The following is a 112451-nucleotide window of genomic DNA, read 5'->3' on the forward strand; positions in this document are numbered from 1 at the left end:
GCCACCGGTGAGCAGGTAGACGCTGTTGAAATCCCCCAGCGTCCAGATCATCGAGAGCAGCGTCGAGGTGACGTAGAGCGTCGCCAGCGACGGCCAGGTGATGAAGCGAAACTGCTGCCATTTATTGGCGCCGTCGACACTGGCGGCCTCGTAGAGATCCTGCGCGATGGCGAGCCGGCCAGTGACCAGGATCAGCGTCCAGAACGGCAGCGACTTCCAGATATGGACGAGGATCGACGAGGCGAAGGCGAGCGTCGGATCGGTCAGCCAGCCCGGCCCCTCCATGATGCCGAACCACTGGAAAAGCTGCTGGTTGATCATGCCGTTCTCGGGATTCAGCATCACCCGGAAAGACAGGATGGTCGGAATCGAGGGCACCGCCCATGGCAGGATGAAGAGCACCAGCATAAAGCGGACCCAGGCGCGCTGCTGGACGAAGAAGCCCGACAGGAACAGCGCGATCAGGAACTTCAGGTTCACCGCCACGAACAGGAAGATGATGGTGTTGACCACCGTCCGCAGGAAGATCGGATCGGCGAACAGCGCCTTGTAGGATTCGAAATTCAGGCCGATCCACAGGCCGTAGGCGACCGGGTAGGCCACCATCACGGCGAAGACGAGGATATAGGGGGCGAGCATGAGCACGCCCCAGAAGACGCGGTCGCGCGCCTGTCCCGAGGTCGCGTCGGCCGAAGCCGGGCTGGAGGTTGCCATCGTTGCGGCGGTCATCTTCTTGTCTCCCTCTGCGCTCCGGCCGTTTGAGACACGTCGGCATCCCGCGGCCCTGATCGCCGCGGGATGCCTTGTCTGTCAGACAGCGAGGCCAGTCTTCAGCCGGCGATCTGCTTGATGCGCGCGATCATCTCGTCGGTGGCCTGTTCGGGCGAGACCTTGTCGACCAGCACGCGGTTGACGGCCTTGGCCCAGACGTTCTCGGCATTCACCGCCGTGAACTTGTAGTTGTAGACGAACTGGAACGGCACGGTGCCGTCCTTGTACTGCTTGTAGACCACCGCGCGATGCGGGTCCTTGCCATCCGACCAGAACGGCGCCTCGATGCCGGCGAGCGTGGTCGAGACCCAGCGCCCGGCCGAGCCCTCGACGAAGGGACGCAGATTCTCGTCCTTCATCAGGAAGGCCATGAACTCCTTGCCGCGCTTCTTGTTCTTGCCATCGGCGAAGACCACCGCGGTCTTGACCGCCGCGAGGTTGGTCATGTTGCTGCCGTCGGGCTTCTTGGGGAACTCGGCGGTGCGGATATTGTCGTAATAGTTCTTCTTGGCCGCGTCGCGCTGTTCCTGGGTCAGCGCCGGGTTGTTCATGTCGTCCATATGCTTGCCGGCGATCGAGATCGTCGCGTTGTGGGTCGCGACCGTCGTGCGGTTATGGAAGGCGACGTTGTTGTCCGGGTCGAGCCAGTTCACCGAGGAGGGCGGCGTGCAGCCGCGCTGCATGATGTTGGCATAGGACTTCACCGCCTCGATCATCGCGGCCCGGTTCTTCGGCTCGTCCAGAACGATCTTGCCGCTCTCGTCGACGACCTGCGCGCCATAGGCGTTGGCGAAAGTCAGGAAGGAGTAGAAGGTGTCGGAAGCGGCGACGCCGAGCGGGTGGCCGATGCCATAGATCCGCTTGCCCTTGGCACGCGCCGCGCCCTGGACCTTATCGCACCAGAAGTCCCAATAGCCGTTCCAGGTCTTCGGAATATCGCTTTCCTTGAACCCGAACTCCTCGAGCATGTCCTTCCAATAGGTGATGTGCATCATCTGCTGCTCGACCGGGAAGGCGTAATAGGCCTTCTTGTTGGTCTTGCCGTTCATCAGGAAGGTGGTGGCGAGCGCCTGCGGCTGGAATTCCTTCTTCATCGGCTCGATGACGTCGGTGACGTCCTCGAGCTTGCCTTCGAAGGCCCACTGGCCGGTGGTGCGGAAATCATAGGTCGTGCAGAAGCCGACATCTGGCGGCGTGCCGGCCTGGACCGCGCCGACCGACTTGGTCACGCAATCCTCGGTCGCGTAGAGTGAGAGGTCGACCTTGACGCCCGTCGCCTTCTGGAACTTGTCGACGACGGCGAGCAGCGCGTCGTCCTCGCCCTTGTAGAAACCCTTGGTGAACCAGACCGTCACCGTCTCCTGCGAGAGGGCGGCTCCGGACCAGCCGACGGCGAGCGCGGCCAGAGCGGCTCCACTCACCAGATTACGCATCGTTCTCATCGGAAACCTCCCATTTAAAACGTTTAGATTAGGCGATTATGGGCGCCTTCGGCCGGAGCCTAGTCGAAAAGCCCCCCGATAAACAAGCCGTCCAGATGAGTGAAATTCGCGCATTTCCGACAAGGTGGAAGCCGCCGTGACGGCTTGCCCGCGCCGCTTTCCCGCCGTTCTTCCCCGGGCGCTCGCGGCGTTGTCACAGATGTGTCGTCTAAGCGGCTTAACCGGCAGGCCAAGAAGGCTCCGACACCGCAAGGCGGAGCGCGGACGCAAGCCTTCCACCCTCAGGTCCTCCCTCCCAAGGCCCACGGAGACTTCCATGCGCTCATTCGCACTCGCCGCCGCGCTCGCGCTCGGCCTCGCCCTTCCCGCCACGCAGGCAGGCGCCGTCGAGGGCAAGCTCGTGCTCTATACCAGCCAGCCCAACACCGATGCGCAGCAGACGATCGACGCCTTCAAGGCCAAATACCCCAAGGTCGAGATCAGCTTCGTGCGCGACGGAACGCCGCGGGTCATGGCCAAGCTCCGGGCCGAGTTCGAAGCCGGAGCACCACAGGCCGACCTGCTGCTGATCGCCGATGCGGTGACGATGGAAGGCCTCAAGAAGGAGGGCCGGCTGCTCGCCCATGACAAGGCCGACACCGCCGCCTACCCGGCCGGCATGCACGACCCCGCCAAGTTCTGGTTCGCCACCAAGCTGATCACCACCGGCATCGTCTACAATACCAAGGCGACGATGAAGCCGGAGAGCTGGCTCGATCTTGCCAAGCCGGAGGCGAAGAACCTGCTGGCGATGCCGAGCCCGCTGAATTCGGGCGCGGCGATGATCCACACCATCACCCTGACCGGCAACCTGCCCGGCGGCTGGAGCTTCTACGAGAACCTGCAGAAGAACGGCGCGCTCGCGGCAGGCGCCAATGGCGACATTCTGCGGCAGGTCGCCACCGGCGAGAAGCTCTACGGCATGATCGTCGACTTCATGCCGATCCGCGAGAAGGCCAAGGGCGCCCCGGTCGCCTTCGTCTTCCCGAAGGAGGGCGTCTCGGCGGTGAGCGAGCCGGTCGCGATCCTGAAGGCCAGCAAGAACCCGGACGCCGCCAAGGCGTTCGTCGACTTCCTGATCTCGAAGGAGGGGCAGGAGCTCGCGCTGAAGCAGGGCTATGTCGCCGCCCATCCGCAGATTGCCCTCCCGGCCGGCTATCCCGCCCGCGATGCGATCAAGCTCATGCCCTTCGACGCCGCCAAGGCGCTCGCCGAGGAGCCGGCCGCCCGCAAGCGGTTCAGCGCGATCTTCGAGTGAAGCCCTGCCGCATAACGGGCCGGGGTGCGCGCGCATGACGCTCGCCGCCCCTTCATCCGCTCTGCCGCAGCCCCGGCTGCGGCAGAGCCGTTTGCGTCTCGCCCGGCCGAAGCTGCGCCTTCCAGCCGGCCTTGGTCTGCCCGCCGCAATCACGCTGGTCGCCATGCTGCTCGGCGCCCTGCCCTTCCTGCGCCTCGCCTTCGCGGCCTTCGCCCCCGGCGGCCATTTCGCGCCGGGCGCCGTGCTGGAGGCGATCGGCGGTCGCGCCGCCGTCAATGCGACCCTGCACAGTCTCGAAACCGCGGCCTTCTCGGCGTTCGGCGCGCTGTTGGTCGGCGGCGGCTTCGCCCTGCTGCTCGCCGTCACCGATCTGCGCGGCAAGCGCCCGCTCGCCTTCGGGCTGGTCTTCTCGATGATGATCGCGCCGCAGGTGGCGGCGCTGGCCTTCCTGAGCCTGCTCGCGCCGCATTCGCCGCTCCTGGCCCTCATCGGTCTGTCACCTTCGCCCGGCACGCCGAACCCGCTGCTCGGCCGCGGCGGCATCATCCTGGTCATGGCGCTCCACCATGCGCCGCTGGTCGCGATCACGCTCTGGACCGGGCTGCGCAGCGTGCCGCATTCGCTGGTCGAGGCCGCCCAGATGGAAGGCGCCTCTTCGCGGGTGATCGCGACGCGGATCCTCATTCCGGTCCTACGGCCACAGATCGTCGCCGCCGCCCTGCTCGCCTTCGTCGCCGGCATCGGGAACTTCGGGATTCCGGCCCTGCTCGGCCTGCCGGTCAACTATCTCACCCTGCCGACGCTGATCTATCGCCGACTGTCTAGCTTCGGGCCGGAGGGCCTGCCGGATGCGGCAGCGCTCTCGCTCCTGGTCGCGCTACTCGCCGGGCTCGGCATCCTCGCCGGCATGCTGGCGATGCGTCAGGGCGGCGGGAAGGTCGAGATCGAGCGGCCGCTGCAGCCCTTCTGGCAGCTCGGCCGTGCCCGCCCCCTCGTCGCCGGCGGCCTCTGGCTGCTGCTCGCACTCAAGCTCGGCCTGCCGCTGCTCGCCCTGCTCGGCGAGGCGCTGACGCCGGCGCTCGGTGTCGCGCTATCCTGGCAGAGCCTGACCTTCGACAAATTCGCCGAGGTGCTGCTGCGGCAGGATGTGACGGTACGCGCCTTCCGCAACTCCTTCCTGTTCGCCGGGACGGCCGCGCTCCTGCTGGCGCTGCTCTCGATCGCCTTCGCCTATACGCTCGAGCGGCGGCTCGGTCGGTTCAGGCGAGCCGTCGAGCTGGTGATCGAGCTGCCCTATGCGCTGCCCGGCGTGGTGCTCGCCATCGCCTGCATCCTGCTGTTCCTGAGACCTTTGCCCCTGGTCGGCTTCAGCCTCTACGCCACGCCCTTCATCATCCTGTTCGCCTATCTCGCCCGCTTCCTGCCGCTGGCGCTGAAGGCGCCGGTCGCGGCGATGGCGCAGATCGAGGCCCATCACGAGGAGGCGGCCAAGCTCGACGGCGTGAGCGCCTGGCAGATGCTGCGCTTCATCGTCGCGCCGATCCTGGCACCGGCCGCGACGGTGAGCGCGCTGATGGTCTTCCTCGTCGCCTTCAACGAGCTCACCGTCTCGGCGCTGCTCTGGTCGTCCGGCACGGAGACACTCGGCGTCGTGCTGTTCAGCCTGAAGGAGGCGGGTCTCGCCGGTGAGGCCGCCGCCATTGCGATCAGCGCCTCGGCTGTGATCCTCCTGGCGATGCTCGGGCTCGATCTCGCCGGACGGCGCCTGCCGGCTCAGATCCTGCCCTGGCGGATCTGAGCCCGCCGCCGAAACCGGCAGGCGGGTGGCTCAGCGCTGGATTTCTGCCCGCGGACCGCGTTAGTTAAGCGGAAATTAACATGCCCACCGGATGTTTACCGCGATGGCATTCGCCTTCCGCCGCCTGGATTAGGGTCGACGCCGTTACCAGCAGACGGCTTCGATCAAGGACGCCCGAGCCCAATGGCCTACCGCGCCACCGACCGCCTCCCGCAAGAGGCCACCGCAGACGACCGGAAGATCCTCGTGGTCGAGGATTCCAAGACCTACTCGATCGCCCTCTGTCGCCGCCTGACCGAAGAGATCGGCCTGGAATTGGTCGCCTGCCGCTCGCTCAACGAACTGCATGAGGCCGTCACCGAGAACATCGCGGCCTATACCCTGGCGGTCGTCGACCTGAACCTGCCGGACGCGCCGCGGGGCGAGGCGATCGACTTCACGGTCCAGCGCGGCATCCCGACCATCGTCCACACCGGCACCTTCGATTTCGAGACGCGCAACCGCATCATGGAGCGCGACGTCATCGACTATGTCCCGAAGGACAGCGAGTTCGCCCTCGAGACGGTGGTCCGCGCCGTCAGGCGGGCACTGGCCAACCGGCGAACCCGGATCCTGGTCGTCGACGACGTCAAGGCGACCCGCGGCCTGCTCGCCCGGATGCTGACCGTGCAGCAATACGACGTCGTCGAGGCCAGCTCCGGCGCCGAGGCGCTTTCGTATCTGGAAGCCAACCCCGATGTCCGCCTCGTCGTCACCGACTACAACATGCCTGGCATGGACGGGTATGCGTTGACCCGCCATATCCGGCGCCGCTTCTCCGCCAGCGGCCTGCGCGTGATCGGCGTCTCCTCGTCCAACGACCGCATGGTCTCCGTCGGCTTCCTGAAGGCCGGCGCTCATGACTTCATCTCGATGCCCTTCGTGCCCGAAGAGCTGCAGTGCCGGATCGCAAGCAACGCCGAGACGCAGGAGCAGATCGAGCAACTGCGCAATCTCGCCTCGCGCGACGCCCTGACCGGCCTGTTCAACCGCCGCCATTTCTTCGAGCATGCGCCGGCCCTGATCGCCGAAGCGCGCGCGCGCTGGCAGAAAAGCGCGGTCGCCATCCTTGACATCGACGACTTCAAGCAACTGAACGACAGCCACGGCCATGACCTCGGCGACCGCGCCCTGGCCGGCGTGGCGCGCTGTCTTTCGCAGTCGATCGAGGGGAGCAACAGCCTCCTCGCCCGGATTGGCGGCGAGGAATTCGCCATCCTGTTTCCCGGCCTCGACGCCAAGGCGGCGATGCGCCGGGCCGACCATGTCCGGCTCGACGTCTCCCATGAAACGGTGACGCTCGGCGAGCATCAGGTCGCCCTCACTGCCTCGATCGGCGTCGCCGAGATCGACGAGAATGTCAGCTTCGACCAGGCGCTGGTCGCCGCCGACCGCGCGCTCTACGCCGCCAAGCGCGAAGGCCGCAACCGGGTCTGCGTGCAGGCCGCCTGACGCCTCGCTTCTGCGGCTCGCCGTCGAGGCATGCGGCAGGAGCAGGCCGGTCTGAGGCTAGCATCCGCCCTTCCCTTCGCAAACTCATCCCACAGCCCCGGGACAGCGCCGCCTGCCTTGCGCTGACGGCATGCCGACATCGTCGCCCGTCGCTTCCGGGGCAAGCGGCGGCATGCCACCTTCCGCTCAGCTTACGATTCGGGGGATGCCGTCCATGATCGAAGACTCTGCCAGATCGGCGCGGTCACCAGCACAACGACTGCGTTCTCTCGGCACTCTCTTGCTCGCGGCCAGCATGCTCACCTCCCAGGCCGCATCGGCCTGCACGAGCTTCCTGATTCCGACCTCGGATAATGGCGCCGTCTATGGCCGGACCATGGAGTTCGGCTTCGAGCTCGAATCGCGTGCCATGATGATCCCGCGAAATTACAAGCTCGCCAGCAGCGGCGCTGACGGCAAGCCCGCTGCCAGTTGGACCGGCAAATATGCCGCCGTCGGCCTGAACGCGCTTGGCGTCACGGCGCTGGTCGACGGCATGAACGAGAAGGGGCTCGTCGGGGGAATCCTCTACTTTCCAGGCTTTGCCGGCTATGCCGATGCGGGCAAGTCCGACCCGGCGAAGTCGCTCGCACCCTGGGATGTGCTGACCTGGGCGCTGACGAACTTCGCCACCATCGCCGAGGTCAAGGCCGCGCTGGAAGGCATGGCCGTGATCGGCGTCGAGCAGCAGCAGATGAAGATGGTGCCACCGGTGCACTACACGCTGCACGATGCCTCGGGCGCCTCGCTGGTGATCGAGCCGATCGACGGGAAGCTCAAGCTCTACGACAATCCGCTGGGCGTGATGACCAACTCGCCGCCCTTCGACTGGCACCTGACCAATCTGCGCAACTATGTGAAGCTCTCGCCCCACAACGTACCGCCCCTGAAGATCGGCTCGCAGAGCTTTTCGCCGCTCGGCGAGGGCTCGGGCATGCTCGGCATCCCCGGCGACCCCACCCCGCCTTCCCGTTTCCTGCGCGCACTCGGCTACACGCTCTCCGTCGAACGCAAGCCGAGCGGCATCGAGAGCGTTCGTCTCGCCGAGCATATCGTCAACAATTTCGACATCCCCAAGGGCTGGATCAAGGCAGGCGGGGAGCCGCTGGAATACACGCAATGGTCAACGGTGGCGGATCTGACCAACCGCGTCTTCTATGTTAAGACCTACACCGATCCGGTCCTGCGCGCGATCGACTTCAAGAGCTTCGACCTCGACGCCAACGCCATCGTCAGCGCCGAGCTCAAGCCGGGCATGGCCGCTCCCGCCCTGGCGTTCCCGAAGCGCTGAACGGGGCAGGCGTTTAATCCTGCAGCGGAGCGGTGCAGACCGCCCGCCGCACCAGAAGCTATTTTGGCCGGGGGGCCTCGACATCATGGCATCAGCGCGCTTGCACAGCCGCTTCGGACGGCTCTTCGGAGCAGCCTCGCTCAGCCTCGTCTCCTGGCTTCCCTCCGCCTCGGCGGTCGGCGCTGCGGACATGACCTCACCGACGATAACGGCGCCGGCGGCGGCCGCGCCGGAGTGGACGATCACGGTCTCGCCCTATCTCTGGGCGACCAGTCTCAACGGCGACGCCGCGGTGCTCGGCCACAAGCGCGCGGTCGACATACCCTTCCGCGACACCGTCAAGGACCTCAAATTCGGCTTCATGGGAGCCGTCGAGATCCAGCGCGGCAAGCTCGGCTTCTATGCGAACGGCCAATATGCCGACATCGAGAGCCAGGACAATTTTCGGCGGCTCGATATCGGCATCGGCTCGAGGATGACCGTATTGGCGGCAGGCGCCTTCTACCGCATCCTCGAAAGCCCGCTGGGCGGCAGCACGCTTCACGGAGCACCGCGGGTGTTCGCGCTCGATCCGCTCGTCGGCGTCCGCTGGACGCGTCTGACCGGCAGCATCCGGGTCGCCGGCTTCGGCCTGTCGGAAAGCGAAAGCTGGCTCGATCCCTATGTCGGCGCGCGCGCGACACTCGACCTCGACGAGCGCTGGAACCTGACCGCCGAGGCCGATATCGGCGGCTTCGGCGTCGGCTCGCGGATCACCTACAACGCGCAGGCTTATCTCGGCTACCGCACCACCGTGTTCGGCCGGCCGACCATGCTGCGCGCCGGCTACCGGGCGCTGTATCAGGACTATCGTGAAGGCGGCTTCCTGTGGAACGTGACGCAGCACGGGCCGGTGCTCGGCGCCTCCATGCAGTTCTGACGGAAGCTCACCCCGACGAGCCGGCGACTACGCCGCCGGCTGCTGCTCCGGCTTCGCCTCCCCCATCAGCAGGCTGCGCGAGGCCTTCGCCTCCCGCACGATGAAGTCGACGATCGCCCTGACGCGGGCGACCTCCTTCAGATCGGCATGGACGAGCAGCCAGAAGGAGCGCGTGATCGAGACGGTTTCAGGAAGAACCGGCACGAGGCGCGGCTCGGACGGCACCATGAAATGGTGGATAACGCCGATGCCCGCCCCCGCTGCGACAGCGTTCATCTGGGCGAGCACGCTCGAGCTCTGGATCTGAGCCCGCAGGCCTTTGGCGACCTCGTCGAGATAGTCGAGCTCGGGCGTGAAGATCAGATCGTCGATATAGCCGATGATGCGATGGGCGAAGAGATCCTCGGGCGCCGTGATCGGCGGCATCGAGTCGAGATAGTCGCGGGAGGCGTAGAGGCCGAGCCGGTAGTCGCAGAGCTTGCGCGCCACGACCTTGCCCTCCTTGGGCGGCGCCAGCGTGATCGCGACATCGGCTTCGCGCTTCGACAGCGAGAGCAGCCGCGGCATGGCGATCAGCTGGAGTTCCAGCCCCGGATAGGCCTTGGCCAGCGACGACAGGCGCGGCGCCAGGAAGGAGGCGCCGAAGCCGTCGGGCGCGCCGATCCGGACCGTGCCGGACAGCGCCATGTCGGCACCGCCGATCTCGCTCTGGATGGCGAGCGCCTCGGTCTCCATGCTCTCGGCCTTGGCCAGCAACTGCTCGCCATGGCCGGTCAGCGCGTAGCCCTGAGGCCGGCGCTCGAACAGCTTGGCCTTGAGCGATTCCTCCAGCGAGGTGATGCGGCGCGAGACGGTGGCGTGATCGGCACCGAGCCGTCGGGCGGCGGCCGTCAGGCGGCCGGAGCGGGCGACGGCGAGGAAGAAGCGCAGATCATCCCAGTCGAACCGTTCCATGACGCTCCCTCCATATCTGCTTTTGTGCACGACAGGCGACTTAATCTCCCTATAGTCGTGCGCAAACGATAATGGTAGGGGTAAGCGCAAGCAGAATTTTCGCAGCACAATCGGGAGGACGCCATGCGTCAGGTCGGGCACTTCATCGGCGGCAAGCATGTCGCGGGAACTTCTGGCCGCACGGCCGACATCTATCAGCCGATGGATGGCTCGGTGATCGGCCAGGTCGCCCTCGCCTCGCAGAAGGAGCTGCGCGCCGCGGTCGAGAACGCGCTGGAGGCGCAGCCGAAATGGGCGGCGGTCAATCCGCAGCGCCGCGCCCGCGTGCTGATGAAGTTCATCGACCTGATCGCGCAGAACAATGACGAGCTCGCCGAGCTGCTCGCCCGCGAGCACGGCAAGACGATCCCCGACGCCAAGGGCGACATCCAGCGCGGCGTCGAGGTCGTCGAATATTCGCTCGGCGTTCCCGGTCTGATGAAGGGCGAGTTCACCGACGGCGCCGGCCCCGGTATCGACATCTATTCGCTGCGCCAGCCGCTGGGCGTCGTCGCCGGCATCACCCCGTTCAACTTCCCGGCGATGATCCCGCTCTGGAAGCTCGGCCCCGCCATCGCCTGCGGCAACGCCTTTATCCTGAAGCCGTCCGAGCGCGATCCCGGCGTGCCGATGCGCCTTGCCGAGCTCTTCATCGAGGCTGGCGGCCCTCCCGGCATCCTCAACGTCGTCAACGGCGACAAGGAAGCGGTCGACGCCATCCTCGACGACCATGACATCAAGGCCGTCGGCTTCGTCGGCTCGACGCCGATCGCCGAGTACATCTACTCGCGTGGCTGTGCCAATGGTAAGCGCGTGCAGTGCTTCGGCGGCGCCAAGAACCACATGATCATCATGCCCGACGCCGACATGGACCAGGCGGTCGATGCGCTGATCGGTGCCGGCTACGGCTCGGCCGGCGAGCGCTGCATGGCGATCTCGGTCGCCGTCCCGGTCGGCAAGGCGACCGCCGACGAGCTGGTGAAGCGGCTGATCCCCCGCGTGGAAAGCCTGAAGATCGGCCCCTCGACCGACACCTCGGCCGATTACGGCCCGGTCGTCACCAAGGCTGCGATGGAGAAGATCAAGTCCTATGTCGACATCGGCGTGAAGGAAGGCGCCAAGCTCCTCGTCGACGGGCGCAACTTCAAGATGCAGGGCTACGAGAACGGCTTCTATGTCGGCGGCTGCCTGTTCGATGGCGTCACCAAGGACATGCGGATCTACAAGGAGGAGATCTTCGGCCCCGTCCTCTCCGTGCTGCGCGCCGAGAGCTATGACGAAGCGCTGAAGCTCACCAACGATCACGAATACGGCAACGGCACCGCGATCTACACCCGCGATGGCGACGCCGCCCGCGACTTCGCCTCGAAGGTCCAGGTCGGCATGGTCGGCATCAACGTGCCGATCCCGGTTCCGCTCGCCTACTACACCTTCGGCGGCTGGAAGCGCTCCGCCTTCGGCGACCTCAACCAGCATGGCCCGGATTCGATCCGCTTCTACACCAAGACCAAGACGGTGACGGCGCGCTGGCCTTCCGGCATCAAGGACGGCGCCAGCTTCGTCATCCCGACCATGGGGTAGTACGGTCGCCCAAAAGGGAGGGGATGTCGCCATGCCGAAACTCAGCGAAATCGAGCTCGGCCCGAACGATATCCTCATCCCTGATATCGACGATGCGCTGATCGCGGATTTCCGCCGGCGCGCCGAGCTCATGGGCAGAGGCGTGAGCGACTACATCCTCGACATAATCGCGCGCGGCGCAGCTCTCCCTCGTGAGGACTTCGCCGGCGCTTATGTCATCGTTTTGGATGACGAGCCATGACCGCCTTCTCCCTCACCGAAGACCAGATCGCCATCCGCGACATGGCGGCCTCCTTCGCCGCCGAGACGCTCGCCCCCCATGCCGTGCGCTGGGACGAGGAGAAGCATTTCCCGGTCGAGGAGATGCGCCAGGCGGCCGCGCTCGGCATGGGCGGCATCTATATTCGCGACGATGTCGGCGGCTCCGGCCTGTCGCGTCTCGACGCGGCGCTGATCTTCGAGGCGCTCTCGACGGGCTGCCCGACGGTCGCGGCCTATATCTCGATCCACAACATGTGCGCCTGGATGATCGACCGCTACGGCTCGGACGAGCAGCGGCAGAAGTACCTGCCGAAGCTTTGCAGCATGGAGCATCTGGCGAGCTATTGCCTGACCGAGCCCGGCGCCGGCTCGGACGCCGCGGCGCTGAAGACCAAGGCGGTGCGCGACGGCGACCATTACGTCCTCGACGGCCAGAAACAGTTCATCTCCGGCGCCGGCGTCTCCGACATCTATGTCGTGATGGTGCGCACCGGTGAGGCCGGCCCCTCCGGCATCTCGACCATCGTCGTCGAGAAGGACACGCCCGGCCTCTCCTTCGGCGCCAATGAGAAGAAGATGGGCTGGAACGCCCAGCCGACGCGCGCCGTGATCTTCGAGAACTGCCGCGTGCCGGTGGCCAACCGGATCGGTCCGGAAGGCATCGGCTTCAAGATCGCCATGGCCGGTCTCGATGGCGGGCGGCTCAATATCGGCGCCTGCTCGATCGGCGGCGCGCAGGGCGCACTCGACAGGGCGCTCGCCTATGCCCAGGAGCGCAAGGCCTTCGGCGCCCGCATCGCCGATTTCCAGGCGCTGCAGTTCAAGCTCGCCGACATGGCGACCGAGCTCGAGGCGGCCCGGACCTTCCTCTGGCGCGCCGCCGCGGCGCTCGACGAGAAGACGCCGGATGCGACCAGGCTCTGCGCCATGGCCAAGCGCGTCGCGACCGATACCGGCTTCGAGGTCGCCAACCAGGCGCTGCAGGTTCATGGCGGCTACGGCTATCTCGCCGATTACGGCATCGAGAAGATCGTGCGCGACCTCAGGGTCCACCAGATCCTCGAAGGTACCAACGAGGTGATGCGGATGATCGTGGCGCGTTCGCTGGTCGGACGGGCCAAGGGGAACTAGCAAACCCGGGGCATCCCGGGCGGACATAGTCCGACCCGGGATCCATTCCGGAACGGTTCAGGCATGGATCCCGGCTCTCCGCTTCGCTGCGGCCGGGATGACGACCCGAAATACAGGCAGGGAGAGAACGACCATGACCACGATCGCCTTCATTGGGCTCGGCAATATGGGCGGGCCGATGGCCGGCAACCTCGTCAAGGCGGGGCATACGGTCAAAGCCTTCGACCTGTCGCAGGCCTCCAAGGACGCAGCCGCCGAGCTCGGAGTCGGCATCGCCGCCTCTGCCAAGGATGCGGTGGCAGGGGCGGAGGTCGTCGTCACCATGCTGCCCGCCGGCAAGCATGTGCTCGGCGTCTGGGCCGACATCCTGACCGCCGTGGCGCCGGGGACGCTGGTGATCGATTCCTCGACCATCGACGTCGAGAGCGCTCGCAAGGCGCATGCGCGCGCCGCCGAGCGCGGCTGCCTCTCGCTCGACGCGCCGGTCTCGGGCGGCGTCGGCGGCGCCAAGGGCGCGACCCTGACCTTCATGGTCGGCGGCAGCGACGAGGCTTTCGCCAAGGGCGAGCCGATCCTCTCGGCCATGGGTCGGCGCGTCGTGCATTGCGGCGATGCCGGCAACGGCCAGGCGGCGAAGATCTGCAACAACATGATCCTCGGCATCTCGATGATCGGCGTCTCGGAGGCCTTCGTGCTGGCCGAGAAGCTCGGCCTCTCGCATCAGGCGCTGTTCGACGTCGCCTCGACCTCGTCCGGCCAGTGCTGGTCGCTGACCACCTATTGCCCAGTGCCCGGCCCGGTGCCGACCTCGCCGGCCAACAACGAATACAAGCCAGGCTTCGCCTCCGCGCTGATGCTGAAGGATCTGAAGCTGTCGCAGGAGGCGGCCCAGGCGGCGGGCGCCTCGACGCCGCTGGGCGCTGCTGCGGCGCAGCTCTACGCCCTCCACAATGCCTGGGGCGAAGGCGGCACCGACTTCTCCGGCATCATCCATCTGCTGCGCGGCCGCGAGGGGAAGTAAGGGCGCGCCGGGGGATCATTTGCGCGCATACGAATTCTTCGCTTTCGGCCGTTCCGGAAGATTCGAAAGCGCGCTAGGACAGGTGTCATGAACGACGCCTTCCGCCCCCGCGAACGCTCCGCCCTCACCGGCTTCGCCACCAATCCGCTCGACCGACGCGGCGACCAGCGCGACCAGCCCGATGCGGTCGCGCGCTATCGCGCCAGCCCGGGCACGCGCCATGCCATCGTCGCGGGCGAAACGCCGATCCTGCGGCGAATCGGGCCCGAAGACCTGACGATCTGGTTCGACGAAGCGCAGGCGGACGGCGTCGGCAAAGCGCTCGACGAGGTCTTTCTCGGCATCCATCCGGAAGGCCAAGCCTGCTTCGGGCGGCTGATCGAGCGCCAGCTCACCGAGGCGCTGCGCGAGCGCGACGACCTGCACGTCACGGATCTGCGCAGCGTCGCGCTGAAGCGCCTCGTTCCGGCCGAGGAGGTCGGGCCGCTCGGCGAAGCCAAGGCGATCCTCGACTGGCATGCGCGGCACCGCTTCTGCGCCAATTGCGGCGGCCCGGCGCTGATGGTCAGCGGCGGCTGGCGGCGCGAATGCGCGCAATGCGGCGCGCTGCATTTTCCGCGCACCGACCCGGTCGTGATCATGCTGGCCGTGCGCGGCGACAAATGCCTGCTCGCCCGCCAGGCGCGTTTCGCGCCGAAGATGTATTCCTGCATCGCCGGCTTCCTCGAGCCCGGCGAGACGCTCGAGGACGCGGTACGCCGCGAGACCTGGGAAGAGGCGGGCCTGCGCACCGGGGCGGTGCGCTACATCGCCTCGCAGCCCTGGCCCTTCCCGAGCTCGCTGATGATCGGCTGCATCGCCGAGGCGCTGAACGACGACATCGTGCTCGACGGCACCGAGCTCGAGGACGGGCGCTGGTTCAGCCGTGAGGAGGCGCTGCTGATGATCGACGGGCGGCATCCGGACGGGCTGAGCTGCCCGCAGCACATCGCGATCGCCAGCACGATCCTCAAGGCCTGGGCCATCGACGGCGAGATGCCGACATCCAGCGCCTGACGGCGATATGCGCCGCCGTCAGCGCGACGGCGTCAGCCAGAGCGCATGGACCTTGCCGTCATCGGCCAGGCCGATGCCCCATTCCAGCTTGCCGTTGGCGAACTGCGCCTCGTAGATGTCGGCTGGCCCCGACGGCTCGACGCCCTTGAAGATCAGCTGGCGCAGATCCCCCTTTGCGGCGAGTTCCGCCTGCACGAACGGGAACTGTTCGCCGACGACGATGGCGAGTTCCCGGCTCATCCGCTCCTCGCCGGTGCGCCCTTCCCGCTGCTCGACGATGATGGCGCGCAGCGCTGCCTCGCTGCCCGGATGGGGCGTCCTGTTACGGACCCTGGCGGCGATTGCGGCCTCTTGGGCGGCGGCCTCATCGGTGTCGATCCGCAATGCGACGACGTCGAAGCCCTCCTGACTCAAAGTGAGGGATGGCGCGGCCCCGCCGCGGGATGCCGCGAAGCCGATCTGAGCGGGTACGGCCTTCAGAAAGAACACGTCCTCGGCCTCGGCGAACAATTCGAGCGCCGGCTGGCCGGTAAGCTGGCCGAACAGGCTGTCGCCGCGTCTCTCGACCGCAATGATCGCGCCCGACGGGTGCCGGTAATGGCCGACATAGCGCTCGAACAGCGCGGGATCGAGCCTGACCGCCGTGCGCGGCCTCGCCTGCTCATAGCGTCGCCGCGCGACGCTGACTGGTGTCAGCTCCGTCATATTGGTCTCCTTTGCGAGCGTGATGAGATCCTCGATCGAGAGCGTGTGGCCGGCAGCGAGCGTCGCCCGCGCAGTCTCGACGAGCGCGAGCCCGCGCTCGGCCCGGACGCGTTGCCGCGACAGCGCCTGCGATTGCAGTGTCAGGATTCGTTCGAGGTCGATCGCCTTGCCCTGCAGCAGCGCCACGATGCTGCTGAGACTCAAGCCGAGCCGCTTGAGGGCGAGGATTTCGTGGAGACGGGCGATCTCCCCGGCTCCGTAGAGCCGCCAGCCCTTGTCCGTGCGCCGCGGTCGGATCAGCCCGCGCTGCTCGTAGAGCCGCAGCGCCCGTACCGTCAGGCCGATGCGGCTGGCACATTCATGCGCCGCGAGCCATTCCTGCTCGATGGCGCCCTGCGTCTTCTTCGCCATGACTTGCCTCCTGCAGCAAGTCCTAGGCTATGACCCAGGGGCCGGCGCAAGCGCGACCCGCTGGGATACCGTATTCGCCGTCCCGACTGCCCGGGGCGGGCGCCGGCGTTACTCTCCGGCCTCCGGGAAGGTGTCGCGGAAGGGATGCGCCGGATAGACGCCAAGGACCTTCATCTCCTTGGAAAAATAGGAGAGTTCGTCGAGCGCGCGCTTCAGCTCGGGATCGTCGGGATGGCCCTCGACATCGCTGTAGAACATCGTCGCCGAGAACTGGCCGTCGACCATGTAGCTTTCCAGCTTGGTCATGTTGATGCCGTTGGTGGCGAAGCCGCCGAGCGCCTTGTAGAGGGCTGCGGGGATGTTGCGGACCTGGAAGATCAGCGTCGTGACCGTCTTGCCGGAGCCGTGACGGGCGAACTCGGGATATTTCGAGAGGATCACGAAGCGGGTGGTGTTGTGCTTCTCGTCCTCGATATCCTCCATCAGGATGTTGAGGCCGTAGACATCGGCGGCGATGTGCGGGGCGATCGCGGCGCGGGTGAGATCACCGGCTTCCGCGACCTGCCTGGCCGAGCCTGCCGTATCTGCCGCGACCTCGGCCTTGAGGCCGAGCTTGCGGATGATCTTGCGGCACTGGCCGAGCGCATGGATGTGGCTCTGCACCGTCTTCAGGGTCGCGAGCGTCGCGCCCTCGACCGCCATCAGGTGGAAGCGGATCGGCAGGAAATGCTCGCCGATGATGTGCAGCCCCGAGCGCGGCAGGAGATGGTGGATGTCGGCGACACGACCGGCGATCGAATTGTCGATCGGGATCATGCCATAGCGCGCCTTGCCCTCGGAGACGGCGGCGAGCGCATCCTCGAAGGTCGGACACGGCAGGAGCTCGCAATCCGGGAAGGCCTGCAGGGCAGCTTGCGACGAGAAAGCGCCGGGCTCGCCCTGGTAGGATACGACGACAGACATGGTCTTCAGGCTCCGGCGCTTGGTGTCAGGAACGCGCGGGCGCGGTCCAAGTCGGGGGGGGTGTCGACGCCGCGCGGGACGTGATCGATGATCATCGCGTCGATGCGCATGCCGTCCTCGAGGGCCCGCAGCTGCTCGAGCTTCTCGCGCAGCTCGAGCGGCGATTGCGGCAGGCTGACGAAGCGGTCGAGGGCCGCGCGGCGATAGGCGTAGAGGCCGACATGGTGATAGAGCGGCCCGTCGCCATAGGGCGCCGTCGCGCGGGTGAAGTAGAGCGCGCGCATGCGGCCGGGGGAAACCTCGCTGCCGATCAGCTTGACGACGCTCGGCGCCGTCTTCTCTTCCTCATCGGTGATCTCGCCGGCCAGCGTCGCGATATCGACGGCGGGATCGGCGAGCGGCTCGACCGCCGCGGCGATGGCGGTCGGCGCCAGGGTCGGAAAATCGCCCTGGACATTGACGATGATGTCGTGCCGGCGCTCGGGATCGACGATGTCGGCGGCTTCCTTGATGCGGTCCGAGCCGGTCTGGTGCGCGGGGCTGGTCATCACCGCCCGGCCGCCGGCCTGCTCGATCGCCGCGACGATACGGGCCTCGTCAGTCGCGACCACGACCTCGCCGACCCCCGATTCCACCGCCCGGCGCCAGACGCGGACGATCATCGGCTCGCCCAATATGTCGGCCAGCGGCTTGCCGGGAAGGCGCGTCGCCTGCATGCGGGCGGGGATCAGGATCAGCGGATTTGGCATCGTGGCGGGCTTGCTCGGCGGAAGCGTCAAATGGTCTCAAAGCGGTGCGTGCTTATACGAGTTGCAATGCAGCGCGCAAAGCGGTTAAGCAGCCTGCGAGTGCCGGAGTGCGCGAGCCTCCGGCCAGAGCGCTATCTTGCTTCGCGCGCGGCGAGGCCGGGAGTCCCGAGACGATGAATATCGAACTGAACAAGATCGCCGGCGCGGGCCTCTCGACGCTGCTCGTCGTAATGGCTCTGAACATGGGCGCCGGCATCGTCTTCGCCCCGAAGAAGCCGGCCATCCCCGGCTTCGACCTGCCGAGCCTGGAGCCGGCGGCCGCCGGCGGCGCTGCGGCCCCGGCCGCAGCGGCCGAGGAGCCGATCGCGGTGCGCCTCGCCAAGGCCGATCCGGCCAAGGGCGAAAAGGCCGTCGGCGCCTGCAAGGCCTGCCACACCTTCGAGAAGGGCGGCGCCAATAAGGTCGGCCCGCATCTGTTCGACGTCTATGGCCGCAACAAGGCCTCCATCGAAGGCTTCGGCTATTCCTCGGCGATGAAGGGCAAGGCTTCGGAGAAGTGGGAGGCCGAGCAGCTCGACGGCTTCCTGAAGAATCCGAAGGCCTATATGCCGGGCACGACAATGGCCTTCGCCGGCCTGAGCAAGCCGGATCAGCGCGCCGACGTCGTCGCCTATCTCAACTCGCTGGCCGACGCGCCCAAGCCGCTGCCGAAGGAGTGAGGGCGGCAGCAGCCTTCCTACCGATGTGACTTTGCAAGCCGGGCCGAAAGCCCGGCTTTTGCTTGTGGTCGCCATGCAAATGCCGTCACCATGCCGGCCTATGCGCATGGTGCTGGCCTTGGCCCGCTCCGACGGGATATTCAGGGCACGAATCGCAAGGGGAACGGAATGGCTGTGCGGATCACTCGTCGCAGGCTGCTGGAGGCCGGTGGCGCCCTGGTCGGGGCCGCGGGCCTGCCGGGCGGGCTGGCCCTGGCGCAGGATGCCGAAATCCATGGCCTGTCCACCTTCGGCGAACTGGCGCTACCGCCCGACTTCCCGCATTTCGCCTATGTCAATCCGCAGGCGCCCAAGGGCGGCTCGATCACCGTCCAGATCAAGCGCGCTGGCGGCAACCAGAGCTTCGACACCTTCAACACCCTCAACACCTATGTGCTGCAGGGCGATGGCGCAGCCGGCATGGATGCCTGCTTCGACAGCCTGATGGCCGGCTCGGGCGACGAGCCCGGCTCGCTCTACGGCCTGCTGGCGAAGAGCGTCGCCGTCTCCCAGGACAAGCTGACCTACCGCTTCCGTCTGCGACCCGAGGCGAAATTCCACGATGGCTCGCAGGTCACCGCCGGCGACGTCGCCTTCAGCCTGAACATCCTCAAGACCAAGGGCCATCCGAGCTACCGGCTGATCCTGAACGAGATGGAATCGGCCACCGCCGAGGGCAACGGCTTCGTCATCGTCAAGCTCTCGCCAAAACGCAGCCGCGACCTGCACCTGATCGTCGCCGGCCTGCCGGTGTTCTCGGAGAAGTACTGGTCGACCCGCAATTTCGAGGCCTCGACGCTGGAGCCGCCGCTCGGCTCCGGCGCCTACAAGGTCGGACGCTTCGAGCAGGGCCGCTTCATCGAATTCGACCGGGTCCCCGATTACTGGGCGAAGGATCTGCCGGTGAACATCGGTACGAACAATTTCGACCGGGTGCGCTGGGAGTATTTCCGCGACCGGCAGGTCGCTTTCGAGGCGTTCAAGAGCGGCGTGATCACCTTCCAGGAGGAGTTCACCTCGCGGATCTGGGCGACGGGCTACGATTTCCCGGCGATCAAGGAAGGCAAGGTCAAGAAGGAAGCCCTGCCGAAGACCGAACCGATCGGCTCGCAGGGCTGGATCTACAATCTCCGGCGCGAAAAATTCGCCGATCCGCGCATTCGCGAGGCGCTCGGCCTCGCCTTCGATTTCGAGTGGACCAACAAGAACATCATGTTCTCGTCCTTCTCGCGGGCGACCTCCTATTTCGAGAATTCGGATTCGAAGGCGGTGGGCATGCCCTCGCCGGAGGAACTCGCCTTGCTCGAGCCCTTCCGCGGCAAGGTTCCGGACGAGGTCTTCGGCGAGCCTTTCCTGCCGCCGGTTTCGGACGGCTCCGGTAGCGACCGCGCCTTGCTGCGCCGCGCCGACGAGATGCTGCGCGCCGCCGGCTGCAAGCGCAACGGCAATGTGCTGAAGCTGCCGAACGGCCAGCCTTTCGAGATCGAGTTCCTCGATTCGACGCCGTCGCTGCAGCCGCATACCCAGCCTTTCCAGGCCAATCTCAAGCGGCTCGGCATCAATGCGACCTCGCGCATCGTCGATGGCGCACAATATCAGCGCCGGCTCGACGAGTTCGACTTCGACATCATCAGCCGCGCGATGAGCGGCAGCGCGATACCCAGCGACTCGCTGCGCGTCGTGTACGGCTCGGAGGCGGCCAAGACGCGCGGCTCGCGCAATGTCGGCGGCATTTCGAGCCCGGCGATCGACGCGATGCTCGACAAGATCGGCCAAGCCGACAGCTACGCCAAGGTCGTCGTCGCGGCCAAATGCCTCGACCGGCTGCTGCGGGCCGGGCGCTACTGGATTCCGATGTGGTGGAACGCCAGCGAATGGCTGGCCTTCTGGGACATGTACGATCGGCCCCAGACCAAGCCGAAATTCTCCTCCGGTGCCCCGGCGATCTGGTGGTACGATCCTGAAAAGGCGAAGCGGATCGGGAAGGGCTAGCTGATTGCAGGGTGTGCCGCCGGACGACGAAGCAGGTAAGAAGCTGCCATGAAGCCATCGACCGCTCTTGCTCTGAACCGCGACGCGGTGCGCGAGGCAATGGGCCGTTTCCGCGCCAGCAATCCTCGCATCTTCGGCTCTGTCCTGCGTGGCACGGATCGACAGGACAGCGATCTGGACATCCTGATCGACCCTCTCCCAGGGGCAACCCTGTTCGATCTCGGCGGCTTGCAGGTCGCGCTGGAGGAACTGCTTGGCGTCAGCGTGGATGTTCTGACCGCCGAAGATTTGCCGCCCAGCTTCCGCCATCACGTGCTGGCCGAGGCGCAGCCGGTATGAGCGATCGCCAGAGACTGGCCGATTATCTACGGCATATGGCCGACGCGGCGCGCAAGACGGGAAGCTATATCGAGGGCATGGAGAAAGCCGACTTTCTGGCCGACGAGCGCACGCAACAGGCCGTTATCCTGAACCTCGTGATCATCGGTGAAGCCGCGACCAGATTGCTGCAAAGCCATGCCGATTTCCTCGACTGCTACCCGGATGTGCCCTGGAAAAGCATGAAGGGGATGCGCAATCGTATCGCGCACGGCTATTTCGACATCAATCTCGTCATTGTCTGGGAGACGGCACGAACGGCATTGCCCGCATTGCTCGCTCACCTCCCGGCAATCATTATGGCAGCGGAGAGCGAGTCATGAACACTATTCACCGCGAACTGCGCGCCACCTCGTCCATGCCGCGTTTCGTCTTCTCTCGACCTGAGCTTTGCCGCTGATGCTGGCTTACATCGCCCGGCGCCTGGCGCTGATGGTGCCGACCCTGTTCGGTATCCTGCTGATCTCTTTCGTCATCGTGCAGTTCGCGCCGGGCGGGCCGGTCGAGCGCGTGATCTCGCAGCTACAAAACCCGAACAGCGGTGGCGCGGCCGACCGCGTCGGTGGCGGCGCAGGCGGCGATGCTGGGGCGCAGGCCATGGATTCGGGCTCGGCCTATCGCGGCGCACAAGGGCTCGACCCGGCCTTCATCAAGGAGCTGGAGAAGCAGTTCGGCTTCGACAAGCCGGCACATGAGCGCTTCCTGAAGATGCTGAAGGACTATGCGACATTCGATTTCGGCCGCAGCTATTTCCGCGACGCGCCAGTGCTGCAACTGATCAAGGAGAAATTGCCGGTCTCGATCACGCTCGGGCTGTGGATGACCCTGCTCTCCTATGCGATCTCGATCCCGCTCGGTATCCGCAAGGCGGTCAAGGACGGCTCGCGCTTCGACACCTGGACGAGCGCGGTCGTCATCGTCGGCTACGCCATCCCCGGCTTCCTGTTCGCGATCCTCTTGATCGTGCTCTTCGCCGGCGGCTCGTTCTGGCAGATCTTCCCCTTGCGCGGCCTGACCTCGGAGAACTGGGCGCAGCTCGGCCCGCTCGACAAGGTGCTCGACTATCTCTGGCATATAGCGCTGCCGGTGACGGCGATGGCGCTCGGCGCCTTCGCGACCTCGACGCTCCTGACCAAGAACTCCTTTCTCGACGAGATCAGGAAGCAATATGTGCTGACCGCCCGGATGAAGGGGCTGTCCGAGCGCAGCGTGCTCTACGGCCATGTCTTCCGCAATGCGATGCTGATCGTCATCGCCGGCTTTCCCGGCGCCTTCGTGCACGCGCTCTTCGCCGGCTCCCTGCTGATCGAAACGATCTTCTCGCTCGATGGGCTCGGGTTGCTCTCCTTCGAAGCGATCGTCAATCGCGACTACCCGGTGGTCTTCGCCAATCTCTACATCTTCTCGCTGATCGGCCTCGTCGTGCACCTGATCACCGACCTGACCTATGCCTGGGTCGACCCGCGCATCGACTTCGAATCGCGGGAGGCCTGAGATGGGCGACACGCTGCTCGACGTTCCGCCGCCAGCCCTGCGCGCCGCCACCCCTGCAAGCGCGCCGATTGCGGCGCGCCAGGGCTGGCTCAGGCTTTCACCGATCAACCGGCGCCGCCTCAACAGCTTCAAGGCCAACAAGCGCGGCTGGTGGTCGCTGTGGATCTTCCTGACGCTGTTCGTGCTTTCGCTCTTCGCCGAATTCATCGCCAACGACCGGCCGCTGCTCGTCCGCTACAAGGGCGAGACGCTGTTCCCGGTCGCGGTGAACTATCCCGAGGAGAAGTTCGGCGGCTTCCTCGCCACCACCGATTACCGCGACCCGGTGATCGCCAAGGAGATCGCGGCGCATGGCTGGGCGCTCTGGCCGCCGATCCGCTATTCCTACCGCACGCATAATCTCGACCTGCCGGTGCCGGCCCCTGCCCCGCCGACCTGGATGCTGAAGGACGAGCAATGCCGGCCGATCGCCGAGCGCATGGGCGGTGCGACCTGCCGCGACCTCGAATGGAACTGGCTCGGCACCGACGACCAGGGCCGCGACGTCGTCGCGAGGCTGATCTATGGCTTCCGCATCTCGATCCTGTTCGGGCTGATCCTGGCCTCGATCTCCTCGGTGATCGGCATCGCCGCCGGGGCGGTGCAGGGTTATTTCGGCGGCTGGACCGACCTGATCTTCCAGCGCTTCATCGAAATCTGGACCTCGATCCCGGCGCTCTACCTCCTGATCATCGTCGCCGCGATCATCACGCCGAGCTTCTTCGTCCTGCTCGGCATCCTGCTGCTGTTCTCCTGGGTGGCACTGGTCGGCGTGGTCAGGGCCGAGTTCCTGCGCGCACGCAATTTCGAATATGTCCGCGCCGCCCGGGCGCTCGGGCTCACCGACCGCGCCATCATGGTGAAGCACCTCCTGCCGAACGCCATGGTCGCGACCCTTACCTTCCTGCCCTTCATCCTCAACGGCTCGATCACTACCCTGACCTCGCTCGATTTCCTCGGCTTCGGTCTGCCGCCCGGCTCGCCCTCGCTCGGCGAGTTGCTCGCGCAGGGCAAGGCCAACCTGCAGGCGCCCTGGCTCGGCCTCGCCGGCTTTGTGGTGATCGCCATGATGCTGTCGCTGCTGATCTTCATCGGCGAAGCCGTCCGTGACGCCTTCGACCCCAGGAAGACCTTCGCGTGAGGCCCGTGCTATGATCGCCACGAGGAGCAAGGCGATGAACAAGATCGTGCGCGAGCACTATCCGGTCGAGAGGCTGCCGCCCGACCTTCGGGTCGAGCTTGTCGGCCAGAGCACGGTGACGGTGACGATCGAAGCGGACGATCAGCGAGCAACTCCCGCCGAGAAGCCACAGTTCTCGATCACGGATGTCCTGGCTCAAGCAAAGCGGCTTCGCGACGCTGGCGTCATCAAGCGCACGACGCCGCAGGAAGCCGTTGCACGCATCCGGGCGCTGCGGGACGAATGGGAGGACAGGTGACGCCTGCACCGCCCTTTCTCGCCTATCTGGATGCCAATGCCATTATCCAGTTCATCGAGGTCGATGGAACGCCTTTCGCTTCGCTCATGCGCCATGTCGAAGCTGGAGCCCTGTACTTGTTTACGAGCGAGCTGACCTTGGCCGAAGTGCTGGTGAAACCGCTCAGGGACGAGTTGGTCGCGCTCATCGAACTCTATGAGCGACTACTGACCGGCAGTGAAAAGCTGGCCGTCCTACCCGTAACCCGGGCCGTTCTGCGATCGAGCGCCGAGGTCCGTGCCAACGCTGGCAACAAGGGCCCCGACGCCATTCATATCGCGACCGCGCTCTCGGCCTCGTGCAACCTCTTCATATCGTCCGACGCAAGGCTGCGGCTTCCGAGCAGCATGACACGTCTCGATATCGACGCGGCTGCGGTGTGGAGCCCGCATACATGACCACCCCACTCCTCTCCGTCCAGGACCTCTCCGTCGCCTTCCGCCAGGGCGGGCAGGAGACGCTCGCCGTCGACAAGGTCTCCTTCCAGATCGCCAGGGGCGAGACGCTGGCACTGGTCGGCGAATCCGGCTCGGGGAAATCGGTCTCGGCGCTGTCGATCCTGAAGCTGCTGAACTATCCGGCAGCGCATCACCCCTCCGGCAAGGTGCTGTTCAACGGCCAGGATTTGATCGCGGCCGATGAGGACGCGATGCGCAAGGTCCGCGGCAACGACATCACCATGGTATTCCAGGAGCCGATGACCTCGCTCAACCCGCTGCACACCATTGCGCGGCAGATGGGCGAGATCCTCGAACTGCACAAGGGGCTGCGCGGCGAGAAGGCCCGTGCCCGCACGCTCGAACTGCTCAGCCTCGTCGGCATCCGCGATGCGGAAAGCCGGCTCGACGCCTATCCGCACCAGCTTTCCGGCGGCCAGCGCCAGCGCGTGATGATCGCGATGGCGCTCGCCAACGAGCCCGACCTTTTGATCGCCGACGAGCCGACCACGGCGCTCGACGTCACTGTGCAGGCGCAGATCCTGACCCTGCTCAAGGAATTGCAGACCCGGCTCGGCATGGCGGTGCTGTTCATCACCCATGATCTCGGCATCGTCCGGCGCATCGCCGACCGGGTCTGCGTGATGCTGAAGGGCAAGATCGTCGAGCAGGGCCCAGTCTCGGAGATCTTCGAGCGACCGCAGCACGAGTATACGCGGCGGCTGCTCGCGGCCGAGCCCAAGGGCCGGCCGGAGCCGGTGGCGGAGGGCGCCGTGACGCTGCTCGAAGCCGGACCGATCAAGGTCTGGTTCCCGATCAAGACCGGCCTGCTGCGGCGCACGACCAGCCATGTGAAGGCCGTCGACGGCATCTCTGTGCAAGTCCGCGAGGGCGAGACGCTCGGCGTCGTCGGCGAGTCCGGCTCGGGCAAGACGACGCTAGGGCTCGCCATCCTCAGGCTGATTTCCTCGGAAGGGCCGATCCTGTTTCTCGGCGACCGGATCGACGGGCTCAAGGCCGCCGCCGTCCGGCCGAAGCGCAAGGACCTGCAGGTCGTCTTCCAGGACCCCTATGGCTCGCTCTCGCCGCGCATGTCGGTCGCCGATATCGTAGCGGAGGGGCTGACCGTTCAGCAGAAGGGGCTGAGCTATCAGCGCCAGCGCGAGATCGTGGCGCAGGCGCTCGCCGATGTCGGACTCGATCCGGCGACCATGGACCGCTATCCGCACGAATTCTCCGGCGGCCAGCGCCAGCGCATCGCGATCGCCCGCGCCATGGCCCTCGATCCGAAATTCGTCGTGCTCGACGAGCCGACCTCGGCGCTCGACATGTCGGTGCAGGCTCAGATCGTCGAGCTGCTGCGCGCGCTCCAGACACGGCGCAAGCTCGGCTATCTCTTCATCAGCCACGACCTCAAGGTCGTACGGGCGCTGTCGCACCGGGTCCTGGTCATGCAGAACGGCAAGGTCGTCGAGGAAGGCCCGGCCGAGGAGGTCTTCGCCCGGCCGCGCGAGCCCTATACCAGGGCCCTGCTCGCCGCCGCCCTCAACCTCGAACCGGCCGAAACGGCTGCGGTGCGGGACTGACGATGACGCGCGCCATCCTGATCGTGCTCGACTCCGTCGGCTGTGGCGGGGCGGAGGATGCGGCCCGCTATGGCGATACCGGTGCGGACACGCTCGGCCATATCGCCCAGGCTTGCGCCGAGGGCCGCGGCGACCGCGAAGGACTACGCAGCGGGCCGCTCGCTATTCCCAATCTCGCCCGGCTGGGGCTGAGCCATGCCTGCCAAGCCTCGACCGGCAAGCCGCTGGCCGGTGTCGCGCGGCCGGAAGCGCCGCAGGGCCAGTACGGCTATGGCGTCGAGGTCAGCCAGGGCAAGGACACGCCATCCGGCCACTGGGAAATCGCCGGCTGCCCCGTACCGTTCGAATGGGGCTATTTCACCGCGCTGGAGAACTCCTTCCCGCCCGACCTCGTCGCCGCCATCATCCGCGAAGGAGTCTTGCCCGGCATCCTCGGCAACAAGCACGCCTCCGGCACGGCGATCATCGACGAGCTGGCCGAGGAGCATATCTCGACCGGCAAGCCGATCTGCTACACCTCGGTCGACTCCGTCCTGCAGATCGCGGCGCATGAGGAGCATTTCGGGCTGGAGCGGCTCTACGAGCTTTGCCGCAAGGTCCGGGTTCTGGTCGACCCGCTCAGGATCGGCCGCGTCATCGCCCGCCCCTTCGTCGGCACGGCCGAGACCGGTTTTACCCGCACCGGCAACCGCAAGGACTTCTCCATACCGCCACCGGACGAAACGATTCTGGATCGGCTGGCGCAGCAGAGCCGTGCCATCGTCACCGTCGGCAAGATCGGCGACATCTTCGCTCATCGCAACACAGCGCTGGAGATCAAGCCCTTCGGCAATGCGGCGATGTTCTCAGCCGCGCTCGAAGCGATCGAGACGCTGCCGGATGGCGGCTTCTGTTTCGTCAATCTCGTCGATTTCGACACCGAATATGGCCACCGCCGCGACATCCCCGGCTATGCGGCGGCGCTCGAAGCCTTCGATCGCGACCTGCCGAGGCTCGAGGCGAGGCTGAGACCCGGCGACCTGGCCGTGATCACCGCCGATCACGGCAATGATCCGAGCTGGCCGGGCACCGACCATACCCGCGAGCACGTGCCCGTGCTCGCCTTCGGAGCTGGCGTCGCGGCCGGGCCGATCGGGCGGCGTGAGAGCTTTGCCGACATCGCCGCGACGCTCGGCACCTGGCTCGGCATCGGCGCCGTCGGGCCTGGACGGAGCTGGTAGGCAGACGGCCTCAGGCGGCCGCGACCTTCTCGCAGAACGCGGCGACCTCGCGGCGGATCTTCGAAGCCTGCTGCGCCAGATCGTCCGAGGATTGCTGCAACTCCGCGGCTGCGTCATGGGTGCGCGCCGTCACCGTCCGGAAGCCGCCGAGCGCCTCGGCGCTGCGATTGGCCCCGTCGGAGGAGATCTGCACCTCATGGGCGATCTCGTTCGTGGCGCGGTTCTGCTCCTCGACCGCGTGCGCAATAGAGACCGAGACGGTCTCTACCTCGCCGATCGCCGAGACGATCGCGCGGATCGACTTCAGCGAGCGCTGGGATGCGGTCTGGATGGCGCCGATCGAGCGCGCCACCTCCTCCGTGGCGTTGGCGGTCTGAGTCGAGAGGGTCTTGACCTCGCTGGCGACGACGGCGAAGCCCTTGCCCATCGCACCGGCGCGAGCCGCTTCGATAGTCGCATTCAGCGCGAGCATGCTGGTCTGCGCCGCGACGCCGCGGATGATCTCGACGACGGCCCCGACGCTCTCGCTGGTCTGGGCCAGGGCCTCGATCTCGGCGCTCGCGGTGCGGGCAAGCGCCGCCGCCGCCTTCGAACTATCGGCTGAATGCGTGACGCTGCGGCCGATCTCGGCGATCGAGCTCGCCAGTTCCTGGGCTGCTGCTGCGGTCTGGTCGATGCTGCGCGTCGTCTCGCCGGAGGAATGGGCGACGACGCTGCTCTGCTGGCGCGCCTGCTCGGAAGCGCCCGTCAGCTCGCGGGCATTCACCTGCATGGCCTCCGCTGCCCGGTCGAGCACGGCCATGGCATGCTCCATCTCGCGGTGGAAGCCACCGACGATCTCGCGGATCGCCTGGGAGCGTGCGTCGATCTCTTCGGCATTCCTCTTCTCGAGCTCGCTGGCGCGGCGCTCGCGCATGACGAGTTCTTCCGCCCGGCGCAGATTGGCGTCGTTCTCGGCGAGGATGCGGGCGGTGATCACCGCAATGGCGGTGAGGAAGGTGGTCTCGACCACGACGATGATGGCGTGCAGCAGCACGCGGCCCAGGCTGCCGCCCTGATAGAACACGGCGGCGGGCAGGAGATATTGCAGAACCAGGTGATGCGCTGCGGTAAGCCCTGCGCCCATGAGGATGGGCCGCCAGTCGCAGAAGCCGGCCAGCAGCGCGAGCACGGCGAAATAATACATGTGGCTGTCGGGCTGCCAGGGATGGCCGGCGAAGCTCGCGACGAAGATCGAGACCTGCCCGATCAGCGCCGTCGCAATGACGAGCTGGGTCGCCGTCGTGGCTCCACGGGTGCGATAGGCCAACAGGGCGGCAGCCGCCAGCACGAAGCCGCCGGCACCAGGGGCGAAGGCGGGATTGCCCAGGATCATCGCCGTGGCCGCCAGGAGTGGCACGTGGACGAAGGCAAGGCCGATCAGGCAGCGCGCCGTCAGATCACGCAGGCCGGGCAAGGTCAGGATCATCAACCGGCTCCGCCGGAAAGACAGCCTGCCAGCCCTTCGAGCCGCAGCAGCAGCAAGGCGCCGTCCGGTCTGACGGCCTCTTGCTCGCTCGCTGCGACGATCATCACGAAAGGCAGGGCGCCGCTGCGCAGAACCCGCATGCCCGCCGCGAGGCTGCGCGCCGCGGCCTCGCGGCTGCTGGTCCAGGGCGGGAACACCGCCGCCAGTTCCTGGCTAGGCGTGTCGCTCCGTCCGGGCAGACCGGTCATGGCGATGAGGCCGGAGGAAATGATGAGGGCTGCGATCGCCAGACCGTCGCGCAGTCGTCCACGCCCCTCGGATCGAGTGCATGAGGGGATAGGATTCTGCCGCATATCGTTGCAGTCTTTCGGCGCGCCTAGGCATAAGATACAAATGCATGACTTGAAGGCGCTGCATTAATTTTTTATTAAGCAGATGATATTCATGCATTAACTAATCATTAAACGTTTTTAGCACTCCACAATATTACAACTTATTGTAGAATATCATGGATTGTAACGCCATTTCCTCCTGCATCATTTAGCCATTCGGCGACGTGCGAAGGCGCTTATGCCAGCTGCAATCTCGTGTACCCGGTTCCGGACACCTATTCGTGACGCCGTCCTCGGCTGCGGCCATGGCGCTCGGTGGATCACCGCCAGGCCGCATGGCCAGCGCTTCTGCGTCGGCATTCGGCTTCAGCTTTTCAACCGCGCCTTGATCCTGCGCATCAACCCGTCGCGGACCTCACGATAGGCATCGAGCACCTGCTCGCGCGAACCCTGCACGGCGGAGGGATCGGCCGTCGGCCAGTACTCGACTTCGGCAGCGGTGGTCCGGGTCAGGTCGAGCGCCTTGTGGTGAGCCTCCGGCGACAATGTGACGATCAGGTCGAAGTTGAGCCCCTCCCACTCTTCCAGCTCCTCGATCGATTTCGGCCGGTGCTTGCGGGCATCGATGCCGATCTCGTCGAGAACGGCGAGCGCGAACGGATCGGTCTCGCCCTTCTTCGCGCCGGCCGACTGGACATAGATCGACCTGCCGAAGAAATGCTTGGCCATCGCCTCCGCCATCGGCGAGCGGACCGCGTTCAGCGCGCACATGAAGAGCACACTCTGGAGCTTGCGCGGGGCCGGCTCCAAGCGTTCAGCCCTTCCAGTGCAGCGCGTAGATCAGGGTGAAGAAGCGCCGCGCCGTCTCACGGTCGAGCACGACCTTGCCGGCGAGACGCTCGACCAGGATGACCGCGGCCTCGTCATGCAGGCCGCGCCGGCCCATGTCGATCGCCTCGATCTGCGCCGGTGTCGCAGTCCGTATCGCCGCATAATAGCTCTCGCAGACCATCTCGTAGTCCTTGATCAGCCGCTTCAGCGGCGTCAGCGAGAGATGGTGGGTGACGAGCGCCGCCCCGTCGGCACTGCGCACCTCGAAAGCGAGGCGGCGCTCGACCAGCGCCAAATGCACCGCATAGGGCCCGCCATCGAATTCCGGCAGGGCGAAGCTATTGCGCTCGATCAGGTCGTAGATCGCGATGGCGCGTTCATGCTCCTGATCCGGCGCGCCACGCCCGAGCGAAGCTTCATCGAGCGTGACGCCGACCAGGCGGTTGGTTTCGGACATGTGCCCTCCCCTGCCGGCGCCGAATCTGCGCAATCGCGATCGGCGCCTCAGTTCAGCCTGATCGTCACGGAACGGCCATGGGCCTGCAAGCCCTCGGCCTCGGCGAGTTCGACCGCCGCGCCGGCGAGCGCCCGCAAGGCACCGGCATCGCATTTCAGCAGCGAGGTCCGCTTCATGAAATCCGGCACGCCGAGCCCGGAGGAGAAGCGCGCCGAGCGCGCCGTCGGCAGGACGTGGTTGGAGCCGCCGACATAGTCGCCGATCGCCTCCGGCGTGTGACCGCCGAGGAAGATGGCCCCGGCATTGCGGATGCGTTCGGCGAGGCGCTCCGGATCGCCGGTGACGATCTCGAGATGCTCCGGGGCCAGCCGGTCGACCAGCGGGATCGCCGCCTCCAATGTCTCGACCAGGATGACGGCACCGAAATCGGCCCAGCTCGCGGCCGCGATCTCGGCGCGCGGCAGCGTCTTGAGCTGGCTTGCGACCGCACGCTCGACCTCGGTGGCGAGTTCCGCGTCATCGGTGATCAGGATCGATTGCGAGGCGGTGTCGTGCTCCGCCTGGGCCAGCAGGTCGGCCGCGATCCAGTCGGGATTGGCGCTGGCATCGGCGAGGACCAGAACCTCGGAAGGGCCGGCGATCATGTCGATGCCGACCGTGCCGAAGACGCGGCGCTTGGCTGCCGCGACATAGGCGTTGCCGGGGCCGACGATCTTGGCGACGGGGGCGATGGTCTGCGTGCCATAGGCGAGCGCGGCCACCGCCTGCGCCCCGCCGATGCGGTAGATCTCGTCGATGCCGGCGAGCCGCGCCGCAGCCAGCACCAGCGGGTTGCTCTCGCCGCGCGGGGTCGGGGCGACCATGACCAGGCGCTCGACGCCGGCGACCTTGGCCGGCACGGCATTCATCAGCACCGAGGACGGGTAGCTCGCCGTGCCGCCGGGCACATAGAGGCCGACGGCCTTGATCGCGCTCCAGCGCCAGCCGCTTTCGACGCCGAGCGGGTCGCGCGACCAGGAATCGGCCGGTTTCTGGCGCAGATGATAGGTCTCGATGCGCGAGCGCGCCGTCTCGAGCGCCGCAAGCTGCTCAGGCGTGCAGGCGGCGACAGCGGCCTCGATCTCGGCCTCGGTGACGCGCAGGGTCGCCGGCGTCAGCTCCAGCTTGTCGAAGCGTGCGGTATAATCGAGCAGCGCCGCGTCGCCGCGCGTCCGCACCTCGGCGATAATCGCCGCAGCGACCTGGTCGACATCCTCGGAAACCTCGCGCTTGGTCGCCAGCAGGGCGGCAAAGCCCTGCTCGAAACCGGCATCACGTGCATCAAGCCTGATCGGCATGGAAAGTCCTGGACGGAGGAGGAGTTCAGCCCGGATCGGGATGGGCCGGGGTGGCCGCGGCCTCCCAGATCGGCCCGAGGTCCTTCATCTGGGCCTCGATGCATTCGACGCCGAGCCGGATCGCGGCCCCGTCGGAGAAATGCAGGGTGACCTCGCCCGCCGGGCTCTGCGCCTCGGCGAAGGTCACCGCCAGCAGGCTGAAGACGGCATCCTTGGCGCCGGGCTCGATCTTGACGCTGCGCGCGCTGGTGACGCGCTCGAAATGCAGCGCTGCGAGGCGGCGGCGCTTCTGGCCGCGCTCAGCACCTTCCCAGTCGAAGCGGCGCAAGGCGAGCGCGAAACGCTGCTCGGCCGGGAGCCAGGCGATGTCGCCCTTGCGCACCACAGCATCCTGCAGATGCGCCGAGACGACCGCGAGGTCCTCGGCGTCGAGGGCGATCAGCTTCAGGGGCTCGGCGACGGGATCCGACATCCGTCCTATCTGGCGGGGACGCCTGCCGGCGTCAACCGCTGATGCGCTCGATCTGGGCCCCGCAGCGGCCGAGCTTGGCCTCCAGCGCTTCGAAACCACGATCAAGATGGTAGACGCGGTTGATCATGGTATCGCCCTCGGCGACGAGCCCGCCGATCACCAGCGAGACCGAGGCGCGCAGATCCGTCGCCATCACCGGCGCGCCGGTCAGCTTCTCGACACCGTCGACATAGGCGGCGTCGCCGTCGAGCCTGATCTTCGCGCCGAGCCGGGCGAGCTCCTGCACGTGCATGAAGCGGTTCTCGAAGATCGTCTCGCGGATACGCGAGGTGCCGTTGGCGCGCGTCATCAGCGCCATGAGCTGCGCCTGCAGGTCGGTCGGAAAGCCGGGGAACGGGTCGGTGGTGACGTCGACCGGCTCCAGCGCCGCGCCGTTGCGGCGAATGCGGATGCCCTCATTGCTGGTGGAGACCTCGACGCCGGCCTCGACCATCACATCCAGCGCGGCCTGGAGCAGGTCGGCGCGGGCGCCTTCGAGCAGCACGTCGCCGCCGGTCATCGCCACCGCCATCGCGTAGGTCCCGGTCTCGATCCGGTCCGGCAGCACGGCATGATGCGTGCCGCCGAGGCGGCCGACGCCGCGAATGGTGATGGTGGCGGTGCCGGCGCCTTCGATCTTGGCGCCCATCTTGTTGAGGCAGTCGGCGAGGTCGACGACTTCGGGCTCGCGCGCGGCGTTTTCGATGGTGGTGACGCCGTCAGCGAGCACGGCCGCCATCAGGGCGGTATGGGTGCCGCCGACCGTGACCTTCGGGAAGACGATATCGCCGCCCTTAAGGCCCTTCGGCGCCCGCGCCAGCGCATAGCCGTTCTCGATATCGATCTTGGCGCCGAGGCGCTCAAGCGCCATCAGCAGGAGATCGACCGGACGCGTGCCGATGGCGCAGCCGCCGGGCAGCGAGACCTTCGCCTCACCCATACGGGCGAGGATCGGCGCGATCACCCAGAAGCTGGCGCGCATGGTCGAGACCAGCTCGTAGGGGGCGCAGGTGTCGACGATCTGGCGTGCGGTCAGCGCGAAGGTCTGGCCGGTTTCCGAGGTCTGGCCGACACGCTTGCCGGCGATCGAGCGATCGACACCGTGATTGGAGAGGATGCGCGAGAGCGCGCTGACGTCGGAGAGGCGCGGCACATTGGCGAGCGTCAACGTCTCGTCGGTCAAAAGGCTGGCGATCATCAGCGGCAGGGCCGCGTTCTTGGCGCCCGAGATCGGGATGACGCCGTCGAGGCGTTGACCGCCGGTGATGCGGATACGGTCCATCTGGCTCGTCCTGCTGGCGCGGCCGGCAGGGGAGCGCCGGCGGGAGGGATTTGGTCAGGACCGTGAGGTTTCGGCCTGGGCGGGCGGCGTTTCGTCTGTCGCTTCCGTCTCGGCCGTCCGCCGCGCGCGCGCCTGCGCCTTGCGGCGTTTCAGGTTCTCGCGCAGGGCGGCGGCGAGGCGCGCCCTTTTCTGCTCGTCGGCTTCGGTCTGGCGGCTCAAGGCGTCAGCTCGTCGGAAGTGCCCCGTCACGGCGAGGCGGCGGGTGGGTGAATGGTTAGCCGCTCGGGCGGCGGCGGACAAGCCGGCCGGCACAGCAAACGCGCTCCGTCATGGCCGACCGATTGCGGCACAACTGCGGCCGAACCCGCAGAGGGCCGAATAGAGGGCTGAGCCAATAGTCGCCTTTTGCGAGGCAGCAGCTCCGCTCCTTCGCCGAGAGGTTTCCTCTCCGAACAGGCCTCGCGACAGGAAAACTCGTCTCCGAGCAGGCCGCGCCGAAGGCATTCCCCGCTGTTCCGAGCGCCAGCGACCGTAGCAAACACGGCGGCAGCACAACCATGGCGTGACGAACGAAAAGCCTCGAGCCATTCGAAATCGACCTCCTCGGCGCCTTGGCGCCGGGCGGCCCGAACTGCTTAGGGGGCTCACAAATCTTAATGAAATTAACCATTTCTGCCAGTTTGCGTTTACACATTATTAACTTCGCGTACCTTTTCGGCGGGTTGAGTGACGAGGAGAGTTGGGATGTTCCAGAGCTATGCAGCGGCGATCGGCGGCGCGCCGGCTCGGGGACTGACAGGCAAGGAGGTCATCGAGGCGATCCGGCACCGCGCCGGCTTCCTGCCGGAGGTGCAGCTGGCCTACGAGGCGGAGATTCGGACGCTCTGGGTCACGATCAAACCGGAGCTGAAGCCGGTCTTCACGCTGCAACTGCTCGACAGCCTGGGTAAGGTGCAGCAGGCGATCATGGATCTCTGGGGCGCGCCGGAGGATTATCACGCCGCGCCCGTGCGTTTCCTCGCCTTCCGCGGCACCGGACCGTTCTTCACGCTCGGCGGCGATCTCGATTTCTATCTGGACTGCCTGGCCAAGAACGACCGGGCCGCGCTGGCCGAATATGCCCGGCTGTCGATCGAAGGGGCCGTGCGCAACGCCAGCGGCCTCAACGGGCTGGTGGTGACGCTGTCGACGATCCACGCCAAGGCGATCGGCGGCGGCATCGACGCGCCGCGCTCATGCAATATCATGATCGCCGAGCAGCAGGCCTCGTTCGTCTACCCCGAGATCAAGTTCAACCATTTCCCGATCACCGCCGTGGCGATCCTGTCGCGCCGCATGGGCGCACGTGCCGCCGAGCGGATGCTGTTGTCGGCCGAGGAGCTGAGCGCGGAGGAATTCATGGCCGCCGGCGGGCTGGAAGCGGTGGTGCCGACGGGCACCGGCGAGGACTGGATCCGCAAATACGCTGCCGACTCCCTGCCGATGCACGCAGCCAAGACGGCGCTGTTCTCGGCCTTCAACCGTCGCGCCGGCGATTTGCGCGAGGAACTCGAGCATCTCGGTGAGATCTGGACGGACTGCATGCTGCGTCTGCACCCTGCCGCCATTTCCAAGCTGCAGCGCATCGCCCAGACGCAGGATCGCATGCTCGCGCGGGTCTATCAGCGCCAGGATGAGCCCGAGGCTCGCAGCCCCGGACATCACTGAGACCGCCCGGCCGGGCGCTTCCCTGGCGGCGGCCCCGATCGATCCCGCGACTCGGTCGCGTAAATCTCACGGAACTTTTACCTTTCCGGTCTAAACGGGTTTAAATACGGGGCGAACGACTGAGCTGTTGCCGCCTTCCCGAGGCTGTCGAAGGGCAGGAGTATATGGCGGGAGCGCCGAACCGGCAGCGCACGATCGCAGTGCGCAGCGAGACGACGGAGCTACCTGCCATTGCACATGGCGGCGTCGGCGAGGTCGACCTCGCCGACTACAGACTGCTGGTCTCCTCACTGTTCTCTTCGCCGGGCTCGATCATTCCCGGCGGCATCGCCGGCATCCTGACGCCCTATCTCTGCTGGCTCTCGACCGGCGCGCAGATCTTCATGACGCTGACGCTGTCGGTCGCGCTGGTGGTCGTACTGCGCATCCTGACGGTGATCCGCTACCGCAGGCTCGATCATTCCGAGGACAGCTTTGAGGAGACGCGGCGCTGGGATCGCGAGTACTTCGCCGGCGCGACCGTCTTCAGCGCCGTGCTCGGCTACAGCTGCTATGTGGCGCTGGCCAACACCGATGATCCGGCCGCTCACATAACCTCCGTCGCCTCGACGATCGCGCTGGCCTCCGGCTATGTCGCGCGCAATGCCGGACGTCCCAAATTCGTCACGGTCCAGCTGCTGACCTTTTGCGTGCCGATGGCACTGGGCCTGATCCAGGCGCACAATCCCTATTATCACTATATCGGCTATTTCGCCTTCCTGTACGTGGCGGCGAACATCGCGATCACCAACTCGCTGCATCGCAACCTGCTGGCGCTGAGCGACGCGACCAAGCAGTCCAAGGCACTGGCCACGGCCCTGCACTCGCAGAACCTGACCCTCGACGCTGCGCTCAACACCATGATCCATGGGCTGGCGATGTTCGATCGCAAGCTCGAGCTCGCCGTCTCCAACGCCCCGCATGCCGCCCTCTACGGCATGCCGGAGACCTTGACCCTGCCGGGCACCCCGATCACCGCCGTCGCGCGTTTTCTCGTCGAGCGGCAGATCGCCAGCGCCGAGCAGGTCCGCGCCATCAAGGCCGCGCTGGACCGGGTCCAGGCGATGCAGCAGGCGGCGGTCTACGAATTCCAGTCGCGCAACGGCCGGATGCTGGTCGTCACCATCGCGCCAGCCGCCGAAGGCGGCGTGCTGATGCTGACCGAGGATGCGACCGAGCGGAAAGCGACGGAGGCGCTGATCGAGCAGATGGCGCGCTTCGACGAGCTGACCGGCCTCGCCAACCGTTTCGAATTCAATGGCCAGCTCGCCGAGGCCTTCAAGAAGCAAGAGCGGACCGGCCAGGCCTTCGCACTGCTCTATATCGACCTCGACGGCTTCAAGCAGGTCAACGACAATCTCGGCCACGACATCGGCGACAAGGTGCTGGTGCAGACCGCCTCCAGGCTGAAGGCCGCGATCCGGCAGAGCGACATGCTGGCGCGCTTCGGCGGCGACGAATTCGTGCTGATCTTGCCTGCCGCCGATGTCGACACGGTCCGCATCATCGCGCAGCGCATGATCGAGGCGATGGGGCGCGCCTTCGAACTCGATACCAAGACCGTCTATGTCACCGCGAGCATCGGCATCGCTCTGGCGCCGACCGACGGCGCCAACCCGGCCGACCTGCTGCGCCATGCCGACACCGCGCTCTACAAAGCCAAGTCGGCGGGCCGCAACACCGCGACCTTCTTCGACCCCGCCATGGCCGAAGAGATGCTCGACCGCCACGAGATCGAGGTCGATCTGCGCCAGGCCACCGCGGAAGGCGCGCTCCAGCTCTACTACCAGCCGATCATCGACCTTCGCACCCAGCAGGTCGTCACGCGCGAGGCGCTGATGCGCTGGCCGCATCCGACGCGCGGCATGGTGCCACCCAGCGTCTTCATCCCGATCGCCGAGCAATCCGGCCTGATCGCCGGGATGGGCGATTGGGCGATCGCGCAGGCCTGCCTCGATGCGGCGAAATGGCCCGATGGCGTGGGCGTCTCGGTCAATGTCTCGCCGCTGCAGTTTCGCGAGCCGGTGCGTCTGGTTCAAACCGTCAAGGACGCCCTGCTCGCTGCCGGCCTCGCGCCGGGCCGGTTGACGCTGGAGGTGACCGAATCGCTGCTGATCGAGGACAACAAGGCGACGCTCGAGCTGATCAACGAACTGCGCACCATCGGCATCAAGTTCGCGCTCGACGATTTCGGCACCGGCTATTCCTCGCTCGCCTATCTCTCCACCTATCCGTTCTCGCAGGTGAAGATCGACCAGAGTTTCAGCCGCAACGTCAACGCCGACGAAGCCTCCAAGGCGATCATCGAAGCGGTCTGCCAGCTGGCCCGCCGCCTTTCGATGAACGTCGTGGTCGAGGGCATCGAGACCGAGGCGCAACGCATGGCGGTGCAACTGCTCGGCGCCCAGCGGGCGCAAGGCTATCTCTTCGGCCGTCCCGAGCCGGTCTCGGAATTCGTCAAGAGTGAATCCCGCAAGCGGGCCTGACCTGGCCGGCCCCGTGCTCGAGGGCAAGTTCCCCTCGGCACCCCTTGCTGTTGTCCGCGGCGATGACCAGATAGCCCCCACCGCCGCCGCAACCGGGCCTTTCCTGCCCGAGATCGACGTGGCGCCTTGATTCCGCTGGGCCGGCAACGCATCAGCAGAAGCAGGAAAGCGAGCCCGGAGAGGTGGCGTTGACCGAAACCGCCCACGCATTGGCCAGGCCCGGGCCGATGACCCCAGACATCTGCGTCGTCGGCACCGGCCCCGGGGCGCTCACGGTCGCGACCACCTCGGCGCTGTTCGGCGTCTCCGTCGTGCTGGTGACGCCACCCGCCACCGACGGCGCCGAACAACCCGTCACCGGCTCCAGCGCATGCGTCACGCTCGCGGCTGCCGCGCAGAGACTTTCGGCGCTCCGCGACGCCGGCCGCCTCGGCCTGTCCCTTGGCGAGCCGCAGCTCGACGCGGCGCAACTACGCGGACATGCCGAGCGGCTCGCCGACACGCTGGCGCTCAACGCCTCGGCCGAGCGCTTGGCTGCGCTCGGCATCGTCCAGCTGCGGGGCGAGCCCCATTTCCTCAATCGCCACACCCTCGCGGCCGGCGAGCACCGGATCAGGGCACGGCGCTTCGTCATAGCGCTCGGCGCGCAGCCGGCCGCGCCCTCCGTGCCCGGCCTTGCCGAACTGCCCTTCCTGACCGTCGAGACGCTCATGGCGGCGCCGCGCTGGCCGGAGAGGCTGCTCGTCCTCGGCGGCGAGCCGGCGGGCGTCGAGATCGCCCAGGCGATGCGTCGGCTCGGCAGCGAAGTCGTGCTGATCCTGCCGGAGGGCCTGCTGCCGCAGGAAGACCCGGAAGCCTGCGACCTCATCCGGCGCGCCTTGCTGCGCGACGGCGTCGTCCTGCACGAGGGCCGTGAACTGCTACGGGCAGAGAGCGCCCGCCACCGCCCTCGCCTCGTTCTCGCGCCGCGGGAGGAGAACGCCGCCGAAACTGCGGTGGAGGGGACGCATCTGCTGCTCGCGAACGGCCGCAAGCCACGGCTCGCCGGGCTCGATCTCGACCTCGCCGGCATCCGCGCCGACGATAGCGGCATCGCAGTCGACCGGGGCCTGCGCACCGCCAACCGTCGCATCTTCGCCATCGGCGACTGCGCCCGCATCGCCGGGGCCCCCCCTTGCGGGCATGCTGGCGAGCACCATGCCGGCCTCGTGGTGCGCAACGCGCTGTTTCGCCTGCCGGTCAACGCCACGCGCGCCGCTCTCCCGCGGCTGACTCTCAGCCAGCCCGAACTGGCGAGCCTTGGCCTTTCCGAAGCCGAGGCGCGCCGGCAGGGCACGATCGGGGTGTTGCGCTGGCCCTATTCCGAGAACGAGAGGGCCAGGGCCGAAGGCCGCAGCGAGGGGCTGGTCAAGGTCGTGACCGACCGAAGGGGGCGCATTCTCGGCGTGACCATCGTCGGCGCACAGGCCGGCGAACTGATCGGGCTCTGGAGCCTGGCGGTGCGCCAGCGCCTCAACGTCAGGGATGTCGCCGATCTCGCCCTGCCCGCGCCGACATTGTCGGAGATCTCGAAGCGCGCCGCGCTCTCGGTTCACACCCCTCTCGCCTCGCGGCCCGGCCTGCGCCGCCTGATCGGCTTCCTGCGGCGCTTCGGATAGACTGCGCCATATGCCGGAGAGAGAGTTCGATCACCGTAACCTGTCGATCAGCCTTCCACGAGGACTGACGCGCCTCGGCCTGTCGGCCAAGCTGCTGGTCCTGACGACGCTCTTCGTGATGCTGGCCGAGGTGCTGATCTATCTGCCCTCCGTCGCGACCTTCCGTCGTTCCTGGCTGAATGACCGGCTCGCCGCGGCGCAGATCGCCGTGCTCGTGCTCGAGGGCGCGCCGAATGACGGCCTGCCGGAGGGCAGCGAGGAGCGGCTCCTCGCCGGCGTCGGCGCACGGGCGATCGCCGCGCGCGTCGGCGGAGCACGCCGCCTGCTCAGCCTCGACGCGATGCCGCCCGAAGTGGCGCAGACGGTCGACCTGCGCAATCTGAGCCGAATGGGCTCGATCATGGAAGCGGTCTCCATGCTGCTGCGGCCTGCCCACAAGCTGCCGATCCGCGTGGTCGGGCAGGCCGTCGGCGCCGCCGATTTCGTCGAGCTGGTGATCGACGAGGCGCCGTTGCGCCGGGCGATGCTGAAATTCTCGTGGAACCTGCTGCTGATCTCGCTGCTGATTTCGGCCCTGAGCGCCGGGGTGATCTATTTCGCGCTGAACTGGCTGATCGTGACGCCGATCCGGCATCTCGCCGCCAATGTCATGGAGTTCGAGAACGATCCGGAGAACCCCTACCGGATCATCACCCCGTCGAACCGGGTCGACGAGGTCGGCGAGGCCGAACGGGCCCTGGCCCGCATGCAGGCGACGCTGGCCAGTGATCTGCGCGCCAAGAAGCACCTCGCCGAGCTCGGGCTGGCGGTCAGCAAGATCAACCATGATCTGCGCAATATGCTGGCGGCGGCGCAGCTCATGTCCGACCGCCTGACCGAAACCCGCGACACCAAGATCCGCAGCTTCGCGCCTCGGCTGATCGCGACGCTCGACCGGGCGATCGAGTTCTGCCAGGCGACGCTGGCCTATGGCCGCGCGGCGGAGGCGACCCCGCAGTTGCGCGAGGTGGTCTTGCGCCAGCTCGTCGCCGAACAGGCCGAACTGCTCGGGCTGAGCGAGAACGGCAAGATCGGCTTCGTCAACCAGGTGCCGGCAGAGCTCGTCGCCAATGTCGACCCCGACCAGATGGCGCGCGTGCTCTCCAACCTGATGCGCAACGCGATCCGCGCATTGGAGGACGGCACGTTGGAGGATGGTCGGGCACCGTCGCTGGCGATCAGCGGCGGCTACGAGGGCAGCGAACTCGTGCTGCGCGTCGCCGATAACGGCCCCGGCGTCCCGGCACGGGCGCGCCAGAACCTGTTCCAGGCCTTTCGCGGCTCGGTCACCCCGGGCGGCACCGGGCTCGGCCTCGCCATCGCTGCCGAACTCGTGCGGCTGCATGGCGGCATGATCCATCTCGAGCCGTCCGAGCTCGGCGCCGTGTTCAAGGTGTCCTTGCCCGGGCACAAGGCCCGCCCCTGAACATCTCCCCCGGGGCCGACGCCCGGCCGAGCCCCGGCCTATTGGCTCGCCCAGATAACCCGCGCCATGAAGGCGATCTCGGAGAGCGCCAGCACCCGGTCGGGATGGTCGGGGTTCAGCGAGGCCAGCTCGACCGTCTTTGCCGTCTGCCGCCTGAGCTGCTTGGCCAGGACCTCGCCATCGACGGTCTTGACCACCACCCGGTCGCCGCGCCGGACCGCCGCGGCCGGGGAGACGATGATGGTATCGCCGTCGCGATAGAGCGGCAGCATCGAATCCCCGGCGATCTCCAGCGCATAGGCCTTCTCGTCGGCGATACCGGGAAAGGCGACCTCGTCCCATCCGGTTCCCGCCGGGAAGCCGCCATCGTCGAAGAAACCGCCGGATCCGGCCTGGGCGAAGCCGATCAACGGGATGGTGTGGGTGGGTGCCGCGCCGCGCCGGACCGCGTTCATGAACTGATCGAAGCTCGCTCCGGTCGCAGCGAGAATCTTGGCGATCGATTCGGTCGAAGGCCAGCGCTCGCGCCCGTCGGAACCGACGCGCTTGGAGCGGTTGAAGGTCGTCGCGTCGAGGCCGGCCTTGCGGGCGAGCCCCGATGGCGTCAGGCCATAGCGCTGGGCGAGCTGATCGATCGCGCTCCAGATCTGGTCATGGGACAGCATGGCCAATGTCACTTTCCTGGCGGCATCGACGGGCCGGCGCCGCATCCGACGAGGTCGCGACGGCCGGGTCGGTGAAACTGCCTCGTCATGGTCGGCATGGGAATACCATAGGAAATATCCCCTATCGTATAAGACTGCAATCTGATTTTTGCCGTTTTCATCGCCACCTTGCACCGCCGTCCGTCGCCAAACGGCCAAAGCCCGATATGGACGGAGCATCGGGATTTCCAGCCGGCCGCAGTCACCTGCGATGTTTTTGCGGACGCTCCCGGTTTGGGCTTTTACCGGGTGAGCACAGGGGATATGCCCTCGGGCATGCTGCTCTCCCCCCCTTCGCTGATCTACAAGATCTGCCCCGAGGCACTCTGGCGCGAGGCTGAACGCGCCGGTGTCTTCGCCGGCGCCCCCATCGACCTCGCTGACGGCTATATCCATTTCTCGACCGGCGCTCAGGCCCGCGAAACCGCCGCCAGGCATTTCGCCGGGCAGGCAGGGCTATTGCTGATCGCCGTCGACCCGACCAGGCTCGGCGACAGGCTGCGCTATGAGCCCTCGCGCGGTGGGGCGCTGTTCCCGCATCTCTATGCCATGCTCGACCCGAAGCAGGCGCGCTGGATCGCGCCATTGCCGCTCGGTGCAGCGGGCCATCTCTTTCCGGAGGATATCAGGTGATCGGCACGCTGTTCGGCCTCGCACGGCCGCTGATCCACAAACTCGATGCCGAGACGGCGCACAAGCTCGCCGTGGCGGCTCTGGCCAAGGCGCCGGCGCTGCGCCCGGCCGCCGACGATCCGGCACTCGCGGTCGATGCCTTCGGCCTGCGCTTCCCGAACCCGGTCGGACTCGCGGCCGGCTTCGACAAGCATGCCGAGGCGATCGACGGCACGCTCGGCCTCGGCTTCGGCTTCGTCGAGGTCGGTGGCGTGACGCCGCTGCCCCAGCCGGGCAATGCCCGCCCACGCGTCTTCCGCCTGCCGGAGGACGAGGCCGTGATCAACCGCTACGGCCTCAACAGCGAAGGCATGGAGGCGGTGGCGGCGCGGCTGGCCGCGCGCCGGCGCCGTGGCGGCATCGTCGGGGTCAATCTCGGCGCCAACAAGGATTCGGCCGACCGCAGCGCCGATTATGCGGTGCTGACGCGCCGGCTGGCGCCGCTGGCGGATTTCCTGACCGTCAACATCTCCTCGCCGAACACGCCCGGCCTGCGCGACCTGCAGGCCGAAAGCGCGCTCGACGACCTGATCGCACGCGTGCTCGCGGCGCGCGATGAAGTCCGTGCGCAAGGGCGGGCGACGCCGATCCTGCTCAAGATCGCGCCCGATCTCAGCCTACCCGAGCTCGACAGCATGGTATCCGTCGCACTGAAGCGTCGCATCGACGGCATGATCGTCTCCAACACCACGGTGGCGCGCCCCGACAGCCTGCGCAACGCGGCGAAGACCGAGACCGGCGGGCTTTCGGGCAAGCCGCTCTATGCGCCCTCGACCAGGCTCCTCGCCGAAACCTTCCTGCGCGTCGAGGGGCGCTTCCCGCTGGTCGGCGTCGGCGGCATCGATTCCGCCCGGACCGCCTTCGCCAAGGTCCGGGCCGGGGCGAGCCTAGTGCAGTTCTATTCGGCGATGGTGTTCAAGGGGCCGGGCCTGGTCTGCGAGATCAAACAGGGCCTCGCCACGGAGGCGCGCAAGGCCGGACTGCCGCGCCTCAGCGCGCTGGTCGGGCGCGACGCTGCCGAGATCGCACGCGGCGAGACGCTCTGAAAGGCGGCCGGGCTCAGCCCGGGCCGGGCTCCCAGCCCTGAAGCGGCGCCAGCCTGTCGAGGACGGCGGCGGTGATCCTCTCGCAGCGCCGGCCGAGAAAAGGAAAGGTCTCGTGCATGGTCGAGGCCAGGGTTTCGTTCAAGGCGAGGCGCAATAGGCGGCGTGCGCGATGGAGTCGCGTCTTGACCGTCTCGGGGCGAATTCCGGTCAGCTCGGCCGTCTCCTCGACCGAGCATTCCTGCACCTCGCGCAAAATGAAGACGAGCCGGAACGGCTCGGGCAGAGCGTCGATCGCCCGTTCGATCAGCAGGCGGATCTGAGCCCGGGCCATGGCGGCTTCCGGATCGTCCATCGCTTGTCCTCCGGGAAAGGCGACGACGGCGGCCCCCGCCGCCTGCGCTGTTTCGACCTGATCGAGTTCTACCGTGGCACGCCGGCGGCGGCGCAGCCTGCCGCGCGCCTCGTTGATGACGATCCGCGTCAGCCAGGTCAGCAGGCTGGACGCGCCGCGGAAGCCATCGAGCGCCGCGAAGGCCCGGACATAGCTTTCCTGGAGGATATCCTCGGCCTCGGCCTCGTCGGCGACGATGCTGCGCGCAACCCGGAACAGGCCCTGATTGTGCCGCTGCATGATGACGCGGAAGGCGCCGCGCTCGCGCCCGCGAGCGCGAGCGACGAGTTCCGCCTCGCTCATCGCCTCGCAGGCGAGCGGCCTGCTTCTCGGAACTTCCAGCATGAGCCGTTCTCCTGCAAACGGCGATTGGATGCGCGCGGCGCACAAAGGTTCCCGGGGGGCTCCGGGCCGGGAACTTCTTTCGCCCCGGCGCATCGAACGGGGATCGACAAGCATTCGGAGGAGCCAAGCGTGACCGTTCGATCCCTTCTATCACCTGTTCCGGCTTCGGAGGAGGCGTGCTCCTGCCCGCGGCCGCCGGGATTTTCGCCTCAGCGCGCGACCCGCGCCGAAGCAGAAGCCGCGATACGCACCCTGATCTCCTGGGCCGGAGACGATCCGGCGCGCGAAGGCCTGCTCGAAACGCCCGCCCGCGTGGTGCGGGCCTATGAGGAATGGTTCGCCGGCTATGCGCAGGATCCCGGGGCGATCCTACGACGGACATTCGGCGAGACCGGCGGTTATGACGAGCTGGTCCTGCTGCGCGACATCCCGCTTGAATCGGTCTGCGAGCATCATATGGCGGCGATCAGCGGGGTAGCGCATATCGCCTATCTGCCGCGCGAGCGCGTCGTCGGCATCTCCAAACTCGCGCGGCTGGTCGATGCGCTGGCGCATCGTCTGCAGATCCAGGAGCGGCTGACGGCCGAGATCGCCGACGCGATCGAGGCCGAACTCGAGCCGCGAGGCGTCGCCGTCGTGCTGCAGGCGAGCCATGCCTGCATGTCCTCGCGCGGCGTGCGCAAGCATGGCAGCGCGCTCGTCACCCGCGCCTTCCGCGGCCTCTACACCGCCCCCGGGGCACGGCGCGAGGTGCTGGAGGCGCTCGACCACTGAGCGCCGCCTGCGGGAACCTTGGTTGCGCTGCGCCATCGAATGGCTTGCCGGGGCGATCGATGCCCCGGCAAGCCACGGAGCCACACCATGTCCAGACTGCTCGTTCTTGCCGCCGCCCTCGCGATGACGACCGGCGCGGCCTTCGCCCATGATTCGCAGCTCAGCGATCCCCAGATCGCCCATATCGCCTATACGGCCGGGCAGATCGATGTCGACGCCGCCAAACTCGCGCTGGCGAAGACGAAGAATGCCGAAGTCCGGGATTTCGCCGAGCTGATGGCCCACGACCATGCCGCGGTCAACGAGAAGGCCCTGTCCCTCGTCAAGCGCCTCAATGTGAAGCCGGAGGCGAATGGGACCAGCGCGGGCCTGACCAAGCAGGCGGCGCAGGCCGAAAAGCGTCTCAGGAAGCTTTCGGGGGCGGCTTTCGATCGCGCCTATGTCGCCAACGAAATCGCCTATCACCGTACGGTCAACCAGGCCCTCAGCACGGCGCTGATCCCGGGCGCGCATAATGGCGAGCTCAAGGCGCTGCTCGAAAGCGGATTGGCGCTGTTCACGGCGCATCAGACGCATGCCGAGCATCTCGCGCAGACGGTGAAGTGATGGCGCCCCTTCCTTCCCGGCGCAGCGCATTGCTGACGATCGGCGGTACCATCATCGCACTGGTACGGCCGGCGCGGGCCGAGCCACGCAGCCACGCGGTTCTGATCGACAAGATGAAATTCGGGCCGATGCCGAGCGAGGTCCGAGTCGGCGACAGCATCTCCTGGATCAATCGCGACCCCGTCCGGCACACGGCGACGGCGCGCGACAAGTCCTTCGATGTCGATCTTCCGGCGAGTACCGAAGGCCGCTGCACGGTCACCAGGGCCGGCGCCGTCGATATCATCTGTCGCTTCCACCCCGGCATGACGGCAAAGCTCGCCGTGCTGCCGTGACCTGCGACGATCGACCGGAGGTCGCAGAACCTCCGGTCACCCCCGCCTAGCGCCGCGAGGCGAAGAGCCGGCTGATCAACCAGAGCGGTATGACGATCAGCGCGCCGGCCACCGCCCAGCCGCCGACCTCGCGCACCGCGCCGAAGCCGAGATTGCCGAGCGAGCGCACGAAGCGCAGCGCACTCTCATAGAGCCCGGTCGGCGACAGGCCAAGAAAGGCCATCGCCGCGCCGACCAGGAGCGAGATGAAGAGCAGGCGCACCAGGACGCTGAGAACGGAGCCGCCGAGAAAGCGCTCGATGCCGCCATTGGCCATGCCGAAATCTCCTCTGGATCGACCCTGCGAGATAAATCAGCCCACGCTTGAACCGGGCCTGAACCTCGCCGTCAACTGATCCGTGTCCATTTTGCTGCCCTCATCCTGAGGAGCCGCGTAGCGGCGTCTCGAAGGATGCATCAGGAGGCTCTGGAACCGGCTGGAACATCCTTCGAGACGCGATCTGCGATCGCTCCTCAGGATGAGGTCTCGTTCGGTTCAAGCCTCAGCTCGTCGCCGAAGCCCCCGCGGCAGCCCAGCCGGCGCCGGCGATCTTCGCGGCCGCGATCACCGCCTGGGTGCGGCTGTCGACATCGAGCTTGGTCAGGATCGCCGAGACATGCGCCTTGACCGTTGCCTCGGAAACCCCGAGCTCATAGGCGATCTGCTTGTTGAGCAGCCCCTCGGACAGCATCATCAGGACGCGCACCTGCTGCGGCGTCAGAGTCGCCAGGCGCCGGACCATGTCGGCGGTCTCGTGATCGACCGGCGCGGAGAGATCGACGCCCGGCGGGGTCCAGACCCCGCCATCGAGCACGGCGCGAATCGCCTCGCCCATCTGCGCGACCTCGGCGGTCTTCGGCAGGAAGCCGAGCGCTCCGAATTCGATGCAGCGGCGGATCACCGCCGGATCGTCATTGGCCGAGACGACGATGACCGGAATCTCGGGATGGGCCGCGCGCAGGAAAAGCAGGCCGGAAAAGCCCTGCACGCCGGGCATGGTCAGATCGAGCAGGATCAGGTCGAGATCGGCGGCCTCGGCCAATGCCTGGCCCAACGCCTCGAGCGAGCCGACCTCGCTGACCTCGGCCCCCGCCAATGCATGCGAAACCGCCTGGCGCAACGCGCCGCGAAACAGCGGGTGGTCGTCCGCGATCACGATCCGTGTCGGATGCCCGCTCATCATGCCCTCCACGCGCCGAAGCCCGGCGAGATGCCGGCGCGATTCCCCCAGAACGTTCAAGGCCCGCAACTCCAAGCTGTCAATGGCCAATGGTCAGCAAGGATGGCCGGAGCCCGAAACTCGACGGATTCGTCGCCTTCCAGGCCCGATCTGGCGCCGCCCGGGAACGCCGGAGAAGCTCCGGACGACTTATAGCATCGGACCGAAAAGTGGATTCCGCTTTTCGGAAAACTCCGATGCGATAGCACTGAGATAGATCACCGTGACTGCGTCCGAACGGACGCGCGGCGATCTAGCCCGGCAGCAGCGCCTCCAGCGTCTCGATCCGGTCGGCCTCGCCCGGCGGCTTGTCCCAGCGGATGCGGCTGATCCGGGGAAAGCGCATGGCGAGACCGGATTTGTGCCGCGTCGAGCGCTGCAAGCCCTCGAAGGCGACCTCGAAGACGAGGCCGCTCGACGGGGTGTGGGTCACCTCGCGCACCGGACCGAAACGATTCTCCGTGTTCTTGCGGACATAGCGGTCGATCTCGATCAGCTCCTCGTCGGTGAAGCCGAAATAGGCCTTTCCCACAGGAACGAGCTCGTCCGCGCCTGTCTCGCCGACCCGCCAGACGCCGAAAGTATAGTCGGAATAGAAGGAGGAGCGCTTGCCGTGGCCGCGCTGGGCATACATCAGCACGCAGTCGACGAGCCGGGCATCGCGCTTCCACTTGTACCAATAGCCCTTCGGCCTGCCCGGCAGATAGGGCGAATCAAGCCGCTTGAGCATGCAGCCCTCGACGGCCTCCGCATCGCCTCCAGCTCCGGCGGAAGCAGGATCGGCGCGGGCCACCGTCAGCTCTTCCCAGCTGGCAAACGGAATGCGCGGCGAAAGATCGAAGCGCGTACTCCCCAGCCTGCCGAGGAAAGCTTCGAGCCGGACGCGCCGCTGCGTATAGGGCAGGCCGCGCAGATCCTCATCGCCCTCGGCGAGAAGGTCGTAGACGCGGATATGGGCCGGGAATTCGGCCAGCATCTTTGCGGTCACCGCCTTGCGGTTGAGCCGCTGCTGCAGCGTGTTGAAGCTCTGGACGACGCCATCGCGCATCACCAGCAACTCGCCGTCGAGCGCGCCGTCCTGCGTCAGCGCCTCGGTGAGATCAGGAAAGGCACCGCCGATCTCCTCGCCGGTGCGGGAATAGAGCCTGACGGTGCGGCTGCCATCGGGCCGCCTGCCGGCGACCGCCTGGACGCGAATACCATCCCATTTCCATTCGGCGGCGAATTCGGCCGCGTCGAGCTTGTCGAAATCGCCGTCCTCGATGGCATGCGAGAGCATGACCGGCCGGAACGGCGCAGGGTCTGTCGCCTCGGGACGCGGCGCCCTGCCCTCGAGCCAGGCGAAGAGCGCGGTATAGGGCGGCTCGAGCCCATGCCAGACCTGCTCGACCTCGTCGGCGGGAATGCCGCCAAGGCTCGCGGCGGCGGTCTTGGCAAGGCGGGCCGAGACGCCGATGCGCAGGGCGCCGGTGATCAGCTTGAGCAGGGCCCAGCGCCCGGTCTCGTCGAGCGCATCGAGCCAGGAGGCGATCAGGCGCGGCATCTCGGTCTTGCCGGACTTTTGCAGTCCGGCGACGACATCGGGCAGATGCGGCACGTCGTTGGCGCCATGCCGAGCCGGCCACATCAGCGCGACCGTCTCGGAGAGATCGCCGACATAGTCGTAGGAGAGCGCGAAAAGGACAGGATCGGTGCGCTCGGCGATCAGCGCGCGGATCAGGCCGGGCTTGGCGTTCTGGAAGACCAGCCCGCCGGTCATCGCCGCCAGCGCATAGCCGCGATCGGGATCGGGCGTGGTGCGCAGATAGTCCGCGATCAGCGCGAGCTTGCCGTTGCGGCGCGGCTCATAGGCGAGGCGGTCGAGCAGCCAGGCGAAGCGGTTCATGCGGACGCCTCCGCCGGCCTAGCCTCGGCTTCGGCTTCGCCCTCGTCGCCATAGCCGACGAGATGCAGCGGCATGCCCTTGAGCCCGACGGTGCCGCACCAATGCGCCAGCGCCTCGGCCTCGCCATGGGTGATCCAGATCTCGCCGGCCTGGACCTCCCGGATCGTCGCCTGAAGATCGTCCCAATCGGCATGGTCGGAGATGATCAGCGGCAGCTCGACGCCTTTCTGGCGGGCGCGGGCCCTGATCCGCATCCAGCCCGAGGCGAAGGCGGTGACCGGATCGGGGAAGCGGCGCGACCACAGATCCTGGATGGCGCCCGGCGGGCAGATGACGATCTCGCCGGCCAATGGCTTGCGCCCCTCGGCCTTGCGTTCGCCCGGCTCGATCTTGCGGATCTCGCCGAGCGGAATGCCCTCGGCCTGGTAGAGCTCGGTGATCTTCTCGACCGCGCCGTGGATGTAGAGCGGCCGCTCGTAGCCGGCCTCGCGGATCAGGGCCGTCAGCCGCTGCGCCTTCCCCAGCGAATAGGCCCCGACGATATGGGTGCGCTCGGGAAAGAGCCGGACGGAATCGAGCAGCTTGGCGGTCTCGGCGCTCGCCGACGGATGGCGGAAGACCGGCAGGCCGAAGGTCGCCTCGGTGATGAAGATGTCGCAGATGACCGGCTCGAAGGCCGCGCAGGTCGGGTCGCGCTCGCGCTTGTAGTCGCCGGAGACGACGATCCGCAGCCCCCTGGCCTCGACGACGATCTGGGCCGAGCCGAGGATATGGCCGGCCGGGACGAAGCGGAAATCGACCTCCCCGATGCGAGTGGTTTCGCCGGGCACCGCCACCTGCCGCGAGCCGGTGAACGCCTCGCCATAGCGCAGCGCCATGATCGCCAACGTCTCTGATGTCGCAAGGACCGCGCCATGGCCGGGGCGCGCATGATCGGAATGGCCATGGGTGATCAGTGCCCGCGCCACCGGACGAACGGGGTCGATATGGATATCGGCCAGCGGGCAGTAGAGCCCGGCCGGTGTCGGAATCAGCAGATCGGAAGGCTTCATCATCTGGCCTGTGTCATGCACCTCCGTTAAACCCGCAGCATGATCGAAAAGGGCAGCAGCGTGTACTCCGCCAGTTCCGGCGACGATCGTCTCGACCGCCGCTATGCCTGGGCCGAGGAGGCCTTGAAGGCCGGCGATCCGCAGGCGGCGCTCGACATCCTCGATCAAACGCTCGCCGAGAACTACGGTTTCACCGCTGCCTGGCATCTCTATGGCCTGGCCCAGGAGGCGCTCGGGCACAATGAGGAGGCCGCGACCGCCTGGCGGCAATATCTCGACCTCGATCCGAGCGACCGTCTCGGCGCCAGGCTCGACCTCGCTCGCATCGGCGCGCTCGCCGCCGAGCAGGCGACCTCGGAGTGTTTTTCAGGCGCGCTGTTCGACGGTTATGCCGAGCGCTTCGACAGCCATCTCGTCGGCAAGTTGCAATACCAGGGCCCGGCATTGCTGAAGCAGGCGCTGGTGCGCCATTGCGAACAGGCCAGCGGGCCCTTCCAGTTCGGAACCGCCCTCGATCTCGGCTGCGGCACCGGCCTGATGGGCGAAGCCATCCGCGCCGAGACAGGGTTCCTCGCCGGCTGCGACCTCTCACCCCGAATGATCGCCAAAGCGCAGGCCAAGAGGCGCGCCGATGGCAGCCCGCTCTACGACAAGCTCGCCACTGCGGACCTGACCGCCTTCCTGGCGAGCCGGCCCGACGCATCGGCCGATCTCATCGTCTCCACCGACGTCTTCATCTATCTCGGAGACCTTGCTCCGAGTTTCCATCAGAGCGCGCGCGTGCTCAAAACGGGCGGCCTCCTTGCCTTCACGGTGCAGAGTCATCAGGGCACCGGCATCATTGTCGGCCGGGATCGTCGTTTCGCCCATGCCGAAGGCTGGATCAGGGAAGCGCTCAGCCAGGCCCGGCTGAGACCCATGCTGGTCGAGCCACAGAGCGTCCGCATGGACCGCGGCGAACCTGTGCCGGGGCTGATCGTCGTCGCGGAGCGCTGAGGCCGACGTCCTCACGAAATTGTCGGGCCGCCGCTGCGCATCGCCCCAGAATGAGGCGAGCCTACCGTTCCCTTTTCGTTCGACAAGGCCTATCTCTGTCGGCGCATGGACGCGGTCGCCTCCCCCCTTCCCCCTGCCTTCTCGGCTTGGTTCGCCAGCCGCGGCTGGAACGTGCGGCCACATCAGCTCGCGCTGCTGGAAGAGGCCCGGGCCGGGCGCTCGACCTTGCTGGTCGCACCGACCGGCGCCGGCAAGACGCTCGCCGGCTTCCTGCCCTCGCTGGTCGAGCTGACCGAGCGCGGCGGCGCGCGCGAGGGGCTGCACACGCTCTATGTCTCGCCGCTGAAGGCGCTCGCCGTCGACATCGCCCGCAATCTCGAAACGCCGATCCGCGAGATGGGGCTCTCGGTCAAGGTCGAGACCCGCACCGGCGATACCTCGCCGGCCAAGCGCGCCCGCCAGATCGAGCGCCCGCCCGACATCCTGCTGACGACGCCCGAGCAACTCGCGCTCCTGGTCTCGCATCGCGATGCGAAACCATTCTTCGCATCCTTACGCCGGGTTGTGCTCGACGAGCTGCACGCGCTGGTGACCTCCAAGCGCGGCGACCTGCTCTCGCTCGACCTCGCCCGCCTGCGCGGCCTCGCGCCGAAGATGAGCGCGGTCGGCCTCTCGGCGACGGTGCGCGAGCCCGCCGATCTCCAGGCCTATCTCGGCGGCTCGGGCACGCCGTCCGGCCTCGTCACCGTCCAGGGCGGCGCGAAGGCGCAGATCGGCATCATGGCGACCAGCCGCCGGCTACCGCTCGCCGGCCACATCACCGCCCATGCCGTCGACGACATCTATGCCGCGATCCGCGCGCACAGGCTGACTTTGGTCTTCGTCAACACCCGCATGCAGGCCGAATTCATGTTCCAGGCGCTGTGGCGCGTGAACGAGGAGACGCTGCCGATCGCACTGCATCACGGCTCGCTCGATGTCGGCCAGCGCCGCAAGGTCGAGGCGGCGATGGCGGCCGGGAAGCTGAAAGCCGTCGTCTGCACGGCGACGCTCGATCTCGGCATCGACTGGGGCGATGTCGACCTCGTCATCAATGTCGGCGCGCCCAAGGGCGCGAGCCGGCTGATGCAGCGTATCGGCCGCTCCAACCACCGCATGGACGAGCCCTCGCAGGCGCTCCTCGTGCCGTCGAACCGCTTCGAACTGCTCGAATGCCGCGCCGCGCTCGATGCGGTGGCGGAGGCGGCGCAGGACACGCCGGAGCCGCGCATCGGCGCGCTCGACGTGCTCGCCCAGCATGTGCTCGGGGTCGCCTGCTCCGACGGCTTCGAGCCGGACGCGCTCTATCGGGAGGTCCTGACGGCCTCGCCCTATGCCGATCTCAGCCGCGCCGATTTCGACGCCGTCGTCGATTTCGTCGCGACCGGCGGCTATGCGCTGAAGAGCTATGAGCGCTTCGCCAAGCTACGCCGTGGCAAGGACGGGCTCTACCGGGCGAGCAACGCCCAGACCATCCAGCAATACCGGATGAATGTCGGCACCATCGTCGAATCGACCATGCTCAAGGTGCGGCTCGGGCGCTCGCGCCCGGCGCGCCCCGGCGGCCAGCAGATGCTCAGCCGCGGCGGACGCGTTCTCGGCGAGCTCGAGGAGTATTTCGCCGAGACGATGACGCCCGGCGACACCTTCATCTTCGCCGGCGAGGTGCTGCGCTTCGAAGGGATCGTCGAGAACGAGGTGGTCTGCTCGCGCACCGCCGCCGGCACCGATCCGAAGATCCCCTCCTATGCCGGCGGCAAGTTCCCGCTCTCGACCTTCCTCGCCGCGCGCGTGCGCACCATCCTGGCGACGCCGAAGGAATGGGCGAAGCTGCCGGACGAGGTCTCGTCCTGGCTGCATGCGCAGCGCCTGAAATCGCGCCTGCCGAAGCCGGGCGAATTGCTGGTCGAGAGCTTTCCGCGCGCCGGGCGCTTCTTCCTCGTCGCCTATCCCTTCGAGGGCCGTCTCGCCCACCAGACGCTCGGCATGCTGCTGACGCGACGGCTGGAACGGGCGCGACTGAGGCCGCTCGGCTTCGTCTGCAACGACTATGGCATCGCCGTCTGGACGCTAGGCGACATGGCGGCGGCGATCGCGCGTGGAGCGCTCTCGCTGGACGAGCTCTTTTCGCAGGACATGCTCGGCGACGATCTCGAGGAATGGCTGGCGGAATCGGCGCTGATGAAGCGCACCTTCCGCTCCTGCGCGGTGATCGGCGGCCTGATCGAGCGGCGTTTTCCCGGCCAGGAGAAGAGCGGGCGGCAGGTCACGATCTCGACCGACCTGGTCTATGATGTGCTGCGCCGGCACCAGCCCGACCATGTCCTGCTGCGCGCCGCGCGTGCCGACGCCGCGACCGGCTTGCTCGATATCGGCCGTCTCGGTCAGATGCTGACACGGATCAGCGGGCGAATCGTGCATCAGCCGCTCGATCACGTCTCGCCGCTCTCGGTCTCGGTCATGCTCGAGATCGGGCGCGAGGCGGTCAGTGGCGAGGCGGCCGACGAGATCCTCGCCGAGGCGGAAGCAAGCATGCTCGAAGAGGCGATGGCGTGAACCTGGCGACGAGAGAGATGACGGGCGCCGCGGCCGAGGCCTCCATGCTCGGCCGGCTCGCGCTTGTCCCCGATCTCTCCGGCGCGCTCTACCTGCCGGATGAGCGCACTCTCGTCGTCGCCGACCTGCATCTGGAGAAGGGCTCGGCCTATGCCGCTCGCGGCGTCCTGCTGCCGCCCTATGATTCGGCCGCGACGCTCGCTTTGCTGGGTGCGGCGATTGCGCGCTACCAGCCGGCGCGCGTGATCGCGCTCGGCGACAGCTTCCATGATCGCGGCGCCGAAGCGCGGATCGACGACAGCTGCCTTGCGAGCCTGCGCGCCCTCCAGGCCGGCCGCGACTGGCTCTGGATCAGCGGCAATCACGATCCTCAGATCTCGGCCGCGATGGGCGGCACGGTGCTGGACGAACTCGAAATCTCCGGTGTCGCGCTCCGGCACGAGCCGAGTCACGCGGCGACACGTCCGGAAATCGCCGGGCATCTGCATCCCGCCGCCAAGGTCCGGATGCGCGGCCGGGCGCTGCGCCGGCGCTGCTTCGTGCTCTCCGCAACGCGCTGCGTAATGCCGGCGATGGGCGCCTATGCCGGCGGCCTCAACGTCCGCGACGCGGCCTTCCGGCCGCTGTTCGGGCTCGGGCTTTGCGCCCATATCCTCGGCGATGGCCGCCTCTTCCGCATCGACCAGCGCCTGCTGCTGCCCGATTGAAGCCGCGCGGCGGCGCGGCACGCTGCGATCTGCGGACAGAGAACCCCTCCTCACCGGCAAGATTCCACAGCCCTTCAAATTCAGACACAGGGATATGCGCGGAACAGGTTGCGTCGGGGCGGGGCTTGTGGCATCAGGACGCCGCTTCGGAACGACGCGGCGCCGGCAAGCCCTTCAAGGGCCGGGCGCAGACGGCACGATCCTGCTGCGGTAGCTCAGTGGTAGAGCACTCCATTGGTAATGGAGAGGTCGAGAGTTCAATCCTCTCTCGCAGCACCAGCCCATCGCGTTGAAATCGCGAAATCTTTTGAAATATAAGGACTTCTGGCCGCCCGACTGGTACACAAGGGTGGTACACATGGTCCTTGCGATGACTCGTCCGTTTCGACACCCGGAAACCGGAATTTTCTGGTTTCGAAAGCGCGTCCCGGCTGGCTTGCGGGTCGTCCTCGGAAAATCTGAGGAGAAGCTCAGCCTTCGGACCCGGGACCCAGCCGAGGCAAAGGTGGCGCACGCCCGCGTATCCTCCGAAGTCGAAGCCCGGTGGCGGCAACTCTTAGAAGGCGCACAATCACTATCCCATCGGCAGATAGAATCCATCGCAGGCGCGATCTATCGCGAGATGGTCGAGGCTCATGGCGACAATCCGGATCAGGTTCCGGGTGGTGTCTCCAGGCTGCTGATCGACCAAGCCTTTCTCCGGCCGAAGTCGGCACGAATTAGCCTCGCGGGTACCAACCTGGAGAAGAGCCGCGCGCTACTCAATCATCTGAAAACGGCGCGCAACGCGAAGTTCGTCGACGAATGGCTCAGCCGGCACGGCCTGATGCTTACGCCCGAAAGCCGCGAGAAACTTGGTGCAGCCGTGGACCGCGCTGTGCTTCAAGCCCGTGAGCAGCTCTACCGGATGGCAAACGGCGACTACCGGCCGGATCCTGACGCCTCGCGCTTCCCTCCCCTCGAAGTACCTGGCAGCAAGCCCAAGGCACGCCCCAAGGCGACCCCTCTCGCAATCTTCGACAGCTATGCGAAGGAGACGGAGCTCACACCCGGCACAATCAAGCGATGGCGTCCGATTCTTGCTGGAATGGAAGCAGAAATTGCGGATATGACGACGCTCTCTCGCGAATGGGTTATCGATTGGAAGGACAAGCTTCTCGAACGTGGCCTCGACGCCAGAACCGTCAGCCAAGTTTATCTTGCGGCCCTTAAAGCAGTCTGCACCTGGGCTGTCGCGAATAATCGCATGCCCGCCAACCCGGCCTCCGTGGTGACGATAAAGGTCCGGAAGAAGGCGCAACTTCGCGAAAAAGGGTTCACCGCCGCCGAAGCCACTAGGATTCTCGTGGCGACACTTGCACCACAACCCCGGGGGCTCAGCACTCACTACCGGGCCGCACGGCGATGGGTTCCGTGGCTCTGCGCTTACACTGGCGCTCGTGTCGGCGAGATCGCGCAGCTTCGGCGCGAGGACGTAAATGATCGCGGTGGCATTCCGGGAATTCTGATCACCCCAGAGGCTGGAACAGTAAAAACCAATGTGTCCAGATGGGTTCCCTTGCACCCGACCTTAATCCAGCAGGGATTTGTGAAATGGGCAGCAGCCAAATCCCCCGGCCCTCTTTTCGTTGACATGCGTCTTCACCGAAAGGGCTCCACGCCGCCCGCGGACCGCGTCGGGCAGCACCTATCGAGCTGGGTCCGAGAAGACATCAAGATCACGGATGATAACATCGCGCCGAACCATGGGTGGCGGCATCGATTCAAGACATGGTCTCGCCTTCATTCAATACCGAAAGAAGAGGTTGACCATATTCAGGGGCACTCGCCCGCCACCGCAGGCGATGCTTACGGCGACCACCCGCCAGAGGTGATGCTCCGAGAAATCAAGAAACTTCCCGATCTTCTACCCTCCATTATGGAGCTTGTGTCAGAAACCGCCGCAGATCGCGAGTAGGAGATAGAGGACTAGCGTGCTGCATTCTGCACACCCGTCCGAGATTGCCTCATAGCCCCAAGCCGCGAGTTCATGAATTTGTAGCTCGTGGCCGGGTAGTGAAAGTTTTTCACTACCGGGGCTGGCGGGCGATGCGACTGATCGAGCTGTTTTGTGGCGCGGGCGGCATGTCGCTTGGCTTCAAGCGCGCCGGGTTCACGCTCCTCCGCGGGTATGACTTCTGGGCACCTGCGTTGGCGATCCATGAAGCGAACCTGGGTAGTCGGCTGAGCAAGTTGACGGGTGTCAGGAAGGCGCACCATGCGAACCTCGGAAGCCACGACGAGGAGATGCCGGACCTCGGCGACATCCTGACGCTCGCGCCCAAGATTGCGGCTCTCACTCCAGATATCATCGTTGGCGGCCCGCCCTGTCAGCCCTGGTCGGCAGCGGGAGTTCGACGTGGCGAAAGCGACGCACGAGCGAAATTGACTAATTCCTTCATGGTCATCGTCGCCACCGCACGCCCGAAATATTTTGTGATGGAGAATGTTGACGGGCTTCGCCGATACGGCATTTTCGAGCGCATGAAGACGGTTTTTCGTAGAGCGGGCTACGGGCTGACGGAAGACATCCTGGATGCTTCCCATTACGGCGTCGCCCAGAAGCGGAAGCGGCTTATTCTCGCCGGCTGCCTCGGCGAGGCGGACGGTTGGCTTCTGGATCACCTTGCTGCGGCGAAGTCCGAAGCTCCGATGACGGTCGCTGACATCCTCGGCCCGGAGTTCGGCAAGCTCTATTTCCGGCGCGGCCATGATGCCGGTGAACGACGCTCGTTGTGGCGGGCCTGCGAGGCGGCCCCTTCGATCACATCGACATCGCGAAAGCGGGCAGGCCAGGACGGCTATTCCCTGCGGGCTGCGGACATCGAAGTGATCGAAAGGCTTACCGAAGCGGACCGGGCCCAGGCCGTTCGGCTTTTCTGGCTAACACCAGGAGGCATGAGCAGCGCTGGAACAAGGCGCGCGGACAAGCCCGCTCCAACGATTTCTCACGGTGTACGGGCCGCGCCGGGGCCGAGCTACAAGCCGAAGGCCGGGGACGTCGTCGATCACGAGAACTTGCCCATCCCGACATTTGAACAGCTTTCACTACTGGGGGGCTTCCCGCCCACCTGGGACTGGTCATCCGTCCGCTCCGAAGCCGCGCGCATGCAGGCTCTGGCGAATGCGGTCCCGCCGCCTCTCGCAGAGGCAATCGGCCGCTGCATCATGGCGCATTCGAAAGGCGAGCGGCCCGTCATTGAGATGGAGGTGCCGCCGGCCTTCAAGTCTTGGCTCCGAAAGTCGAAGAAGCTGACGCCGACGCGGCGGACCCAGGTCCTTTCAGAGTTCAGGGCGGTTCAACGCCTTCTCGGCAAGCGCGTCTTCGACGGGCTCGAGCCCGCGCTCGCTGCCCTGGATCAGATGCCGGATTTCCGCAACCTGAGCGCTGCCCGGAAATCCAATCTTCGCGCGGCGGTTCGCCTCTACGCCGAGTGCTCCGACCAGTATTCGGGGAAGTGACACAGGCGCCGCGTGACAAGTCGATCGCCCGAAACGTCAGTGTCTATCGGGCTTTTCGAGTTTCTGTCCCGTTTTGCCTTATTAGATTAGGGTATGTCCCTTGACGGCCGAGCCGATCGGCCAAACCCTCTAAGGACAGACCGCGCGGGTTGTGTCCGGGCGCGGTTTCGATCGGGTTGGATGAGGTTGACGATGATCGGCGGCCGCGCCTGCGTCAAGCGACGCGCATGAGCATCGCGCCGGAGGCCTTCGAATGGCTCAGGCACGAAACCTATGCCCATGCCCGAACCTGCGGCGATGATGCCCGTCGGTTCGAGCCGTTGCGTGAATGGTGCCTTGGGCGCTTGGCCGCGTGGCTGTCGCAGCACCCGGGACGCGCGGAGATGCCAACGGGCCAGCTCCATGCCACGGCTTCGAGCGTCGCGCGATATGTCGCAGATAACCATCGGCCGCAACGTCGCCGCGCCGCACCACGGCGGACCCGCGACCACCGGGCAACCGAAGAAGCCCTGATCACCACCTTCCGGGAGATCACCCGAAATCCGACCGTGCGGAACGTCGCATCCGTCGCCGACCTGTCGAAGACCAAAACCGGCAAGCTGCTTGTGCGGCAGGGCATTGCCCCGAAGAGGGAGGCGAAGGCCGCAGCGCTCAAGCCGACCGCCCGCAGGGTTCTCAGCCTGATCGAGCGTGTCCAAGGCCACGACGGCGATCGATCCTTCGCTCTGGACGACCTCGCCGGGCAGCTTTGGCCGCGAGCGACCGACGAGGCCCTTCGCCGTCAGCATCGCAAGCGTATCCGCGACGCCCTGCGTGAGATCGCTGCTAGCGGGCTGGGGCTCCATGCCGAAATCTCCACGACCCACGTCTCCATCCGTCGCGGGCGTCGCTGGAAGCCGGGCGAAGGCGTTGCCGCAGTCACGGCCGCCGCGCTGCGGCCTTCGACGCCCCTTCGCGAGATCCTGTCCACCGCGGTTGTCGGCGGGAACTTCTGGGGTTCTGTCGAGATTCGCAGGATCGTCGGAGCGCTCCGGATCGCGAGCGGGGAACGCCTGCCCTTCCACGATCTGCACCTATTCATCAAAGCGCACACCGATATCCAGATAATCGATCCGACGCCCCTCGCGCGCCTGCTCTGGCGCGCCTTCGATCCGTGCAATGGCGACGATTTGGCCGAAGAGCAGATGTGGAGGGATGCTGCTCGGCTTCGCCGGGAGGACGATCCGGTCCGCAAGCGACTTGGCAACGATCTGCATCAACTCGCCAGCAGCTTCAGACTGCTGCGTGAGGACGGCCGCTGGGAGCGATGCGCTTACGACTGCCTCGGGACCGTGCTCCGGGAAACGGGCATCCGCCGCGGCAGCGATCTCGCAGGCCAGCAACGTATCGACCACCTGCGACAGCTCTTCGACAAGCTCTGGCACGAAAATCCGGAGGCGAACGTCAAAGCCGCCCTGGCGCTGTGCCAGCGGCTGGCCGAACAGGAGGCCGCAGGGCTTTGGCAGGCACCGGACTACTCCGACGTTCCATTCTGAAGTCGAGCCGGGTGACGGCGGGCGGCTGCGCAACCCTGGCCAGCTTCGCCGCCCGCCGCTCACGTTGTCGGCAAAACGAAACGGGGCGGCCCGAAAGCCACCCCGCTATCCACCTATGCGGCGGTCGATTCTGCGCATGCAGATGAGCTTTCGCTCGTTTCAATCCACCCTGCCGAGGCAGGGACAGGAAACGGTCGATGGACCGCTTCCGGAACCGCCTGTTCGGCGGAAAACTCCCCTCAAGGGGAACCAGAACTGGTCAAGGAGAAACGACCGAAACCGCTTTCCCTGTCTTCCAACCCCTCCAAAAGGGGACCAGAACATCCGCCTGTTCGGCGGCAGACCCCTGCGAATGCAGGGAACGCCTGAGCTACTCGATGCGGGCGTCTCGGCAAGTACGCGTTCAGAGAACTCGTAAGTCACCGGTTGACCCCTGAAAAATCAGGGAACGCTCGCTTTCGCCTTCGGCGTACCGACGCCGTTTCCGTCGTCGATAGAAAAATGATGAAACGAGCCGAGACAGGAATCAATACCGAAGCGATCATCGTAGTTAATTTTTTCATTACGACAGTTCACTGGCGTAATGTTGTAAAGTGATCCCAAGTCGGCGCTTTGGGATCGCTTTGAAACATTGATTTCTTTATGCTGGATGATGACGACTGCGGGCAGGGACCGTCCTGGTTCCGGGTTGCTCATCGCGTTTGCGGCACAACGCCTCAGCAGGCCGACGCAGTCAGGCGAGCAATAGCCTGCTCCGCCTTGCGCATGGCTTCGATCAGGGTTTCACCGGCAGCGACCTCTTCGTTGTGCTGCCATCCATGCCCGAGAGGCTGGGATACGAAGCTGCTCCACCGCCCCGGTTTCGATCGTTTGACGCAAGCATGCGCACAGCTTCCCTCTGTGAGCACAGTCAGCCACCAGCCGAAGCGGCTATCCCGCCACCGAGCTTCACCGGCAGATTGATGCTTCGGGATCGACATGCCCGGATCACGCGAAAGCCCGGAGGATTGGATGTTGCCTTTCGCCATGTCATGCTTCTCCCGCGGCGACGCCGTACGCCGCCATGACCTTCCTGGCGGGCTCGCAGGCCGATGGGAGCCCCTGGCCTGGAGCGAAGGTAAACACTTCGCTGGCGTCGCGATCGGCTTTGAACCCTTCCCCAGATTCAACCGCCTTCTGCCCCGCAGGGCATCCTTTCCGGGTAGCCAAAATCACCCCCGGTTGCGCGCCACCTGCATCAGTCGAAATCACCACGGGTTGCCCGAATTCCGCCGGTGATCGACGCTGAGAAAGCCAGCCGTGGTGATTTCAGGCTCCGCAGAAATCTCCAAGCTGGTCAGGGGAGGGCGAAGCCTCCCCGTGAACCCCACCCGCGGCGGAGCTCGCGCATGGAACGAAACAGAAACATACCCGTCAGCGTGTACGTCCGGCTCAGGCCGGAACTAGCGAGAGCACTCGATGCGGCGGCAGCCGAAGTCGATCTCTCGCGCGCTGGTTGGGTCCGCCGCGTCATCATCCAAGCCCTTCCGAATGACAGTGAACTGACTTCACTGCCGCCGTCACTGCCGCGACGACCGATAAGAATCCCATCTGCCGACCTTGCCGAAGTCAGCCGCCTGTCGGCATCGCTTTCGCGCACCGGCGGCGCGGTGGTGCAGATGACCAAAGCCCTCCGACAGACCGACAACCTCTGTCACGCTGATGCCGAGGAAGTCCTCACCGAACTCCGCGCCGTCCAGCGCGAGGTCGGACGCCTCGTTGGCAGGCTCGCGTGATCGCCGGCGCGACCCGCGGTTCCGGCGGCCCCGCCTTGGCCCGCCATCTCCTGAGCCGCAAAGGGGGCCAGGAGGTCCACGTTCTCGACGCTCGCCATCTCGCAGCGGCCGATCTTGGCGGGCAGCTTCGCGAACTCGTCGCCGCCGCACGGCACGGTCGAACGGATCGTCCCGTGCATCATATCCATGTCGATCCGCCCCCGGGCGCCGACGCGGATTCCGTCACGAAGTTCTTCATGACAGCATATGAGAAAGAATTCGGCCTTCAGGATGTCGCCTATTGCGCCGTGCGACACATCAAGAACGGCCGAGAACACGAGCATCGCGTCTACTCATTGGTGCAGCCGGACGGAAAGGTCGTTTCCCTAAGCCACGAATACGCCCGCCGTGAAAAAGTCTCCCGCCTCACCGAGTTCGAATTCGGACTGCCCTGGACCAAGGGCAAGCACAACCGCGCCGTCATCGCCGCCCTCCGGAACGAAGGTCGCGACGACGTAGCCGAGGCTATGACAACGGCAGGTCTCCATGAAGGCCGCCGCCCCGTCGCCGTGCTGTCTCCGCGGGAACGCGCGCAGGCCGAGCGCACCGGCCTTCCCGTTGCCGATGTCCGCGCCATCGCGCTCGCCGCCTGGCAGGCGTCGGATTCCGCCGTCGCGTTCGAGGCTGCCCTTTCGGATCGCGGCTTGCGTCTCGCGGCAGGCGATCGCGGGGGAGTGCTGCTCGATCTTTCCGGAGCGGCCCACAGCCTGACCCGCACCTTGTCCGCCGCTGCCCGCGCCGAGGGCAACCGGATCACCGCCGCCACCGTCAGGCAGCGATTGGACGACCACCTGTTACCAACGATAGAGGAGGCGAAAGAGCATGCCCGAAGAGCAGCAACCGAACCCCGCCAAGCTGATCTACCAGGAAGCCCGCGGAGCCCACGAGACGAGCCAGCAACTTCTCCCGCTGCTCGCCCTTCTCGAGGAACCCGAGGGCTCCGGGGCGCTGGACGAACTCAAGACCTTGCTCTCGACGATCGTGCAGATTCTCGGTCAGCACTCGGCGGCCCTGGAGCAGATCAAGGCCAGCGTAGGCGGTCGACTCGGCGGGGTGAATCCGACCGCGTAGCGATCGAGCGCCTGCGTTCGCTCGACCTCGCACCGCTCCGGGCTCAGGCGAAATCGATCCGTCTCGCGCCTGTCCGGCAGGCCGTTTTCGATCGTTCCGCAGCGCAAGCCCTGGCTCGCATCGACATCCGCGACACCAGCGAGGCCGCGCATCGGGTCGCGGCCGGCAGCCATGAGCCGCATAGTCATCAGATCAGCAGGGAGGGAACCACCGTGAAGGGAATTCGAGGATTCAGGGGCCTTCGCCCGCATCACCGTCAGGACTTCAAGTCCAAGCTTTTGTCGGAGGCCGTTCCAGACTTTGACAGCGCGGCCTGGGCCGATGATCTGCATCAGATCAATCGTGGTCCCAAGACCCGCATCCAGACCCGTGACCGGGGTTGGGTCGAGATCGACCCCAGGGAGGGCATCATTCGGACCTGGGGCAAGCGCGGCCGCGCCGCGGCGCTCGCCGAGGCAATCGGTGAATCCCAAGGCTGGCATGTCGAATCCCTTCGCCCGACCGGCGACCTTCACGCTTCCGGAGAGCAAACCGCCGCTCGTCGGTCGCCCGATGACCTGGCAACATGGTGGCGTGAGCGAGGCTACGATGCCGTGCCCGATCAAGACGGTGTGTGGGTCGATGTGGGTTCGAGTGCCCGTATCCAGGACGTTGGCGATCAGATGCGCCTCCACGGCCCGCTCACACCCGAGGCTGCCCGCGCCCTGGTGCTCAAGGCGTCGGAAGCCTGGGGTGGCGACGCCGAGCTATCAGGTCCATGGAGCCAGCAGGACAAGGACGCGCTTTGGCTGGAAGCCCAGCGCGCCGGCGTTCGCCTCGGCTCCTGCGAACCTTCGGCGAAAGCGCGAGCCGTATGGGAAGCCGAGACCACGGAGGCGGCCCGACGCGCGGACACCGTTGGCCTGGTCAAGGCGACGACCGGCCCGGCCCGACTTCTTCTCGACGCCGCTGCGGGCGATGTCTCCGCGCTTGCAAAGCTCGATCCCGATCTTCGCGCATTCGTCTCGCGGTTCCTGGACGACGACCAGCGTTCCGAGCTGGCCAAAGCGGACCTTGCCGACCTCATTCCAGAGATGGCCCGCTTTCGCGCATTGGGCGCCGACGAGCGCGCCCGCGCCGAACGCGATCAGAAGCCTCCGAAGGTGATGGTCGATCCGCTCGATATGGCGCCGCCGCCCGCATCGGCTCCGGGGCTCTAACGTGGATCGCGACGCCGTTCTTCTCCGTCGTTACGTAGTCCGTCGTTCGAGCGGCGCTTTCCCATGCCCGGAATACGCGCGCCGGATCGAGATCGCGGGCGTCGGATTCGCATGGCAGCGCTGCGACGAGCACGCTGCCAACGAAGCAGATCGATGGAAACGAATGCGAATTCCCGGACGATCGTGGTGTCCGGTCCTCGGCAACCGCCTCGAAATCGCCCAGGACGAGATGCTGCAATTCTTCTTCACGACCGCGGCCGACGACGATTGGTTCCGGCTGGAGCAGGACGTTCGTCGGCATCCCTGGCGTTGTCTGTCCGAATGGCGCGCGGCCGGCAAGCGCCTGGTCGAAGCCGCCCAAGCCGCAGCAGCCGGGCATCGTGCTCCGGGGAAGCTCTCTGGCTGGCCCGTTAAGCGCGGAACCGGTCCGCGCTCCCTTGCCCCGGAACGTTGATCCGAATCCCACGATGGATCACCCCGCCCGCCCCCGACTTGAGCCTGCACGGCCTCGCTACGGGTTTGTTTCAGTGTGGAAAGGCGTCGGAATGGGCCTGAAACTACGAATCCGCTGACCAAGCCCAATTGTCGTCGCGATCGGCCCCGCTGCCCTCGCATGGTCGTACGCCCCCGAATCCCTGCCGCGATCTTCCGGGCATCGTCATCGTGGACGTGAACGGGCCGAGGCCCGCCCGGTCGCGCCGATCTCAATTGCCATCATAGGTCGGCGGCTGTTCGCCAGAAGACGTGCGGGACGCTCATCGCCTTCCAAGCTGTCGATGATTGAAAGCGCCGCATCGATGACGACTGCACAGATCGGCGTCATCGTGTTGCCAATTCTCGATGATCGTAGACCAACGCAAATTGGCCTAGTTGCCGACGCAAGGCCCGGTACGGCCCGGGCAGCCTCCGAATCTGCCTGGCGCGGGTGCTCCAGCGCCCGGTGGGCGGTATCGGTGGTTGGGTACAGTGTCGATCCAACTACCTTTGGGATTGGAACCCTGGAGAGTTTGGGTCACCGGGTCCTCGGTGCGCGAGGTAGGGCCACCGCCTCCTCCATCGAAGATCGCTTTCCTTTGTCCTTGTGCAGAGGCCTGGAAAGTCAGAGCGAACATCAAAGCTGTCGCAGTTGCGGCCACACGGATCATATCAGGACCTCTCACTAGAACGACGATAGAGCGGCTTGAAGGCTCGCAGCGGAGGGGACGAAGACGCGCGATCTGACGAGCGGTTGCATTTGGCATCCCCAAGGCGAAGGCGATCAGAATGGTCTGATCGAACTATGGAGAGCTCATCCAGCGACGCATCACCCCGCAGGGTGACGATTGACGAGTTGCTCGAAGTCGCCGAGGGCCGCCTCAACCTGGGTCTTCAGATCGCGGCCGACTTGAACCGACGTTGTCGCTTCGGAATTCTCGATGGCATCCACAACGATCTGGATGTCGCGCTTCTGGAGGCGAAAGCCGGGCTTTCCGGGATAGGTCTCGATGTTCTCGGAGCCCATCGTGACGACCAGCGCCGGCAGGTCCTCGGGCCGGAACGGCGCGTCGACGACCTTGTGGACGCGGCCGTACACGTCCGGGATCGCGGTGATCAGCCGGGCGACAATGGCTTCCTGGATCTGAGAATGAATGTCTTGCAAACGCGCCGCCCGCTGATCGTGGAGATCGAGATCCACGAGCGGGCGTTGGCAATTCAAACCGACGGTCGGCATCACCCAGTAGGGTGATGCCGACGACCTATAGGCAGGTCAGTCTGCGTGCCGGCGACGCATTCTGAGACATGGCCCAATCTGATGAGGACTGCACTGCTGGTCGCGACCGTCATCGGCGCGCTCGTATCGCTGAAAGCTTCCGCCGACGACCGCCCCTGGGCGACCCGAGGCTTTATCGACGACTGCCGCGCCTATACCGGGATGATGAGGCCGGATCCGATCGGGCCAACCACCTACGACACCGTCTTCGGCTCGGGATTCTGCTACGGGGTCGTCGAAGGCATCGTCTCGACAATCAGCAGAGATTTCGCGTGCGTCCCAAAGGGCCGGTCCACACGCGAACACATCGCCACCCTTATGAAATTCATCGATCAGTACCGGGAATCCCTGGACCTAGACAAATCCGGCGCGGCGTCGGTCGTCGTCCAGGCGCTGGTTGTCGAATACCCCTGCCCGGCGGAAAATAAGAACTAGTGGTAAGGAAGCCAAAATGGCCAGATCAACAAAGAAGTACGCGATTGCATTTGCCTCGATTCTTGCCGCGCCGGCGATCTCTGTATGCAACATGTCGGCACGTGACGCTCAGATTATTAGCGCAGCCATTCAGACGGTGGCTGCGTTTGAAAGCGACGAAACACCTTCGACCTCAATCTATATCGATGGACCGAGTTCTGCGCCGACACCATCAATTTACAATGCGCCAGCGCCTACACGAACATCGACCACATATTCAAATGCAACATGTTCATGGAACACCTGTGGATGGCGACGATAGATTGCCTGCAACGGATTTGCACGTCACCCAGTCAAGTGTCGAAGACCACGGAGCTAGAGTAATGCGCGCAGTCCTTGGGGCGCTGATGGTGCTTGTCGGCATGTTTGCAGCGCAAGTTGCTCTCGCCCAGACCGGCAGCGGAGAAGGTGGCTTTTTCGGTTTCAACCTTGGTGAAACGCGGAGCAGCATCGAAGCCAGGCACCGTCTTATGCCGCATAAGGAGTCAAGTTACAGAAATTCCTTCTTTGTTGATGAAAATATGGGCGATAAGATCCCAAACCTGAGGAATTTATACTATAAGCATTACCTTTATTTTTCGAATGATGACAAATTGATTAGAGTTCTTGTTCAGATATTCGACGAAAGAGACGGAGTTAAACTAAAATCGAGCGTAATAGATGGGCTTTACAACATTATCCGTAATACAATATCGAAAAAACATAAGGAAACTGCTCGGCGAGACACTCCATTTTCAAAAGACCATTTGATTTCAGAATTTCGGAAACTCGATCAAACCACCTTGCACGATGCGGCAGAGGAATTGTGCAAAAAGAAAAACAGACCAGGAAGCTTGGAAATTACCGGCGCCCTATACATCCTCCTCACGGATAGAGCCAGCCATGATGAATGGATGAACTTATTCAGGTATTGCTCCAAGCCAGTAGAATGGACACGGTATAATGCGGGTACCCATGAAATAGAGGTTGCCCTTCGAGCGACCGAGCCCGCTCGCGGACTCCTCTCGGTTGAAGCGTGTGCGCTAAACAGCGACGTCAATGGGTGCAAGGATTACGCTCGGCAATATGGGCGACCCAAAACGGACCCATTTTAGGAAGCGACAGGCTGATTTCCGGGCGCCCAGACCTGAACCGGGACCCCATCATTCTGAAAGCGGTGCCAGCCTGCGAACGAAATCCACCTGCGAACGGCACCCCGTTTTCGCCAACACGTTCTTGATCTGACTACGGACGGTCTCGCGACTAACGCTACGCGAGACCGCGATCTCATCAGCCGTCTGTCCCGAGAGCATTCCATTCGCGACGGCAGCCTCCGTTCGGGTGAGATCATAGAGTTCGCAGAGAAGCGAGCTCTCGATCCGGAGGTTCCGATCCGAGGTGGTGACGACGAGCATCGCCTGCGCCCGCGAGAAGATGTCCAATGCCTGCCGCCGGATCGGCAATACGTGGATGATGAACGGAGGGTTGTTGTCCTTCCGAGGCACAGCGATCGACCGTGTGTCTCCCAACCGATCCTGAGCCAGCTCTCCAAGCGCCTTCGACAGGAGATCATTCGCGCGATCGTCATCGAGTGCGATCTTGTCCCGCGCGCGGATGATAACCTGCCCGAACAGCGTCTCAAATCTCGAATTGGTCGCCGAAACGCCCCCCTTGGCATCTATCAGAGCGGCTGGAGATCCGGACCGCTCAAAGGAAGCCAGACTGGCCTGCGCACGCTGCATTTGGAGCTTCGAAGCCAGAACTGCGGCTCTGGCCAGGTGGGGGCGAATTCCGTCCAGTACCTCCACCTCACGCCGAGAAACGGGGCCCAGATCGAGCTTGCGCTCCAGCGTGAACACGATATTCTCACCGGACGATGCCCGGACGTGGGTGGCGGTCCCCCAGCCATAGCCCTCCGGTCGAAGGAAGTCCGTGTACATCGGAGCCGTTTCCAGATCTTCATCAGAAAAAATGTCGTGGTCGGTAATGAATCCATTGCCGCCATGCGCTAGCAGGCCCGCCATGCGGGCATTCCGGTTCATCCAGCCCTGCTCCATGAAGCGCTCGAAAACCGGACCAAATTCCTTGCAAGTGACCCAGTTGGTGCCGAGATCGGAATGGGCGAACAAGAGTCCGCCAGTACATCCGGCGATTTGGGCCAGCCGCGCGATCGCAGCAGGCCATACCTCGGGCACGGCGGCGGACTCGTAAAGCATCGCCACTGCATCGCCGAACTCATTCGCATCCAGCATTCAAGACCGCCCCAAGCCGCTATTCGCTGATGCTTTAACTACGTCAATTCGTCAACCGGACGCCGAACGCGGCGATCCGCCCACTCACTCCTCTTCGAAAAAGCACCCGTTCTCACCCCCTGGGGTGATGAGGGAAATGCGCCAGATCCTAGATAGTGATCCTCCGGCGTGATTTTTGGAGACTGAGATGAAACCTGTCAAAATGGTAGCTGTTGCCGCCACTATTGCCGCATCCATGATACTGTCCTCTAGCTTGCAAGCCTTGACTCCTTTTCAATGTGTCACGAAGCGCGGAAATAGGTTGGTCAATACCTGCAATGCAGACTTGATGGTCTGGTATCGACAGTGCCATGGGGTCGTCGGTCTCCAATATCTCGATGCCGGGGAATCTGAGTATAATGGGTCGACAAATTGCGGACCGATTATACTCAAAGTTTGCGTCCGAGAAGATAACCTCAGCGGCAGGTGCTCAAGCTACAGAGAATGACCGTTCGATGGGCTGATCTCAACATCCACCGCCGGCCACGCCCACTCGCCGTCGTTACCTCGCACCCAGCCGATCCAGACGCCTGGGTGCTCTGAGGCAGGCAGCCACTCCCGCTGATCGCCTTCGGGACGGGCCGCGCCGACGCCGGCTGCACTCCGCGCTCGGTTATCTCAGCCCGCAGCAGTTCGAGGATCAACACGCCCGGCTCACGGTCAAATCCGCAGCCTGATCCTGTCTACCCGCGGGGGCGCACTCCACTCAACGGGAGTTGTTGGCGCTAATCGTCCAACTAGGAACGGGCAGGCCGACTAGTCTATCCGGATTTCGTGCAAACAATGTGCGAGTGGCGATTTTATCGAAGTGAGATACTTCGAGTCGTACATATCAAGCATCAGAACGGCCTGGGGGCCTGCAATGCCGTCGTCGATAGTCTTACCAGTTCTCCGGTAGCCGAACCGTTCGAAGAGAGGCACACGATGCTCGTGCGTCGACAAGACTGACAGCTTTGCTCCCGATATCACACCGATCTGGTAGGCTCGGCGAAACAAGATGACTGTCTTGGCCAGATCGAGGGTGTCAGTCACGAACCTGCTGCAAACGATCGGATTGGTGTCGCCGATGAGGTCCCCGATCCCACTCTTGAGTACATTCAAATAGTCGGCCTCCCCAATGTCGTGCCACCAAGACATCCGCAGGGCGAAGGAAATCCCTCGGCTGGCCGTCATGAACAGATTGAGGGATTGGTCATCGATAGGATCAATCAGGCAATCGCCATTGGCGGTTTGGTACGGCTGCCCTTGATCCACGACATATCTTCGGTGGCGCAGCCGACCGATGGTCTCGAGTTCGGGCGGGCCGGCGACCTTGACCGCCGAGGGGCCGATCAATCTCTCGTCGACCCGCCATTTCGAGGACGCGCAGCATCGAGTTCGAGCAGGTTCGAATCCGTTGGTCTGCACAGCCTGCATACCTAAACGATACGCGGCCATTTCTGTTCGCTCCGCAGTAGAGCCTCTTCCCAAACAGGCAGCGGCCAGACCGAGTGGAAATAGTCGAAGCACCGCTGCATCGCCGCGACTGAACTAGGGTGTCGTGTGACGACATCGAGAATCTGATGCTTCAAGAAGGTGGCGTGCTTCGCATCTTCGGTCGCATGCTCGATGACGAAGCGCAGTCCATCCCTCGGAAGGTCCCTGTCGGAGATGATCGGTAACGCGGCCTGTGTGGCGAGTGCAGTCAGTTGTTCGTACAGGTACTCTGCTCCCAGGTACCCGAGCGCCTCCTCGTGCTGCGCAATTCGCCACCAAACCGCAGCTACGGCGAACGACGTTGGCGATTCCGCATCCTCGACGGCTGACCCGAGCTTTCCGAGGTCGTCGCGAGCCCATAGTCCGTGCTCGGCTTCCTCCGCCTTGTGCGCCGCCAACACCTGCATCAACTTGACTTCGGCCTTCGGAAGTCGACCGATCATATGAAAGGCAGCCTCAGTCGTATGGGGCTGGTACCAGCAGACCGCACGATACATCTCGGCCACGAAGGAAAGGATATGTTCCTTCGGTGTGTTGGGGTCGTTGATAAGACGCCATCCGCGCCAGTTTTGGACTTCGTCGAAAACAGCCCGAACACGACTGTCGAGGTTTTCGAAGGCGTCCACCGCCTCCTGCGAATATTGGCGGTTCGATCTCTGAAAATGATAAGCGGCAGTCATTGTTCTCTCCGTTTCCGGCGCGATCGAAACCAACGCTCCGATTACCGTCAGATCATTTCCGCACGCATCACCCCACAGGGTGACAATTGATGAATTTGTTACGGTGTCGCATCAGCGACAGGCGACTTGGAGCCTTTTTTTAATGCTGGATGCGAATGAGTTCGGCGATGCTCTACGAGGCCGCCGCGGGGCCGGAGGTATGGGCTACGGCGATCGCGCGGCTGGCGCAGATTGCCGGCTGCACCGGAGGGCTCCTCTTCGCTCACCCCAGCCGAGGCACCAACTGGGTGGCTTGCAAAGAATTCTCGCCAGTCTTCCAGCGCTTCATGGAGCAGGGCTGGATGAACCGGAATGACCGCATGGCGGGCTTGCTGGCGCATGGCGGCGTCGGGTTCGTTACCGACCATGATCTCTTTACCGACGAGGAATTGGAGCGCGTTCCGCTTTATACGGATTTCATGCGCCCCGAAGGCTATGGCTAGGGAACGGCGACGTATGACTGGTTCCGCCTGGAACAGGAGGTTCAGCGACATCCGTGTCGCTGCATGGGACGTTGGCGCGCCGCAGGGCGTCGCCGCCAAGGCCGCCAGGGAAGGACATCGTGTTCCGGGGAAGCTCACGGGATGGCCGTCGAAGCGCGGGACGGGGCCGCGCTCACTGGCTCCGGATCGCTGATCGCGATCCGGATTCGGTGAGAGATCGTTCCATCCGGTCCCGACTTGTGCCCGTACGGCTTCGCATTATGGCATCGCAGTGTCAGGCATCGCTTCCGATGACTTAATCCTGAGAGCTGTTTAGTCCCCCGGTTGCTTCGTAAAGCACTCCTTTGGTCGATCTGCGGGAGCATTTCGATCGCACTCAATACCTCTCGACGCTTGGCCGCCGCCATTGATATTGCCGAGACCGTAATAGCGGGCGGCATAGTTGGGGGCGGGGGCATGCACGGTTGGCCTTACCGCGGCTTGATGGTTGTAAATCGTTGGTGCCGGCTGGCTTGAAGGGCCATCGATATAGATCGACGTCGATGGAGCATCGTCGCTGTCAATTTCAGCTACGGCTTGCAGAAACGATCCGATTGCATGAGCTTCCTGAGCTGTCATGTTACAGCCTGACGCAAAAATAGAAAGACCTGCTGCTGCACAGAAAGGCAATATCCGATAATGTGTTCTTATCATGCGAATCCCCAATCTCTCATTTGCCTCTATACGATAGAATTTATCATTCGCAGGCTTCGTTCTGGTCTCTGTGGTATCGAATAGCCTTGCTTCTGCATTGGCTATCCATGCTTCTCCGGCAATGTTCCAGCGCTCTGGATAGCTTGTATTCCACCTTGCGCCTGCAATTGTCCGTATAGGTCGGCCCTTGGTATCCGTCAGTCCCTCGATGCCTGTAGGCTGGTTGCGACCGTGTTTCGGACGCCATGGAAACCAATAAAACTGCTACAGCCGCAGGGATTACGAACGTCGACGGAGAAATTTTCATTTAGCCTCACCTTTCAGTTTTTATTCGCGACGCCGCAGGGATACTCGACCGCCACAGCCTGAACGACGACCGATGCCGCACTGGATTGATCCAAATTCATGGCTTCGCGATAACGGTCGACGAACTTCATGAGCGTGACTATGTGATCACGTGTCGACTTGCCGGAGGGGATGCATGCGAAGTCGCTACTGATCGTTGCAACGATGCCTTCCACGACGCCGTAGCAGAAGCCCGAGCCGAATACGGTGTCGTAGGTGATCGGGCCAACCGGCTCCGGCTGCATCATGCCGATGTAGGCCCGGCAGTCGTCAACGAAACCCCGGGTCGCCCAGGGACGGTCTTCGGAGGATGCCTTCACGGGCAGAAGCGCGCCGATAAAAGTCGCAATCAGTGCTGCCGTCCTCATTCGCCTGATCGTGTCTCAGAATTCGCCGCCGTCCTTCAATCTGCCTCGTGCTTGAATGGCTGCCATCACCCTGCGGGGTGATGGCCTTCTAGATGTAACGCAGACTTTCTGAAGCGGCCCCCGAATTCCCCGGACATGTCTCACCCTTGAAATAAGGGTTGGGAGTAATGTTGTGGCCATGACTGGTTCTTATCCGAAGGTTGAGGTTCTGACCGGCCCCGAGCGGCGTCGCCGGTGGTCTGTTTCGGAGAAGCTGGAGATGGTGGCGCAGACGCACGAGGCGGGCGTCACGGTCAGCCTTGTCGCCCGTCGGTGCGGGGTGTCGGAGAACGATCTCGTGGCTAGCACCTTCTTGGGGCACTTCTGGCGCTTTCCAGCCGTCTGACTTTGCAGCAAACAGTGACTTGGTGATCACTATGGGGCGGGCGCGATGGACTTGATGCAGCATGCTACGACCAATCGCTGGTCGCGGCGGATCGCTTACGTCGCCGCCATTGCTATAGCCTTGGTGCTGGCCGTCATGATGGCACCTGCCTCGGCGCAGCAACCGGGAGGTAAGCGCCTCGCCCTGGTGATTGGTAACGCCGCCTACAAGCACGTGTCAGCACTCCGCAATCCGGCGAGCGATGCAGCGGCTATTGCGGCGAAGCTGCGGTCGCTTGGGTATGAAGTTCAGTATGCTGCTGACCTCGATCGCCGCGGGATGAATGACGCGATAGCGACGTTCCTCGCTCGGATCGAGCCGGGCATGGAGACACTGGTCTACTATTCCGGGCATGGCGTGGAGCTGAATGGCTCGAACTATTTGCTCCCGGTCGACATTCCGGCCCTCTCCCCGGACCAGGACCGCATGCTCAGGACGGAGGGGATCCATCTCACCGAGCTGCTGCTCGACATCGAGGGACGCTCGGCGCGCGTCACATTGGTGATCCTAGATGCATGTCGCGACAATCCGTTCCGTGTCGCGAGCGCGCAGGGCACCAAATCGCTGGGATCGACGCGAGGCCTCGGCCGGGTCGATCCCCCGAGAGGTACGTTTGTCATCTTCGCCGCGGGTGTGGGCGAGCAGGCTCTCGACAACCTCGGCGCCGCGGACACGAACCCGAACGGCCTGTTCACGCGCAGGCTTCTTCAGCTTCTTGACGAAGACGGGCTTGAAATACGCCCGATGGTCCAGAGGCTGCGGGTTGACGTCAGGCAAGCTGCCCTGTCTGGCAAGGGCACAACCAGACCCCGAGCTACTACGATCAGCTTTTGGGAGAGTTCTATTTTCATCCGCCTTCTGGTGTGCGTGAGCAGGTAAGGCAGAGCACCTGCGAGGATCTCATCAACGCGAATGCGGCGGCGGCGGACATCATCGGACGGGATATTGGGGCTGGTCTGCAAGCCTGTGCGAAGGCCGTCGCAGATTTTCCGGACCAGCCGCTGTTCTCGCGCCTGTTGCAGGCCGCGCAAGAGCAGCAATCTTTCCAAAGAGCCCTCACTTCACGTGATGCGGCGCCGTCCCACTTCTATCTTGGTTCCCATCCCAATGGGCGCTTTGCTGATGCGGTGAGAACCCATCTCGCTAGGCTGGATCCAAATGCCTACCAGCGACCGCCAGTTCCCGTGCCGACTCCCGCCCCGGCCCCTCCTTCCGCTGAGGGGCTCGCAAAGCTTCTGCAAGGCGAACTCAAGCGGGTGGGGTGCTATGCCGGCCGAGTTGATGGTGACTGGAACAGATCGTCCGAAAACGCAGTTCGGTCGTTCAATCGACACGCGCGGACCAGGCTCGAAGGCAAGTACGCCAGCTTGGACGCGCTTGAGAGTGTTCGTGGAAAAACGCAGGCAGTCTGTCCAATCGGCTGCGGCACTGGGCAGAAGTGGAACGGGAAATCCTGCGTCGCGGTGAAAGCAGAAAAGCCAAAGCAAAATCAAACGGCGCAGAAGCCAGCCTCAGGTGGATCATCGGCCTGCAACCCCAGCATGGATGTTCAAGTTATAGCTAGAACAATTATGGTCGAAGGTGACAATAGATTCGCACAAATAACCGTTTGTCGATATGGCGTGATATCTTGGCAAAATGTTATTAGAATCAACTTGAAAACTAATGAAGCGGAAGGCCTCTGATAACCGCTAAATTGTTGAGGTGCTCTCTTCTGGCGGCTTGGGCAATGGGATAGAGGAACGGGCCGGTGCCCGTTCTTTCCGACGAAGAGGACGCAGTAGAGGCTGCCGCAGTGAATGCCCCGGAATGCTGACAACCACCTCGTGAGTTGGTGTCGGGGGAGGTGGTGCCGGTCGTTCTGAACGTCCAGTTCGTTGACATGGCCAGCGACAGCACGTACACATTGGTGGTACACAACACCAATGGCAGCGCCCAAAAATTCCTTATATTTCAATTGTATTGCGGGAGCATAGGGGAGTTCAATCCTCTCTCGCAGCACCAGCCATTCTCCGGGTAACCGGTAATTTTCCAGTGACGACGAATAAGCGCGCAGTTGGCGTGGCTTGTCGCTTATCGCACCCGCAGAAAGTCCCTACGAATGAGCGTCGAGCGGCTCAGCGTGCGGCCATCAGGGCCATTGTCTCTGAAGGCCGATTCTGGATTTTCCGAATGGCTTAGCGGTTAAGTCATAGAGACGAGTTCGCTCTGTGCTGAGACGAGTTCACGCGTACGCAATGCCGGCTCCTGGCCCTTTGCGGACTCTGATGATTTCTGCTTTCGGGCGTCGCGTTAAGCCTCCAACAATTGGCGAGATCGCGTTGTTGGCGCCCGCGCCCGTCATGGGGGAGGCTTCCAGGCTACGCGAGTCATGTGCACTGGAAGCGGGCATGTCTTTACATGGTCTCGCGTAGCGGCTCGAGAGCTGATGGTCGCAGGAGTATGTTGTGGCCGACCGAGCCATTCGGCATGGTCTATTCTGTTTGCGCTCGGCCGCTTGTGGTCGCAAACAGATGAGATGGCCTGCCGCCTTGGCTTCTGCTCCGTGCCAGCCTTTTGGTCGATGTGCTGGAGCGCGAAAGCTGCCGTCGTTCGGTCCAAATCCAGGGGGCTCCGATGAGCGATGCCTCTCATCGCGCCGTCAGTATTCTGAGTGCGAATCCGTTCTTTGCGGGATTCGAAGGTGACGCGCTCGAGAAGATCGCGGCAGTCTGCAGGCAACGGCATCTGGCCGCGCGGGAGGTCCTGTTTCTCAAGGGCGCTCCGGGTGACGGGCTTTATGCCATTCGACGGGGGCTGATCCGTATCGGGACAGTGGATGATCTCGGCCAGCAGATGACGATCAACCTCCTGGGCGGCGGCGATGTATTCGGTGAAATCACCTTGCTCGACGGCCAATCCCGCACTGCTGATGCCGTCCGCATTCGCCGTCAGGAACAGCGAGCTCGAATCCATGAGCTCAGAAAAGATGGCGACATCGCCTGGCTTGACGCCGAGGCTTTCAAAGCCCTTGACAATCGCCAGCGCCGAGGCTCCTCGGAAGCTGTTATTGTAGACGTTGAGCGCACGGGTGAAATCGAGCGTGTCATATACTTTGCGAGCCGTTTCGGCGGTCGGTGCACCGTCCTTGAACTCCAGTGTGCCGATGCGCGTCTGTGCCGTATCGGGCGCGCCAAGAGATCGAACAGTCTCTTTTGGAACCTGCGCGACGGCAGCGACAGTGGGCAGCGCTAGGGCCCCGACCACAGTGGCGCCGGCCAGTTTCAGGTAGAATTTCATGGTTCTTCATCCTCTGTCGTAGTTCGGGATGCGCGGTGCCTCACCCAGCCCATGGATCAGTATGGCCGGGGATAATTATTACGTTGGTTGATGCTAGGCAGTTGCCGTAACTCGACGCCCACCTCATTGGCATAGCCGGATATCCATCCCGTCGCCGCCCGGCCCACAGCAGCGCCGGGCGACAGCGCTTCCGACTAGCCATCTCGTATCGGCTAACGGAGGCAAGTCTTGCCATCTCACGCCAAACCCCTTCGGCTCGGTGTGAGCCGGCATCCGGACTTATGTTGCGCCAGCTGCCGTGATGCCCGTAGCTTTCGGCTGCATTCGCCGTCATCCGTTTCTGCGGCGAAGCATGCGGCCCCGCGGCATCGGCCTGCCGCCGGAGCAGAGTTCGTGCCTGCTTGGTCGACCGAAGCGTCGTCCTAATCCAGATTGCACGATACGCTGGCCGCAGCGCATAACCAGGAGGTGTTGGCAGCCCTACGCCAACGCTTACTCGGCATCCGGATCCCGACCATGGCGTCGGTCGAGCAGTCGCATAAATGGCGTGACGGTCACGCCGTGCATTACGACTGACATGAGGATGATGAGCCCGACAAGCGCCCAGAGCCGATCGCTGTGCTCGACCTCCCCGATCCGGTTCAGGCCGTAGGCGAGATAGTAAATCGAGCCAACCCCGCGGATCCCGAAGAAGGCGAGCGTAGCCTTCTCGGTCCTAGTCGCTTTGTGGCCCAGCAGCCCGATCAGGCCCGTCACCGGGCGAACGACGAGGAGGATGACTAGCGCGGTCGCAACCTCGCTCCATCCAAGTGGAGCCAGCAATCCGCTAATCAAGGCGCCGCCCAGCAGCAGTAGGAGCCCCATCATCGCCATGCGTTCGACCTGCTCCGTCAACTCGTGCATAGCGAGCTGAAAATTGTGGCCCCTGTCGGCGTGGCGGAAGGTCAACGCGGTGACAAAGACGGCGAGAAAGCCGTAACAATGGATTAGCTCGGTCAGCCCGTACGAAACGAACGTCGCAGAGATCGCAATGAGCCCGTCGCCAGTTCGTGCGAACTTCGTCTTGGCAGGAGCATGGAAGGTCAACCAGCCGAACGCTCGCCCAACAGCATAGCCAGCCGCGACACCGGCGCCGATCTCCCAGAATACGTTGTAGGTGAGCCATTCTGACAGCCACGGCTTTCCCGTCGAGGCCGCAAACGAGAGCGCAATGGCGAGATGAACAAAAGGGAAGGCGAAGCCGTCGTTCAGGCCGGCCTCTGAGGTTAATCCGAAGCGCACCTCGTCCTCTTCACTGGAGCTCGGCGGCCCCACCTGAACGTCAGCGGCCAGAACGGGATCGGTCGGTGCGAGGACTGCTCCGAGCAACAGCGCCAGCGGCCATGACAGGTGGAGCCACCAACCTGCGACGAGCGCGATAGCCGCGATGCTCAACGGCATGGTGATGGCGAGCAGCCGCCAGGTTACCGTCCATGTCCTAAAGTCGAAAACCCGGTTTAGCTTCAAGCCGGCACCCATCAGCGCAATGATGACCACCATCTCAGAGAGCCGCTCGGTGATCTTGGGGTAGCGCATGGGAAGCGGGTCGAGAGTGATCCAAGGAAGCGAAAAGATCGCTGCTCCCAAGACAAGACAGACGATCGGTAAAGACAATGGCAGCCGCCGCAGGGCCAAGGGCAGCCAGACGACCAGGGCGATGAGAAACCCCGCTCCAGTTAAAAGGAGAATATAGGGATCGGGAGCGGAACCGGGCGCGAGCTGCATCTTACTCAACCAGTGGCTAGTCGGATCGATCCCGCCCGCAGCGAAGATTCAGGCATGAGCAGGACCTAGGCGGCGGCGCGCTCATCCCCGCTACATGCTTGCCGTGCCCAATCGGCCGCCGACAGCACTATTCGCTGAGCTCTGTTTGGGTCTGCTTGCGGCCGGCAGCTCAATGCCCGGAGGTGTCGCCTCCAAGACAGCTCTGATTGCGGCCGTCTACGTCGCCCCCTCCACCACCTCGTCGGCCCAGACCTTGAACCCTGTCAGCGTGTTCGGTCCGAATGTGGTGGCAATAGCGACATCGGCCGCGTCACGTCCACGCGCGATTAGCACGCGGCCAATGCGCGGCACGTTGTTGCGCGGATCGAACATCTGCCAGCCGCCTTCGAGATAGGCCTCGAAGGACGCCGCGAAATCGCCGGGCGGATAAGGCGGCGGCGTACCGACATCGCCGAGATAGCAGGTGCAGTAGCGCGCCGGGATATTCATCGCCCGGCAGAACGCGATGGCGAGATGGGCGTAATCCCGGCAGACGCCGCGGCCTTCACGATATGCGTCGGTCGCCGTGCGGGTAACGCTGGCATCGTTGTAATTGAAGGCGACGCGCTGGTTGACGAAATCGCAGATCGCCTGGACCCGCGCCGCACCGGGCCGGGTTTTGCCGAAGAGCTGCCAGGCGAGATCGAGCAGGCGATCACTGTCGCAGAACCTACTCGCCAGCAGGAACACGAGACTTTCCTCCGGCAACTGTTCAACGGGAACTTGGCCGGCATTGAGGTCATGGCTTTCGGGCAGGCCGCTATCGGAGATGATTGCGTCTGCGGTGATCCGCATCAGCCCCTGTGGTGCCAGCAGGCGAGTGCACCAGTTGCCGAAGCTGTCCCGGTAGGCACTGATGGGGACCGAAGGCTGGATGCGGATATGATCAGGTTCGGCAAGGTCCGATACCCGGCTGAAATGCACGTTCAGCATCAGGATGACGGGTGTCGGTTGCGGAAAATCGTAGTCGAGCTCGTAGCCGATTCTGAGTTTCACACGATGCTTTCTGCGCGATCATTGCGCGCGATCGTTGGTGGCCCGTTGACCAAGCAGGCCATCATGCATGTTCTCGGCTACGGCGATATAGGCTGCGCTTGATCTTAGATGAGGGGCCGCTTCAACCACGTCTGCTTTCAGGCAGCCTCGCAATGCCCGCTTCTGGCGCATCTCGCCCACGAGCGGCGGGCGTTTGTGGCCCTTTCCTGACGTTCGGAGCGTCCGGTTTAGGGCAGTTCATTTTGGCGATTGGCAGTGAGCCGGAGTTGGCGTTGGCCGCTGTGGCGGACGTCGACTTCCGCGAATTTTCAGTGAAGCACCGCTCAACGGGCAACACCGGCTCTTTGCGTTTGATGGAGGTGCCCCGCTCTCAGGCTGGCAAGAGGCCCATTCAGGGCGCTTTTCAATGCAGCTGCTATATCTTCTCGTTTGGGTTCGATTGAACCAAGCAAGAATATTCAGTCTAGATGAGAGGGCGATAGCAACTTCGGCTGCGGTACTGTCACGCGATTAGCGCGGGACCAATTCGCTGATCGTTCCATCAACCCTGCCGGCGAAGACAAAGCCGCACCGACTGAAACTGGGCATTCGGGCGGCTTGAGCACACTCGCTGTGGTTATGCTTCACCGGCCGGCGGCTGAACGCCCCGACCAACGACATGGAGCCAGAGAGCCGAGCCGAAGATGGCAACGCCACCACCCCCGGCTCCTCCATCGCCCGATGCGGGTCAAAGCAACAGAGACTCAATCTGTAGCACCGTAAGGACCGTCGGTCTCACGCATTCGCTCGGCAGCGCAATTTACTTCCGTCCTATGCGAATGGAGCTGGCGAGTTGTCCATTCATTACGCGGCCCGGCAACTCGATCTGACCGGCCTGCTGCCCGCTACGAGCCTAAGATACCAAGCACCGAACCGACAGCTAACAACGAAGAAAATATAGGATCTTCGCTGTTCGAGATCTGCATTTTCTGAATCTCAGATAGCTCTTAAATAAACGAAAACGAATCAAATTGAATGACGATCTATCGCACGCAAAACGTGATATGATGCTTTACGGGAGATTTTCTTCCGGTTCGGAAAGTCCGACATCATGAAAATTGCAGCAGAACTGAAGCCGGCCGCCTGGGGCGCCGTCGGCGGCGCTATTGCCCTTGCGATCATCGGTTTTACCTGGGGCGGCTGGGTGACACAGAGCACGGCGGAGCGAGAGGCCAGGACGCGTTCGAGCACGGCCCTTGTGGCAGCTCTCTCGCCGATCTGCGTGGCGAAGTTCCAGCAGCAGGCCAATGCGACCGAGCAGCTCGCCGAGTTCAAGAAAATCAGCTCCTGGCAACAGGGTGATTTCATCGCAAAAGGAGGGTGGGCGACGATGCCCGGCAGCTCCTCGCCCGATTCTGATGTGGCCAAGGCCTGTGCGGTAGCCCTCGGCACTACAAAAAGCTGAGATCTTTCGGTCGCCCGTTGCGGGCACCCCAACCTGCGTCTTGCCGCGCGGCGCGCCTTCTCAGCGTCGCGCGACAACTGCCCCAGCGGACCCACGATACGCCTGAACTGGCCAATCCTCGAGGATGATCCGATGAGCCTCCAATTCCCCAATCCAATCCGACGATATGACACCACGCGGGACTGCATATGCTTCTGGGGCTCTGATTCTGCCCTGGAGATCGCATTTGAGGTCGAGCTCGCAGCGTTGCGCAGCATCGACTCTTCGGCTGGCCCGGGCGAAGCGTCGATGCTGCGGGCGTACGATGGGCATCTCGCTACCATCCGGGAGGCCGCCGGGGCAGCCTATTCCCGCAAGCGCAAGAGCTACCATCGCCTGACGGCTTCCGACTTCTAGTCTGACTCGGGATTCGCCCTTAGCGGCCGGCCGACAGGCTTCTCGCGGTCTTCTGGCCGCTGCGGCGTGGCCTTTGCGGCACCAACAGCTGGCGTGGATGGGGAAGGTGCGGCTGTCGGGGCGATTGTCGGCTTATTGGTGTTTGCAGCCGGCTTCGGCTCGATCGTCCTGAAACGGATCATGACTGTCCTGTGGTTGGCTGACGCTCGCATGAACTCGGTCCCAAGGGACTGCCGCCCAAGAGCTCAGAGCGCTAATTCCTCTTCGAGACTGCGGCCTTCACGACTGCTGCGGCAAGACTATTGGGGGCGGGAGCTGCAAGCTTCGGCTTGTCCTGCTTTGGCTTCTTGGCCTCGCGGTTCCCACGTCGTTCGCCTTTTGACATGCCGTTCTCGTCCTCGTTCGGAGATTGCGGGTCGCGATCTCTCGGGTCGTACCGGCCGGAGCTGGGCGTCTCGCAGGCAGTCGCCCATCGAAATACGCATGCGAGATTGCAGGCGCGGATGTCATTCAGGAGAAGCGAGCAAGTGCTCGGTGCAGCGCGGCCGGCTAGCTGCTGCGGCTACCTGGGGAGGGATCCAGGCAAGTCATGTCGAAGCAGGGTTGCAGCCTAGGCCAGGGCTGGGGAAAGCGCACGTTGTTTCTTCGCGGCGATCCCTCAGGACCCGTGCGCTTCCGTCGGCCGGGAGCGCATGTGGTTCATCCCAGGATGGAGCGATACAGTTCGAGATAGCGATCGGCCATGTGGTCTACGGTGAAGCGCGCTGCGACAGCTGCCCGGCAGGCGGCGCGCTCGATCTCGGAGAGACGGCCAATCGCAGCCACTGCTTCCTCAATGCTATCGACCAGGAAGCCGGTCACGCCGTGTTCGATCAGTTCAGGCATCGAGCCGCGGCGGAAGGCGATGACGGGCGTGCCGCAGGCCAACGCCTCGATGACCGACAAGCCGAACGGTTCCTCAAAGTTGATCAGGTGCAGCAGCGCCTTGGCCGAGCCGAGCGCATGCGTGCGAGCGGCGCCGCCAACTGGCCCGAGATAGACCACGCTCTCGCTTTCGAGCGCGGGGGCGACCTGCGCTTCGTGGTAACCGCGGTCCTGGACGATGCCGGCCATGACCAGCCGCCGCCCGGCTGCGCGCGCGGCGGCGATCGCTTCGGCCGCGCCCTTGTCGGGGTGGATGCGGCCGAAGAAGAGCAGGTCGTCGCTCCCGACCGGATCGAACGGGAATTCCTCGATCTGGATGCCGTGATGGATCGTCGCAGCATAGCGTAGATCGCGATGCCGGTCGGCGGCGCTGATCGCGACATAGTGGACCCGGTCCTCATAGGCCTTGAAGGTCGGCAGGATGCGCTCCGAGGAGAAGCCGTGGATCGTCGTCACCAGGGGTGTCTCGACCAGGCGCGAGAAGGCGAGCGGCACGAAATCGGCCTGGTTGTGGATCAGGTCGAACTCGCCGGCGCGCTCGAAAACATGCGCAACGTGCAGCAGCTCCCAAACCTTGGCGTCGATCGTCGGGTCTTCGGAATATGGCGCCGGGCAGATGCCGGCCAAGGTCCCGGCCGTGCGGCTATCCTGTGTGGCGAAGAGGGTGACGTCGACGCCGCGTGCCACCAACGCCTCGGTCAGCAGGCTCGTCACCAGCTCCCAGGGGCCATAATGGCGCGGCGGCGTGCGCCAGGAGATCGGCGCCAGCATAGCGATACGCATCCGTTCGTTCCTACCTCTGATCAGTCGACGAGCGTCAGGATCACGCCCTCGTTCGGCCGCAGGAGCAAAGCGCCGTCCCGCACGGGCGTCAGATCAGCAAGCGTGGACAGAAGGGAGCGGCAATCATGCGCCCAGTCCGGCAACTCCAGGCGCTGCGGCTGCGCCCCGAGATTGAGCGCCACGATCAGCCGCTCTGCACCATGCCGACGCTCGTAGGCGAGTATGTCGCCCTCGGCATCGAGCAGCGCGAAATCACCGATGGTCAGTGCAGGGTGGGTGCGCCGAGCTGCGAGCAATCGGCGATGCAGCGCCAGCATCGAGCCAGGCTCGGCCGATTGGCGCTCCACGTTCCGGGCTGGCCAGTCGGCGTTGAGCGGCAGCCAGGGGGGCGCGGTGCTGAAGCCGGCATGCGCGCTGTCGTCCCAAGGCATCGGCGTGCGGACCGGATCGCGCCCCAGGCCTTTGCCGTACTGGCGCAGCTCGCGCGGATCCTGGACCCGATCGGCCGGGATCGGCACATCGCTCAGGCCGAGTTCGTCGCCGTAATAGAGGGTAGGCGTGCCGCGCAGGGTCAGTAGCAACATCGCAGCCACCCGCGCCTGGTTTTCCCCAAGCCTGGTCGCGACGCGCGGGCGGTCATGATTGCCGAGCACCCAGTTCGGCCACGCGCCGGGCGGCAGAGCCGCCTCGTAGGCGGCGATGAGCGCGGCCAGCGCCCGTGCCTGCCTGGGCGCCGCGATCAACTGGAAATTACCGGGCAGATGCACACCGGGCCGACCCTCGCCGTAATAGCGCATCAACCGCTCGACCGGCAGATAGATTTCCCCGATCAGCAGGCGTTCGCCCTGTCCCACGCGCCGATACTCATCCGCACAGGCACGCAGGCCGGCTGCGATGTCATGGACCTCGGGCTGGTCGGTCGAATGCAGCTGGAGCAGGCGATCCATCTCGCCGAGCGCCGATGTGTAGGCCGGGTTCGGCGGATTGTCCGGGAAATCGGCCGCCTTGATCAGGTGCCAGAGCACGTCGATTCGGAAGCCATCGACGCCGCGATCGAGCCAGAAGCGCATGATGCCGTGCATTGCCGCCTGCACGCCCGGGTTGCGCCAGTTCAGGTCCGGCTGCTGCTTCAGGAACGCATGGTAGTAGTACTGTCCGCTGGCCTCGTCCCATTCCCAGGCCGATCCGCCGAAATCGCTGATCCAATTATTGGGCGGTCCGCCTCCGGGGGCCGGATCGCGCCAGAGATACCAGTCCCTTTTCGGATTGCGGCGCGAGGAGCGGCTTTCGACAAACCAGGGATGCTGGTCGGAAGTATGGTTCGGCACGAAATCGAGCAGGACCTTGAGCCCACGCGCATGGGCCTGCGCAAGCAAGTCGTCGAAATCGGTGCGGGTGCCGAAGCGCAGATCGACGTCGCAATAGTCGGAAACATCGTAGCCGAAATCGGCCATCGGCGAGGGATAGATCGGCGCAACCCAGATCGCATCGACGCCGAGCTCGGCGAGATAGCCCAGCCGCCGCGTGATACCCGGGAGGTCGCCGATCCCATCGCCGTTGCTGTCCTGGAACGAGCGCGGATAGATCTGGTAGATCACGCCGCTCTGCCACCAGGGTGCGGTCATTGCTGCGCCCCCCCCTGCCGGCTCGATGCAGGAGAGCCGGCGGTAGGAACTTGAAACGCCCGTCCCTTATCCCGGAACGAGCCCGACTCTGGGCCTATTGCCGCAGGTCGGAACAAAACGACTCGGGCAATGGTTGGCTCGTCATGATCAGTTCGAGGACCATTCCACCGACACTGCCTGCCAATCAGTCCGAGGCCGCGGACGGCTCGCACGTAGACCATGACATGGAGCTGTCGCTCCCCGTAGACGCGCCGAGCAACATCGTCAGGAAGCGGCAACAGCGGCTGGCGCGTTCGGTGGCAGGGCGCCATATTGATGAAGCGCTTTCGGGGCTTCCGATCTCCGATCAGGTCAAGGCTTCGCGAAAAGCAACGTTGATCGACCTTCCGGATCGCACGCCGCTCAAGCGACGCGTAAGGGGGGCTGGCGCGAGGTCGGTTTGATCCGCGGCCAAGCCGGGCCGATTGGCCTTGCTCAGTCACTCCGACCAGATCTTTCATCTGCACACAATCGCCGGCAGGTCCCCCGCGTAAAGCGTTCGATCTCGGCCAGCGCTTCATCGAGGGAGTTGAAGGGGCCCCGCCGCATGTTCTCCATTGTTTTCAGTGCGTGGCCTGCCGGATGGACCGTAAACTGGCCCGCCCCGCTGTCCTCGACATAGCCCATGTCACGACCGAGCAGATCGGTCAGCAACCAGTCCGTTCCATTCGGATTTTGTGTGACGTCGATGTCCAAGCGAACTCCATCGGTCGATGCCCGCGATCCCACAGGCTCAAGGTGCAGGCTTTAGCCAGTCCATGGTCTTTTGGTCGCGTGCTCCCAAATCGACGTAGCGCCAGTCAAACAATCCGATTGCGCTTGATCATAGGCGACGTTGATTCTGCAGCGGCACGCTCGGCCGCTTCCTTCTGCAGTCGCAGCGCTTTCAAGCGGGCTGTGTTGGCGTCGCGCGCATGGTTGATGCTCTCCGTTTCAGAAACTACGCGATTGCGCGACAAGGATTGGGTTTGTGTCCTCAGGAACGCGGCCTCTGCAGCCGCGCGGGATCTCGAGTTTTTGACCATCTGCCTTCTCCGGAGGGTGTCGGCTTGCGGAATGAAATCAATACTGTAGCGCTCGTCGCCCGACAGGGCTGAGCACGGCCCCGAAGCTGTCCGAAACGATTTGATCATGCCCGATAGCCCGTTCATGGCCGTCGGCTCCGCGAACGCGGTACTCGCGCTCGCCGTTGGCGCGCGTCGGCATGATCCGAACAACCTCATACTCGCCGGCACCGGATCGATCGGCGAAGCCGAAGGAAAGCCGGACCACGTCCCCGGGCTCGATCGAGCGTTGGGTCACTGATTCATGCTGGGTCATTTTTATGTTCCTTTCAGGGAGGGGCGTCCTGCCGCAAATCGTGCGTCTCATCCGCGGTGATGGGGCTCAGGGCCTGCAGCAGTGCCTCGATCCTGATCGTCGCAAAGTTGCAGTAGGTATCGGAGACCGCATAAGGCAGGACGATCTGGTCCCGATGGCGCATCGCCCCGCAGGTGTAGACGACGTTGGGGACGTAGCCCTCGCGCTCGGACGGTGCCGGCCGGACCAGGGGCTCGCGTGAGCGCGCAAGCACTTTCGACGGGTCACGCTTATCGAGGAGAACGGCGCCGATCGCATAGCGTCGCACCGGTCCTACGCCATGGGTGAACAGCAGCCAGCCCTCGTCGAGCTCGATCGGCGAGCCGCAGGTCCCGATCTGAATGAACTCCCAGGGGTATTGCGGTCTCAGGATAGCGACGCCGCCGTCCCAGTTCATCAAGTCGTCCGAATAGACGAGATAGAGGTTCTCGTTGTCCTGCCGCGCAATCATGGCGTAGCGGCCGTCGATCCTGCGAGGGAACAGCGCCATACCCTTGTTCACCGCCGCACTGCCTCGCAGCGGCGACATCCGGAACGACAGGAAATCGGTGGTCTCGATCAGCTCGGAGCGTATCTCCCTGCCATCATAGGCCGTGTAGGTCGCGCGGAACACGGTTCGCCCGTCCTCGTCGAATTCGACGAAGCGGGCATCCTCGATCCCGTTCGACTGCGACGCCGTGATCGGGAAGATCACCCGCTCGCTGATGTCGCCGTCTGAGGCGAAGACCACTTCGACGTCGTCGCCATCGAGACGGACCATCCGGTTGCGGAAGGTCGCAATCGTCGCGAGGCGCGAGGTCGGATCGACGCTCAAACTGCCGTCGGCAGCGATCGTGCCGGAGCGGAAGGTCAGGGATGAGATATGCCCTTCGCCGACGGCGCGCACGCTTAGAATGAAGCGACGTCCACCAGGCGGAGCGCCGGACTGGTCGGGATGCGAGACGATGCTTGGATTGAAAAGGGCTGCCGCCTCGAACGAATACTCGTGCAGGAAATAGGATCCGATCAGCTGGCGTTGCGTCCTGGTGAACTCGCCGTGCGCCGTGAATACCTCCTCCATTTCGTCGGCGCGTGCCTCGAAGCGTTCCAGCAGGTTCCGGTGCCGGCCGTTGAAGTTCTCCAACACCTCGGCGAGTTGGCTGGCCGCCGCTGCTTGGCCAATTCCCATCACACGCGCGACGATGTGGTTCGCCCGGAGTTTGTCCCGGGGGTTCATGTCGCGTGGATCGGGCGAAGGTCCGAAGCGGCGCACCACGACCCGGGCGGGATCAGGGTGCAGGTGCAAGGCCTGCCGGTTCAGGAAAGTGGCTAGCGGCAAAGCGGCCTCAATTCAGTTTGGGCGGATCGCCAAAGGCTCAGGCGTGCAGGACCCGAAGCGGCGCCAGTTTCGGGCGGTCCCCGGTCATGCGGGAGAGTTGGCGAATTTCGGCGAGGCTAAGGAGGTAGGATACCACGGATTCGCCGCCGCGGTTCTCATTGGGCCGGTCACGGTGCAGGCCGTCGCGGCAGGCGCCGGTTTCCAGATCGACCAGCGGGGTCGACAGATCATTGTCTCCCATGAACCAGGCGAAAGCGCGCATCGCCTCCGCCCGCCATTGCGTGTCGCCATCGGCGCGCCAGGCGGCAAGACAGGCCGAGATGGTCGCCGTGGCCTCCAGGGGCTGCTGGTCGAACGCTTTCGGCGGGCTGAGCCTGTCGCCGAAGCTCTCCGAGCCCACCGGCCGGAAAAGCCCTGCAGGCGTGCTCTGCACCCCGACCAGCCAGCGCAGCGAGCGCAGGCCGGCCTCGACATAGGCGGGGACCTGCATCGAACGCCCGGTGGCGATCAAGGCCTGCGGCAATCGGGCATTGTCATAGGAGAGACCTTCCTCGAACCAGACCCAGTCCGGCGCCTCGACCGTCGACAGGAGGGCGAGCAGACGGTCCGCCATCAGGGAGCGCAGCTGGACGGTGGAGGACGGCGCCGCGACCGCGGTGCAGTAGGCGTCCAGGCCGAGCAGGGCGAATCCCCAGGCACGGGGCGAGCTGAAGCTCTCGACCGTGGGCAGGGCCTCGGCGAACAGCGCGGCGGCCCAGCGCCGCCGTGACGGGCTGGTGTCGCTGCGGGCGCATTCGCCGAGAGCCCAGAGCGTCCGGCCATGGCTGTCCTCCGAGCCAACCTCCTCGAGCCAGCGTCGATCGAAGCTCATGAAGTTGCGGAAGCGCCGCGCCTGCGGATTCCAGGCATGCTGGACGAAAGAGGCGAACCGCGCTGTCAGAGGCTCGGACAGGTGCTGCTCGCCGGCGCTGCCGAGAAGGCAGGACAGAAGCAGCGCCCGGGCATTGTCGTCGACGCAGTAGCCATGCGCGCGGTCCGGCACAGAGTGGACGGCGTGCTGGAAGAGGCCAGTGTCGTCGCACATGCAATGGAGATGGTCCGTCCGCAGCTCCGGTGGTGCGGATGGCTGAAGGGGTGGTCTTATCTGCGCTGTCCCGGCAATCACGTTCAGCAAACGGGTACGCCGCGCCGACTCGAATGTGGCGAGATAGCGCTTTGCGGTCTGCTCCCAGGTCATGGAGCGGCTGCTGGCATAGGCGCGCCGGCGCATGGCCTGTCGCCTGGTCGTGTCGGTCAGCAATCCTGCGATCTCGTTTCCGGTCGCGACGACGTCGCTGAACGGCACCAGCACGCCTCGGCCATCGGCGAGCAGTTCCTGGGCATGCCAATACGGCGTCGAGACGACCGCTTTTCCGAGCCCGAAGCTGTAGGCCAGAGTGCCCGACGTCATCTGCGCCTCGTTGAGATAAGGCGTCACGTAGACCTCGCACATCGCGATGAAGCCGAGCAGCGTCTCGCGATCGACGAACTGGTCGAGGAAGACGACATGATCCTCGATGCCGAGCTCGTGGACGCGCTTCTGCAGGCCGGTGCGGTAGGCTTCGCCCTGCTCGCGGACGAGATGGGGGTGGGTGGCCCCCAGGACGACATAGATGGCGTCGGGCCGGCGTCTCAGGATCGACGGCATCGCATCGATCATCACCTCGATGCCCTTGTTGGGCGAGAGCAACCCGAAGGTCAGGATCACCGAGCGGCCGGCGAAGCCGAGCCTGGCCTTGGCCTCGTCCGGCTCGACGAAAGCAAAATCCGGGATGCCATGCGCGATCACCTCGATCTTGTCGGCGGGAAGCCGATAGATGGTGCGCAGCATGTCGCGCCCTTTCTCCGCCATGACGACGACGCGGGACGAGGCGTCGACGATGCGCTCCATGACGCCGCGCTGCGCCTGGCTCGGCTTCGACAGGACGGTATGAAGCGTGGTGACGACCGGCATCGTCAGGCGTGACAGCAATCCGGCGACATGCGCGCCCGCCTCGCCGCCGAAGATGCCGAATTCGTGCTGCAGCGAGACGACGTCGAACCGGCTCTCGTTCAGGAAGTCGGCAGCGCGCGCATAGTCCTCCATTCGGTCATCGCGGATCTGGAACCGGACGGAACTCGGATAGTCGTAACCGTCGCTATCGTTCATCGCTACGATCGACGTCACCAGATCGGGGGCCGATGCGGCCACCGCCTGCTGCAGATCGGCGGTGAATGTCGCGATGCCGCAGCGGCGTGGCAATGAGTTGCCGATGAAGGCGATCCGGTGAAGTGCGGTCATGCTCGTGCCTCTGTGGTTGGACTCTGCGTATTCGCCCCGGCGGCGGGCAGTAGAGGCCGGTGACTCGTGCTGTGGGCTGGGGTGTTCGTATTTCGGACTGCAATCGGCCGAAGAAGGTCATGGCTGGGCAAGGCGGCATCATAGGCGACGAGGCAAGTCAGGCCCGTTCGCCCGGCGGCGAGATGCGTGGTCTCAGCCTGCACGAAGCAGCCTTCGCCCATTTGCGCGCGCCACGGCCCGATCCGGCCCTCTCCAGCGATTACCAGCAGCCAAGTCTCGGCCTGCGCGCGGAGTTCCCATAGCGACTGGGGCGCAAGCTCGAAGCGCTCGAAGCTGAAGAACGCGGTCGCCAGGAGCAGCGTCCTGGCATCACTCAAACGCCGCGTCGGCGCCTGTCTTGCGGCTGGTCCGACATGGGCGACAGCAACACCGGGCTCGATATGAAGCTCGCGTTGGCGACCGTGATCGAACAGGCGGAAGGTCGTGTCGCTGCGCTGCTGAATCTCGGCGAGCACGAGCCCCGGGCCGATCGCGTGTATAGTCCCTGCCGGTACGAAGATGACATCCCCCGCAACAGCGGTTCGCCAGGACAGGCGTTGACAGATTGAACCGTCCTCGATTGCGGCTCGCAGCTGTGCCCGTGAGAGTGACGACTTCAGGCCGACTGCCACCGTGGCGCCGGGCTCGGCTGCGAGCACGTACCAGGCTTCGGTCTTGCCGCGTGCAAGCCCCATCGCGTGGGCAGCGTCGTCATCGGGATGCACCTGGATCGAGAGAGCTTCGCTCGTGAACAGCAGCTTGAATAGCAAGGCGGGATCAAGAGCAGGATCGAGGCGCTGCAACCAGATTTCGCCGATGGCGGCGCCATGATGATCGACCCCACTCCAGGGCTGGAGATCACGTGAGCCCCAAGGCTTTGGGACGGCCTGCAAGCGAACCAGTTCAAGAGCCATGGCAAACTCCAAAGTCGCCGGGCTTCGACGGTTCGACGGGATTGTCGAACGACGCTGCGGCGGGTCGGCAAGACCTGGATATCGGCGAAGGCACCGGCCCCTGTCCTTGCAAGAGCCAGCGAGTTCCGGCCCGCGGCCTTTCAGCGCCTGACGATCAAGGCAGCTGCTGATCCCGTTCGAGGGCCGTAGCGAGATAGGCCGGCTCGATCCGAACCATCTGATGTACGGATCCGGGCATTCCGATAGCCGGCAAATGAATGAAGCCGCCCACACGTCGCCAAGCCAGTCTGGACGTGCTCTCGATTGTTTCTTCGTCGTAGTCGACCCGGTATTCCCCGGCCGGCAGCGGCGCCTCGAAGCCGGGCAACAGGAACGGGTGCGAAAAGCGGACGGAATTCTGCGTGGTGCGACTGGTCACGACGGCTTCCTTCCTAAGGTGCGCCCCTGAAGCGTCAGAGATTTCTGACGACACGGTAAGGCGCTCCAGGCAGCCGCCCGTCGCTCGCAATCAGCGATTTCATTGCCGTGGGATCGTGATGTGGATATGGGACAAATTCAGCCTGAAACAAGACATAAAGTAAGATTTATTTTAAAACTCACGCCGAGAATTGTTCTCATACAATTTTTTCTTATCAAGAATCGCTTTAAAGCGCTGATATCATAGATTATTATTTTGTTTTCTCAGGCAGATTGTTGATTTTAGTTTTACGACGCTCTATCGATCGTGGTTTCAGTAGCCATATTGGAGTCTCGAGTGAGCCGTGTAGGGACCTGCCGGAGTTGGCAGCTCATCGTTCCGATGCCCATGCGGCTTTCAGCCCTCGCGCAGCAGGATTTTCAGCCATGGCTCGTCTAATCACGAAGACAGGACAGCGTGCGGAGATGGTCTGTGACATGTCGAAAGAGAGATCTGGCAAGCTCATCTGCGACCCCAACATATTGGCTCTTGCCGACCTTCAAGGCGATCTGATGCTGGAGACCGACGACGGTGGGCGGTGCCATATCAGGATCACTTCGATCGGCGCGGACCATCTGACATTTGCCGGTCGCATGGTCGAAAGCCTTTGAGACTGGTTCTGCACCAACCGGCTTCGCATCGCGGCTGGCAACCATGGTCGGGAGCCGCTCGGTGGACCTTGCGGACTGCGTCGTCAGCCGAGAATCCGCCTAACTCTGACTTCGAGCCGACAGTTCGGGAATACTGAAAATTCCCCGCTAACAGGACTTCGGAGATCACAATGACAAGCGTCATCGCACACTGGAATTTATACAGGATCTGGCTTTTGAGCCGATACCCGATCTGGCTCGCTTACGCCGGTCTTATTGCAGCTATGGCACTCGCTTTCGCAGTCGTATCGCATTGACCTGCGTCGGCCGCCAAAATGTTGTGCCCAAGACCGGGGCTTTGGTTCGGTGCTGACTGATAGCGTCATCAGCGTTGGCAGGGGTAGGCGACGATGGGGCCGGCGTCTTCGGCCAAAGAGTTCATTCGGATTCCGCGGGCGAAATCGTCGGGGTTGGCTTCGTACCCCGAGACGCTGATTGCCGACTAGTCAGGCCGCCGTTTGAAAGGCCTCCATCTCGTCGCCTGACCGATAAGGCTTCTTCAGATAGCGAACACTCGCCGGCAGATGGCTTCACCGGGCGCGACACGACCGCGATGTCATGGCGGTTCGTCAGGATGGTGAGGGCTTCTTCAGCATGGGCAGTCTCGACCACCTCGAAGCCGGCCTCCGCAATGAAGTTCGCTGCGTCCATCCGGAGCAGCTGCTCGTCTTCGACGATCAAACAACCAGCTTCGACATCATGTGCTTTCAGGCTCGCAGCAGCAGTTGTTGCGTCGCATTGAATAGAATTGCGCGCTTTATCCCTAGCGCTTGATCGCCGTTGCAGATAGGCCGTCAGCATCACGGGAAGAGAGCACCGATTTTATCGGAAACGTCCGGAATCAGGCGGTCGCACAATGCCCGCTTGTGGCGCATCTCGCCCCAGCCAGCGTCGTTCGTCACTCCCGGCATCCGCGCGAAACCGGGCTAGGTGCGTGATACGAACGCGACTAGCGTTCTGAGAGCGCCGGTCGTCGCTTGTCGTGGATTGTTAGGCGATCGACGATCGTTGCGGTGGCTTGGTTCATGCCCGCGACCTCGACGGGAATATCGTTGGCACGGTAGCGGCCGACGACCTTGTCGAGCGCGGCAACCGCCGTCACGTCCCAGAAATGCGCCTGGCTGACATCGATGCGCACGCTGGTCTCGTCGTGCGCCCCGAGATCGAAGGCCTCGATGAATGCATCGGCCGAGGCGAAGAAGACCTGGCCGGTGACGTGATAGGTCAGCCTGCCCGTCGCGGCATCGGGCTCAGGCCTGACCTGCATCAGCCTCGCGACCTTGAAGGTGAAGAAGACGCCGCTGAGCAGGACGCCGACGAGGACGCCCAGCGCCAGATTATGGCTCACCACCGTCACCGCCACCGTCGCCAGCATGACCGTGCTCGACATGCGGGGATGGGCGACGACCGCCTTCACGGACGACCAGTTGAATGTGTCGACCGAGACCATCACCATGATCGCGACCAGCACCGCGACCGGCACCTGCGAGACCCAGGGCTTCAACGCCACCATCAGCACGAGCAGGAAGGCGCCGGCAAACAGCGTCGAGAGCCGGCCGCGCCCGCCATACTTCACGTTGCTGACGGTCTGTCCGATCATGCCGCAGCCGGCGATGCCGCCGAACAAGCTGGCCGCCATGTTGGCGAGGCCGAGGCCGGTGCATTCACGGTTCTTGTGGCTCGGCGTCTTGGTGAGGTCATCGACAACGGTCGCCGTCATCAGCGATTCCAGCAGGCCGACCATTGCAATCGCAACCGCAGGGCCGGCGATGATGCGCAGCGTCTCCCAGGAGAGCGGCACGGTCGGCCAGGCGAAGCTCGGCAGCGAGCTGGGCAGGAGGCCGAGATCGGCCACCGTCTTGACCGGCAGATGCAGCAGGCTCGCCGCCACAGTCAGCACGGCGATGGCGACCAGCGGCGACGGGATTGCCGTCGTCAGGCGCGGCACGCCATAGATGATCGCAAGTCCGGCGGCGAAGACCGCATAGGTCTGCCAGGCCTCGCCCATCAGATGCGGCATCTGCGCGGCGAAGATCAGGATCGCCAGCGCGTTGACGAAGCCGGTGCGGACCGATTGCGAGACGAAGCGCATCAGCACCCCCAGCCGCAGCACGCCGAAGACGATCTGGAGCAGCCCCGCCAGCAGGCCCGCCGCCAGCAGATAGGACAGGCCGTGCGAGGCGACGAGCGGCGCCGCGACCAGCGCGACGGAGCCCGCGGCGGCCGAGACCATGGCCGGGCGCCCGCCCGTGAAGGCGATGACGATGCCGATAACGAAGGAGCCGAACAGGCCGACCTGCGGATCGACGCCCGCCGCGAAGGAAAAGGCGATGACCTCGGGAATGAGGGCGAAGGTGGCGACCGCGCCGGCCAAGAGTTCGCGTGGTGGATTGGTCAGCCATTCGCGCCGAAGGGTGGGGATGAGCATGGTGGTCTCGCAAGGCAGCGTCGGCGGCCGGCTGATGAGGCGGGCACGAAAAGCGACGGAGAGGCCTGTTGCGTGGTCCGGCGGATCGGCGGCCGGAAGAGCCACCCGGGATTTCACCGGGTCCGAGTTAGTGGGAGCGTTATAACCACCAGATCGCGCGGCACAACCGCCGATCGAGCGGCAACTGCTTAACTGCCTGACTGCAGGACTTCGATGAATCCGCCTCGGTGCGAAATAGGCCGTTCAGCCTGCTGATATGTAATGTCCGCTCCAGGACAAGTCTCCAGCGTCCGCTCGTGGCGCAGCCGTCGTGTTTGACATGCGGCATCTGTTCGGACTACAGCGACGTCACGGGCGCCTTGGCCGTCGTCTTCCGCTCACTATACCGCGTCGTCAGATAGTCCGAGCGGTCACGGGTCAGCAGCGTGAAGCGGACGAGTTCCTCCATCACGTCGACGACCCGATCGTAGTACGCCGAGGGCTTCATGCGCCCTGCCTCGTCGAACTCCTGATAGGCCTTGGCGACTGAGGACTGGTTTGGGATCGTCAGCATCCGCATCCAGCGTCCCAGCACGCGCAGCGCATTGACGGCATTGAACGACTGCGACCCGCCCGAGACCTGCATGAGGGCCAGCGTTCGCCCTTGCGTCGGACGGACAGAGCCCAGCTCTAGCGGGATCCAGTCGATCTGGCTCTTGAAGACGCCGGTGATCGTGCCGTGACGCTCCGGGCTGCACCAGACCTGGCCCTCGGACCACAAGGCGAGTTGCCGGAGTTCCTTCACTTTGGGATGATCCACCGGCGCGCTGTCCGGCATCGGCAGACCGGCGGGATCGAAGACCCGCGTTTCGGCGCCGAGATGCTGGAGGACGCGTTCGGCCTCCAGCGTCAGCAGCCGGCTGTAGGAGCGCGCTCGAAGCGATCCGTAGAGCAGGAGGATGCGCGGCGGGTGCGAGGCACGCTCCGTTGGCTCCAGCCGGCCGAGATCCGGTGCGACGAGGCGATCGAGATCGACGTTGGGGAGATCGGTCATGCGAGGTCGGGCTTTCTGCGCAGCGTGACCGCGACCAGCGCCGCGACGACGGCGACGTCGAGCGTGGCGAGGATCGCGAGGATGGATTGGCTGAGGTTCACGCCGCCGCGCTCGAACATGACGCCGGCGGCGAAAGGGGCGGCCGCGGAAGCAAGCAGGGCCGGGCGTGCGAGCCTGCCCATGACGGCGGCGTAATCGTCGCGTCCGAACAGGGCGAGCGGCACGGCCCCGCGGGCAATGGACCAGACACCGTTGCCGGCACCGTAGACGACGATTGCCAGTGCCAGGATCGGCAGGCCAGTCCAGATCAGGATCAGGATCAGGCCGAGTGCGATGAGGAAGGCGCCGGACAGCAGTGTCCACAGTGCGTCGAACCGCTTGCCGACCGTCATCTCAACGATGCGGCCGCCGACCTGGGCCGGGCCGATCAGCATGCCGTAGCCGACCGCCACGGCCAGCGTCGCACCCGCGGCTTGGAGCAAAGTGAGTAGTTGGACCGCCACCACCGACGAGACGAAGGCGCTTAGGGGCAAAGCGATGGTCAGCAGGACCAGCTGGAGACGACGGCGCCCGCCGACCGCTGCGGGCGCGATACCGGACCGGGCCGTGGTGATGTCGGCCACCTGCCTGCGCGGCAGGGTCGCCAGCAGGAGCGGCAAGGACACGAACAGCTGGATCCCGGCGTAGACGAAACAGGCCGAGCGCCATCCATATCTTTCAACGAGGACGGCTGATAGCGGCCAGCAGACCGTGCTCGCGAAGCCGCCGTAGAGGGTCAGGGTCGTGATCGCGCTCCGAGCGGACTGGCCATAGATGGTCCCGAGGGTAGCGAAAGCGGCGTCGTAGAGACCGGCGCCCATGCCCGCGCCGATGATGGCCCAACCGACGACGTAGACCACCAGATTAGGTGCAGCCCCGATGGTCGCCAACCCGATGGCGAGCAGGAGCGCAGATATCGCCAGAACGGTGCGGCCGCCGAGGTCGCCGACGGCCCGCCCGACCTTGGGCGAGACCGCGGCGGCCATGAGTTGGCCAGCGGATAGGCCGCCGGCCACCCATGCGAGCGGCCATCCGGTGTCGGCGACGACCGGCGCGTTCAGGACCGCCGGCAGGTAGGTCGACGAACCCCAGGCCAGGATCTGCGTGATCCCCAGCGCCCCGACGACGAGCCGCTGGTCAGACATCCGCCGGCACCCGCGCCCCGCGTTCATACCAGCCCTTCGAGCGGTTCACGATCCACACCACCGAGAGCATGACCGGCACCTCGATCAGTACGCCGACGACCGTGGCCAGAGCGGCGCCGGAGTTGAAGCCGAACAGGCTGATCGCGGCGGCGACGGCCAGCTCGAAGAAGTTCGAGGCCCCGATCAGCGCCGAGGGGCCCGCAACGCAATGCCGCTCGCCAGCGACGCGGTTCATCCAGTAGGCCAGCCCGGAATTGAAGTAGACCTGGATCAGGATCGGGACCGCCAGGATCGCGATGATCGAGGGCTGCGCGACGATCTGCTCGCCCTGGAAGCCGAAGAGCATCACGAGCGTGGCAAGCAGCGCCACGAGTGAGACCGGCGACAGCCGGTCGAGCAGGCGCTTCAGGGCCGGCTCGCCTCCCGAGGCCAGGAGCGACCTGCGAATGAGCTGCGACGCGATCACGGGCACCACGATGTAGAGGGCGACCGACAGCGTCAGCGTGCCCCAGGGCACCGTGATGGCGGACAGGCCGAGCAGAAGGCCGACGATCGGCGCGAAGGCGACTACCATGATGGCGTCGTTCAGGGCGACCTGGCTGAGCGTGAAGTGAGGCTCGCCCCTGATGAGGTTCGACCAGACGAAGACCATCGCCGTGCAGGGCGCCGCAGCCAGGATGATCAGTCCGGCGATGTAGGAATCGATCTGGTCGGTGGGCAGGCTCGGCCGGAACAGCCCGCCGATGAAGAGCCAGCCCAGCAGGGCCATGGAGAACGGTTTGATCGCCCAGTTCACGAACAGCGTGACGCTGATACCCCTCCAATGCCGGCCGACATGGCGCAGCGCGGCGAAGTCGATCTTGAGCAGCATCGGGACGATCATCAGCCAGATCAGGACCGCCATCGGCAGGTTGACCTTGGCGATCTCCATGGCGCCGACGAGTTGGAAGGCGGCCGGGAACAGATGCCCCATTGCGACGCCGGCGACGATGCACAGCGCGACCCAAAGGGTCAGGTAGCGTTCGAAGGTGGACATCTCAGAGGGCGATCCTGCGGGACAGGAGGGACGCCGAGGCCGGGCAGAGCTCCAGCGCCTGGCGCGTCGAGCGGATCGCCTCCGGGGCAGTCGCGCGGTCGGTATCGACGAAGCCGATGCCGCGGAAGAACTTGGCCGCGCCCTCGGTCAGGACGAAAGCGTGGCGCGCCCCGTCGTCGAAGGCCCGCGACATCAGCAGCTGCACCAGGTTCGGGCCGACGCCCTTCGCCGACCGCTCCGTCCGGCAGACGGACCGCAGCAGGGCGTCGCGGCCTTGGACCTCGTAGCCGCCGTAGCCGACGACAAGGCCGCCCAGCAGCTGGAACCGGAAGAACGTCTTGCCGGGCTCCTCAAGGTCGCCGGTCGGCAGGCTCGCGGCGGCGAGCGCGTCGCGCAGGTCGTCCGAGCTGCCGGGGATGCGGACGCTCTCCAGGAAGGGCGTGCCGTCGTCCTTGACGAAGTCCTCGCGCGGCCAGTCCTCCAGCAGGTCGAGCACGGTCTCGCTGGGCCGGCAGAGCTTGGCCCGCGTCGGCGTCAAGACCATCGGGCGGTTGATCAGGATCGGGTTCGCCACCATCGCGTCGAGCAGGGCTTCGTCGTCGACGGACGGGCGGTCGAGCCCCAGCTCCGCGAACGGGGTGCCCTTCTCGCGGATCATCTCGCGCACCGTCAGGCCCGACTGGTGGGACAACTCGCGGAGCCGCTCCTTGGTCGGCGGCTCGTCGAGATAGGGAACGACCATCGGGTCGATCCCCGCCCTACGGATCATGGCCAGCGCGTTGCGGGACGTCCCGCAGGCGGGATTGTGGTAGACGACGACGTCCATCACGCGACCTCTGGACCACGACCGGTCGTCCCTTCCAGCTCGCCGATGCCGCGGACCCGATGCGTAAGCGCCATCTGGTCTAGGCTCGCCATCGGAAGGGAGAGGAGCACGCCGATCCGGTTCCTCAGGTAGCGGAGCGCGGTCACGAAGGCGCGTTCGCGCTCGATGTCATTGCCCTGCACATGGGACGGGTCCTCGATGCCCCAGTGCGCCGTGATTGGCTGCCCGGGCCAATGCGGGCACGCCTCGCCGGCGGCCTGGTCGCAGACCGTGATGACGAGATCCATGACCGGGGCGTCTGGCTTCGCGAAGACGTCCCAGGTCTTCGACAACAGGCCATCGGTGGAGATGCCTTCGGCTTCGAGGACCTTGATCGCCATCGGCTTCGGCCCCCCGCCGCCCTCGCTGCCGGCGGAGAAGGCGCGGAAACGACCTTGGCCTAGATGGTTGAGCAACGCCTCGGCCATGATCGACCGAGCGGAATTGTGGGTGCAGAGGAACAGCACGTTGTAGATGCGATCAGGCATCGGTTGTGACCATCGGTGGGCAGCAGGGAACGAGTTCGTCGATGAGGGGCTGGCAGAGGGCGGCGCGACCGCCGCAGCAATCCTTCAGCAGGAAGGCAATGACAGCTCGGAAGCCGTCCAGGTCGGCGCGGTAGATGATCGAGCGGCTCCGGCGCTCGCCCGTGATGAGGCCTGCTCTAGCCAAGACCGCGAGATGGGCCGACATCGTGTTCTGGGGCACCTCGATCAGCCGTGCGAGCTCGCCGGCGGGGACGCCTTCCGGTTCACGGTTGACCAGCAGCTTGAACGTGTCGAGCCGGGTCGGCTGCGCTAGGGCGGCCATAGCGGAGATGACTTTAGAATTATCCATATATCCAAGTTAACGGATACAATGCCTTAATGCAAGCGAATGGCTGCCTACCTGAAGAAGCTGTCAGCAACCCAAGGCGAACGTCCGCTTATCGGCGAATATGCCAACGTCGTCTCATGGCGCAGAGCGCCGCGTTTACAGAGAATGTCTGCGAAACAGCGCCGTCAGCGGTTGAGGTCGCGCCTGATGCCCTCGAAGCGCCGGTCGTCAGGCCGCAGGGCCGTCAGCCGCTTCGCGAGTTCGGCGGCGCGGCCATTTTCGCGGCTCTGGAGGGCGTCCTGGAGCAGCGCGACCGCCGTGTCGACATGGCCGGGATGACGCGAGAGGTTCGCCTCCAGGACGGATCGCGCCTGCTGCGCTCGGCCTGCGGAGCGTAGCGCCACCCCATGGACGAAGGCATAACGGGGATTGCCGGGGTCCGCTTCGCTGGCCTGAAGTCGGAGCGGCTGAAGGTGCCGTCGCTGCGCTGGGATTTGTCGAACACCGGGATATGCGGCTCGATCCCACGCTCATGGACCAGCCAAGCGAAGTTCTCGGCCGAGCCATAGGCGCTATCGGCGGGGAGCCTCGCGGGCCAGAGGCCAAAGCGCTCCTGCGTTCGGTCGAGCATGGTGCGGGCCGAGCCGACCTCGGCCTGCCGGATGGCGCGACTGGCTTCGACATCGACGATGACGGCGTGATCGAGATCGATCACATAAGTTGGTGGCGTAGGCGAAGAAGCCATGGCCCTTCAGGGCTCCGGTCCATTGCGCGGCCGGATCGGAGCGTGAGACGAACTTCGGCTTGGCCTCGCTGGCTGCGCCCTAGGCGGCTTCATCGAGCGTGTCGAGATACTCGCGCACCGAGCGCCGTGTCCGGCCGAGATCGTCCCAGTCGATAGGCTCTGAGGCCTCCGCAGAGCGCTGCTTGTTGGCATCGGCCCTGATCAGGCTGGCGTCGACGGCAAAGCCTTCGCCGCCGACAAGCCCTTCCGTGATGCAGCACCGGACGGTCGCCTCGAACAGCTCCCTCAGAAGGTCGCTCTCACGGAAGCGACCATGCCGGTTCTTCGGGAAGGTCGAGTGATCGGGCACGTCGCCTTCGGGCCCGAGCCGGCAGAACCAAACGATAGGCGAGATTCAGGTGAACCTCTTCGCACAGGCGGCGCTCGGAGCGGATGCCGAAGCAGTAGTCGATGAGCAGCATCCGGATCATCAGTTCCGGATCAATCGAGGGCCGTCCCGTCTCGCTGTAGAAGGGACGCAGATGCCCGCGGATCTCCGAGAGATCGACGAACCGGTCGATGGCGCGCACCCAATGGTCGGCCGGGATGTGACGCTCCAGGCTGAACTCGTAGAAGAGCGCCTCCTGCGCCACCTGCCGTTCGCCCATCATCGCGCCGCCCTGTATCCTAGGACGACTGAATCAGGACTTCATACCCGCGGCAACGACGACTTTTTCAACGGTATCGGCGCTACGCGGCTAAGAACTGGTGAAACGCTTATGCGTTTCACAGTCTATCGAACCAGCTCTTCCATTGCGGCACGGCCTTGGCGAAGGTGCCGCGGTGGCTTGTATCGCCGGTCGAGATCGCCTTGACGCGATCATTGCCGAGTGCCTTCTGGTAGGTCATTGGCAACTGGCCGAGTTCGGTACGGATCGCCTCGTCCGTCTCGCCATAGAAGGTCTTGACCGGCGTCTTAACCACCCAGCGGTAGGCCTGCGTGGCGGCGACGAGCCGCCCATAGGCCGAGCTGGCGAAGAACCGGGCGTCGAAATATTCGGGCCGAACGATCTTGCTGAGCTCCGTCGGCACCTGGCTGGCATCGAAGGGTAGCCTTTCATAAGCCTTACGCGAGAGCTCATAATATTCGTCGGTGAGTACCGAGCGGGCGAGGCCGGGAACTCCGTAGTAGTTCTCGAAAGAGAAGGCCGAGAGGATGAAGAGCGTCGGCACCCAGTCGGCATCGATCTTACGAGGGAAATTCAGGAAGCCGTTGAGGGCGACGAAGATGTCGGCGGGCGCGCTGGCCGTAACGGCAGCCGTAACCGGCACCTTTTTACTCTCCAACTTCTCCAGCATGGCCAGCGTAACGAAGCCGCCCTGCGACCAGCCGGCGAGAAAGAGCTTCGGTGTCGCGATCTTGAGATCGGCAAGGACCGCTCGCGCCGCCATCAGCATGTCGTAGGTCGCCTGCTGGTGGCTGGCCTTCACCATGTATCCCTCAGATTCGCTGGATTCTCCCAAACCGAAATAGTCGGCGCCGATCAGGACATAGCCCTGCCCCGCGAACTGCGCGAGCATGAGCTGCGTTTCCGGCGATTGGTCGGCGAAGGACGGAACCTGCTGCTTTCCATAGACGGTGCCATGCTGATAGGAGACCAGCGGAAAGCTCGATCCACCCGTATCCGGCACCGCGACCAGACCGGTTGCGACCGTCGGCTTGTTGCCGCGCTCAGGAACGACCGAGGGATAGCGGACACGGTAGAGCTTCACCGCATTTCGCGCTGGGGTATAGCTCGCCGGAACACCGGCAAAGGCGGGCGTATCGATCATCAGAACTTGGTTGAGCTTGTCGACGTCCCAGCGCGCCAGGAATTCATAGGTCACACCGGAGGCGACGGCGATGGGAGCGGCCGTTTGCGCCAAAGCGGCGGGCACGATCCCAAGTAGCACGGCAATGATACAGACTATGCGAAGCATGGGCAGAAGCCTTCCCGGTTTGCGGCTGCTACGCTTTGCAGCGTCCGGTAAAAATTCCATGCTTCTGCTCGGTCTTGCTGGGGGAAGCCGAACAGAGGTCGTCGCCTCTGCAGCACACGGCGCGTCCTTGATAAGCGCCGGACCCGATCACTTAGAGCCTTGCCCGCCGTCAACACAGAAATGAGGTCTGCTTTCTGGCATTGAGCTTGGGTCCGCTGATGGCGCTAGTAGACCGCGCCCCGGCCGCTGTCCGGCGTCAGCGATGCCGCAAAGCGGAGCCGTTCCACACCATCATACTTCAGCGTGGACTAATTCAACGGGGGTGGATCAAACGCGAGTACCTGGAAGAAGGGCGGCCGAGCACTGATATAGATTTGAGGGTTGATGCTGTCTCGTTCTAACGGGTCCAGCGAACGTCCCCGATCCGAGCGCCGAACCGACGGCCGAAGCTCAGAAGAGCCTCGGCGATCTGCTGATCGTTGCCATTCTCGATTGTGAACAGCGGATACGATACGCTGACGGCGATGGGCGAACCGTGGGGGCTTTCCAGCGCGATCGAGATCGCCTTGACGCCTTCAAACAGTTCTTGGTCAGAGACGCCGTAGCCGCGCAGCCTTGTCTGCACGATCTCCGTCTGCAAACGCTCCAAAGTCGCCACCGTCTGTTTGGTGGCGGCGGGCAGCGCATCTTTGAAGAGTTCGCATACTTCGGAGTCGGGCTTCAGCGCGAGCAGCGCCTTGCCCATCGCCGCCGCGTGCGCCGGCAGCCGATGGCCCGGCTCGACCGCGAACTGGATCGGCTGCGAGCCGCGCGCGGTCTTCAGCACCACCACCTCGGTTCCGGACAGCACGCCGAGCCAAACGGTGTGCCCGATCTCCCGCGCCAGAGAATCCATTTCCTTCTGCGCCTGCTCGACCACGTCGAATCGGCGGTGGAAATTCGCCGCGAGCTCGACCGAGAGCATGCCGGCGCCGTAGCGCTGGCTGACAGGATCCTGCTCTATCAGCCCGCCGGAAGCCAGCGAGGCAAGCAGCCGCGAGGCCGTGCTGCGGTTGACCTTGAGGTGGCGACTGACGTCGCCGACCCGAAGCTCTCCACCCGAATCCACCATAAGCCGCAGGGCCGAGACGGCCTTCTCGATCGATTTCATCCGCGTTCGATTTCTCGTCTTGACGCGGCACGACACCAACGTCACTATGATTATGCAACACGTTGCATAATACGCAACATAATCAAGATGTCAACGGAGACGGCCATGCGAAGCACAGGTGGGGCGCTGCTCTACGCGACGCTGAAGAGTTACGGCGTAACCTGCCTGTTCGGCATGGAAGACCCGATCCACGTCTTCCATGCCGTCGACCGCGCGTTCACGCGCATCGTGACCGTGCGCGATGAGAAGCATGCGGCAATCATGGCCCATGGCTATGCCCAGGTGACCGGCCGCCCCGGCGTCTGCGCGGCCACCTTCGGCCCTGGAGCAACCAACCTGATCACGGGCCTGCTCGAGGCGCAGCGCTCCTCCGTTCCGGTAATCGCGCTGGTGCAAGACCATGCGCTGCGCCTGAAGAACAAGCATGCGAGCAGCGCGCTCGACCATGCCGGCGCGCTCGGGCCCTACGTCAAAGAAGTCATCCGCATCGACCTGCCCGAGCAGGTCGGCGACGCGGTCCGCAAGGCTTTCCGGATTGCGACCACGGGCCGCCCCGGCCCGGTCGTGCTGCTCTGTCCCGGTGACGTCATGGCAACCGAGACCGAAGCGGCGGTACACGCGGAGGTAGCCTACACTCATTTCCCGGCCAACCGCGTGCGGGCGAGCCGTGAGGCGATCGCGCAGGCGGCGGAGCTGCTCACCGGCGCCCGCCGGCCGCTGCTGATCGCCGGCGGCGGCGCGATCATCTCCGGTGCGGAGGAGGAGGTGCGGCTGCTGGCCGAGTTGTTCGACATGCCGGTCGCGACGACGATGACCGGTCGCGGCGCCATTGCCGATTCCCATCCGCTGGCGGCCGGGCCGCTGGGTTCGACGACCGGCGGCCGCTATGGGCGTGGGATCATCCCGAACACGCTCTTCGCCGAGGCCGACCTCGTCTTCGTGCTCGGCTCGCGCACCGGGCAGATCTGCTACAGCGACTGGTCGCTGCCGAAGCCCGGCACGAAGCTGATCCATCTCGACATCGATCCGGTGGAGATCGGCCGCAACTTCCCGACCGACGTGCCGATGGTCGGCGACGTGCGCGACACGCTGCGCGACCTCCTCGCGCACTGCGCCGAGCAGGGCCTCGCCCGGACAGACGGGGCAGCGCGAGCGCGGGTCGCTGAACTGGCAAAGAGCTGGCGCGAAGAGTTCGACGTCGTCGGCAAGTCCTCCCAGGTTCCGATCCGGCCGGAGCGGCTTCTCGCCGAAATCTCAGACAGCAGCAACAACAGCACTTTGATCGTCACGGATGCGAGCTACGTCACCGGCTGGGCCATGAGCCATGTTGACGTGCCGCACGCCGGCCGCTTCATCCTTTCGCCTCGCGGCACCGGCGGGATCGGCTGGAGCTTGCCGGCCGCGATCGGCGCCAAGATGGCCGATCCAGCGCGCGACGTTGTTTGCGTCACCGGCGACGGAGCCTTCGGCTACGTCTTCAACGAGCTCGAGACCGCCGCACGCTACGGCGTCGAGGTCACGGTTGTCGTCTTCAACAACGGCACGCTCGGCTTCCAGCGTCATTGGGAGCAGAAGGTCATGGGCCGCTATCTGGAGTGCGATTTCCTCGACATTGACTTCGCAGAGCTGGGGCACGTGCTCAAGTGCGGCGGCGAGCGCATCACAGATCCGGCGCAGATCGCCGCGGGGCTGAAACGCGCGCGCAGCGCAGGCAAGCCCTACGTGCTCGACGTCGTGATCGATCCGGACGCGACCGCGCCGATCGTCGGCTTCGAGACGATCCTGGCGCCCGACGCCGTCCACTGACGGGGCCATTCATCAAGGGCGGCGCCACGTCGCCCCAATCAAAAAGGGGAGCACCATGTTCAGACGCATCGCAGCAGCAGCAGTCACCGGAGCCATTGCCTTCGCCATGGCGCTGACCGCCTCGCCCGCCCAGGCCGGGCCGACGCTCGACAAGATCATCAAGGAAAAGAAGATGGTCGTCGGCGTCGCGCCGTGGAACCGCTTCGTCCTGCTGAACCCGAAGTCCGGCGAGTACGAGGGATTCATCGCCGACGACATCCGCAATTTCGAGCAGATGACCGGCATCAAGGTCCAGCTCGTCAACACCACTTGGGCCGGACTGGTCGCCGGTCTGCAAGCCGGGCAGTGGGACGTGATCATGAGCGGCCTCGGCGCGACGCCCGAGCGCGCCACCGCCGTCGCCTTCACGGACCCGATCGGCTACCTGTCTTCGACCGCGATGGTGCAGGCGAAGGGCCCCATCAATAGCTTCGAGGATCTCGACAAGCCCGGCAACACCATCTCCGTCGTGACCGGAACTGCCGCTCAGCAATTCGCGCAGCGCACCTTCAAGAACGCGAAGGTCAATCCGCTCTCCGACACCGCCGCCGCCGTGCTGGAGGTGATGCAAGGCCGTTCGACAGCCTACATTGGTGACTCGGTCTCGAACGCTCTGCGGGCGGAGGAGCGCCCCGACGAACTGCGCAACATCCGGTTCCCGGCGGACAAGACCGAATGGACCAGCATGAACCACGCTGTCCGTTACGGGGATCCGGACCTCGTCACGTTCCTCAACACATACGTGCGCGCCATGCAGCTTCGTGGCTTGTACCGTACGCTCGCCGAGAAGTGGAAGCTGCCGCCCGAACTGGCGACCGGGCCGCGCTGATCGCGCCTCCACCGGTGCGCCGCCTTTCGGTGCGAGCACCGGCTCCATTTTCCTCGTCTTTCCGAGCGGCCAGGGCATGAACTACACATTCCAGTTCGGCGTTCTCAACGACTACGGGCCATATCTCGCCGGCGGCCTCTGGCACGCCTGGTGGACAAGCTTTCCTGCGATCATTTTCTCCACCGTGCTCGGCGTCGCTCTCGCGGCGCTTAGCATGTCTCGGTTGTGGATTGCGCGCGGCGCCTCGGTCGTCTTTGTCGATCTGTTCCGCACGCTGCCCGTAGTGGTGCTGCTGATTTGGATCCACTACGTCATGCCGATCCTTACCGGCGTCTCGCTCTCCCCCACCATGAGCTCGGTGATCGCGCTCTCGCTGAACGGCGCCGCGCTGGCTTGCGAAGCCTTTCGGGGCGGCCTTGAGGCCATACCCCAGACCCAGGTGCAGGCGGCCCAGTCGCTCGGCTTCTCGCGCTGGAAGGTTATGCGCTACATTACGTTGCCGCAGGCCTTTTTCGCGACACTGCCTTCGCTGACCAACGTGCACATCACCGTCATCAAGAACGTCACCGTGACGGTCCTGATCGCCGTGCCGGAGGTGATGTTCCGGGCGCAGGAGCTCACTGTGCAGTTCTTCCGGCCGCTCGAATTCTACACCGGCGCGGCGGTTCTGTACGTGGCGCTTATCTGGGGTTACACGATCCTCATGCGGATGCTCGAAAGGCTGCAAAAATGGCAACCGATCTGATCGCAACCGCGGCGACAGAACCCGCCGCTGAACGCCAGGCCTTCATTCGCATCCGCGACGTCCGCAAGTCCTACGGTGCGGTGCCCGTGCTGAACGGCATCTCGCTAGATGTCGCCGAGGGCGAGGTGCTGGTGCTGTGCGGCCCTAGCGGCTGCGGCAAGAGCACGCTCCTGCGCTGCATCAACGGGCTGGAAACGATCAACTCCGGCGACATCGCAGTGGACGGGCGCTCGGTCTCGACCGCGCGGGCCGACGAACTGCAGAAAATTAGGCTCTCGACCGGCTTTGTGTTCCAGAACTTCAATCTGTTCCCGCACATGACGGCGCTGCAGAACATCACCATCGCGCCCGTGAAGATCCTCGGTCTCTCCCAGCGCGACGCGACCGACCGCGGGCGGCAGTTGCTCGAACGCGTCGGCATGGCGGAGAAGGCTGACGTCTTCCCGTTCCAACTCTCCGGCGGCCAACGCCAACGCGTCGCCATCGCCCGGGCGCTGGCGATGGAACCGACGCTGATGCTGTTCGACGAGCCCACCTCCGCGCTCGATCCCGAAATGCGCGAGGAAGTGCTGCAGGTGATCCGACAGGTCCACCACGATCACGGCATGACCATGGTGGTCGTCACCCATGAGATCGGTTTCGCCAGAAACGTCGGCAGCCGCGCCATGCTGCTCGACGGCGGCGAGATCGTCGAGGAGGCACCCGCCCGGGCCTTCTTCGCGAGCCCAACCCACGAGCGCACGCGGCGCTTCCTACGAGCCATTGTTAACGAGTAGCCGAGCTGTGCTTGTAGAATAGTGACGGCATATACGAGTCCAAGTCAGTCAGCCCGATGCCGACGGCAGACTCATCCCAGATTCGCTCCTTGTCACCTTAACTGCATAATCCCCGCCGTCTCGGAGTGTCTGGTTCCGGGGCCATTGAACCGCACCGGATTTTCCGGCTGTCCCAATCTTTGAGAGGGGGGCGGAGATCTATGCCGAGCAAATGACCCGGCAGCATACCGGCACGCTCGTCGATGCGGACACGCTCTTCCTGCGCAGCGGCAAGATCTGGTCCTCGGCCGGTATGGATCTCGCGCTCGCCATCATCGAAGAGGATTTCGGGCGCGCCCTCGCCATGGAGATGGCGCACCATATGGTGCTCGATCTGCGCCGCGCCGGCGGGCAGACTGCGCCGCTGAAGCATAGTCCGGGCGGGGAGCGGCCATCCCGATCCGATCCGGTCCGGCCAGAAGCGTCAGTTATTGCCAGCTCTTGCTGACGGTCGGCAACAGAAGCTGCTTCTTGTTCTTGGCGCTGGCGGTCTGCACGGCCTATCCGCTGACGCAGCCGGCGGACTGTGACGGCATCGATCATGGAGACCTCCAAGGATCAAGGGAAACGCCCCCGAAATCCTCGGATGCCGCGCCTCAAATGGCGAAATCCCAGCGCCGACCAAGCCGCAGCGCCCTGCCGCGAGAGCGGTTTTGTCCACTGGCGCTAGTGGACCGCTCTCCGCTGCTAGCCCTGCCCTTGTGCCCAAGCGAGCTCGGGATCGACAAGCCGAATGATCGAATGCTGGCGCGGCAATTCACCCGAGATCGCAGCTTTAATGAGGGACGGTGGCAGAAAGGCCAATGATAGCGTCATTCTAACCGAGCGCTCCGATATGCCCTCCGCTTGGGCAATCTCCGTCACCTTCATCACTTCTCCGAACACCAGCCTTCGCAGCCAGCCACGCGCCTTGACGATGCCACTCAGCAGCCGGGCACGTTCAGTCGAGCGAATGTATTCTGCTCCAGTCTTTGCATGAGGCTCACCACCGCCCCGTCAACCTTATTGTCGAGCCGTGACAGCAAGGTATTTGAGTACCATTTGTTGCAAGCCTCGCGGGTTGTCGCTGACATGGCGTCGTCGGGTTTGATCGGATCATCGATGATAATCAACGAGCCGCCACGCCCGGTCAGGGTGCCGCCGACGGAAGTTGCGAGGCGCATGCCGCCACCCGTCGTCTGAATCTCGGCTTCAGTATTCTTGCGGGCCGAAGGGCGCGTCCCCGGAAAGAGCCGCTGATACCAGCCACTCCCGATTAGTGCGCGAAAGTCATTGCTGTGCTTCGTCGCGAGGTCCTGAGCGTAGCTGACGCAGATGATGCGCTTACTCGGATCATGGCCCATTACAAACGCGGGGAAGGCAACCGAGGCGATCACGGATTTCAGTGAACGCGGCGGCAGGTTAATGATCAATCGTCGTGTCTTGCCGAGGCGGACCTGCTCAAGGGCATGACAGATGGCGTCGAGGTGCCAGTTCCAGGCAAGCTCGCCGGGAACGAGCGATGTCGCTGCCTTGCCGACGAAGCTTGCAAAATCTCGACGCAAGATCGCCTCCAGTAGCCGCTTGCGCTCGGCCGGCTGGCCCAACCGTTCCGACCAGCCTTCTTCATGCAGACTCATCGTTCCTGCTCCCCTGTTTATCGAGGAACCGCTGGAGGATCAGATCGTCCTCGGCGCTCGGAGTCGCCGGCTCTTGATCCGATGCCGTCTCGCCGGCTGACCGGGCTGCGAGCAGAAACTCAACTGCCTTCCGGTCGCCCTTCAAGGCGCTTTGAACCTGCTGCATCAGGATCGCTTCGAGCCTCGTCACACTACGGCGGCGGTCTCCGACGCCGATCGAGACCTTATGATCGAGAAGCTCGTTGAGCATCTTCTCGATACTCTTACGGCCTCGCGGGCGGCCGCGCGGATTGCCGCTCTTTCCAGCTGCGAACCGCGTATGCAGCGGCGGGCGTCCCCGCCCAACACGATAGGCTTCACCCTCATCGCTCATTGCGCACCTCCGCAAAGATCGACCCAGCTGGAATCTTCTTCCGAGAGCGCCGGCTCCGGGCAGGACTCTGGCGGTGCCGCAGCTGTCGAAGAGATTTCGCGTGCGGCCTGCCGGCGGCGCACGACCTCGGCGTAAGTCTCGCCGGTGTCGGCGAGGATGGCGTCGGCCTTCGTGACCTTCAGCCAACGTCGGATTGCGACGTCGACATAGACAGGATCGATCTCGACACCGAAGGCCCGGCGCCCCAGGCGCTCGGCTGCCATCATCGTCGTGCCCGAGCCCATGAAGGTGTCGAGCACGACGTCGCCGCGACGCGAGCAATCGCGAATGGCGTCGGCAACCAGCGCGACCGGCTTCACCGTCGGGTGCATCTTCAGCTCATCGAGCCGCCCCGCCCGAAAACTGTTGATGCCGGCATAGTGCCAGACATTGCTGCGGCTTCGCCCGCTCTGCCCAAGCCCAAAATTGTTGACGTGCGCGCCCCCGCCCTTCTTGAAGACGAAGATCAGTTCGTGTTGCGAGCGGTAAAAACTCCCCTGCCCCGCGTTGGACTTCACCCAGACGCAGAGATTCTTGAGCTCCGAGAACACCGAGGTTCCGGCTGCCATCAGCTCGCCGACATGACGCCAATCCATGCAGACAAAGTGGATCGAACCGTCGGCGGCGTTGCGCTCGCAAACAGCAAGACACTCGGTCAGGAAAGCTGTGAAAGCGTCGCGGCTCATTTCGCCAGAGGCGAAGGCGAATTCCCGGTGCTTGATCGCGCCGCGGCCCTGGACATGGCCGAGGACGGGCACGTTGTAGGGCGGGTCGATGAAGACCATCTGCGCCCGTGCCCCATCCATGAGCCTGGCGATGGCGTCCTCGTCGCGGGCGTCAGCGCAGATCAGTCGGTGACGGCCGAGCAGCCAGAGATCGCCCTTCTCCACCGCCGGCTCGCCTGCGGCAGGAATCTGGTCATCGGCGTCAGGTCCGTCGTCGAGGTCGGCAGCTAACGCATCGATCTCAGCCGCATCGAAACCGGTCAGAGAGATATCCAGCCCCTCTGCGTCGAGGAGGCCCGTGAGCTCGCCAATTTCGACCGCGAGCAGGTCCCGGTCCCAGCCGGCATTCTCGGCGATCTTGTTGTCGGCCAGCATTAGCGCCCGCCGCTGCGCCGCGCTCAGCCCGGCAACGCAGAGCGTTGGGATTTCTGCAAGCCGCAGTTCCGCAGCCGCACGCAAACGACCATGGCCCGCGAGCACTCCGCCCTTCTCATCGATCAAGACCGGATTGGTGAAGCCGAACTGCTCGATGCTCCGCGCGATCTGAGCGACCTGAGCTTTGGAATGAGTGCGCGCATTCCGCGCGGACGGACGAAGCGACGCGATCGGGCGAAGTTCGATCTGTCGTGAGATTTGAATGCTAGGATCGGGTTTCAATTTTCCACACTCCGCGCTGATCGTCATGGCTTCAGGTGCCGCGCCTGCGGCCGCGGCGTGCTGGTTCTGTCTTCGACAGCAAGTGATTGAGCTGGATGAAGGGATTCATGAGCTCGACGACGAGTGTGGGACTATTCGAATAGCCATCCAGCTTCACCCGCTTTTCAAGCTCTTCCCACCCTCGGCAGATAATGTCGGGCCGGGGGCCATCCTTGCCCGCGATCATGCGCGTCACTTCCCCGACAGCTTCGAGATCCGCATGCACGCAGAAGAAGACCATGTTCCCAGAGTCCTCGACCACATTGCCCTTCGCGATGAGCTTCTCCCTGCCGAGTGCATTCGCGCCCGCGATAACCGTGCCTTCAATATTGAACAGCGAAGCGATGTCCACTTCGCTCATTCTGCGGTGCTCTTGCTCAAGCACCTCGCGAAAGCGGCGGAGCACGGAAACCGCCCTACCCTGCGGCAAGCCGCAGTTCATCAAGCGCTGGGCGATAAACAAGGCGAGCACTGAATAGGTCGAGAAGCTAACATCGCTCCCAGAGCCGGCCGCCTCACCGTCATGGAATGCGAAACCGGGAGGCGTGTTTGCTCCTGGCGGCGGCCTGCTCTTTCGATCGAAATCGAGCAGACGCTTGACCCGAGTCAGAATGGTGTCGTCGTCCAAACGCGAATGGCTCGACCGGATGGCCTGAACCAGGACCTCGTTGATCTGGTTGCGCTTGTACATTGAAACCTCAATCGACGCCGCAATCTGCAGCGCCAGAATTGCGGTGTCAAGTTGGGCTTTTATTTCAGGGCGCGCAGCGCCCTGCTCCTGGCGACAACTCCGGCTAGCGGTCGCTGATCAGCGCTCGAAGTTTCCCTGTTCCCGCTCTAGGGAAGGCCTCGGCTAACTGACTGACTTGTCTCGGGAAGTGCCGCGGCTTCGCGGCTGAACAACGCCGATTTTCCGCGTTTTCGCTGTTTCTTTCCGTGTTACCAGGGAAACTCACTGCAGAGACGGGTGCGCTTCGAACTGCCAGCAGCACCAGCCATCTTTTTGGATAATCAGCGTTTTTTCCAATGGCGCGGAATATCCGCGCTTTCGGTGCCCCTTGCCAATCTTGCTTCCGATTGCACGCGATCATCAGCCGGCGGTCACGCGCCAAAATCTCGGCCAGCCTGGCATTTGTCTCTGACGCGCCATGTCGGGTTTTCTGCCCATTCCAGTGGCCGCGGACCGGAGACGGGTTCGCAACTCGGCTGCGGCAGGACATCGACCCATAGCTGATCTTTGCAAAGTCTGCTTTCGGGCGGGGGTGCTATGGCTCTCTTATGACTCCCTTGCGAGCGCATCGCCGTCCAGCGCGGCGAGCGAGGAACAACCCATGAAGGCCATCGTACGGTCGACCTCGTCGCGCAGAATCTCGATGACGCGGCCGGCGCCATCGCAGCCGCCCATGGCGACGCCATAGAGAAGCGAGCGCCCGACGAGCACCGCCCGGGCGCCGAGGGCGAGCAGCTTGACGATATCGCTGCCGCGCCGGACGCTGCCATCCGCCAGGATGACAAGTCGATCGCCGAGGCGCTCAGCGATCTCCGGTAGAGCGCAGGCCGGAGCGATGGCGGAATCCAGATTACGTCCGCCATGATTGGAGACGACGATGCCGTCCGCTCCGCAATCCAGCGCCCGCTGCGCATCATCGCAGCGCAGGATGCCCTTTATGATGAACCGCCCCGGCCAGCGCCGCCGGAGCGCCGCGATCTCGGTCCAGGTGACATCGTCGGCCAGGCGCAGGGCGTCGCCGAGCGGGGCACGAGTGATCTTGCGGCGAAAGGCGTCCGGATAATGCGCGTAGCTCGGCATGCCGGAGCCGGCGAGATAGCGCCCCATCACGTTCAGGCACCAGCGCGGATGCAGGACGAAATCGAGCGCAGCACGCCAGTTCGGCGCCATCGGGATGCCGAAGCCGTTATGAGTATTATATTCGCGCTTGGGCGAGACGCTCGTGTCCACGGTCAGGATCAGCGTGTCGGATCCCGCCGCCCGCGCGGCGTCGACGAAGGTCTCGGTGATCGCCCTGTCGTTGAGGATGTAGAGCTGAAACCAGAGGTTCCCGCCGGCGCCGGCAGCGATGTCGCCGATCGAGGTGATGGACTGGGTGGAGACGCAGAACGGGATGCCGGCCCGCGCCGCCGCCCGGGCCAGTTCGATTTCGCCGCGATACCACATCAGCCCGGCAAGGCCCGTCGGTGCCGCGATAATCGGCAAGGGCAGCCTGGAGCCGAACAGTTCGACGCTCTGGTCGCGCCGGCTCACGTCGACCAGCACGTTCGGGCTGAACTTCACTGCATCGAGCGCAGCCCGCGCGGCCCGCAGCGCGAGCTCCCCCTCCGTGCCGCGATCGATGAACTCGAACATGCCGCGTGGCAGGACGCGCTGCGCCGCCAGGCGCATCTCGTCGGTGTTCAGGATGCGGGAAGTCATGGCGGGCGGGAGGTCCTCTCTTCTGCCGGAAGCTCGGCGGGCCCAGAGGCGCAGGCGCCTGGGCCCGCCGCCGCGTGTCGCGGCCCGGTCAGTGCGCCGGTTCGGCTTGCCCGAGCAGGATCGTCCGCAGATCCTCCCCGGCGGCGAGGCGGGCGTTGATGACCGCTTCCTTGGCGACGATCTCGCGAGCCTTCTCTTGAATCTTCGCGGCCTCATCCTTGGGGGTGACGAAGACACCGTCGACATCCGCGCAGACGAGATCGCCAGAGCGGATCACGGCGCCACCGACGGTGACGTCGACCCCAATCTCGACGGCGATCTCGCGCGAGATCGGACCGGCCATGGTGATCGCGCGATACCATGTAGGCGGCGCGATCTGCTTCAGGCCGACGAGGTCGCGGATCGATCCGTTGATGATGACACCGGCGACCTTGCACTGGCTCAGGCGA

Annotated in this window: 106 protein-coding genes, 1 tRNA gene, 2 pseudogenes and 1 other annotated feature (2 of these 110 running past the window's edge); of the genes and pseudogenes, 54 read left to right on the forward strand and 55 right to left on the reverse strand. The window is 64.7% G+C overall.

Annotation, left to right across the window (positions count from 1 at the left end):
• Both AC3RCC_RS23110 and AC3RCC_RS23115 read right to left on the reverse strand, forming a co-directional pair.
• Positions 1–729, reverse strand: partial view of a carbohydrate ABC transporter permease gene (locus AC3RCC_RS23110; protein ID WP_291635238.1) — the 5' portion only. It extends 159 nt beyond the left edge of the window; 729 of the gene's 888 nt are visible here — the first part of the coding sequence; its start codon is at positions 727–729; the stop codon falls past the left edge of the window.
• Between the two features lie 101 nt (positions 730–830).
• Entirely contained in the window at positions 831–2204 is a 1374-nt protein-coding gene (locus AC3RCC_RS23115) for an ABC transporter substrate-binding protein (RefSeq protein WP_492258822.1), read from the reverse strand.
• A 325-nt stretch (positions 2205–2529) separates the two neighbouring features.
• Between AC3RCC_RS23115 and AC3RCC_RS23120 the strand changes: the two genes are divergently transcribed.
• From AC3RCC_RS23120 to AC3RCC_RS23140, 5 genes are all read left to right on the forward strand, one after another.
• Positions 2530–3510 (forward strand): ABC transporter substrate-binding protein, encoded by a 981-nt coding sequence (locus AC3RCC_RS23120; RefSeq protein WP_492256715.1) that lies wholly within the window; start codon positions 2530–2532, stop codon positions 3508–3510.
• A gap of 34 nt (positions 3511–3544) precedes the next feature.
• Positions 3545–5308: an ABC transporter permease gene (locus AC3RCC_RS23125; RefSeq protein ID WP_492256716.1), complete on the forward strand. Its 1764-nt coding sequence runs from the start codon at positions 3545–3547 to the stop codon at positions 5306–5308.
• A gap of 183 nt (positions 5309–5491) precedes the next feature.
• Positions 5492–6799 (forward strand): GGDEF domain-containing response regulator, encoded by a 1308-nt coding sequence (locus AC3RCC_RS23130; protein ID WP_492256717.1) that lies wholly within the window; start codon positions 5492–5494, stop codon positions 6797–6799.
• A gap of 214 nt (positions 6800–7013) precedes the next feature.
• The gene (locus AC3RCC_RS23135) at positions 7014–8129 is read left to right on the forward strand and encodes a linear amide C-N hydrolase (protein ID WP_492256718.1); all 1116 of its coding nucleotides are present in this window, start codon (positions 7014–7016) and stop codon (positions 8127–8129) included.
• Between the two features lie 85 nt (positions 8130–8214).
• Positions 8215–9048, forward strand: coding sequence for a hypothetical protein (locus tag AC3RCC_RS23140; protein WP_492256719.1), 834 nt, complete (start codon positions 8215–8217; stop codon positions 9046–9048).
• A gap of 27 nt (positions 9049–9075) precedes the next feature.
• On the opposite strand, the gene AC3RCC_RS23145 is transcribed toward AC3RCC_RS23140, so the two are convergent.
• Complete coding sequence (locus tag AC3RCC_RS23145) at positions 9076–10002, reverse strand: LysR family transcriptional regulator (protein ID WP_492256720.1); 927 nt, start codon at positions 10000–10002, stop codon at positions 9076–9078.
• Positions 10003–10125: 123 nt separating this feature from the next.
• On the opposite strand from AC3RCC_RS23145, the gene AC3RCC_RS23150 reads away from it, so the two are divergent.
• The 5 genes from AC3RCC_RS23150 (at position 10126) to nudC (ending at position 15091) form a co-directional block, all read left to right on the forward strand.
• The gene (locus AC3RCC_RS23150) at positions 10126–11622 is read left to right on the forward strand and encodes a CoA-acylating methylmalonate-semialdehyde dehydrogenase (RefSeq protein WP_291644616.1); all 1497 of its coding nucleotides are present in this window, start codon (positions 10126–10128) and stop codon (positions 11620–11622) included.
• A gap of 31 nt (positions 11623–11653) precedes the next feature.
• Positions 11654–11863: a hypothetical protein gene (locus AC3RCC_RS23155; protein ID WP_291635218.1), complete on the forward strand. Its 210-nt coding sequence runs from the start codon at positions 11654–11656 to the stop codon at positions 11861–11863.
• Positions 11860–13014 carry an isobutyryl-CoA dehydrogenase gene (locus tag AC3RCC_RS23160; protein ID WP_492256721.1) on the forward strand — a complete coding sequence of 385 codons (1155 nt, stop codon included), beginning with the start codon at positions 11860–11862 and terminating at the stop codon, positions 13012–13014. The genes AC3RCC_RS23155 and AC3RCC_RS23160 overlap by 4 nt, the downstream gene beginning before the upstream one ends.
• Before the next feature lie 133 nt (positions 13015–13147).
• Complete coding sequence (gene mmsB / locus AC3RCC_RS23165) at positions 13148–14035, forward strand: 3-hydroxyisobutyrate dehydrogenase (protein ID WP_492256722.1); 888 nt, start codon at positions 13148–13150, stop codon at positions 14033–14035.
• Between the two features lie 87 nt (positions 14036–14122).
• Positions 14123–15091 carry an NAD(+) diphosphatase gene (nudC, locus tag AC3RCC_RS23170; protein ID WP_492256723.1) on the forward strand — a complete coding sequence of 323 codons (969 nt, stop codon included), beginning with the start codon at positions 14123–14125 and terminating at the stop codon, positions 15089–15091.
• An 18-nt stretch (positions 15092–15109) separates the two neighbouring features.
• Here nudC and AC3RCC_RS23175 read toward each other — a convergent pair whose 3' ends face one another.
• From AC3RCC_RS23175 to AC3RCC_RS23185, 3 genes are all read right to left on the reverse strand, one after another.
• Positions 15110–16207, reverse strand: a complete 1098-nt coding sequence (locus AC3RCC_RS23175) for a MerR family transcriptional regulator (RefSeq protein ID WP_492256724.1) — start codon at positions 16205–16207, stop codon at positions 15110–15112.
• A 108-nt stretch (positions 16208–16315) separates the two neighbouring features.
• Positions 16316–17170, reverse strand: a complete 855-nt coding sequence (locus tag AC3RCC_RS23180) for a prephenate dehydratase (RefSeq protein ID WP_492256725.1) — start codon at positions 17168–17170, stop codon at positions 16316–16318.
• 5 nt (positions 17171–17175) lie between these two features.
• Positions 17176–17919 (reverse strand): 3-deoxy-manno-octulosonate cytidylyltransferase, encoded by a 744-nt coding sequence (locus AC3RCC_RS23185; protein ID WP_291644605.1) that lies wholly within the window; start codon positions 17917–17919, stop codon positions 17176–17178.
• Positions 17920–18092: 173 nt separating this feature from the next.
• Between AC3RCC_RS23185 and AC3RCC_RS23190 the strand changes: the two genes are divergently transcribed.
• From AC3RCC_RS23190 to AC3RCC_RS23235, 10 genes are all read left to right on the forward strand, one after another.
• Positions 18093–18638 (forward strand): c-type cytochrome, encoded by a 546-nt coding sequence (locus tag AC3RCC_RS23190; protein ID WP_291636668.1) that lies wholly within the window; start codon positions 18093–18095, stop codon positions 18636–18638.
• A gap of 168 nt (positions 18639–18806) precedes the next feature.
• The gene (locus tag AC3RCC_RS23195) at positions 18807–20669 is read left to right on the forward strand and encodes an extracellular solute-binding protein (protein ID WP_492256726.1); all 1863 of its coding nucleotides are present in this window, start codon (positions 18807–18809) and stop codon (positions 20667–20669) included.
• A 48-nt stretch (positions 20670–20717) separates the two neighbouring features.
• Entirely contained in the window at positions 20718–21008 is a 291-nt protein-coding gene (locus tag AC3RCC_RS23200) for a nucleotidyltransferase family protein (RefSeq protein WP_291636671.1), read from the forward strand.
• Positions 21005–21370 carry a HepT-like ribonuclease domain-containing protein gene (locus tag AC3RCC_RS23205; protein ID WP_291644599.1) on the forward strand — a complete coding sequence of 122 codons (366 nt, stop codon included), beginning with the start codon at positions 21005–21007 and terminating at the stop codon, positions 21368–21370. Before AC3RCC_RS23200 ends, AC3RCC_RS23205 begins: the two co-directional genes overlap by 4 nt.
• 76 nt (positions 21371–21446) lie before the next feature.
• Positions 21447–22541: a microcin C ABC transporter permease YejB gene (locus AC3RCC_RS23210; protein WP_492256727.1), complete on the forward strand. Its 1095-nt coding sequence runs from the start codon at positions 21447–21449 to the stop codon at positions 22539–22541.
• 1 nt (position 22542) lies between these two features.
• Positions 22543–23721: an ABC transporter permease gene (locus tag AC3RCC_RS23215; RefSeq protein ID WP_492256728.1), complete on the forward strand. Its 1179-nt coding sequence runs from the start codon at positions 22543–22545 to the stop codon at positions 23719–23721.
• A 34-nt stretch (positions 23722–23755) separates the two neighbouring features.
• Positions 23756–24019 (forward strand): hypothetical protein, encoded by a 264-nt coding sequence (locus AC3RCC_RS23220; RefSeq protein WP_492256729.1) that lies wholly within the window; start codon positions 23756–23758, stop codon positions 24017–24019.
• On the forward strand, positions 24016–24456 hold the full coding sequence (locus AC3RCC_RS23225; RefSeq protein ID WP_492256730.1) for a type II toxin-antitoxin system VapC family toxin: 441 nt from the start codon (positions 24016–24018) through the stop codon (positions 24454–24456). The genes AC3RCC_RS23220 and AC3RCC_RS23225 overlap by 4 nt, the downstream gene beginning before the upstream one ends.
• Positions 24453–26081, forward strand: coding sequence for an ABC transporter ATP-binding protein (locus AC3RCC_RS23230; RefSeq protein ID WP_492256731.1), 1629 nt, complete (start codon positions 24453–24455; stop codon positions 26079–26081). Before AC3RCC_RS23225 ends, AC3RCC_RS23230 begins: the two co-directional genes overlap by 4 nt.
• A gap of 2 nt (positions 26082–26083) precedes the next feature.
• Positions 26084–27301, forward strand: a complete 1218-nt coding sequence (locus AC3RCC_RS23235; protein ID WP_492256732.1) for a phosphopentomutase — start codon at positions 26084–26086, stop codon at positions 27299–27301.
• 10 nt (positions 27302–27311) lie between these two features.
• Here the strand turns inward: AC3RCC_RS23235 and AC3RCC_RS23240 are convergent, their stop codons facing one another.
• From AC3RCC_RS23240 to AC3RCC_RS23275, 8 genes are all read right to left on the reverse strand, one after another.
• Positions 27312–28769, reverse strand: coding sequence for a methyl-accepting chemotaxis protein (locus tag AC3RCC_RS23240; protein ID WP_492256733.1), 1458 nt, complete (start codon positions 28767–28769; stop codon positions 27312–27314).
• On the reverse strand, positions 28769–29017 hold the full coding sequence (locus AC3RCC_RS23245; RefSeq protein WP_492256734.1) for a hypothetical protein: 249 nt from the start codon (positions 29015–29017) through the stop codon (positions 28769–28771). The genes AC3RCC_RS23240 and AC3RCC_RS23245 overlap by 1 nt, the downstream gene beginning before the upstream one ends.
• A 450-nt stretch (positions 29018–29467) precedes the next feature.
• On the reverse strand, positions 29468–29872 hold the full coding sequence (locus tag AC3RCC_RS23250) for an arsenate reductase ArsC (RefSeq protein ID WP_291636687.1): 405 nt from the start codon (positions 29870–29872) through the stop codon (positions 29468–29470).
• Positions 29873–29915: 43 nt separating this feature from the next.
• Positions 29916–30389, reverse strand: a complete 474-nt coding sequence (locus AC3RCC_RS23255; protein ID WP_291636689.1) for a UPF0262 family protein — start codon at positions 30387–30389, stop codon at positions 29916–29918.
• Between the two features lie 47 nt (positions 30390–30436).
• A complete protein-coding gene (hisD, locus tag AC3RCC_RS23260) occupies positions 30437–31726 on the reverse strand; it encodes a histidinol dehydrogenase (RefSeq protein WP_492256735.1) in 1290 nt (429 codons plus the stop codon).
• 25 nt (positions 31727–31751) lie between these two features.
• The gene (locus tag AC3RCC_RS23265; protein ID WP_291636692.1) at positions 31752–32198 is read right to left on the reverse strand and encodes a DUF2948 family protein; all 447 of its coding nucleotides are present in this window, start codon (positions 32196–32198) and stop codon (positions 31752–31754) included.
• Between the two features lie 31 nt (positions 32199–32229).
• Positions 32230–33519, reverse strand: coding sequence for a UDP-N-acetylglucosamine 1-carboxyvinyltransferase (gene murA, locus AC3RCC_RS23270; protein WP_492256736.1), 1290 nt, complete (start codon positions 33517–33519; stop codon positions 32230–32232).
• Positions 33520–33573: 54 nt separating this feature from the next.
• Positions 33574–33738 carry a hypothetical protein gene (locus tag AC3RCC_RS23275; RefSeq protein ID WP_291636695.1) on the reverse strand — a complete coding sequence of 55 codons (165 nt, stop codon included), beginning with the start codon at positions 33736–33738 and terminating at the stop codon, positions 33574–33576.
• A 525-nt stretch (positions 33739–34263) separates the two neighbouring features.
• Here AC3RCC_RS23275 and AC3RCC_RS23280 point away from each other — a divergent pair.
• The 4 genes from AC3RCC_RS23280 (at position 34264) to AC3RCC_RS23295 (ending at position 40874) form a co-directional block, all read left to right on the forward strand.
• Complete coding sequence (locus AC3RCC_RS23280; protein ID WP_291644578.1) at positions 34264–35226, forward strand: enoyl-CoA hydratase-related protein; 963 nt, start codon at positions 34264–34266, stop codon at positions 35224–35226.
• 164 nt (positions 35227–35390) lie between these two features.
• Positions 35391–37751, forward strand: a complete 2361-nt coding sequence (locus AC3RCC_RS23285) for a putative bifunctional diguanylate cyclase/phosphodiesterase (protein ID WP_492256737.1) — start codon at positions 35391–35393, stop codon at positions 37749–37751.
• Between the two features lie 188 nt (positions 37752–37939).
• Entirely contained in the window at positions 37940–39409 is a 1470-nt protein-coding gene (locus tag AC3RCC_RS23290) for a dihydrolipoyl dehydrogenase family protein (RefSeq protein ID WP_492256738.1), read from the forward strand.
• Positions 39410–39419: 10 nt separating this feature from the next.
• Positions 39420–40874, forward strand: coding sequence for a sensor histidine kinase (locus tag AC3RCC_RS23295; RefSeq protein WP_492256739.1), 1455 nt, complete (start codon positions 39420–39422; stop codon positions 40872–40874).
• 38 nt (positions 40875–40912) lie between these two features.
• Here AC3RCC_RS23295 and AC3RCC_RS23300 read toward each other — a convergent pair whose 3' ends face one another.
• Positions 40913–41539: a S24 family peptidase gene (locus tag AC3RCC_RS23300; RefSeq protein WP_291645250.1), complete on the reverse strand. Its 627-nt coding sequence runs from the start codon at positions 41537–41539 to the stop codon at positions 40913–40915.
• 315 nt (positions 41540–41854) lie between these two features.
• Between AC3RCC_RS23300 and AC3RCC_RS23305 the strand changes: the two genes are divergently transcribed.
• Positions 41855–42211 carry a DUF952 domain-containing protein gene (locus tag AC3RCC_RS23305; RefSeq protein ID WP_291636705.1) on the forward strand — a complete coding sequence of 119 codons (357 nt, stop codon included), beginning with the start codon at positions 41855–41857 and terminating at the stop codon, positions 42209–42211.
• Complete coding sequence (locus AC3RCC_RS23310; protein WP_492256740.1) at positions 42208–43296, forward strand: quinone-dependent dihydroorotate dehydrogenase; 1089 nt, start codon at positions 42208–42210, stop codon at positions 43294–43296. Before AC3RCC_RS23305 ends, AC3RCC_RS23310 begins: the two co-directional genes overlap by 4 nt.
• A gap of 13 nt (positions 43297–43309) precedes the next feature.
• On the opposite strand, the gene AC3RCC_RS23315 is transcribed toward AC3RCC_RS23310, so the two are convergent.
• Complete coding sequence (locus tag AC3RCC_RS23315; RefSeq protein WP_492256741.1) at positions 43310–44032, reverse strand: RNA polymerase sigma factor; 723 nt, start codon at positions 44030–44032, stop codon at positions 43310–43312.
• A gap of 129 nt (positions 44033–44161) precedes the next feature.
• On the opposite strand from AC3RCC_RS23315, the gene folE reads away from it, so the two are divergent.
• The 3 genes from folE (at position 44162) to AC3RCC_RS23330 (ending at position 45747) form a co-directional block, all read left to right on the forward strand.
• Entirely contained in the window at positions 44162–44806 is a 645-nt protein-coding gene (gene folE, locus AC3RCC_RS23320; protein WP_492256742.1) for a GTP cyclohydrolase I FolE, read from the forward strand.
• Between the two features lie 87 nt (positions 44807–44893).
• Positions 44894–45412 (forward strand): DUF4142 domain-containing protein, encoded by a 519-nt coding sequence (locus AC3RCC_RS23325; protein WP_492256743.1) that lies wholly within the window; start codon positions 44894–44896, stop codon positions 45410–45412.
• Positions 45412–45747 (forward strand): cupredoxin domain-containing protein, encoded by a 336-nt coding sequence (locus tag AC3RCC_RS23330; RefSeq protein WP_291636715.1) that lies wholly within the window; start codon positions 45412–45414, stop codon positions 45745–45747. Before AC3RCC_RS23325 ends, AC3RCC_RS23330 begins: the two co-directional genes overlap by 1 nt.
• 46 nt (positions 45748–45793) lie before the next feature.
• Here the strand turns inward: AC3RCC_RS23330 and AC3RCC_RS23335 are convergent, their stop codons facing one another.
• From AC3RCC_RS23335 to AC3RCC_RS23350, 4 genes are all read right to left on the reverse strand, one after another.
• Positions 45794–46063 carry a DUF6460 domain-containing protein gene (locus AC3RCC_RS23335; protein ID WP_492256744.1) on the reverse strand — a complete coding sequence of 90 codons (270 nt, stop codon included), beginning with the start codon at positions 46061–46063 and terminating at the stop codon, positions 45794–45796.
• A 226-nt stretch (positions 46064–46289) separates the two neighbouring features.
• Positions 46290–46967: a response regulator gene (locus AC3RCC_RS23340; RefSeq protein ID WP_291636719.1), complete on the reverse strand. Its 678-nt coding sequence runs from the start codon at positions 46965–46967 to the stop codon at positions 46290–46292.
• 292 nt (positions 46968–47259) lie between these two features.
• Positions 47260–48891, reverse strand: a complete 1632-nt coding sequence (locus AC3RCC_RS23345; RefSeq protein WP_492256745.1) for a cisplatin damage response ATP-dependent DNA ligase — start codon at positions 48889–48891, stop codon at positions 47260–47262.
• Positions 48888–49946: a ligase-associated DNA damage response exonuclease gene (locus AC3RCC_RS23350; protein ID WP_492256746.1), complete on the reverse strand. Its 1059-nt coding sequence runs from the start codon at positions 49944–49946 to the stop codon at positions 48888–48890. Before AC3RCC_RS23350 ends, AC3RCC_RS23345 begins: the two co-directional genes overlap by 4 nt.
• Positions 49947–50003: 57 nt before the next feature.
• On the opposite strand from AC3RCC_RS23350, the gene AC3RCC_RS23355 reads away from it, so the two are divergent.
• The 7 genes from AC3RCC_RS23355 (at position 50004) to AC3RCC_RS23385 (ending at position 59277) form a co-directional block, all read left to right on the forward strand.
• Positions 50004–50939 (forward strand): class I SAM-dependent DNA methyltransferase, encoded by a 936-nt coding sequence (locus tag AC3RCC_RS23355; RefSeq protein ID WP_492256747.1) that lies wholly within the window; start codon positions 50004–50006, stop codon positions 50937–50939.
• Between the two features lie 105 nt (positions 50940–51044).
• On the forward strand, positions 51045–53534 hold the full coding sequence (locus AC3RCC_RS23360) for a ligase-associated DNA damage response DEXH box helicase (protein ID WP_492256748.1): 2490 nt from the start codon (positions 51045–51047) through the stop codon (positions 53532–53534).
• 17 nt (positions 53535–53551) lie between these two features.
• Positions 53552–54241, forward strand: coding sequence for a ligase-associated DNA damage response endonuclease PdeM (gene pdeM / locus AC3RCC_RS23365; protein ID WP_291636727.1), 690 nt, complete (start codon positions 53552–53554; stop codon positions 54239–54241).
• A 204-nt stretch (positions 54242–54445) separates the two neighbouring features.
• Positions 54446–54520, forward strand: a tRNA-Thr gene (locus AC3RCC_RS23370).
• Positions 54521–54599: 79 nt separating this feature from the next.
• Complete coding sequence (locus AC3RCC_RS23375) at positions 54600–56198, forward strand: DUF6538 domain-containing protein (RefSeq protein ID WP_492256749.1); 1599 nt, start codon at positions 54600–54602, stop codon at positions 56196–56198.
• A gap of 131 nt (positions 56199–56329) precedes the next feature.
• A complete protein-coding gene (locus AC3RCC_RS23380) occupies positions 56330–57742 on the forward strand; it encodes a DNA cytosine methyltransferase (protein WP_492256750.1) in 1413 nt (470 codons plus the stop codon).
• Between the two features lie 227 nt (positions 57743–57969).
• A complete protein-coding gene (locus tag AC3RCC_RS23385) occupies positions 57970–59277 on the forward strand; it encodes a hypothetical protein (RefSeq protein ID WP_492256751.1) in 1308 nt (435 codons plus the stop codon).
• Positions 59278–59718: 441 nt separating this feature from the next.
• Here AC3RCC_RS23385 and AC3RCC_RS23390 read toward each other — a convergent pair whose 3' ends face one another.
• Both AC3RCC_RS23390 and AC3RCC_RS23395 read right to left on the reverse strand, forming a co-directional pair.
• Entirely contained in the window at positions 59719–59973 is a 255-nt protein-coding gene (locus tag AC3RCC_RS23390) for a hypothetical protein (protein WP_492256752.1), read from the reverse strand.
• Between the two features lie 20 nt (positions 59974–59993).
• A complete protein-coding gene (locus AC3RCC_RS23395) occupies positions 59994–60305 on the reverse strand; it encodes a hypothetical protein (protein ID WP_492256753.1) in 312 nt (103 codons plus the stop codon).
• A gap of 360 nt (positions 60306–60665) precedes the next feature.
• Here AC3RCC_RS23395 and AC3RCC_RS23400 point away from each other — a divergent pair, with 360 nt between their 5' ends.
• From AC3RCC_RS23400 to AC3RCC_RS23410, 3 genes are read left to right on the forward strand one after another with little or no spacing between them, the layout of a single operon-like run.
• On the forward strand, positions 60666–61052 hold the full coding sequence (locus AC3RCC_RS23400; RefSeq protein WP_492256754.1) for a hypothetical protein: 387 nt from the start codon (positions 60666–60668) through the stop codon (positions 61050–61052).
• Positions 61049–63361, forward strand: a complete 2313-nt coding sequence (locus AC3RCC_RS23405; RefSeq protein ID WP_492256755.1) for a relaxase/mobilization nuclease domain-containing protein — start codon at positions 61049–61051, stop codon at positions 63359–63361. The genes AC3RCC_RS23400 and AC3RCC_RS23405 overlap by 4 nt, the downstream gene beginning before the upstream one ends.
• Position 63362: 1 nt before the next feature.
• Positions 63363–63815 carry a hypothetical protein gene (locus tag AC3RCC_RS23410; protein WP_492256756.1) on the forward strand — a complete coding sequence of 151 codons (453 nt, stop codon included), beginning with the start codon at positions 63363–63365 and terminating at the stop codon, positions 63813–63815.
• A gap of 849 nt (positions 63816–64664) precedes the next feature.
• On the opposite strand, the gene AC3RCC_RS23415 is transcribed toward AC3RCC_RS23410, so the two are convergent.
• A complete protein-coding gene (locus AC3RCC_RS23415; protein ID WP_492256757.1) occupies positions 64665–65036 on the reverse strand; it encodes a hypothetical protein in 372 nt (123 codons plus the stop codon).
• A gap of 117 nt (positions 65037–65153) precedes the next feature.
• Between AC3RCC_RS23415 and AC3RCC_RS23420 the strand changes: the two genes are divergently transcribed.
• Both AC3RCC_RS23420 and AC3RCC_RS23425 read left to right on the forward strand, forming a co-directional pair.
• Positions 65154–65546: a Rap1a/Tai family immunity protein gene (locus AC3RCC_RS23420; RefSeq protein ID WP_492256758.1), complete on the forward strand. Its 393-nt coding sequence runs from the start codon at positions 65154–65156 to the stop codon at positions 65544–65546.
• Positions 65547–65908: 362 nt separating this feature from the next.
• Entirely contained in the window at positions 65909–66679 is a 771-nt protein-coding gene (locus AC3RCC_RS23425; RefSeq protein WP_492256759.1) for a hypothetical protein, read from the forward strand.
• Between the two features lie 48 nt (positions 66680–66727).
• On the opposite strand, the gene AC3RCC_RS23430 is transcribed toward AC3RCC_RS23425, so the two are convergent.
• The 3 genes from AC3RCC_RS23430 to AC3RCC_RS23440 all read right to left on the reverse strand — a co-directional run bounded on the left by AC3RCC_RS23430 (position 66728) and on the right by AC3RCC_RS23440 (position 70011).
• A complete protein-coding gene (locus AC3RCC_RS23430; RefSeq protein ID WP_492256760.1) occupies positions 66728–67816 on the reverse strand; it encodes a helix-turn-helix transcriptional regulator in 1089 nt (362 codons plus the stop codon).
• A gap of 795 nt (positions 67817–68611) precedes the next feature.
• Complete coding sequence (locus AC3RCC_RS23435) at positions 68612–69292, reverse strand: hypothetical protein (protein WP_492256761.1); 681 nt, start codon at positions 69290–69292, stop codon at positions 68612–68614.
• Positions 69274–70011: an iron-containing redox enzyme family protein gene (locus tag AC3RCC_RS23440; RefSeq protein ID WP_492256762.1), complete on the reverse strand. Its 738-nt coding sequence runs from the start codon at positions 70009–70011 to the stop codon at positions 69274–69276. The genes AC3RCC_RS23435 and AC3RCC_RS23440 overlap by 19 nt, the downstream gene beginning before the upstream one ends.
• A gap of 167 nt (positions 70012–70178) precedes the next feature.
• Between AC3RCC_RS23440 and AC3RCC_RS23445 the strand changes: the two genes are divergently transcribed.
• Positions 70179–70493, forward strand: a complete 315-nt coding sequence (locus AC3RCC_RS23445; protein ID WP_492256763.1) for a hypothetical protein — start codon at positions 70179–70181, stop codon at positions 70491–70493.
• Positions 70494–71506: 1013 nt separating this feature from the next.
• Here the strand turns inward: AC3RCC_RS23445 and AC3RCC_RS23450 are convergent.
• Positions 71507–71899, reverse strand: coding sequence for a Rap1a/Tai family immunity protein (locus tag AC3RCC_RS23450; RefSeq protein WP_492256764.1), 393 nt, complete (start codon positions 71897–71899; stop codon positions 71507–71509).
• A gap of 178 nt (positions 71900–72077) precedes the next feature.
• Between AC3RCC_RS23450 and AC3RCC_RS23455 the strand changes: the two are divergent.
• The 4 genes and pseudogenes from AC3RCC_RS23455 to AC3RCC_RS23470 all read left to right on the forward strand — a co-directional run.
• A pseudogene (locus tag AC3RCC_RS23455) lies at positions 72078–72236 on the forward strand (transposase); the annotation flags it as partial.
• A 93-nt stretch (positions 72237–72329) separates the two neighbouring features.
• The gene (locus tag AC3RCC_RS23460) at positions 72330–73202 is read left to right on the forward strand and encodes a caspase family protein (protein WP_492256765.1); all 873 of its coding nucleotides are present in this window, start codon (positions 72330–72332) and stop codon (positions 73200–73202) included.
• Positions 73154–74008 carry a peptidoglycan-binding domain-containing protein gene (locus AC3RCC_RS23465; RefSeq protein WP_492256766.1) on the forward strand — a complete coding sequence of 285 codons (855 nt, stop codon included), beginning with the start codon at positions 73154–73156 and terminating at the stop codon, positions 74006–74008. The genes AC3RCC_RS23460 and AC3RCC_RS23465 overlap by 49 nt, the downstream gene beginning before the upstream one ends.
• A 931-nt stretch (positions 74009–74939) precedes the next feature.
• Positions 74940–75557: a cyclic nucleotide-binding domain-containing protein gene (locus AC3RCC_RS23470; protein ID WP_492256767.1), complete on the forward strand. Its 618-nt coding sequence runs from the start codon at positions 74940–74942 to the stop codon at positions 75555–75557.
• A gap of 537 nt (positions 75558–76094) precedes the next feature.
• Here AC3RCC_RS23470 and AC3RCC_RS23475 read toward each other — a convergent pair.
• A complete protein-coding gene (locus AC3RCC_RS23475; protein WP_492256768.1) occupies positions 76095–77366 on the reverse strand; it encodes a cation:proton antiporter in 1272 nt (423 codons plus the stop codon).
• Positions 77367–77582: 216 nt separating this feature from the next.
• Positions 77583–78401 carry a transglutaminase-like domain-containing protein gene (locus AC3RCC_RS23480; protein ID WP_492256769.1) on the reverse strand — a complete coding sequence of 273 codons (819 nt, stop codon included), beginning with the start codon at positions 78399–78401 and terminating at the stop codon, positions 77583–77585.
• A gap of 1090 nt (positions 78402–79491) precedes the next feature.
• Between AC3RCC_RS23480 and AC3RCC_RS23485 the strand changes: the two genes are divergently transcribed.
• Both AC3RCC_RS23485 and AC3RCC_RS23490 read left to right on the forward strand, forming a co-directional pair.
• Positions 79492–79845: a hypothetical protein gene (locus AC3RCC_RS23485; protein ID WP_316019747.1), complete on the forward strand. Its 354-nt coding sequence runs from the start codon at positions 79492–79494 to the stop codon at positions 79843–79845.
• A 132-nt stretch (positions 79846–79977) separates the two neighbouring features.
• Positions 79978–80241, forward strand: a complete 264-nt coding sequence (locus tag AC3RCC_RS23490; protein WP_316019748.1) for a DUF1488 family protein — start codon at positions 79978–79980, stop codon at positions 80239–80241.
• A 699-nt stretch (positions 80242–80940) separates the two neighbouring features.
• Here the strand turns inward: AC3RCC_RS23490 and AC3RCC_RS23495 are convergent.
• The 9 genes from AC3RCC_RS23495 to AC3RCC_RS23535 all read right to left on the reverse strand — a co-directional run bounded on the left by AC3RCC_RS23495 (position 80941) and on the right by AC3RCC_RS23535 (position 89980).
• Positions 80941–81948, reverse strand: a complete 1008-nt coding sequence (locus tag AC3RCC_RS23495) for a glycosyltransferase family 4 protein (protein ID WP_492256770.1) — start codon at positions 81946–81948, stop codon at positions 80941–80943.
• A gap of 20 nt (positions 81949–81968) precedes the next feature.
• Positions 81969–83573, reverse strand: a complete 1605-nt coding sequence (locus tag AC3RCC_RS23500) for an alpha-amylase family glycosyl hydrolase (RefSeq protein WP_492256771.1) — start codon at positions 83571–83573, stop codon at positions 81969–81971.
• Positions 83574–84047: 474 nt separating this feature from the next.
• Positions 84048–84308 carry a hypothetical protein gene (locus tag AC3RCC_RS23505; RefSeq protein ID WP_492256772.1) on the reverse strand — a complete coding sequence of 87 codons (261 nt, stop codon included), beginning with the start codon at positions 84306–84308 and terminating at the stop codon, positions 84048–84050.
• Between the two features lie 104 nt (positions 84309–84412).
• Positions 84413–84637, reverse strand: a complete 225-nt coding sequence (locus AC3RCC_RS23510; protein ID WP_492256773.1) for a hypothetical protein — start codon at positions 84635–84637, stop codon at positions 84413–84415.
• A 37-nt stretch (positions 84638–84674) separates the two neighbouring features.
• Positions 84675–84932, reverse strand: a complete 258-nt coding sequence (locus AC3RCC_RS23515; protein WP_316019753.1) for a hypothetical protein — start codon at positions 84930–84932, stop codon at positions 84675–84677.
• 13 nt (positions 84933–84945) lie between these two features.
• Positions 84946–86289 (reverse strand): glycoside hydrolase family 130 protein, encoded by a 1344-nt coding sequence (locus tag AC3RCC_RS23520; protein ID WP_492256774.1) that lies wholly within the window; start codon positions 86287–86289, stop codon positions 84946–84948.
• Between the two features lie 37 nt (positions 86290–86326).
• On the reverse strand, positions 86327–88609 hold the full coding sequence (locus tag AC3RCC_RS23525; protein ID WP_492256775.1) for a glycosyltransferase family 4 protein: 2283 nt from the start codon (positions 88607–88609) through the stop codon (positions 86327–86329).
• Complete coding sequence (locus AC3RCC_RS23530; RefSeq protein ID WP_492256776.1) at positions 88606–89562, reverse strand: class I mannose-6-phosphate isomerase; 957 nt, start codon at positions 89560–89562, stop codon at positions 88606–88608. The genes AC3RCC_RS23525 and AC3RCC_RS23530 overlap by 4 nt, the downstream gene beginning before the upstream one ends.
• 154 nt (positions 89563–89716) lie before the next feature.
• Positions 89717–89980, reverse strand: a complete 264-nt coding sequence (locus AC3RCC_RS23535; protein WP_492256777.1) for a hypothetical protein — start codon at positions 89978–89980, stop codon at positions 89717–89719.
• Positions 89981–90456: 476 nt separating this feature from the next.
• Between AC3RCC_RS23535 and AC3RCC_RS23540 the strand changes: the two genes are divergently transcribed.
• Positions 90457–90630, forward strand: coding sequence for a hypothetical protein (locus AC3RCC_RS23540; protein WP_492256778.1), 174 nt, complete (start codon positions 90457–90459; stop codon positions 90628–90630).
• A 417-nt stretch (positions 90631–91047) separates the two neighbouring features.
• On the opposite strand, the gene AC3RCC_RS23545 is transcribed toward AC3RCC_RS23540, so the two are convergent.
• From AC3RCC_RS23545 to AC3RCC_RS23595, 11 genes and pseudogenes are all read right to left on the reverse strand, one after another.
• Entirely contained in the window at positions 91048–91470 is a 423-nt protein-coding gene (locus AC3RCC_RS23545; protein ID WP_492256779.1) for a response regulator transcription factor, read from the reverse strand.
• A gap of 148 nt (positions 91471–91618) precedes the next feature.
• Complete coding sequence (locus tag AC3RCC_RS23550; protein ID WP_492256780.1) at positions 91619–93097, reverse strand: SulP family inorganic anion transporter; 1479 nt, start codon at positions 93095–93097, stop codon at positions 91619–91621.
• 71 nt (positions 93098–93168) lie between these two features.
• Positions 93169–93224, reverse strand: a sequence feature (sul1 is cis-regulatory element that is thought to sense ions involved in sulfur or methionine metabolism; They are found in Alphaproteobacteria).
• 210 nt (positions 93225–93434) lie between these two features.
• A complete protein-coding gene (gene arsH, locus AC3RCC_RS23555; RefSeq protein WP_492256781.1) occupies positions 93435–94130 on the reverse strand; it encodes an arsenical resistance protein ArsH in 696 nt (231 codons plus the stop codon).
• Positions 94127–95314, reverse strand: coding sequence for an MFS transporter (locus AC3RCC_RS23560; protein ID WP_492256782.1), 1188 nt, complete (start codon positions 95312–95314; stop codon positions 94127–94129). The genes arsH and AC3RCC_RS23560 overlap by 4 nt, the downstream gene beginning before the upstream one ends.
• Positions 95307–96350, reverse strand: coding sequence for an ACR3 family arsenite efflux transporter (gene arsB / locus AC3RCC_RS23565; protein WP_492256783.1), 1044 nt, complete (start codon positions 96348–96350; stop codon positions 95307–95309). The genes AC3RCC_RS23560 and arsB overlap by 8 nt, the downstream gene beginning before the upstream one ends.
• Position 96351: 1 nt before the next feature.
• Positions 96352–97176 (reverse strand): arsenate reductase (glutaredoxin), encoded by an 825-nt coding sequence (arsC, locus tag AC3RCC_RS23570; RefSeq protein ID WP_492256784.1) that lies wholly within the window; start codon positions 97174–97176, stop codon positions 96352–96354.
• Positions 97176–97703, reverse strand: a complete 528-nt coding sequence (locus AC3RCC_RS23575; RefSeq protein WP_452118691.1) for an arsenate reductase ArsC — start codon at positions 97701–97703, stop codon at positions 97176–97178. Before AC3RCC_RS23575 ends, arsC begins: the two co-directional genes overlap by 1 nt.
• On the reverse strand, positions 97696–98052 hold the full coding sequence (locus AC3RCC_RS23580) for an ArsR/SmtB family transcription factor (RefSeq protein ID WP_492256785.1): 357 nt from the start codon (positions 98050–98052) through the stop codon (positions 97696–97698). The genes AC3RCC_RS23575 and AC3RCC_RS23580 overlap by 8 nt, the downstream gene beginning before the upstream one ends.
• 433 nt (positions 98053–98485) lie before the next feature.
• Positions 98486–99426: pseudogene (locus AC3RCC_RS23585) on the reverse strand (transposase); the annotation flags it as partial.
• A 115-nt stretch (positions 99427–99541) separates the two neighbouring features.
• The gene (locus AC3RCC_RS23590; RefSeq protein WP_492256786.1) at positions 99542–100735 is read right to left on the reverse strand and encodes an alpha/beta hydrolase family protein; all 1194 of its coding nucleotides are present in this window, start codon (positions 100733–100735) and stop codon (positions 99542–99544) included.
• A 397-nt stretch (positions 100736–101132) separates the two neighbouring features.
• The gene (locus AC3RCC_RS23595) at positions 101133–101885 is read right to left on the reverse strand and encodes an IclR family transcriptional regulator (RefSeq protein ID WP_492256787.1); all 753 of its coding nucleotides are present in this window, start codon (positions 101883–101885) and stop codon (positions 101133–101135) included.
• A 105-nt stretch (positions 101886–101990) separates the two neighbouring features.
• Here AC3RCC_RS23595 and AC3RCC_RS23600 point away from each other — a divergent pair, with 105 nt between their 5' ends.
• The 5 genes from AC3RCC_RS23600 (at position 101991) to AC3RCC_RS23620 (ending at position 106567) form a co-directional block, all read left to right on the forward strand.
• A complete protein-coding gene (locus AC3RCC_RS23600) occupies positions 101991–103691 on the forward strand; it encodes a thiamine pyrophosphate-binding protein (RefSeq protein ID WP_492258823.1) in 1701 nt (566 codons plus the stop codon).
• Between the two features lie 106 nt (positions 103692–103797).
• Positions 103798–104559: a transporter substrate-binding domain-containing protein gene (locus AC3RCC_RS23605; RefSeq protein ID WP_492256788.1), complete on the forward strand. Its 762-nt coding sequence runs from the start codon at positions 103798–103800 to the stop codon at positions 104557–104559.
• A gap of 76 nt (positions 104560–104635) precedes the next feature.
• Complete coding sequence (locus AC3RCC_RS23610; protein WP_492256789.1) at positions 104636–105304, forward strand: amino acid ABC transporter permease; 669 nt, start codon at positions 104636–104638, stop codon at positions 105302–105304.
• Positions 105289–106080 carry an amino acid ABC transporter ATP-binding protein gene (locus AC3RCC_RS23615; RefSeq protein ID WP_492256790.1) on the forward strand — a complete coding sequence of 264 codons (792 nt, stop codon included), beginning with the start codon at positions 105289–105291 and terminating at the stop codon, positions 106078–106080. Before AC3RCC_RS23610 ends, AC3RCC_RS23615 begins: the two co-directional genes overlap by 16 nt.
• A 211-nt stretch (positions 106081–106291) precedes the next feature.
• Positions 106292–106567 (forward strand): hypothetical protein, encoded by a 276-nt coding sequence (locus AC3RCC_RS23620; RefSeq protein WP_492256791.1) that lies wholly within the window; start codon positions 106292–106294, stop codon positions 106565–106567.
• Positions 106568–107042: 475 nt separating this feature from the next.
• On the opposite strand, the gene AC3RCC_RS23625 is transcribed toward AC3RCC_RS23620, so the two are convergent.
• The 6 genes from AC3RCC_RS23625 to AC3RCC_RS23650 form a co-directional block, all read right to left on the reverse strand.
• A complete protein-coding gene (locus tag AC3RCC_RS23625; RefSeq protein WP_492256792.1) occupies positions 107043–107738 on the reverse strand; it encodes a hypothetical protein in 696 nt (231 codons plus the stop codon).
• Positions 107725–108111: a DUF5681 domain-containing protein gene (locus AC3RCC_RS23630; RefSeq protein WP_492256793.1), complete on the reverse strand. Its 387-nt coding sequence runs from the start codon at positions 108109–108111 to the stop codon at positions 107725–107727. The genes AC3RCC_RS23625 and AC3RCC_RS23630 overlap by 14 nt, the downstream gene beginning before the upstream one ends.
• The gene (locus tag AC3RCC_RS23635) at positions 108108–109559 is read right to left on the reverse strand and encodes a site-specific DNA-methyltransferase (protein ID WP_492256794.1); all 1452 of its coding nucleotides are present in this window, start codon (positions 109557–109559) and stop codon (positions 108108–108110) included. The genes AC3RCC_RS23630 and AC3RCC_RS23635 overlap by 4 nt, the downstream gene beginning before the upstream one ends.
• A 4-nt stretch (positions 109560–109563) precedes the next feature.
• Positions 109564–110262: a hypothetical protein gene (locus AC3RCC_RS23640; protein WP_492256795.1), complete on the reverse strand. Its 699-nt coding sequence runs from the start codon at positions 110260–110262 to the stop codon at positions 109564–109566.
• Positions 110263–110847: 585 nt separating this feature from the next.
• On the reverse strand, positions 110848–112002 hold the full coding sequence (locus tag AC3RCC_RS23645; RefSeq protein WP_492256796.1) for an alpha-hydroxy acid oxidase: 1155 nt from the start codon (positions 112000–112002) through the stop codon (positions 110848–110850).
• Positions 112003–112090: 88 nt separating this feature from the next.
• Positions 112091–112451, reverse strand: the 3' portion of a protein-coding gene (locus AC3RCC_RS23650) for an RraA family protein (protein WP_452116829.1). The gene runs 314 nt beyond the window's last position; the window shows 361 of its 675 coding nt (coding positions 315–675); its start codon lies beyond the right edge, outside the window; the stop codon is at positions 112091–112093.

The sequence above is a fragment of the Allobosea sp. GW823-FHT01F03 genome, from assembly GCF_058798075.1.

Excerpts from the sequence above, each read along its gene's own strand:
- AC3RCC_RS23115 (WP_492258822.1), bottom strand. The coding sequence starts at position 2,204 with ATGCGTAATCTGGTGAGTGGAGCCGCTCTGGCCGCGCTCGCCGTCGGC.
- AC3RCC_RS23120 (WP_492256715.1), top strand. The coding sequence starts at position 2,530 with ATGCGCTCATTCGCACTCGCCGCCGCGCTCGCGCTCGGCCTCGCCCTT.
- AC3RCC_RS23125 (WP_492256716.1), top strand. The coding sequence starts at position 3,545 with ATGACGCTCGCCGCCCCTTCATCCGCTCTGCCGCAGCCCCGGCTGCGG.
- AC3RCC_RS23130 (WP_492256717.1), top strand. The coding sequence starts at position 5,492 with ATGGCCTACCGCGCCACCGACCGCCTCCCGCAAGAGGCCACCGCAGAC.
- AC3RCC_RS23135 (WP_492256718.1), top strand. The coding sequence starts at position 7,014 with ATGATCGAAGACTCTGCCAGATCGGCGCGGTCACCAGCACAACGACTG.
- AC3RCC_RS23140 (WP_492256719.1), top strand. The coding sequence starts at position 8,215 with ATGGCATCAGCGCGCTTGCACAGCCGCTTCGGACGGCTCTTCGGAGCA.
- AC3RCC_RS23145 (WP_492256720.1), bottom strand. The coding sequence starts at position 10,002 with ATGGAACGGTTCGACTGGGATGATCTGCGCTTCTTCCTCGCCGTCGCC.
- AC3RCC_RS23150 (WP_291644616.1), top strand. The coding sequence starts at position 10,126 with ATGCGTCAGGTCGGGCACTTCATCGGCGGCAAGCATGTCGCGGGAACT.
- AC3RCC_RS23155 (WP_291635218.1), top strand. The coding sequence starts at position 11,654 with ATGCCGAAACTCAGCGAAATCGAGCTCGGCCCGAACGATATCCTCATC.
- AC3RCC_RS23160 (WP_492256721.1), top strand. The coding sequence starts at position 11,860 with ATGACCGCCTTCTCCCTCACCGAAGACCAGATCGCCATCCGCGACATG.
- mmsB (WP_492256722.1), top strand. The coding sequence starts at position 13,148 with ATGACCACGATCGCCTTCATTGGGCTCGGCAATATGGGCGGGCCGATG.
- nudC (WP_492256723.1), top strand. The coding sequence starts at position 14,123 with ATGAACGACGCCTTCCGCCCCCGCGAACGCTCCGCCCTCACCGGCTTC.
- AC3RCC_RS23175 (WP_492256724.1), bottom strand. The coding sequence starts at position 16,207 with ATGGCGAAGAAGACGCAGGGCGCCATCGAGCAGGAATGGCTCGCGGCG.
- AC3RCC_RS23180 (WP_492256725.1), bottom strand. The coding sequence starts at position 17,170 with ATGTCTGTCGTCGTATCCTACCAGGGCGAGCCCGGCGCTTTCTCGTCG.
- AC3RCC_RS23185 (WP_291644605.1), bottom strand. The coding sequence starts at position 17,919 with ATGCCAAATCCGCTGATCCTGATCCCCGCCCGCATGCAGGCGACGCGC.
- AC3RCC_RS23190 (WP_291636668.1), top strand. The coding sequence starts at position 18,093 with ATGAATATCGAACTGAACAAGATCGCCGGCGCGGGCCTCTCGACGCTG.
- AC3RCC_RS23195 (WP_492256726.1), top strand. The coding sequence starts at position 18,807 with ATGGCTGTGCGGATCACTCGTCGCAGGCTGCTGGAGGCCGGTGGCGCC.
- AC3RCC_RS23200 (WP_291636671.1), top strand. The coding sequence starts at position 20,718 with ATGAAGCCATCGACCGCTCTTGCTCTGAACCGCGACGCGGTGCGCGAG.
- AC3RCC_RS23205 (WP_291644599.1), top strand. The coding sequence starts at position 21,005 with ATGAGCGATCGCCAGAGACTGGCCGATTATCTACGGCATATGGCCGAC.
- AC3RCC_RS23210 (WP_492256727.1), top strand. The coding sequence starts at position 21,447 with ATGCTGGCTTACATCGCCCGGCGCCTGGCGCTGATGGTGCCGACCCTG.
- AC3RCC_RS23215 (WP_492256728.1), top strand. The coding sequence starts at position 22,543 with ATGGGCGACACGCTGCTCGACGTTCCGCCGCCAGCCCTGCGCGCCGCC.
- AC3RCC_RS23220 (WP_492256729.1), top strand. The coding sequence starts at position 23,756 with ATGAACAAGATCGTGCGCGAGCACTATCCGGTCGAGAGGCTGCCGCCC.
- AC3RCC_RS23230 (WP_492256731.1), top strand. The coding sequence starts at position 24,453 with ATGACCACCCCACTCCTCTCCGTCCAGGACCTCTCCGTCGCCTTCCGC.
- AC3RCC_RS23235 (WP_492256732.1), top strand. The coding sequence starts at position 26,084 with ATGACGCGCGCCATCCTGATCGTGCTCGACTCCGTCGGCTGTGGCGGG.
- AC3RCC_RS23240 (WP_492256733.1), bottom strand. The coding sequence starts at position 28,769 with ATGATCCTGACCTTGCCCGGCCTGCGTGATCTGACGGCGCGCTGCCTG.
- AC3RCC_RS23245 (WP_492256734.1), bottom strand. The coding sequence starts at position 29,017 with ATGACCGGTCTGCCCGGACGGAGCGACACGCCTAGCCAGGAACTGGCG.
- AC3RCC_RS23250 (WP_291636687.1), bottom strand. The coding sequence starts at position 29,872 with ATGTGCGCGCTGAACGCGGTCCGCTCGCCGATGGCGGAGGCGATGGCC.
- AC3RCC_RS23255 (WP_291636689.1), bottom strand. The coding sequence starts at position 30,389 with ATGTCCGAAACCAACCGCCTGGTCGGCGTCACGCTCGATGAAGCTTCG.
- hisD (WP_492256735.1), bottom strand. The coding sequence starts at position 31,726 with ATGCCGATCAGGCTTGATGCACGTGATGCCGGTTTCGAGCAGGGCTTT.
- AC3RCC_RS23265 (WP_291636692.1), bottom strand. The coding sequence starts at position 32,198 with ATGTCGGATCCCGTCGCCGAGCCCCTGAAGCTGATCGCCCTCGACGCC.
- murA (WP_492256736.1), bottom strand. The coding sequence starts at position 33,519 with ATGGACCGTATCCGCATCACCGGCGGTCAACGCCTCGACGGCGTCATC.
- AC3RCC_RS23280 (WP_291644578.1), top strand. The coding sequence starts at position 34,264 with ATGTTCCAGAGCTATGCAGCGGCGATCGGCGGCGCGCCGGCTCGGGGA.
- AC3RCC_RS23285 (WP_492256737.1), top strand. The coding sequence starts at position 35,391 with ATGGCGGGAGCGCCGAACCGGCAGCGCACGATCGCAGTGCGCAGCGAG.
- AC3RCC_RS23295 (WP_492256739.1), top strand. The coding sequence starts at position 39,420 with ATGCCGGAGAGAGAGTTCGATCACCGTAACCTGTCGATCAGCCTTCCA.
- AC3RCC_RS23300 (WP_291645250.1), bottom strand. The coding sequence starts at position 41,539 with ATGCTGTCCCATGACCAGATCTGGAGCGCGATCGATCAGCTCGCCCAG.
- AC3RCC_RS23305 (WP_291636705.1), top strand. The coding sequence starts at position 41,855 with ATGCTGCTCTCCCCCCCTTCGCTGATCTACAAGATCTGCCCCGAGGCA.
- AC3RCC_RS23315 (WP_492256741.1), bottom strand. The coding sequence starts at position 44,032 with ATGCTGGAAGTTCCGAGAAGCAGGCCGCTCGCCTGCGAGGCGATGAGC.
- AC3RCC_RS23325 (WP_492256743.1), top strand. The coding sequence starts at position 44,894 with ATGTCCAGACTGCTCGTTCTTGCCGCCGCCCTCGCGATGACGACCGGC.
- AC3RCC_RS23330 (WP_291636715.1), top strand. The coding sequence starts at position 45,412 with ATGGCGCCCCTTCCTTCCCGGCGCAGCGCATTGCTGACGATCGGCGGT.
- AC3RCC_RS23335 (WP_492256744.1), bottom strand. The coding sequence starts at position 46,063 with ATGGCCAATGGCGGCATCGAGCGCTTTCTCGGCGGCTCCGTTCTCAGC.
- AC3RCC_RS23340 (WP_291636719.1), bottom strand. The coding sequence starts at position 46,967 with ATGAGCGGGCATCCGACACGGATCGTGATCGCGGACGACCACCCGCTG.
- AC3RCC_RS23345 (WP_492256745.1), bottom strand. The coding sequence starts at position 48,891 with ATGAACCGCTTCGCCTGGCTGCTCGACCGCCTCGCCTATGAGCCGCGC.
- AC3RCC_RS23350 (WP_492256746.1), bottom strand. The coding sequence starts at position 49,946 with ATGATGAAGCCTTCCGATCTGCTGATTCCGACACCGGCCGGGCTCTAC.
- AC3RCC_RS23360 (WP_492256748.1), top strand. The coding sequence starts at position 51,045 with ATGGACGCGGTCGCCTCCCCCCTTCCCCCTGCCTTCTCGGCTTGGTTC.
- pdeM (WP_291636727.1), top strand. The coding sequence starts at position 53,552 with ATGACGGGCGCCGCGGCCGAGGCCTCCATGCTCGGCCGGCTCGCGCTT.
- AC3RCC_RS23375 (WP_492256749.1), top strand. The coding sequence starts at position 54,600 with ATGGTCCTTGCGATGACTCGTCCGTTTCGACACCCGGAAACCGGAATT.
- AC3RCC_RS23380 (WP_492256750.1), top strand. The coding sequence starts at position 56,330 with ATGCGACTGATCGAGCTGTTTTGTGGCGCGGGCGGCATGTCGCTTGGC.
- AC3RCC_RS23385 (WP_492256751.1), top strand. The coding sequence starts at position 57,970 with ATGAGCATCGCGCCGGAGGCCTTCGAATGGCTCAGGCACGAAACCTAT.
- AC3RCC_RS23390 (WP_492256752.1), bottom strand. The coding sequence starts at position 59,973 with ATGAGCAACCCGGAACCAGGACGGTCCCTGCCCGCAGTCGTCATCATC.
- AC3RCC_RS23395 (WP_492256753.1), bottom strand. The coding sequence starts at position 60,305 with ATGGCGAAAGGCAACATCCAATCCTCCGGGCTTTCGCGTGATCCGGGC.
- AC3RCC_RS23400 (WP_492256754.1), top strand. The coding sequence starts at position 60,666 with ATGGAACGAAACAGAAACATACCCGTCAGCGTGTACGTCCGGCTCAGG.
- AC3RCC_RS23420 (WP_492256758.1), top strand. The coding sequence starts at position 65,154 with ATGAGGACTGCACTGCTGGTCGCGACCGTCATCGGCGCGCTCGTATCG.
- AC3RCC_RS23425 (WP_492256759.1), top strand. The coding sequence starts at position 65,909 with ATGCGCGCAGTCCTTGGGGCGCTGATGGTGCTTGTCGGCATGTTTGCA.
- AC3RCC_RS23430 (WP_492256760.1), bottom strand. The coding sequence starts at position 67,816 with ATGCTGGATGCGAATGAGTTCGGCGATGCAGTGGCGATGCTTTACGAG.
- AC3RCC_RS23435 (WP_492256761.1), bottom strand. The coding sequence starts at position 69,292 with ATGGCCGCGTATCGTTTAGGTATGCAGGCTGTGCAGACCAACGGATTC.
- AC3RCC_RS23440 (WP_492256762.1), bottom strand. The coding sequence starts at position 70,011 with ATGACTGCCGCTTATCATTTTCAGAGATCGAACCGCCAATATTCGCAG.
- AC3RCC_RS23445 (WP_492256763.1), top strand. The coding sequence starts at position 70,179 with ATGCTCTACGAGGCCGCCGCGGGGCCGGAGGTATGGGCTACGGCGATC.
- AC3RCC_RS23450 (WP_492256764.1), bottom strand. The coding sequence starts at position 71,899 with ATGAGGACGGCAGCACTGATTGCGACTTTTATCGGCGCGCTTCTGCCC.
- AC3RCC_RS23460 (WP_492256765.1), top strand. The coding sequence starts at position 72,330 with ATGGACTTGATGCAGCATGCTACGACCAATCGCTGGTCGCGGCGGATC.
- AC3RCC_RS23470 (WP_492256767.1), top strand. The coding sequence starts at position 74,940 with ATGAGCGATGCCTCTCATCGCGCCGTCAGTATTCTGAGTGCGAATCCG.
- AC3RCC_RS23475 (WP_492256768.1), bottom strand. The coding sequence starts at position 77,366 with ATGCAGCTCGCGCCCGGTTCCGCTCCCGATCCCTATATTCTCCTTTTA.
- AC3RCC_RS23485 (WP_316019747.1), top strand. The coding sequence starts at position 79,492 with ATGAAAATTGCAGCAGAACTGAAGCCGGCCGCCTGGGGCGCCGTCGGC.
- AC3RCC_RS23490 (WP_316019748.1), top strand. The coding sequence starts at position 79,978 with ATGAGCCTCCAATTCCCCAATCCAATCCGACGATATGACACCACGCGG.
- AC3RCC_RS23495 (WP_492256770.1), bottom strand. The coding sequence starts at position 81,948 with ATGCGTATCGCTATGCTGGCGCCGATCTCCTGGCGCACGCCGCCGCGC.
- AC3RCC_RS23500 (WP_492256771.1), bottom strand. The coding sequence starts at position 83,573 with ATGACCGCACCCTGGTGGCAGAGCGGCGTGATCTACCAGATCTATCCG.
- AC3RCC_RS23510 (WP_492256773.1), bottom strand. The coding sequence starts at position 84,637 with ATGGTCAAAAACTCGAGATCCCGCGCGGCTGCAGAGGCCGCGTTCCTG.
- AC3RCC_RS23515 (WP_316019753.1), bottom strand. The coding sequence starts at position 84,932 with ATGACCCAGCATGAATCAGTGACCCAACGCTCGATCGAGCCCGGGGAC.
- AC3RCC_RS23525 (WP_492256775.1), bottom strand. The coding sequence starts at position 88,609 with ATGACCGCACTTCACCGGATCGCCTTCATCGGCAACTCATTGCCACGC.
- AC3RCC_RS23530 (WP_492256776.1), bottom strand. The coding sequence starts at position 89,562 with ATGGCTCTTGAACTGGTTCGCTTGCAGGCCGTCCCAAAGCCTTGGGGC.
- AC3RCC_RS23540 (WP_492256778.1), top strand. The coding sequence starts at position 90,457 with ATGTCGAAAGAGAGATCTGGCAAGCTCATCTGCGACCCCAACATATTG.
- AC3RCC_RS23545 (WP_492256779.1), bottom strand. The coding sequence starts at position 91,470 with ATGCTGACGGCCTATCTGCAACGGCGATCAAGCGCTAGGGATAAAGCG.
- AC3RCC_RS23550 (WP_492256780.1), bottom strand. The coding sequence starts at position 93,097 with ATGCTCATCCCCACCCTTCGGCGCGAATGGCTGACCAATCCACCACGC.
- arsH (WP_492256781.1), bottom strand. The coding sequence starts at position 94,130 with ATGACCGATCTCCCCAACGTCGATCTCGATCGCCTCGTCGCACCGGAT.
- AC3RCC_RS23560 (WP_492256782.1), bottom strand. The coding sequence starts at position 95,314 with ATGTCTGACCAGCGGCTCGTCGTCGGGGCGCTGGGGATCACGCAGATC.
- arsB (WP_492256783.1), bottom strand. The coding sequence starts at position 96,350 with ATGTCCACCTTCGAACGCTACCTGACCCTTTGGGTCGCGCTGTGCATC.
- arsC (WP_492256784.1), bottom strand. The coding sequence starts at position 97,176 with ATGGACGTCGTCGTCTACCACAATCCCGCCTGCGGGACGTCCCGCAAC.
- AC3RCC_RS23575 (WP_452118691.1), bottom strand. The coding sequence starts at position 97,703 with ATGCCTGATCGCATCTACAACGTGCTGTTCCTCTGCACCCACAATTCC.
- AC3RCC_RS23580 (WP_492256785.1), bottom strand. The coding sequence starts at position 98,052 with ATGGATAATTCTAAAGTCATCTCCGCTATGGCCGCCCTAGCGCAGCCG.
- AC3RCC_RS23590 (WP_492256786.1), bottom strand. The coding sequence starts at position 100,735 with ATGCTTCGCATAGTCTGTATCATTGCCGTGCTACTTGGGATCGTGCCC.
- AC3RCC_RS23595 (WP_492256787.1), bottom strand. The coding sequence starts at position 101,885 with ATGAAATCGATCGAGAAGGCCGTCTCGGCCCTGCGGCTTATGGTGGAT.
- AC3RCC_RS23600 (WP_492258823.1), top strand. The coding sequence starts at position 101,991 with ATGCGAAGCACAGGTGGGGCGCTGCTCTACGCGACGCTGAAGAGTTAC.
- AC3RCC_RS23605 (WP_492256788.1), top strand. The coding sequence starts at position 103,798 with ATGGCGCTGACCGCCTCGCCCGCCCAGGCCGGGCCGACGCTCGACAAG.
- AC3RCC_RS23610 (WP_492256789.1), top strand. The coding sequence starts at position 104,636 with ATGAACTACACATTCCAGTTCGGCGTTCTCAACGACTACGGGCCATAT.
- AC3RCC_RS23615 (WP_492256790.1), top strand. The coding sequence starts at position 105,289 with ATGGCAACCGATCTGATCGCAACCGCGGCGACAGAACCCGCCGCTGAA.
- AC3RCC_RS23620 (WP_492256791.1), top strand. The coding sequence starts at position 106,292 with ATGACCCGGCAGCATACCGGCACGCTCGTCGATGCGGACACGCTCTTC.
- AC3RCC_RS23625 (WP_492256792.1), bottom strand. The coding sequence starts at position 107,738 with ATGAGTCTGCATGAAGAAGGCTGGTCGGAACGGTTGGGCCAGCCGGCC.
- AC3RCC_RS23630 (WP_492256793.1), bottom strand. The coding sequence starts at position 108,111 with ATGAGCGATGAGGGTGAAGCCTATCGTGTTGGGCGGGGACGCCCGCCG.
- AC3RCC_RS23635 (WP_492256794.1), bottom strand. The coding sequence starts at position 109,559 with ATGACGATCAGCGCGGAGTGTGGAAAATTGAAACCCGATCCTAGCATT.
- AC3RCC_RS23640 (WP_492256795.1), bottom strand. The coding sequence starts at position 110,262 with ATGTACAAGCGCAACCAGATCAACGAGGTCCTGGTTCAGGCCATCCGG.
- AC3RCC_RS23645 (WP_492256796.1), bottom strand. The coding sequence starts at position 112,002 with ATGACTTCCCGCATCCTGAACACCGACGAGATGCGCCTGGCGGCGCAG.